The sequence below is a fragment of the Frankia sp. AvcI1 genome (assembly GCF_001420875.1).
Taxonomy (GTDB): domain Bacteria; phylum Actinomycetota; class Actinomycetes; order Frankiales; family Frankiaceae; genus Frankia; species Frankia alni.
In genome coordinates, this window is record NZ_LJFZ01000001.1 from 436,544 (window position 1) to 524,549 (window position 88,006).

The 88,006-nt window shown below is 72.6% G+C and carries 50 protein-coding genes and 77 pseudogenes; 74 read left to right on the forward strand and 53 right to left on the reverse strand.

All coding sequences use genetic code 11. The annotated features are described in order from the left end of the window. Positions 1-336: 336 nt before the first annotated feature. The 3 genes from UK94_RS33455 to UK94_RS01900 form a co-directional block, all read right to left on the reverse strand. Positions 337-858 carry a hypothetical protein gene (locus UK94_RS33455; RefSeq protein ID WP_157734069.1) on the reverse strand — a complete coding sequence of 174 codons (522 nt, stop codon included), beginning with the start codon at positions 856-858 and terminating at the stop codon, positions 337-339. 1,210 nt (positions 859-2,068) lie between these two features. Beyond that, on the reverse strand, positions 2,069-2,434 hold the full coding sequence (locus tag UK94_RS33460) for a hypothetical protein (RefSeq protein ID WP_157734070.1): 366 nt from the start codon (positions 2,432-2,434) through the stop codon (positions 2,069-2,071). 156 nt (positions 2,435-2,590) lie between these two features. After that, entirely contained in the window at positions 2,591-2,833 is a 243-nt protein-coding gene (locus UK94_RS01900) for a hypothetical protein (protein ID WP_055748441.1), read from the reverse strand. A gap of 7,591 nt (positions 2,834-10,424) precedes the next feature. Between UK94_RS01900 and UK94_RS36730 the strand changes: the two genes are divergently transcribed. The 9 genes and pseudogenes from UK94_RS36730 to UK94_RS36770 all read left to right on the forward strand — a co-directional run. After that, positions 10,425-10,892, forward strand: a 468-nt coding sequence (locus UK94_RS36730) for a MaoC family dehydratase N-terminal domain-containing protein (protein ID WP_268761185.1), incomplete at its 3' end; no start/stop codon positions are given. Positions 10,893-12,012: 1,120 nt separating this feature from the next. Beyond that, a pseudogene (locus tag UK94_RS36735) lies at positions 12,013-12,494 on the forward strand (ABC transporter); the annotation flags it as partial. Position 12,495: 1 nt separating this feature from the next. After that, a pseudogene (locus UK94_RS36740) lies at positions 12,496-12,702 on the forward strand (hypothetical protein); the annotation flags it as partial. A 1-nt stretch (position 12,703) separates the two neighbouring features. Continuing rightward, a pseudogene (locus tag UK94_RS36745) lies at positions 12,704-13,832 on the forward strand (branched-chain amino acid ABC transporter permease); the annotation flags it as partial. A gap of 1 nt (position 13,833) precedes the next feature. Next, positions 13,834-15,147: pseudogene (locus UK94_RS36750) on the forward strand (ABC transporter ATP-binding protein); the annotation flags it as partial. Next, on the forward strand, positions 15,144-15,293 hold a 150-nt coding region (locus UK94_RS36755), incomplete at its 3' end, for an ATP-binding cassette domain-containing protein (RefSeq protein WP_235486206.1). The pseudogene UK94_RS36750 and the gene UK94_RS36755, both read left to right, overlap by 4 nt. 1 nt (position 15,294) lies before the next feature. Continuing rightward, positions 15,295-15,872: pseudogene (locus UK94_RS01955) on the forward strand (ATP-binding cassette domain-containing protein); the annotation flags it as partial. 633 nt (positions 15,873-16,505) lie between these two features. Then, positions 16,506-17,214, forward strand: a 709-nt coding sequence (locus tag UK94_RS36760) for an ABC transporter substrate-binding protein (RefSeq protein ID WP_235486208.1), incomplete at its 3' end; no start/stop codon positions are given. A 20-nt stretch (positions 17,215-17,234) separates the two neighbouring features. Then, positions 17,235-17,594: pseudogene (locus UK94_RS36770) on the forward strand (ABC transporter substrate-binding protein); the annotation flags it as partial. A 302-nt stretch (positions 17,595-17,896) separates the two neighbouring features. Here the strand turns inward: UK94_RS36770 and UK94_RS36775 are convergent. Then, the coding region (locus UK94_RS36775) for a LuxR C-terminal-related transcriptional regulator (protein ID WP_235486210.1) at positions 17,897-18,000 on the reverse strand (104 nt) is incomplete at its 5' end. 1 nt (position 18,001) lies between these two features. Continuing rightward, positions 18,002-18,075 (reverse strand): annotated as a pseudogene (locus UK94_RS36780) (DNA-binding response regulator); the annotation flags it as partial. Between the two features lie 713 nt (positions 18,076-18,788). On the opposite strand from UK94_RS36780, the pseudogene UK94_RS36785 reads away from it, so the two are divergent. The 13 genes and pseudogenes from UK94_RS36785 to UK94_RS01990 form a co-directional block, all read left to right on the forward strand. Beyond that, positions 18,789-19,202 (forward strand): annotated as a pseudogene (locus tag UK94_RS36785) (hypothetical protein); the annotation flags it as partial. A gap of 2,111 nt (positions 19,203-21,313) precedes the next feature. Next, the coding region (locus UK94_RS36790) for a glycosyltransferase (RefSeq protein WP_235486212.1) at positions 21,314-21,588 on the forward strand (275 nt) is incomplete at its 3' end. A gap of 1 nt (position 21,589) precedes the next feature. Continuing rightward, positions 21,590-21,787 (forward strand): annotated as a pseudogene (locus UK94_RS36795) (glycosyltransferase family 2 protein); the annotation flags it as partial. A gap of 270 nt (positions 21,788-22,057) precedes the next feature. Then, positions 22,058-22,350: GtrA family protein (locus UK94_RS36800; RefSeq protein ID WP_235486215.1), on the forward strand; the 293-nt coding region annotated here is incomplete at its 3' end. 1 nt (position 22,351) lies between these two features. Beyond that, positions 22,352-22,450 (forward strand): annotated as a pseudogene (locus UK94_RS36805) (hypothetical protein); the annotation flags it as partial. A 534-nt stretch (positions 22,451-22,984) separates the two neighbouring features. Next, a pseudogene (locus UK94_RS36810) lies at positions 22,985-23,130 on the forward strand (enoyl-CoA hydratase/isomerase family protein); the annotation flags it as partial. A gap of 50 nt (positions 23,131-23,180) precedes the next feature. Beyond that, positions 23,181-23,254 (forward strand): annotated as a pseudogene (locus tag UK94_RS36825) (hypothetical protein); the annotation flags it as partial. A gap of 1 nt (position 23,255) precedes the next feature. Then, positions 23,256-23,533 (forward strand): annotated as a pseudogene (locus UK94_RS36830) (enoyl-CoA hydratase/isomerase family protein); the annotation flags it as partial. 1 nt (position 23,534) lies between these two features. Continuing rightward, positions 23,535-23,770, forward strand: a pseudogene (locus tag UK94_RS36835) (enoyl-CoA hydratase/isomerase family protein); the annotation flags it as partial. Positions 23,771-23,991: 221 nt separating this feature from the next. After that, positions 23,992-24,147: pseudogene (locus UK94_RS72585) on the forward strand (GntR family transcriptional regulator); the annotation flags it as partial. 1 nt (position 24,148) lies between these two features. Beyond that, positions 24,149-24,789: pseudogene (locus UK94_RS01985) on the forward strand (FCD domain-containing protein); the annotation flags it as partial. A gap of 383 nt (positions 24,790-25,172) precedes the next feature. Beyond that, positions 25,173-25,501, forward strand: a 329-nt coding sequence (locus tag UK94_RS36845; protein WP_235486218.1) for a PAS domain-containing protein, incomplete at its 3' end; no start/stop codon positions are given. Between the two features lie 73 nt (positions 25,502-25,574). Next, the gene (locus tag UK94_RS01990) at positions 25,575-26,768 is read left to right on the forward strand and encodes a SpoIIE family protein phosphatase (protein WP_268761187.1); all 1,194 of its coding nucleotides are present in this window, start codon (positions 25,575-25,577) and stop codon (positions 26,766-26,768) included. Positions 26,769-26,857: 89 nt separating this feature from the next. Here the strand turns inward: UK94_RS01990 and UK94_RS36850 are convergent. The 7 genes and pseudogenes from UK94_RS36850 to UK94_RS02015 all read right to left on the reverse strand — a co-directional run. Beyond that, positions 26,858-27,069 (reverse strand): pyridoxamine 5'-phosphate oxidase family protein (locus UK94_RS36850; protein ID WP_235486099.1); only part of this gene is annotated, 212 nt, incomplete at its 5' end. 1 nt (position 27,070) lies between these two features. Beyond that, positions 27,071-27,223: pseudogene (locus UK94_RS36855) on the reverse strand (pyridoxamine 5'-phosphate oxidase family protein); the annotation flags it as partial. A 284-nt stretch (positions 27,224-27,507) separates the two neighbouring features. Next, the coding region (locus UK94_RS02000; RefSeq protein WP_235486101.1) for a M20/M25/M40 family metallo-hydrolase at positions 27,508-28,553 on the reverse strand (1,046 nt) is incomplete at its 5' end. Position 28,554: 1 nt separating this feature from the next. Then, positions 28,555-28,854, reverse strand: a pseudogene (locus UK94_RS36860) (hypothetical protein); the annotation flags it as partial. After that, positions 28,851-29,621, reverse strand: a complete 771-nt coding sequence (locus UK94_RS02005; RefSeq protein WP_011605962.1) for a GNAT family N-acetyltransferase — start codon at positions 29,619-29,621, stop codon at positions 28,851-28,853. The pseudogene UK94_RS36860 and the gene UK94_RS02005, both read right to left, overlap by 4 nt. After that, positions 29,618-30,565: an NADP-dependent oxidoreductase gene (locus UK94_RS02010; protein WP_041939578.1), complete on the reverse strand. Its 948-nt coding sequence runs from the start codon at positions 30,563-30,565 to the stop codon at positions 29,618-29,620. Before UK94_RS02010 ends, UK94_RS02005 begins: the two co-directional genes overlap by 4 nt. A gap of 182 nt (positions 30,566-30,747) precedes the next feature. Beyond that, a complete protein-coding gene (locus UK94_RS02015; RefSeq protein ID WP_011605960.1) occupies positions 30,748-32,052 on the reverse strand; it encodes an LLM class flavin-dependent oxidoreductase in 1,305 nt (434 codons plus the stop codon). Positions 32,053-33,209: 1,157 nt separating this feature from the next. Between UK94_RS02015 and UK94_RS36865 the strand changes: the two genes are divergently transcribed. Together UK94_RS36865 and UK94_RS36870 are read left to right on the forward strand one after the other, a co-directional pair. After that, positions 33,210-33,610, forward strand: a 401-nt coding sequence (locus UK94_RS36865) for an SAM-dependent methyltransferase (RefSeq protein ID WP_268761164.1), incomplete at its 3' end; no start/stop codon positions are given. A gap of 1 nt (position 33,611) precedes the next feature. After that, positions 33,612-34,046: pseudogene (locus tag UK94_RS36870) on the forward strand (SAM-dependent methyltransferase); the annotation flags it as partial. Between the two features lie 22 nt (positions 34,047-34,068). On the opposite strand, the pseudogene UK94_RS36875 reads toward UK94_RS36870, so the two are convergent. From UK94_RS36875 to UK94_RS02035, 5 genes and pseudogenes are all read right to left on the reverse strand, one after another. Further along, positions 34,069-34,176 (reverse strand): annotated as a pseudogene (locus UK94_RS36875) (large conductance mechanosensitive channel protein MscL); the annotation flags it as partial. Positions 34,177-34,202: 26 nt separating this feature from the next. Then, positions 34,203-34,602 (reverse strand): annotated as a pseudogene (gene mscL, locus UK94_RS02025) (large conductance mechanosensitive channel protein MscL); the annotation flags it as partial. Between the two features lie 221 nt (positions 34,603-34,823). Continuing rightward, positions 34,824-35,771, reverse strand: a 948-nt coding sequence (locus UK94_RS02030; RefSeq protein ID WP_235486103.1) for a PLP-dependent transferase, incomplete at its 5' end; no start/stop codon positions are given. Position 35,772: 1 nt separating this feature from the next. Then, positions 35,773-36,146, reverse strand: a pseudogene (locus UK94_RS36880) (PLP-dependent transferase); the annotation flags it as partial. A gap of 48 nt (positions 36,147-36,194) precedes the next feature. Further along, positions 36,195-37,255 (reverse strand): annotated as a pseudogene (locus tag UK94_RS02035) (2-oxoglutarate and iron-dependent oxygenase domain-containing protein); the annotation flags it as partial. 716 nt (positions 37,256-37,971) lie between these two features. Between UK94_RS02035 and UK94_RS36885 the strand changes: the two are divergent. The 14 genes and pseudogenes from UK94_RS36885 to UK94_RS36925 all read left to right on the forward strand — a co-directional run. Further along, positions 37,972-38,262 (forward strand): annotated as a pseudogene (locus UK94_RS36885) (ABC transporter substrate-binding protein); the annotation flags it as partial. Between the two features lies 1 nt (position 38,263). Then, a pseudogene (locus tag UK94_RS36890) lies at positions 38,264-38,570 on the forward strand (ABC transporter substrate-binding protein); the annotation flags it as partial. 1 nt (position 38,571) lies between these two features. Continuing rightward, positions 38,572-39,492, forward strand: a pseudogene (locus UK94_RS36895) (ABC transporter substrate-binding protein); the annotation flags it as partial. A gap of 46 nt (positions 39,493-39,538) precedes the next feature. Next, positions 39,539-40,489 carry an ABC transporter permease gene (locus UK94_RS02045; RefSeq protein ID WP_011605953.1) on the forward strand — a complete coding sequence of 317 codons (951 nt, stop codon included), beginning with the start codon at positions 39,539-39,541 and terminating at the stop codon, positions 40,487-40,489. 284 nt (positions 40,490-40,773) lie between these two features. Next, positions 40,774-40,900 (forward strand): annotated as a pseudogene (locus tag UK94_RS36900) (ABC transporter permease); the annotation flags it as partial. Between the two features lies 1 nt (position 40,901). Then, positions 40,902-41,496, forward strand: a pseudogene (locus UK94_RS36905) (ABC transporter permease); the annotation flags it as partial. Next, positions 41,493-42,377 (forward strand): ABC transporter ATP-binding protein, encoded by an 885-nt coding sequence (locus UK94_RS02055; protein WP_055748464.1) that lies wholly within the window; start codon positions 41,493-41,495, stop codon positions 42,375-42,377. The pseudogene UK94_RS36905 and the gene UK94_RS02055, both read left to right, overlap by 4 nt. Further along, positions 42,374-43,273 carry an ATP-binding cassette domain-containing protein gene (locus tag UK94_RS02060; RefSeq protein WP_200912723.1) on the forward strand — a complete coding sequence of 300 codons (900 nt, stop codon included), beginning with the start codon at positions 42,374-42,376 and terminating at the stop codon, positions 43,271-43,273. The genes UK94_RS02055 and UK94_RS02060 overlap by 4 nt, the downstream gene beginning before the upstream one ends. A 60-nt stretch (positions 43,274-43,333) precedes the next feature. Then, on the forward strand, positions 43,334-44,157 hold an 824-nt coding region (locus tag UK94_RS02065), incomplete at its 3' end, for an LLM class flavin-dependent oxidoreductase (RefSeq protein WP_235486224.1). 318 nt (positions 44,158-44,475) lie between these two features. Beyond that, positions 44,476-45,978, forward strand: a complete 1,503-nt coding sequence (locus UK94_RS02070) for an LLM class flavin-dependent oxidoreductase (RefSeq protein WP_055748466.1) — start codon at positions 44,476-44,478, stop codon at positions 45,976-45,978. After that, a pseudogene (locus tag UK94_RS36910) lies at positions 45,975-46,234 on the forward strand (nitrilotriacetate monooxygenase); the annotation flags it as partial. The gene UK94_RS02070 and the pseudogene UK94_RS36910, both read left to right, overlap by 4 nt. 1 nt (position 46,235) lies before the next feature. Next, a pseudogene (locus tag UK94_RS36915) lies at positions 46,236-46,439 on the forward strand (LLM class flavin-dependent oxidoreductase); the annotation flags it as partial. Between the two features lies 1 nt (position 46,440). Continuing rightward, positions 46,441-47,144: pseudogene (locus UK94_RS36920) on the forward strand (NtaA/DmoA family FMN-dependent monooxygenase); the annotation flags it as partial. Position 47,145: 1 nt separating this feature from the next. Further along, a pseudogene (locus UK94_RS36925) lies at positions 47,146-47,336 on the forward strand (nitrilotriacetate monooxygenase); the annotation flags it as partial. Between the two features lie 60 nt (positions 47,337-47,396). On the opposite strand, the gene UK94_RS36930 reads toward UK94_RS36925, so the two are convergent. From UK94_RS36930 to UK94_RS36965, 8 genes and pseudogenes are all read right to left on the reverse strand, one after another. After that, positions 47,397-47,732, reverse strand: a 336-nt coding sequence (locus UK94_RS36930; RefSeq protein ID WP_235486105.1) for an SAM-dependent methyltransferase, incomplete at its 5' end; no start/stop codon positions are given. A 1-nt stretch (position 47,733) separates the two neighbouring features. Beyond that, positions 47,734-47,817, reverse strand: a pseudogene (locus tag UK94_RS36935) (hypothetical protein); the annotation flags it as partial. Between the two features lies 1 nt (position 47,818). Beyond that, positions 47,819-48,207, reverse strand: a pseudogene (locus UK94_RS36940) (SAM-dependent methyltransferase); the annotation flags it as partial. A gap of 1 nt (position 48,208) precedes the next feature. Beyond that, positions 48,209-48,305 (reverse strand): annotated as a pseudogene (locus tag UK94_RS36945) (SAM-dependent methyltransferase); the annotation flags it as partial. A 240-nt stretch (positions 48,306-48,545) separates the two neighbouring features. Beyond that, positions 48,546-49,036 (reverse strand): annotated as a pseudogene (locus tag UK94_RS36950) (LLM class flavin-dependent oxidoreductase); the annotation flags it as partial. A gap of 1 nt (position 49,037) precedes the next feature. Beyond that, a pseudogene (locus UK94_RS36955) lies at positions 49,038-49,664 on the reverse strand (LLM class flavin-dependent oxidoreductase); the annotation flags it as partial. Positions 49,665-50,042: 378 nt separating this feature from the next. Further along, on the reverse strand, positions 50,043-50,766 hold a 724-nt coding region (locus UK94_RS72590; RefSeq protein ID WP_268761165.1), incomplete at its 5' end, for a zinc-binding dehydrogenase. A gap of 1 nt (position 50,767) precedes the next feature. Further along, a pseudogene (locus UK94_RS36965) lies at positions 50,768-51,176 on the reverse strand (alcohol dehydrogenase catalytic domain-containing protein); the annotation flags it as partial. A 144-nt stretch (positions 51,177-51,320) separates the two neighbouring features. Between UK94_RS36965 and UK94_RS02095 the strand changes: the two are divergent. Then, the gene (locus UK94_RS02095; protein ID WP_268761188.1) at positions 51,321-51,785 is read left to right on the forward strand and encodes a pyridoxamine 5'-phosphate oxidase family protein; all 465 of its coding nucleotides are present in this window, start codon (positions 51,321-51,323) and stop codon (positions 51,783-51,785) included. A gap of 28 nt (positions 51,786-51,813) precedes the next feature. Here UK94_RS02095 and UK94_RS02100 read toward each other — a convergent pair whose 3' ends face one another. Beyond that, positions 51,814-52,083, reverse strand: a complete 270-nt coding sequence (locus tag UK94_RS02100) for a cupin domain-containing protein (RefSeq protein WP_235486107.1) — start codon at positions 52,081-52,083, stop codon at positions 51,814-51,816. Positions 52,084-52,859: 776 nt separating this feature from the next. Here UK94_RS02100 and UK94_RS02110 point away from each other — a divergent pair. The 3 genes and pseudogenes from UK94_RS02110 to UK94_RS02115 form a co-directional block, all read left to right on the forward strand. Beyond that, on the forward strand, positions 52,860-53,441 hold a 582-nt coding region (locus UK94_RS02110), incomplete at its 3' end, for an NAD(P)H-binding protein (RefSeq protein ID WP_235486109.1). A gap of 324 nt (positions 53,442-53,765) precedes the next feature. Next, a pseudogene (locus UK94_RS36970) lies at positions 53,766-54,008 on the forward strand (DedA family protein); the annotation flags it as partial. 1 nt (position 54,009) lies between these two features. Further along, positions 54,010-54,617 (forward strand): annotated as a pseudogene (locus UK94_RS02115) (VTT domain-containing protein); the annotation flags it as partial. Here UK94_RS02115 and UK94_RS36975 read toward each other — a convergent pair. From UK94_RS36975 to UK94_RS02130, 7 genes and pseudogenes are all read right to left on the reverse strand, one after another. After that, a complete protein-coding gene (locus tag UK94_RS36975) occupies positions 54,545-54,775 on the reverse strand; it encodes a hypothetical protein (protein WP_235486110.1) in 231 nt (76 codons plus the stop codon). The pseudogene UK94_RS02115 and the gene UK94_RS36975 sit on opposite strands and share 73 nt — an antisense overlap. Before the next feature lie 3 nt (positions 54,776-54,778). Continuing rightward, positions 54,779-54,897, reverse strand: a pseudogene (locus UK94_RS36980) (NUDIX domain-containing protein); the annotation flags it as partial. 473 nt (positions 54,898-55,370) lie between these two features. Next, a pseudogene (locus UK94_RS36985) lies at positions 55,371-55,445 on the reverse strand (XRE family transcriptional regulator); the annotation flags it as partial. Between the two features lies 1 nt (position 55,446). Next, positions 55,447-55,667, reverse strand: a pseudogene (locus UK94_RS36990) (cupin domain-containing protein); the annotation flags it as partial. 1 nt (position 55,668) lies between these two features. Beyond that, positions 55,669-55,988: pseudogene (locus UK94_RS36995) on the reverse strand (helix-turn-helix transcriptional regulator); the annotation flags it as partial. 73 nt (positions 55,989-56,061) lie between these two features. After that, positions 56,062-56,446, reverse strand: a 385-nt coding sequence (locus tag UK94_RS37000; RefSeq protein ID WP_235486112.1) for a M20/M25/M40 family metallo-hydrolase, incomplete at its 5' end; no start/stop codon positions are given. A gap of 1 nt (position 56,447) precedes the next feature. Then, a pseudogene (locus UK94_RS02130) lies at positions 56,448-57,420 on the reverse strand (M20 family metallopeptidase); the annotation flags it as partial. Positions 57,421-57,485: 65 nt separating this feature from the next. Here UK94_RS02130 and UK94_RS02135 point away from each other — a divergent pair. Both UK94_RS02135 and UK94_RS02145 read left to right on the forward strand, forming a co-directional pair. Beyond that, complete coding sequence (locus tag UK94_RS02135; protein WP_011605933.1) at positions 57,486-57,728, forward strand: hypothetical protein; 243 nt, start codon at positions 57,486-57,488, stop codon at positions 57,726-57,728. Between the two features lie 223 nt (positions 57,729-57,951). Further along, on the forward strand, positions 57,952-58,362 hold the full coding sequence (locus tag UK94_RS02145) for a type II toxin-antitoxin system VapC family toxin (protein ID WP_041939574.1): 411 nt from the start codon (positions 57,952-57,954) through the stop codon (positions 58,360-58,362). Between the two features lie 102 nt (positions 58,363-58,464). Here UK94_RS02145 and UK94_RS37005 read toward each other — a convergent pair. The 13 genes and pseudogenes from UK94_RS37005 to UK94_RS02185 all read right to left on the reverse strand — a co-directional run. Beyond that, positions 58,465-59,464 (reverse strand): annotated as a pseudogene (locus tag UK94_RS37005) (sodium:solute symporter); the annotation flags it as partial. A 1-nt stretch (position 59,465) separates the two neighbouring features. Beyond that, a pseudogene (locus tag UK94_RS37010) lies at positions 59,466-60,333 on the reverse strand (hypothetical protein); the annotation flags it as partial. Further along, the gene (locus UK94_RS31970) at positions 60,237-60,557 is read right to left on the reverse strand and encodes a DUF3311 domain-containing protein (RefSeq protein WP_011605929.1); all 321 of its coding nucleotides are present in this window, start codon (positions 60,555-60,557) and stop codon (positions 60,237-60,239) included. The gene UK94_RS31970 and the pseudogene UK94_RS37010, both read right to left, overlap by 97 nt. 118 nt (positions 60,558-60,675) lie before the next feature. Then, positions 60,676-61,224, reverse strand: a 549-nt coding sequence (locus tag UK94_RS02160; protein ID WP_235486114.1) for a GPP34 family phosphoprotein, incomplete at its 5' end; no start/stop codon positions are given. A 1-nt stretch (position 61,225) separates the two neighbouring features. Beyond that, a pseudogene (locus tag UK94_RS37015) lies at positions 61,226-61,482 on the reverse strand (hypothetical protein); the annotation flags it as partial. 171 nt (positions 61,483-61,653) lie between these two features. Then, positions 61,654-62,246 (reverse strand): annotated as a pseudogene (locus UK94_RS02165) (response regulator transcription factor); the annotation flags it as partial. Continuing rightward, positions 62,243-63,316 (reverse strand): histidine kinase, encoded by a 1,074-nt coding sequence (locus UK94_RS37020; protein ID WP_313949439.1) that lies wholly within the window; start codon positions 63,314-63,316, stop codon positions 62,243-62,245. The pseudogene UK94_RS02165 and the gene UK94_RS37020, both read right to left, overlap by 4 nt. A 335-nt stretch (positions 63,317-63,651) precedes the next feature. After that, positions 63,652-64,264: pseudogene (locus tag UK94_RS72595) on the reverse strand (hypothetical protein); the annotation flags it as partial. A 1-nt stretch (position 64,265) separates the two neighbouring features. Next, positions 64,266-64,715 (reverse strand): annotated as a pseudogene (locus UK94_RS72600) (AAA family ATPase); the annotation flags it as partial. A 1-nt stretch (position 64,716) separates the two neighbouring features. Further along, positions 64,717-65,402 (reverse strand): annotated as a pseudogene (locus UK94_RS72605) (AAA family ATPase); the annotation flags it as partial. A gap of 1 nt (position 65,403) precedes the next feature. Then, a pseudogene (locus UK94_RS72610) lies at positions 65,404-65,925 on the reverse strand (AAA family ATPase); the annotation flags it as partial. A gap of 205 nt (positions 65,926-66,130) precedes the next feature. Continuing rightward, a complete protein-coding gene (locus UK94_RS02180) occupies positions 66,131-67,084 on the reverse strand; it encodes an ABC transporter permease (protein WP_055748479.1) in 954 nt (317 codons plus the stop codon). Then, positions 67,081-68,040: an ABC transporter ATP-binding protein gene (locus UK94_RS02185; RefSeq protein ID WP_011605922.1), complete on the reverse strand. Its 960-nt coding sequence runs from the start codon at positions 68,038-68,040 to the stop codon at positions 67,081-67,083. Before UK94_RS02185 ends, UK94_RS02180 begins: the two co-directional genes overlap by 4 nt. A 186-nt stretch (positions 68,041-68,226) precedes the next feature. Between UK94_RS02185 and UK94_RS37025 the strand changes: the two genes are divergently transcribed. From UK94_RS37025 to UK94_RS37050, 5 genes and pseudogenes are all read left to right on the forward strand, one after another. Then, on the forward strand, positions 68,227-69,115 hold an 889-nt coding region (locus tag UK94_RS37025; RefSeq protein WP_268761166.1), incomplete at its 3' end, for a CoA transferase. Between the two features lies 1 nt (position 69,116). After that, positions 69,117-69,199, forward strand: a pseudogene (locus UK94_RS37030) (hypothetical protein); the annotation flags it as partial. A gap of 1 nt (position 69,200) precedes the next feature. Further along, a pseudogene (locus UK94_RS37035) lies at positions 69,201-69,745 on the forward strand (CoA transferase); the annotation flags it as partial. Between the two features lie 18 nt (positions 69,746-69,763). Further along, positions 69,764-69,923, forward strand: a pseudogene (locus UK94_RS37045) (CoA transferase); the annotation flags it as partial. Between the two features lies 1 nt (position 69,924). Next, positions 69,925-70,774, forward strand: a pseudogene (locus UK94_RS37050) (CoA transferase); the annotation flags it as partial. A gap of 218 nt (positions 70,775-70,992) precedes the next feature. On the opposite strand, the gene UK94_RS02195 reads toward UK94_RS37050, so the two are convergent. The 4 genes and pseudogenes from UK94_RS02195 to UK94_RS02205 form a co-directional block, all read right to left on the reverse strand. Next, the gene (locus UK94_RS02195) at positions 70,993-71,199 is read right to left on the reverse strand and encodes a hypothetical protein (protein ID WP_011605920.1); all 207 of its coding nucleotides are present in this window, start codon (positions 71,197-71,199) and stop codon (positions 70,993-70,995) included. 35 nt (positions 71,200-71,234) lie between these two features. Beyond that, positions 71,235-71,580: DUF2889 domain-containing protein (locus tag UK94_RS37055; RefSeq protein WP_235486115.1), on the reverse strand; the 346-nt coding region annotated here is incomplete at its 5' end. 1 nt (position 71,581) lies between these two features. Continuing rightward, positions 71,582-72,470 (reverse strand): annotated as a pseudogene (locus UK94_RS75680) (hypothetical protein); the annotation flags it as partial. A 123-nt stretch (positions 72,471-72,593) separates the two neighbouring features. Then, positions 72,594-73,217 (reverse strand): TetR/AcrR family transcriptional regulator, encoded by a 624-nt coding sequence (locus UK94_RS02205; protein ID WP_011605918.1) that lies wholly within the window; start codon positions 73,215-73,217, stop codon positions 72,594-72,596. 198 nt (positions 73,218-73,415) lie between these two features. Here UK94_RS02205 and UK94_RS02210 point away from each other — a divergent pair, with 198 nt between their 5' ends. Then, complete coding sequence (locus tag UK94_RS02210) at positions 73,416-74,351, forward strand: LLM class F420-dependent oxidoreductase (RefSeq protein WP_011605917.1); 936 nt, start codon at positions 73,416-73,418, stop codon at positions 74,349-74,351. A gap of 89 nt (positions 74,352-74,440) precedes the next feature. Here UK94_RS02210 and UK94_RS37060 read toward each other — a convergent pair. The 3 pseudogenes from UK94_RS37060 to UK94_RS37070 all read right to left on the reverse strand — a co-directional run. Continuing rightward, positions 74,441-74,744, reverse strand: a pseudogene (locus UK94_RS37060) (LysR family transcriptional regulator); the annotation flags it as partial. A gap of 1 nt (position 74,745) precedes the next feature. After that, positions 74,746-75,079 (reverse strand): annotated as a pseudogene (locus UK94_RS37065) (LysR family transcriptional regulator substrate-binding protein); the annotation flags it as partial. An 82-nt stretch (positions 75,080-75,161) separates the two neighbouring features. Then, a pseudogene (locus UK94_RS37070) lies at positions 75,162-75,361 on the reverse strand (LysR family transcriptional regulator); the annotation flags it as partial. A 472-nt stretch (positions 75,362-75,833) separates the two neighbouring features. Between UK94_RS37070 and UK94_RS37075 the strand changes: the two are divergent. The 24 genes and pseudogenes from UK94_RS37075 to UK94_RS37185 all read left to right on the forward strand — a co-directional run. Further along, positions 75,834-76,186, forward strand: a pseudogene (locus UK94_RS37075) (LLM class flavin-dependent oxidoreductase); the annotation flags it as partial. A gap of 1 nt (position 76,187) precedes the next feature. Beyond that, positions 76,188-76,687: pseudogene (locus UK94_RS37080) on the forward strand (LLM class flavin-dependent oxidoreductase); the annotation flags it as partial. Position 76,688: 1 nt separating this feature from the next. Continuing rightward, positions 76,689-77,301: pseudogene (locus UK94_RS37085) on the forward strand (LLM class flavin-dependent oxidoreductase); the annotation flags it as partial. Between the two features lie 63 nt (positions 77,302-77,364). Beyond that, the coding region (locus UK94_RS37090; protein ID WP_235486117.1) for an ABC transporter substrate-binding protein at positions 77,365-77,932 on the forward strand (568 nt) is incomplete at its 3' end. Position 77,933: 1 nt separating this feature from the next. Then, positions 77,934-78,034 (forward strand): annotated as a pseudogene (locus UK94_RS37095) (hypothetical protein); the annotation flags it as partial. A 1-nt stretch (position 78,035) separates the two neighbouring features. Then, positions 78,036-78,190, forward strand: a pseudogene (locus tag UK94_RS37100) (transcription antiterminator BlgG); the annotation flags it as partial. 1 nt (position 78,191) lies between these two features. Continuing rightward, positions 78,192-78,683: pseudogene (locus UK94_RS37105) on the forward strand (ABC transporter substrate-binding protein); the annotation flags it as partial. A 392-nt stretch (positions 78,684-79,075) separates the two neighbouring features. Further along, positions 79,076-79,657, forward strand: a 582-nt coding sequence (locus tag UK94_RS37110) for an ABC transporter permease (protein ID WP_235486119.1), incomplete at its 3' end; no start/stop codon positions are given. A 1-nt stretch (position 79,658) separates the two neighbouring features. Beyond that, a pseudogene (locus tag UK94_RS37115) lies at positions 79,659-79,711 on the forward strand (hypothetical protein); the annotation flags it as partial. A gap of 1 nt (position 79,712) precedes the next feature. Continuing rightward, a pseudogene (locus UK94_RS37120) lies at positions 79,713-79,813 on the forward strand (hypothetical protein); the annotation flags it as partial. Position 79,814: 1 nt separating this feature from the next. Next, positions 79,815-80,110, forward strand: a pseudogene (locus tag UK94_RS37125) (ABC transporter permease subunit); the annotation flags it as partial. Positions 80,111-80,411: 301 nt separating this feature from the next. Continuing rightward, a partial coding sequence (locus UK94_RS37130) for an ABC transporter permease subunit (RefSeq protein WP_235486232.1) occupies positions 80,412-80,863 on the forward strand: 452 nt, incomplete at its 3' end. 138 nt (positions 80,864-81,001) lie between these two features. Then, positions 81,002-81,488 (forward strand): ATP-binding cassette domain-containing protein (locus tag UK94_RS37135; protein ID WP_235486122.1); only part of this gene is annotated, 487 nt, incomplete at its 3' end. A 567-nt stretch (positions 81,489-82,055) separates the two neighbouring features. Continuing rightward, positions 82,056-82,763, forward strand: a complete 708-nt coding sequence (locus UK94_RS02245; protein WP_235486234.1) for an ABC transporter ATP-binding protein — start codon at positions 82,056-82,058, stop codon at positions 82,761-82,763. A gap of 67 nt (positions 82,764-82,830) precedes the next feature. Next, the coding region (locus tag UK94_RS37140) for an LLM class flavin-dependent oxidoreductase (protein WP_235486124.1) at positions 82,831-83,224 on the forward strand (394 nt) is incomplete at its 3' end. A gap of 1 nt (position 83,225) precedes the next feature. Continuing rightward, positions 83,226-83,302, forward strand: a pseudogene (locus tag UK94_RS37145) (hypothetical protein); the annotation flags it as partial. A gap of 1 nt (position 83,303) precedes the next feature. After that, a pseudogene (locus tag UK94_RS37150) lies at positions 83,304-84,177 on the forward strand (LLM class flavin-dependent oxidoreductase); the annotation flags it as partial. Between the two features lie 11 nt (positions 84,178-84,188). Next, a partial coding sequence (locus tag UK94_RS37155) for an FAD-dependent oxidoreductase (RefSeq protein WP_235486126.1) occupies positions 84,189-84,639 on the forward strand: 451 nt, incomplete at its 3' end. A 1-nt stretch (position 84,640) separates the two neighbouring features. Beyond that, positions 84,641-85,235 (forward strand): annotated as a pseudogene (locus tag UK94_RS37160) (FAD-dependent monooxygenase); the annotation flags it as partial. 1 nt (position 85,236) lies between these two features. Further along, positions 85,237-85,294 (forward strand): annotated as a pseudogene (locus tag UK94_RS37165) (hypothetical protein); the annotation flags it as partial. A 1-nt stretch (position 85,295) separates the two neighbouring features. Beyond that, positions 85,296-86,100: pseudogene (locus UK94_RS37170) on the forward strand (FAD-dependent monooxygenase); the annotation flags it as partial. A gap of 60 nt (positions 86,101-86,160) precedes the next feature. Beyond that, positions 86,161-86,396: pseudogene (locus UK94_RS37175) on the forward strand (LLM class flavin-dependent oxidoreductase); the annotation flags it as partial. Position 86,397: 1 nt separating this feature from the next. Next, the coding region (locus UK94_RS37180; RefSeq protein WP_235486236.1) for an LLM class flavin-dependent oxidoreductase at positions 86,398-86,559 on the forward strand (162 nt) is incomplete at its 3' end. 1 nt (position 86,560) lies between these two features. Next, positions 86,561-87,258 (forward strand): annotated as a pseudogene (locus UK94_RS37185) (LLM class flavin-dependent oxidoreductase); the annotation flags it as partial. Positions 87,259-88,006 lie beyond the last annotated feature (748 nt).

The following is an 88,006-nucleotide window of genomic DNA, read 5'->3' on the forward strand; positions in this document are numbered from 1 at the left end:
GGCAGGGAGATCCAGCACCAGGTGCCCGNCCCGCTCGACGCGAGGACGCCCCTCGTCGGACAGCAGCGCGCGGACGGGCACGTCGTAGAAGCCGGCCAGTTCGGCCAGCACCGCCATGCTGATGTTCCGGTCGCCGCGTTCGTAGCTGCCGACCGCGGCGGTGCGCCACCGCCCGTTCGAGNGCACCTCGACTGCCTGCAAGGATTGGCCTGCCTGCTGCCGTACTCGACGCAGGCGCTGCCCGACCTGAACCGCGTAGGTTGCGGTGTTCTCCACCAGACCTCCCACCGTGTAGCTACCCCATTACCTGCCTTACCTACCCTAGGGGGTAATGAATCAGGCGTAAAGGGGTAGATGTGGTTGATTGCAGGCGGGGGGTAGCTGCTCGGCGTAGGCGCGAATGCGGCCCAGGTCGTAGCCGAATTCCTCGTACACCGGCGCTACCAGCAGCTGCATGAGGTACCTCGGAGTACGGCCTGTCCACCGCCGCCCTGTGGTGGCTAGCTGGGCACGCTGCCGGCCGGCCAAGAGCCGCCCGTACAGATCCGGCCCCAATGCCGCCGTGATCTGCTCCACGCGTCTCGCGGATCCGGACGGTACTGGGGGGCAGTGCGGTGGAGGGGTGGGACGGGGACGCGGCCGGCGGGCACGGGGCGGGGGCAGGTCGGCCAGGATCGCCCGCAGCAGCCCGACCGGGCTGGTTACCGGGGCCCCCTGCGCTACCCGTGTCGTGCGATCGGCCACCAGGCGAGCGAGCTCGCCGGGGGTGTAGCCGTCGCCGAGCAGCCCGACGACCAGGGGCCGGGCGGCCAGTGCCGTGCGCGCGCCGCCGCGCACCAGGCCCGCGAGCTGATCCACCAGACCCGCGACGTCTGTCGAAGGCGGGGTGGCCCCTCCACCTCCGACTACCCCTACCGGTAGACCAGGAAGCTGCGGCTGTTCGCCGGGGAAGGGGTGAGGGTTTCTGGGGGGCATAGAAAGGTGCACCGGCAGATCACCCGACGCCGGTGTCGGGTGATCAGCCGTTTTACCGGACATCGGTGCCGTCTGGTCGGGCGCGGGCCGGTCGATCGGCGGTGCCGGCCGATCGGCCGGGCAGACCGCGCGAGGCCGGCGCGGGGGGNTCGCCGGCGACGGGGCCGCGTCCGGCTCTGGGGGCATGGTCGCTTCCCACTCGGCATACGGCGAAGGGCGCCGGCGAGGGGCGTGGGGGCGGGTGCAGCGGATCAGGCCCGCGCTCTCGGCCTCCCGCAGATAGCGGCCCACCTGCCGTGCCTCCAGATGACAGTCGCGGGCCAGCTGGTCGTTTCCCGGGTCCGCGCCGTGGCCGGCCGTGAAGGAGCGCCACCGCATGTACCAGGCCAGACGCAGTACGACCGCGATACCAGTGGCCGTGGACATACTGGCGCACACGGCGGATTCCCAGCGTGGTCGGCTATGCCACGGCCCGCGAGCGGAGTTCAACCCTGGATCGTGATTGCCGTCTCGCCCCACGATGGCCGTGGGGCAGCTTTGTATGCTAATGTTGACCTGCCTTCTTTCTCGGCCTAGGCCGAGTCGCTTCCCGGTGTATGAAGGCATCGCGCGTCCAGCTCCACACTGGTGCGTGCCGCGTTACCCGGGCCCGGTTGCCTCAAGGTGTTCCACCACCTCGACGCAACCGGGCCCTAATCGTCTTTCGACATTCACACGTCCTTCGCGTTGTCCCAGGAATGAGCCAGCAGACTCAACCTTTCGGCGTCGATGGGATGGGCTCCCACCCAGTCGTGGTGGGCTCGACACAGCAGCNCGATGTTGCGTTCGTCGGTGATTGATCCGCCACGTGCGCGGGTTAGCCTCTNGTGGCCGTCCACGGCCCGTCCCCCGCACATGACGTGAGGGACCAGGTGCATGGCCTGGCACCACGGCATCTCACCGGCCATCTCGGCCAGCACCTGGCGCCGCTGTCGGTTCTGCGCCGAGCGCCGCGCCGAGACCGGCCGCAGCGGGGCGCGGCGCGCGGCGCCGGCCCGGCCCGATGGTTGGCCGGCACGCAGCGGGGCGCGCCGTCGAGGCGGCGTGCCCCGCTTCACCGCCCGCTCCCACGGGGCAGGTCGAACGGGGGATCGGACCACTCATAGTCCGGCGGGCGCTCCAACCCCAGCGGTAGGCGAGCCGGCAGCGCCGCCCGGATCACCACCGCCCACTCATGCGCAGCGGACGCCCGCTGCGCATCCACTGCCTCCCAGCGCGCGTTGTGGGCGGCAACCCGAGCGGCCACGCGACGTGCCCGAGCGCGGGACGGCGGCACCTCAATGATCTCCCCGGTGGCAAGGTTCACCTGGGTGGAGGCGCCGTCCGGGACCGTCGCAGGGTTGAACACCCGCCGGCCCGGAAGCCGACGCCTGCGCGCGTACGGGCCGGGCGGTTCCAGCTCCGCCGGAAGTTCTCGCATCTACCCCTCCCCATGGTCTCGCGTGATGTCAGGTGCCCCGAGGCGGGCCGCGGGGGGCCGGACCCGTCCGCCGTAGCCCCCGCCCCTGGGGGTGGCGGTGCCCGCCTCGGGGCGTCCGGGCAGCCGGCCCTCTTCCGGCCGCCCGGAGCCCAGCGGCTACCCCGTCGGGGTGGCTGTCACCGTGTCCTCGTGTACGGCTCCCGCGGCTCGCGCGCCGCTGCCGGGCCAGAGCCAGCCGCCGGTCGGAAGCGGTGCCCCCTGGCGGCCCAAGGCCCGATGCCGCTGGTGGGCGATCAGTATCTGGGTCCACAACTGGCGTCGGCCGCCCCACCAGCCCAGCGCGAACACCGCGACCGCCGCCGGAATCCCGACCGTGAGCGCAGCAGCCAGCTCAGACATCAGCTATCGCTCTCTCCNCCAGCAGCAGGGTGATCTCCTCGTCGGACAGGCCGATCGCCTGCAGCCCGGGGATCACCTTGTCGTCCGAAACGGGGAGGGCCAGCAGCTCCACGACGATCCGCGGCCGGTCGACCCGCATCGCGGTCAGCGACGTGGCCACCTGGATCGGTGCACATCGCTGGGCCGGGGTCAGCCCACCGGCCACTCCGAACCGGCTGTAGTAAGACCTCCCACGCTCAAAGACCAGAGTGGACAGCAGACAATCTCGCGTGACGGGGCAGTCAGCGCAGATCGNCTGCGCGACTTTCATCTGCCGGGCGCTGTCGCCGTAGAACTGATCCGCCGCCTTCTTCGCGCACGCGGCCTGCATCCGCCAACCGGCGCGCTCCGCCACGACCGGAGGTATCCGGTGGACGGCGGTACCGGCCCCACCCGCGCTCACGTGNCACCCTCCTCGAACAAGGTGTCGCTGTTCANGGGCTTCGCCGCCCGCTGCGCTGACCCACCGGGGGATTCGGCTTCACGGCAGTCGGCCCCGTGGCGCGTGTAGCGAGGGCCGGACACGTCTGGGCCGGGGTTGACTATGGCGACGATCCGCTGGTCAGTGGTTCGGACCAGCGCCACGTTCCCGGCCTGGCTCGGCTTCCAGTTCAGCGGCATTCGTTTACCCGCGGCGGTGGTCACCCACCGTAGACGAGCCTGACAGCGTCGGNACCGGCGCTGACTCCGCTGNGATCTCTCGCCCTGGCCGCTCATGATCTACCGCCTGGGCGCGGTGATCCGTGTGCGGTCGGNATGGCCATCCGCCCTACCGCGGTGGCCAGCAGGTCGACGAGCGGTGGACGTTCTCCGCAGCGGACCGCGGAGTCCGCGCGGACGGGCACGGTCGCCGACCCCTGCTGTGGGGAGGGTGGTGCCGTCTGCTGCTGGCTTTCGACTCCCGCCGCGAAGCTGAGGGCTATCAGCCCGGTCACCCCGATCAGGATCAGCAGGGTCGGGCGGCGACGCTGGCCTTGGGCGGGCCGCTGGCGATGGCGGTGCCGGGGGCGGCTCACCAGGCCACCGTCCANCCGGGCGGCAGGTCGACGGGCGGCGCGGGTTTCTGCCCGCCTCGGACGATGTCATCGGGCCCGGTGACGGCGATCGGCCAGGTCCGCGCGGCCGTCGCGAGCACGACCACCGGGGTGCCGTCCTCGAAGACGGCGATACGACACGCCCCGATCAGCCTCGTGGTTGAACGCGACACGGGGGTCCGCGGCGTGATGCGTCTGATCGTCCGCCAGGTGCGGGTCGTGGGATCCCACAGACGGTCGTCGGGCTCCAGGGCGGCGCCCGCGACGAAGGTGATGCTGCCGGCCGTGCCGGTCATCGTCCTGCCGGATTTCTTGCTACGGTCATGACATCTCCCGAGGGTGCGTTGCCGCGCACCCGGTTGAGCTGGTCTGCTGGTTCTGGCCGGCCGGTGTTTACCGGCCGGCCAGTTTTGCTCTGCCGAAACCTACCCCTTTAGCTACCCCTACCGGTACCCCTTGCCCCTCTACGGTCGAACTACCGCAGGGGTAGAGGTCTAGGGTCGTCGGTGCGCTACCGGCGAGCAGGGGCGAACGTGCGTAGCCGGTCGGCTGCCAGTTCCTGGAGGGGAACGGGTGGCCCACCCCCGGCGGGAGTGACCAGGCTGTTCATCCACCCGGCACGCCGGGCATGGTCCACCGCGAGCCGGGCCTGCCCCCACCCTCGGGCGGCACAGATCGCCTCGGCGCACTCCTGCGCCGAGGCCCACCGCCGGCCGGTCGCCCCGGCCGGGCCAGCCACCACCGCCCGCCGCTGCCGTGCCGCCGCCTCGACTCCAGGGGGCAAAGGCCGGTCCTCGGCCAGTTCCAAGCGGGGGACCGCGATAACCGCAGCCTCTTCCTGGCCCAGCTCCACCGTCGTCAGCTCCACGGCCAGCACGGCCGGGGTGTGCCCTCCTTGCACGGCCGTGTGGCGGATGCGCCACNCCACCGTGGCCAGATGCCGGGCCCCGTACCGGCCGGTGCAGGTCAGCATCCATGAGCCAGGTAGACCCTCCACCAGCACCGTCACCCGGCTGTAGAGGGCACAGGCCGTTGGGCGGGGCTGGTGGGCGCCAACCTGGCGGACCGCCTCGTCGTCCGGGCAGGCACAGGTCGACCCCGAGCTCTGGGTCACCCCATCGCAGGACCGCACGGGATGCCCGCGTCGCCACAGCTGCCAGATCTGGGTGATGGCTTCCCCCGGGGGTAGCACGACCGGGACCCAGCGCGCCGCGGTGTCCACCCGCCACCGGGGGCGGCGCGCACCGAGCGGGNTCCATCGCTCGAGCGACGCCCCGGGCCGCAGTCCCAACGTGGCGGCCACCGTCTGCGCGATCTGGCGTGACTGCGTCGAGAACCGCAGCGTCTCCAGCGGGACCGCCCGCGCATGCCCGTCCTCGGGGATCATCGCTTCCCCGACGTGGATGGCGCCGGCCCGGCGGTATGCCTGTTGCAGACGGAAGGTCTCAGTGATGTCCCTGGTCACGCTGCGGCCTCCGCGGCCGGGGCGTTCCACCGTTCCCGCNCGGCCACGCTCATGTGCTGCTCCAACTTCTCCAAGGTGACCTTCCCGATCCCGGTGATGTCGGAGGCCTCCAGCCAGTGCCGCCCCTTCATCGCGAGCTCCGTCACCGTCGCCACCCCTTCGGTGAGCAGGGCGGCGACCACCGCCTTCCGAATACGGGGGATCTCCGTCAGGTAGATGTGTCCCTCGGGGTGGAGCCGCCCTCCGATGGCCTTCGCGGTGTGCTGGCGGTCCCACCGGTACGACTGCATCCGGCGGGCGAACTCCGTCAGGTGCGCGGGGTCGCGNGGGACCAGCCGCATGTCGTAGCTGCGGTCTCCCCGCAGGTGGAGCAGCGCCAGCGTGTCGACCTGNGGCATGGGGATCTTGCTGCCAAGGTGGTCCAGCCAGATTTCCCGCGCCGACTCGTAGACCGTCAGCTGCACGGCGTGATCGGGCCACAGACTGTTTCCGGTCTTGATGTCGACCAGGATCAGCCCGTAGACCGGATGCCAGATCATCAGGTCCGCGGTCCCGGCCCACCCGGCCTCCGGGTCCGCAACCACCGCTTCGGCGAAGACGGNCACCGGTGCCCACTCGGCCCAGAAGGCGTTGAAGGCATCCACGTAGCCGGCGGCGTTCTCCTCGACGTCTACGCGGCCCCGCTCCAGGACNATGGCCTGGGCGGCACGGTGCACGGCCTTTCCCCGCTCGGCCGCTGCGTCGCGCTGCCGATCGGGCTCGGCAGCCAACATGGCCACCACACGGTCACGGGCCTGCTCGTCGACCGTGGCACGCTGNCGTTCCCCGGCGGCGATCACTGCGGCAAGCACTGTCACCGCGCGGTCGATCGCCTGCACTCGCCGGCGAGCCGGCAACTGCTGGATCAGCACATAGTCGGCCAGGAACTGCATGTAGGCGGCGGGCACGGCCCGGCCAGCGGGGTGGAGCATGTCCTCGATCTGCTCGGCGTGGTCGGTCGCNCAGCGGGCCACGGTGGAGGCGATCCACCGCTTCACCGCGAAGCCGGCTCCGATCACCCCCAGTACCTCGGTGACGGCCAGATAGGTCCGGCCGGTGGCCGGGTCGGTGTAGGTGCNGTTCACCCTCTCCACGGGGTGGCCGAAGACCAAGGGTGGCGGCGGTTCGGCTGTCACCGTTCGCGTACCGGAGTTGTCCGTGTTACTGTCCATCTATCACCCCTTGTTGTTCTGTGGGGTTGGTGCCATGCCGGGCACCAACCCCACCCCTAAAGACCGGTAGACCTCTGCCGATCAAGCAGCCCGTGACTGATCAAGGCTGTCCGGTGCTCCTCGGTCAGCCGCCGGGTGCCGGCCTCCAGATGGCCGTAGTGCTGCTGGGTCACCCCCAGCAGTTCGGCCACCCCCGCCTGGGAGTAGCCCAGCGCCGCACGCCTGGTGCTCAGCGTTTCGCTGTTGTTTGCCTCTGCGTACGGACCCGGCTGCGTGGACATGCGCGGCCGGCCGGGCCGGCCCNCTGATCGCTGCCCCTCCACAGTGCGCTGCATCTACCTTCACCCCTACCCCTTTCGACTAGGGGTAGGTTACACCGTTTATTGGGGTAGGGGGTAGTTGGGTAACTAGCCGCCTGGTGACCCGCCAGGCAACCCCCGCGCATGTAGCCAGGCAGATCCACAACCCTCGGCCACCTGGCGGAGTTACACGGTTTATTCCGGTAGCCTGCCGCTATGAAGGACGAGGTCACCGGTGGTAAGGACGGTCAGGGGCAGNCGCTGTGCGAGTGGTCCCGCTATATGCAGAAGGTCCGAGATGAGCGGTACGACGGCAACGCCTCGGCGATGTCGCGCGCGCTGAAGGAGCGTCTTCCCGGCCATCCAGTCGGTCAGCAGCGGATTTCCGCATGGATCAAGGGCGNGCAGATGCCGGGCCTCGGGCGGCGGCAGGAGATCGTTGCCGCACTGGGTGACCGCTGGGACGATCGCCTGGCCGACGGAATCGGTCCGAGTCGCCCTCGGGGTAGGCAGNCAGTGGCGGCGCCACCCCCTGTCACGTCTCCTACCGTTCCCGACGAGGTACCCGCAGTTAACTTGGACGTTGGGGGAGAGTTGCCGATGGTAACGAGACGGCCAGGGTTTTCCCCTACGGATTCGCGCCCCCGACACTCCGGTCCCACGAGATTCGTGCAGATCGACGGGCCGGACGGAATCAAGGTCCTGGTGCCGGATGGCCTGGTCAGCGCGGACCCGGAGCGTCTCGGCGAGCTCATCCAGGCGGCTGTGACAGCCGTCCTAGCGACAGTCACCGTCAAGTAACAACGTGTAACAACATCCGGGCACTGAACAACCATCCGCATTACAGGATCAATGCTTGGCAGCTAGAAACGTGGTCATCCACAACGTTGGGGGGACCACATGGTCTACGTAACGTCGTCTCCGAAGCTGCCGGCACCCGGAGTCGCCGCGGTCAGCCCGGCCGNCCAGCGCGTGGTGATCCTCCGCGAGGGGGAAGTCGTCACACCAGCGTTCGCCGCGTACCTGGAGGATCTGCTGCGCTCCACCTGCACAGCCGGCCTGCCCAGCCAACCTGGGCGCCCACCAGCCCACCGACTACGCCTGCCCATGAGATGCCTGGGCAGGCCCTTGGTGGTGATACTGCTCGCCGTCATCACCGCGGCCCACCTGGCACTGACGGCCACAAACCCGGCACGGCTGCTCCCGGACGCCGCGGACGGCCTCTACCGCTCCGGTGCGCGCGCCGCGGTCACCCTCACTGCGCCGCCCACGACGTAAGCGAGAGGCGGCAGTCTCGCTCACCCCCTCCCGCGGGAGCGGAGGTGAGCGGACCGCCACCCCATGGCCGGCGTCAGGCGGCCTCAGCCGCCTTCCGCCGGATCCACGCCGCGAACGACTCCGGGGTGCACGCGAGGCGCCTGCCATCGATCTTGACCATCGGCGGCGGCTCCGCGCTGGTCAGCCCCTGCCTCCACCGGTGAAGCCACTGATGCATCGCGTCGGGACTCTTCCCCAATTGCGCCCCAACGTCCTCGATGTACAGCACCGCCCGAGGCGGTACCGTTTGAGGGGTAGAGACCCCTACCTCACCTTGCATGCCCTCGACCTGCCCATCTACCTACCCCATGGCATCCCACGGGGGTAGATACTCCCAGGGGAGGGCGGTAATGGGGTAGGGGGTCGGAATCCAGGACCCCAAGGACAGACCATGCCTCCGAACCTCAGACCCCTCCCACGGCTCGCGCACGCCGCCGACACCGTCTNCCGGCGGCACCGCCGCCGCTTCGCGCGACGGCGGGCCCTCTTCCCGAGCTGGCCTCAAGGGCAGACTCCACAGCCCGACGCGCAGGGCCCTGCCGCGGTCACTGCATCCCTGCCCCGAGGCGATCGATGAGCATCGAAGACCGCTGGTTCAACAAAGTTGTGGATCCGATGACAGGAAAGATCACACGAGAGAAGGCGGCACGGCACAATGTGGGACGACGTTGGCGTGTCCACTACACCGACCCCGAGGGAAAAGGTCGAAGCAAAAGCTTCCACAAGCGAGGACCAGCCGAGGATTTCGACCGGAAAGTAAATATCGACGTCACTGAAGGGCGATGGATAGACCCTGTCGGCCCGAAAACCCCTTTCGAGGTTGCGGCGGACGAGTGGATACGCAATCGATCGGATCTATCGCATAACGCTTTCATCACCTATGAAACCCGACTGAAAATGTCGATCCTCCCCCGTTGGGGGAAAGTGTCNATCGGTACGATCTCGCCAATAGCGATCAGAGAGTGGCTGACAGAGCTCGGGAATGAATACAGCCCCAAAACCATATCCCTCACGTTCATGATATTCCAGTCGGTAATGATCCAGGCCGTGCTCGACAAGAGGATTCCGGCATCCCCGTGCACTGCGATCAAGAGCCCGGNGATCCGACTTGTACCGGTCATGCCGCTCCCATTGATCGCTGCACATGCGCTGATTGNCGCTGCTCCGGATCACCTGCGGCTTGTCCCTGCACTCGCGGCCTTCGCCGGAGTACGGCAAGGCGAGGCGCTCGGGCTCACAGAGGACCGCGTCAACGTACTCCATCAGGTCTTCACTATCGACCGTCAAAGAGCGGGCCGACCCGGGCTTGGGCAATGTCTTGCCCCCACAAAAAATCCCTCGTCCGACCGGGTGCAGCCAATACCGGATCGACTGGCGAGCGCGTTCACCTTCCACCTGGAGCGGCTCCCCCCAAGGCCGATCCGTGTGACGGTGTTTCGGGAGCGTGGGCGCAGCGCGAAGGGTGAAACCCACACCGTCCGGCCAATTTTCCGGACGTCGAACGATACCCTGCTGAGCGGAGCCAACTTCGGCCAGCAGTGGACAGGAGTCTGGCAGCAGGNTGTCGCTGATCTACGCGCTCTGGGTACAGATGCGGGCGCAATCGCCGCCGACGCCCTGGAGGTCGATCATAGTCTCCATGATCTCCGNCATCTGTACGCTTCGACGCTTATCGCCGGCGGAGCTGATGTGAAAGACACGCAAAGAGCTATGGGGCATGCATCGGCGTCCACCACCCTGGATGTCTATGGCCACCTGTGGCCAGGGTCGGAGGATCGGATCAGAGGGGTCGTTGACGCTATGTGGTCACGGGAGGTCGACGCCGGGGACCTCATCAATTTGGCCGATCGACGCAGCTACTCGGCTGCGACGTGATCTCGCCCGGCGAGCGCCCCGCGGGTACGAAGGTGGCCTCGCACCTCGTGTGCAGGGACCGTGGATCGCGGCCCGCAGTCCACGGCAACACGCGGGCCTGCGGCTCCCGCAGACCCAGGTAGCTTCCTCTACCAGGGCGTTTGCGGGATGCATCCGTCCGATCNCGCACCTCCTACCCTGTCGTTCCACCCCTCGGGGGTAGGTGATCTTTTGTGTGGCCCCGCTCCTCTGTTCGCCGTCAACATAGTTATCTGTTATAACTAGGTGGTGGATGAGAGTGCTGAGCGCTTCGGTGTCCTGACGGACGCGGCCTTCGAGCGGTCGCGCAGGCGGATCGGGGTTCNGCAGCCCCTGCCGAACCCGCCGCACAACTACGAGGTGACCTGGGACGCCTCCCGGCACTTCGCCTACGGCTACGGCGACGACAACCCGTTGTACTGCGATCCGGACTACGGCAAGGGCACCCGCTGGGGGACGCTCATCGCGCCGCCGACCTTCCTGTACACGATGGGTGAGGACGCGGCGCCCAGGCCGGATCCGGAGACGAAGGCGCTGCTCAGGGGCGACCCGTTCGCGGGGCTGGGGTCCTACCAGGCGGTGATGGAGTTCGAGTGGTGGCGGCCGTTCGCCCTCGGTGACCGGGCGCGCTGCCTGCGTACCCAGGTCGGGGTGGCGGCCAAGCCCAGCTCCTTCGGGGGGCGCACCGCGCACGTCACCCACGACTTCATCTTCGCCAACCAGCACGGGGAGCCCACCTGCCTGCAGCGCGGCACCTGGATCAACGCCGAGCGGCACACGTCGCGGGAGCGGAAGAAGGAGNACGATCTGCCGGAGCCGTACTCGGCGGAGCAGTTGGCGCAGATCGACGCCCTGTACGCGGCGGAGTCGCGGCGGGGTGGGCAGCCGCGGTACTTCGAGGACGTGGTGGTCGGCGAGGAGTTGCCGACGAAGGTCAAGGGNCCGTTGACGACGACGGACGTGGTGGTGTGGCACCTGGGCTGGGGGATGCAGCTCACTCCGCCGGGTGCGTTCCGGCTGGCGTACCGGGTGCGGGCGAAGGCGCCGGGGCTGTATCCGGCGAACGCCCTGAACGTTCCCGACACGGTGCAGCGGTTGCACTGGGAGCCGGCGCGGGCGCAGGAGTTGGGGTTGCCGACGTCCTACGACTACGGCGGCATGCGGGAGACGTGGCTGTGCCATCTGCTGACCGACTGGATCGGCGACGAGGGCTGGCTGTGGAAGCTGTCGGTGCAGCACCGCCGGTTCAACTTCGTGGGGGACACGACGTGGTTGAAGGGGCGGGTGACGGACAAGCGGCAGGTGCCCGGGCGTGACGGGGCCGAGGTCCGCAACGAGGTCGACGTCGAGGTGTGGGCGGAGAACCAGCGGGGGGTGACGACGTCGCCGGCGAAGGCGGTGGTGCTGTTGCCGAGCCGGACGGGTGGCCAGGTCATCCTGCCCGCCCCGCCGGCCGACTCCGCCGAGGGCATCGTCCGCTACGAGATGGACCGCATCGCGGCGGAGGCGGACGCCGGCTCCTGACGCTCCCGGGCACGTGAGACGTCCCCACCGGACGAAGGCAGGTCCTTCACCCGGTGGGGACGTTTGCCGTTTTGGGGTCGAACGCCCTGGTAGGCGGCCCGGCCAGCCCCTCAGGCCCGGCACGACGGATCGCCGCTCGCTTGACCAGATCGGCTACCTAGTTTACAAAGATAGAGGTGTGCCGCACGTCTCACCGATCGTCGACCGGACGCGTCGATCCCCGAGGGGCCGCCCCGTCCCGATCGGATCGCCGCGCGCCCGGCCCGAACCGGACTTCCATCCACCCGGCCCCGGCGTCCCTGCGGCGTGCGGGCCGGCGCGTCAGGCCGCCCGGACCCACTGCACTCGATCACTTCGCGGCCGTGCCGACGGAGGGTGAGGGGAGACATCGCCTGCGATGACCCAACACATAGTCTTCCTGCTACTGGGGCTGGGGAGCGGAGCCGTCTTCGGGGCGCTCGCGCTCGGCCTGGTGGTCACCTATCGCAGTTCGGGCGTGGTCAACTTCGCCACCGGCGCGATCGCCCTCTACACCGCCTACACGTATGCGTTCCTGCGCCGGGGCGAGTTGCTGCTGCCGATCCCCGGCTTACCGAAGACCGTCTCCGTCGGCTCCGACTGGGGGTTGTGGCCCGCCCTGGGCGTCTCGCTGGTCATCGCCGCGTTGCTCGGAGTCCTGCTCTACGTGCTGGTGTTCCGGTGGCTGCGCGCCGCGCCGCCGGTCGCCAAGGCCGTCGCCTCGATCGGGCTGCTCATCGTGTTCCAGGCGCTGCTCGCCCAGCGGGTCGGCACGACGCCCGTGTCGGTGAAGCGGATCCTGCCCAGCGACAACTACACGATCGGCGACCTGCGCATCCAGGGTGACAAGCTGTGGTTCGCNCTGACGATCGTCGTCCTCGCGATCGCCCTCGCCGGCGTGTTCCGCTTCACCCGCTTCGGCCTGGCCACCCGGGCCGCCGCCGAGACGGAGAAGGGCGCGCTGGTCACCGGCCTGTCGCCGGACCGCATCGCGCTGGCCAACTGGGCGATCGGCGCCGTGGTCGCCGGCCTGTCCGGCATCCTGATCTCGCCGATCGTGCCGCTCATCNCGGTCTCCTACACCCTGTTCATCGTGCCGGCGCTCGCCGCCGCGCTGGTGGCCGGCTTCAACTCCCTGGGCCTCGCCGTCGGCGCCGGTCTGCTCATCGGGATGGTGCAGTCCGAGCTGCAGTACCTGCAGTCCCAGCACTCCTGGCTGCCGCAGCAGGGCCTGGGCCAGCTCGTTCCGCTCGTCGTCATCCTGGGGTACCTGGTCCTGCGCGGCCGACCGCTGCCGACGCGTGGCATGCTCATCCGCGCCAACCTCGGCCAGGCCCCCCGGCCGCGGCACCGGCTGCTCAACGTCGTCATCCCGGCCGCGGTCGCGGTCGTGCTGCTGGTCGTCACCTCGGGCTCGATGCGGGCCGCGGTCGTCACCTCGATGCTGCTCGGCATCGTCACGCTGTCCCTGGTGGTCGTCACCGGCTACGCCGGCCAGGTCTCGCTCGCGCAGCTCACCCTCGCCGGGGTCGGCGGCTTCCTCGTCAGCCGGATGTCGACGGACTGGAACATCCCGTTCCCTCTCGCCCCGCTGCTCGCCGCGCTCGGCGCGATGATCATCGGGGTTGTCGTCGGCCTGCCCGCGCTGCGCATCCGCGGCCTTCCGGTCGCCGTGGTGACGCTCGCCCTGGGTATGGCGGTCGAGTCGATCTGGTTCCGCAACCCGGACGTCAACGGCGGGACCGGCGGAGCGAAGGTCGCCGACCCGAAGCTGTGGGGGCTCAACCTGCGCATAGGCGCGGGCGAGAACTACCCTCGCATCCAGTTCGGCCTGCTCTGCCTGGTGGTCCTCATCCTCGTCGGGCTGGCTGTCGCGGAGCTTCGGCGCAGCCGGCTCGGCGCGGCCATGCTCGCCGTGCGTGCCAACGAACGCTCGGCGGCGGCCGCCGGCATCGACGTCGCCCGAGTCAAGATCGCGGCCTTCGCGATCGGGTCGTTCATCGCCGGCCTCGGCGGCGCGCTGATGGCCTACCAGCAGACCCTCGTGGACGCGGAGTCCTTCTCCGTCGTCGGCGGCCTGGCCCTGTTCGCCACCGCCTACCTGGCCGGCATCACCTCGGTCTCCGGCGGTCTGCTCGCCGGCGTGCTCGGTGCGGGCGGTCTGCTGTTCGTCGCGCTGGACAAGGCGGTCGACCTCGGNAGCTGGTACCAGGTCATCACGGGTGTCGCCCTGGTCCTGTCGGTGCTGCTCAACCCGGAGGGCGCCGTCGGCCCGGTGCACGCCTGGTGGTCGGCGCAGCGGGCGAAGCGGCTGCGCGCCGAGCCGCCGGTCCTGCCCACCGCCGACGCCATCCCGGCGATCATCCCGGCGGGCGAACCGGCCGACGCCGCCGCCCCGGCGACCGCATCGACCCCCGCCACCGAACCCGCCCCCGCCCCCGCCCCCGCCGCCGCCGAACCCGCCACCGAGCCCGCTCTGGCGTCCGAGCCCGCTCTGGCGTCCGAGCCCGCCTCGGCCGCCGAGCCGGGTGCGGCCCCCGCGGTGGTGCCGGTCGCCGCCGCCTCCGTCGCGGCGGCGGCGAGCGCCGACGCCGAGCGGATCCTGCTCACCCTGCGCTCGGTCGGGGTGCAGTACGGCGGCGTGCGGGCCGTGCAGGACGTCAGCCTCGACTTCGGCCATGGCCAGGTCATCGGCCTGATCGGTCCGAACGGCGCGGGCAAGACCACTCTGATCGACGCGATCAGCGGGTTCACCGCCGCCAGCGGCGAGGTCGAGTTCGAGGGCGTCCGGCTCGACGGGCTCAAGCCGCACCACCGGATCCGCAAGGGTCTGGGCCGTACCTTCCAGGGCATCGAGCTGTACGAGGACCTCTCGGTCGCCGAAAACGTCTCCGTCGGGGAGACCGCGGCCCGCGGCGGCGGCGGGCGGCTGCCCGCCGACCACGCCGACTACCTCGACCGGCTCTACCGCGCGCTGCAGCTGCACGAGGTCCGCGAGCGCCCCGTCCGCGAGCTGTCGCAGGGCCACCGCCAGCTCGTCTCGATCGCCCGAGCGCTCGCCGGCCGGCCGCGGGTGCTCCTGCTCGACGAGCCGGCCGGCGGTCTGGACAGCACCGAGAGCCTCTGGCTCGGTGAACGGCTGCGGGAGGTGGCCCGCACCGGGGTGACGATCGTGCTCGTCGACCACGACATGAACCTCGTGCTCGGCGTCTGCGACCGGATCGTCGTGTTGGCCCTCGGCGCGGTGATCGCCAGCGGCACGCCCGAGGAGATCAAGAACCATCCGGCGGTCGCCGAGGCGTACCTCGGCAGCGCGCCCGTCGCGTCGCAGTCCGCGACGGCGGCAGACGCGCCCGCCGCCGCGCCCGCCGATGCGGCCGCGTCGGCCGGTGAGGTGTCCGCGCCGGCCGGCGCGGCCGCCGACCCGGCGGACGCCGGCGCCGGTACGACCACGTCCACCGCGGCGACCCCGCCCGGACCGTCGGCACCGCTGGAGAAGGAGAGCGTCGGTTGAGCGTCCTGCTGCAGACCCGCGGACTGAACGCGGGCTACGACCGGGTGCCGGTGGTGCGCGGCTTCGAGCTGACGCTGCGGGAGGGCGAGGTCGTCGCCCTGCTCGGGCCGAACGGCGCGGGCAAGACCACGGTCCTGCTGACGCTCNCCGGGCTGCTGCCCGCGCTCGGCGGCGAGGTCGCCGTGCACGGGCAGGACGTGCACCGGGCCAGCCCGCGCGCGCTGTCCAGGCTCGGCGTGGTGCTCGTGCCCGACGACCGGTCCCTGTTCACCACGTTGACCTCCCGGGAGAACCTCCAGCTCGGGCGGGTCAAGGGTGGGCTGAGCGTCGACGAGGTGCTGGACTACTTTCCGGCGCTGCGCAAGCGGCTCGACGTTCGGGCGGGGATGCTCTCCGGCGGTGAGCAGCAGATGCTCGCGATCGGACGGGCGCTCGTGCAGCGCCCGCGCATCCTGCTGATCGACGAGCTCAGCATGGGTCTCGCCCCGGTGATCGTGCAGGAGCTCCTGCCGGTCGTGCGAGCGGTGGCCACGGACACGTCGGCGGCGGTGGTGCTCGTCGAGCAGCACGTGCACCTCGTCATGGGCATCGCCGACCACGCGATCGTGCTCGCGCACGGCGAGGAGGTGCTGTCCGGACCGGCGGCCGAGCTGCGGGCAAATCCCGAGCTGCTGGAACGGGCCTATCTCAGCGAGCGGCATGCTCCGCGGGAGGTAGCCGCCTGAGCGTTGGCGTATTGCCTTCGGTGGGTCGCCAATACTGTTTTTGGGTCGGGGTCATTCTTCGGTAGTGCTTCAGTAGTGCCTGCCGGAGTGCGGGCCGGAGGCGTGCCGGCCGACGGGTCGTTTTGGCTCGGCAGTGCCGGCGTGGCGGGGGACTTTTGTGTCGGGCGACCGCCGATGTCCCAACCGGGATGAGCGCGTCCCGGTTGGCACGGATAGTCCTGCGCGAAAAGGCGGTCATCGCCTCCGTTCCCTTGACGAATTCGGTGACCCCAATAACATAGCTCACCAAGTAAGCTATGTTGCGCTTTCGGGTGGCTGCGGCCCCCGCTGCCGGCGAGGACGGGCCGGACCAGGACTGACCAGGGCTGACCGGGCCGCTCGGTGGGCGGGGCCACCCGCCTGCTGTCGGGTGGCCCGACGTGAGATGGAGGAGCAGTGGGCGCGAGGATCAGGCATAGACATGACGGACGCCGCGGCGTGCGGGTGGGAGCGGCGTTCTTAGTCCTCGGCCTGGCAGTGCTACCGGCGGCCTGCGGCAGCAGCGGCAGCGACGGTGGCGACTCGGGGGGTTCGGCCGGGGCCACCGCGGCCGCCGTGACGCTGCCGCCGGGCACGAAGGCGGCCGGTGCGGCGGTGAAGATCGGCTTCATCACCGCGGAGGGTGGCAGCGCGGTTTCCCTGCCCGAGGTCCGCGAGGGCGCCCAGGCCGCCGCCGCCTACGCCAACGACTATCTCGGCGGCATCGGCGGTCGGCCCATCCAGCTCGTCGTCTGCAAGTCGCAGGAGGACGCGGCCTCCGCCCGCACCTGCGCCAACGACATGGTCGAACAGAAGGTCACCGCGGTCGGCACCGGAACCACCGGCTTCGGGGACACCCTCGTGCCGATCATCGCCGGCGCGAAGATCCCGTACGTGACGGGCACCGCGACCGCCGGCTCCGAGTTCGCCACCGACGGCGTGTTCTCCTGGACCGGGGCCTTCCCCGCCACGCTGGGCACGATGGCGAGCTACGCGAAGGCGAAGGGCTACAAGCGGGTGGCGCTGTTCGTCACGGACGTGCCTGCCGCCATCACCGGGGCGAACGCGCTCGGCAAGCCGGTGTTCCAGAAGTCCGGCGTGGACCTGGACGTGATCTCCATCCCCCGGGGCGCGGCCGACGCCACCTCCCAGGTGACCTCGGCGATCGCCAAGAAGCCGGACGCCCTCGCGCTCGTCGGCGACGCCACCCACTGCACCTCGGTGTTCAAGGCATTCCAGGCCGTGGGGGCGACCCAGCCGAAGTTCGTGATCCAGCCGTGTGTGTCGAAGGCCGTCGACGACGCGGCGCCGGGCGCGCTCGACGNCTCCGTCCTGTTCACGCCNTCGGACACCGACTCCGACGACACGGAGGCGAAGCTGTACCGCACGGTGATGGCCAAGTACACGCCGAAGACGCAGACCGACGGCTACGCGGTCACCGGCTACCAGACGGTGCTCGGCCTCGCGCGGGCGCTCAAGGGCATCAGCGGCGACGTCACCCCGGCCTCGGTGACCTCGACTCTGAAGGCGGCGAAGAACATCGCGATGCCCGCCGGTCACGGGCTGACGTTCTCCTGCGACGGCAGCGCCATCCCCAGCCTGAAGGCGCTGTGCTCGGCCAGCTCCGTCGAGGCGACCCTCAAGGGCACCAAGGCGACCGACGTCAAGACGGTCGACGCGGCCAGCCTGTTCGCCGCCGGCTAGCCAGGGCCGTCGCGCCCGTCGGTGCCCTCGGGCGCCGACGACCGGGGCTCGGATCGGACGACGTCGTCCGATCCGAGCCCTGTGTCATGTTCCGGAGTGGTCGCGATCCGGCATGGAGGGGGTGCCGGAGCGGACCGACGGATCGCGGCGTGGCCCGCGGGGGGCGGTGCCTGCGGTGGCCCGTCGGTGGTGGCGCCTGCCAGTGCCGGTGGTGCCGGTGGCACTGAGATGCCGGTGTTGCTGAGATGGGGCGGCGCCGGCGGTGGGAGTTGTACCGCCTCGCCGACCCGATCGGAGACTGCTCAGTCCAGCAGACCGATCTGCCGGGCGGTGTGCACCGCCGCGGTCCGGTTCCGGACGCCCATCTTGCGCATGATGCTGCGCATGTAGGTCTTGACCGTCTCGGNCCGGATGGTGAGCTGCTCCGCCGCCTCGACGTTGGAGCAGCCTGTGGCCACCAGAGTGAGCACCTCCATCTCACNCAGAGTGAGACGGAAGGGCGGTGGCTTCGCCGGACTCTGCGTCACCGGCTCACTGCGTAGCAGCGAGTAGATGCGCAGGATCTGGCGTCGCAGGTGGGGCGTTGTGAGCTGCGCGCTGAGCTCCAACAGCTCGATCTGGGCCAGGCGAACCCGTTCCCGCTGGGTCCGCGCGTCGGTCGGTTGGTTCTCGGTGGTGAAAGGACCCGACGCTCGGTCGAAGCCGGCGGCGGTCATCGTCCGGTGCAGGCGCACCTGCACGGCGGACGAGTCCGAAACCACTGGGCCCATCGTGCTCCTCTCCCTGTCCACTCCGGTTTACCCGACCGCTCCGGAGGAGCATCACCGGCCCATCGCCGACAGTCCGGAAATTCATCCGAGGGTCGGGCAGGGGATCAGCCGTACACCACCTTTGTGGGAGGCCGTGCATGATCCGGCCCCGGGTGGAGTGAGTGCGCCGCCACACCCACTCCACCCGGGCTCGGCATGCCTTCACCGGACCCCACTGTCGGCTACATCGAAAAGGTTATCCCNCAGCCTGGCCATGCCGTCAATGCCGCCCGCTCCGATGTGCGAGAACAGACTCCCGCGGAGGGGCGGGGAAGACCCGGATGAGGATCCTGATTCCTACCCCGAACGGGGTTCCTTCGGATGCGGCGGGTCACACCGTCGCTCTACCGTCTCAGCGGTATGCGAGGGGTACGGAAGGAGTTTCATGAAGGCCACCCGGGACACGCAGATCACCGACGCGAGGGCCGGCGGTGAAAACAGCTCTACCAGGCTATCCGATGAGCGCCCGTCCTTATTTTCCGAGCCGGCGGGCGACGAAGCGAGCGGATGCACGGGAATCCGCCTGAGTCGCCCGGTGGAATGGGCGGCACTGGCCGCAGTCCTGATCTTCGGAGCGGTGCTCAATCTGTGGCGGCTGGACCGCAACGGTTACGGCAACGTCTACTACGCCGCCGCGGCCCGTTCGATGAGTGGTTCGTGGCACAACTATGTGTTCGGCGCTCTCGACCCGGCCGGCTTCATCACCGTCGACAAGCCGCCGCTCGCGTTGTGGGTGCAGGCGGCGAGCGTGTGGATGTTCGGCCTGTCGAGCTGGAGCCTGCTGGTGCCGGCCGCCGCCNCCGGGACTGTGACGGTGTTCGCCCTGTACCACGCGGTGCGCGCGCAGGTCGGCGCCCTGGGCGGGCTCGTCGCCGCCCTCGCCCTGACCGTCACCCCGGTGTTCGTCAGCACGGCGCGATTCAACAACCCCGACCCGTTCATGGTGATGCTGCTGGTGCTGGCGGCCTGGGCGCTGGTCGCCTCCGTGCGCCANGACAGCGGCCGGCTGCTCGCCCTGGCCGCCGTCTGCGTGGGCCTCGCGTTCGACGCGAAGATGTTGCAGGCCTACCTCGTTGTGCCCGCCCTCGGCCTGGTCTACCTGGTTGCGGCCCCGGGCGGGCTGCGCCGCCGGCTGGCCCTGCTCGGCGCCGCCACGCTCGCGCTGGTGGTGGCGAGCGGGGCCTGGATGGCCCTGGTCGACCTGACTCCGAAGGCACACCGCCCGTTCGTGGGCGGTTCGACCGACAACACCGTCCGGGATCTGGTCTTCGGTTACAACGGGCTGGGGCGGGTCGACGGCAGCGGCGGCCAGGGCGCCTTCGGTGCGGTGCTCGGCTCCCGGCGGGGGCCGGGCCGGTTCTTCGACGCCACCACCGGCGGCCTGATCGCCTGGCTCATCCCGGTGGCGGTGGCAGCGGCGCTGCTCGGCCTGTGGCAGCGCCGGCGGGCCCCGCGGACCGACCCGGCCCGCGCGGCGGTGCTGCTCTGGGGAACCTGGGCGCTGCTGTGCTGGCTGGTCCTCAGCTTCGCCCGGGGCGCGTTCCACCCGTACTACGTCGGGGAGGCGGCCCCGGCGTTCGCCGCTCTGGTCGGCGTGGGCTTCGCCCTGGCCGCGGCGGCCTGGTCGGCCGGGGGCGTGGGTGCCGGCGGGCGGGTGCCCACCACCCTGGNCGCCGTCGCCGGCCTGGTCTCGACCGTGGCCGTCGCCGTGCTGGTCCTGCGGCGCACCCCGACGTGGAACGCCTGGTTGCGGCCCACTCTGATCGTCGCCGCGGTGATCAGCGCCGGGATGCTGGCGCTCGCCGCCCGGGCCGCCCGGCGCGCGGGGGGCCCGGGCGAACCGGCGCGCGGGCGCGCGGCACCGGCCACCGCGGCCCTCGCCGGCGTGCTCGCCCTGGCCGTCGTGCTGGCCGCGCCCACGGCGTTCGCACTCACCCCGCTGCGCCATCCGAGCCAGGGCAGCGACCCCGTCGTCGGCCCGCCGAGGACCACGTCCAGCCCACTCGACCTCGCGCTTCCGGCGCAGCTGGCGGACAACCCGGCCCTCCGTGCGCTGCGTCAGCTCACCGAGGCGTTCCCCCAGCTCACCCGGTCGGCGCAGCCGGTGACGAGGGGATTGTCCGTCGACCTGGTCACCCCCTCGTTGCTCGCCTACCTGCGGGCCCACCGAGAGGGCGCGAAGTTCCTGGTCGCGGTCGACACCGATCCGCTGGCCGCGCCGACCATCGCCCACACCGGCGAGGCGGTGATGCCGATGGGCGGCTTCCTCGGCAGCGACCCGGCGCCGACCGTCTCTGGTCTCGCCGCCCTCGTCCGTTCCCATGCCCTGCGCCACGTGCTGCTGCTCGGCGGGGGTGCCTCCGGCGGGAGCCTGATAAGCGCGTTGGCCGCGCCGATCGCCGGGGAGCGGGACGCCTGGGTGCGGCACTCCTGCACCCTCGTGCCCGCGGCGAAGTACGGCGGGGGCAGTGGCCTGGTGTCGCTGCTCGGCCAGGCGGCACCGGGTGGTGCGCCGGGTGTCCCTGGCGTCGGGGGTGCCGCAACGGGTGGTGCGCCGGCCTCGCCGTTCGGTGCCGGCGGGATCCCGAAGCCCGCCATCGACATTTCGCCGGTGGAACTCCTGCAGGACTTCCGCATTCTCGCGGACGCCTTCTCGCTGAACCTCTACGACTGCCAGGCGCCGACGGCCTAGGCCGACCCGGATCGACCGGCCTCGCCCGCGTTCGTTCGGCTGGTGATCCCAGCCGTCCCCATCGGCCGTCCCGGGCCGCCCGCCTTCGCCGCCCGCCTTCGCCGGCCGTAAATGCCGGCCCCGGCCATCTGGCCGCCCAAGGAGGAACCATGCAGTCGCTGACTGGCGCGGTTGCGCCGCGCACGTCGAAACCCCCCGCCCTGAACCTCGTCGAGGTGATGATTCCGGTCTACAACGAGGAGGCGGTGCTGGAAAAAAGTGTGCGTCGCCTGCACACCTATCTGACCGAACGGTATCCCTATGAGTGGCGCATCACGATCGTCGACAACGCCAGTACGGATCGAACACTGATCGTCGCCGACCGGTTGGCAGAGGAACTGCCTCGAGTCCAGGTTCGTCATCTCGATGTCAAAGGTCGGGGTCTGGCGCTGCGCGAGGCGTGGTCGGCATCGGACGCCGATATTGTCTGTTACATGGACGTTGACCTTTCCACNGATCTCGATGCGTTCCTCCCGCTGACGGCACCGTTGTTGTCCGGGCATTCCGAGATTGCCATAGGATCCCGACTTCGGCGCGGCGCCCGAGTCGTCCGCGGCCCGAAGCGGGAAATCATCTCCCGCTGCTACAACAGTCTGCTTCGGGTATTCTTCCGGAGCTCGTTCCGGGATGCCCAGTGTGGTTTCAAGGCAATGNGGTCAGACGTGGCCCGGATACTGCTGCCCGCGGTCCGCAACGATAACTGGTTCTTCGACACCGAGCTGCTGTTGCTGGCCGACCGTAATCGGTTGCGGATTCACGAGGTGCCCGTCGACTGGGTGGACGACCCGGACTCNCGGGTCGACGTCGTCGCCACCGCACTGGAGGACCTGCGTGGGATGTGGGGGGTGGGGCTGCGCATCCTCGCTGGTCGGGGGCGCGTCGAGCTGCCGGCCGAGCTGGCCTCGGCGCGGCTGCCGGCCCGGATGAGGGCCCAGCTCGGCCCGTTCGCGATCATCGGAACCATCTCGACCCTGTCGTACGTCGTCCTCTACGCCCTACTCAGGGCAGTCCTGTCGGCATTCGACGCCAACCTCCTCGCCCTGTGCGTCACGGTGGTGGGAAACACCTGGGCGAATCGCCGCTTCACGTTCCGTCGCACCGGCCGTCAGCGGTGGGCACGCCAGTTCGTGGAGTCCGCGATGGTCTTCGGGGTGGGCCTGATCATCTCCAGTGCGGCGCTGGCCATTCTGCATCTGCTGTGGCAGACCTCGGGGGTNCTCTCGGAGATAGTCACCGTGCTGGCCAGCGGCGTTCTGGCCACTATCGTCCGGTTTATGCTCCTGCGGGCGTGGGTGTTCCATCCGGATCGTGGCTGACCGTCCGTCGAGGTTTGGGTGGGCTGCTGTCGAGAATGTGGTGCCGGCGAGGCGGTTCCGAGCCCGTCGGTGGTGCGCGACGCCGACTGCGGTGGCAAATCGGGACCTCTCGCCGGTGTGGCGGTGGCACAGAGTGTGGCGAGTTGTCCGGCCTGTGTGATTCATCCCGACGGGCCCGGTCGGTTTCGCTGATCACGGAGGTACGTACTGATCCGGCGAGTTGCGTCGCGCGGTGGGCCCGCCGAGAACTTCGCATATCAGAGCCGCCTGGCCGGCCGGGCCGCCCGCCCGTCCGTCCGTCCGTCCGGCAGGACATTCGGCGGGCTGGNGGGAAAGGTTACCTGGAAGCCCGTAGGGAGGACGATTGCGGCGGCGGGCGCAGGTCGCCGTGAGGGCACCGACCCGGAAGGGTTGAACCGTCTTCGCCTACTGAGTTATATATGTTCCTCGAGTGCGTCGCCGTAGNGGCCGCGCCCTGTGCGCCGTCTGGCCCGCCGAGGCGCCGGCGGATCGCCGATACGAGGAGGCAACGCCATGCCGGCCGAGGTACCCGTGTTGAAGAGCGTCCTCGTCACGCTCGGTGATGATCATGTCCTCACCCTGACCCTCAACCGGCCTGACCGGCTCAACGCGTTCAACCAGGAGGTGCTGGACGACTTCCGGGCGATCTGGGACTTCGCNGCCGTCACCGACGACGTNCACGTCGTCGTCCTGCGGGCGCAGGGGGNGNGCGCCTTCAGCACCGGCGTCGACGTGGTCGAGGGCTACGACCTCGCGAAGGAGCCCCTCAAGCAGGTCGACCCGNCCGCCTACCTCTCCCCGAAGTTCAACCAGTGCTGGAAGCCGCTCGTGTGCGCGGTGCAGGGCATGGCCGCGGGCGGGGCGCTGTACTGGCTGAACGAGGCCGACATCATCATCGCCGGCGAGGGTGCGACCTTCTTCGACCCGCACGTCACCTTCGGCATGACCGCGGCGCTGGAGCCGATCGGGCTGGCGCGGCGCATCCCGATCGGCGAGGTGCTGCGCATGGCGCTGCTCGGTAACGACGAGCGGATGTCGGCCAGGCGGGCCCACGAGATCGGTNTCGTCAGTGAGGTCGTCCCCCGTGACCAGCTGTGGTCGCGGGCGCAGGACATCGCGGAGCGCATCGCCCGCCATCCGACCGTGGCGGTCCAGCAGACCGTGCGGGCGATCTGGGAGTCCCTGGACTCCACACGGACGCAGGCCCTGCGCACCGGCCTGCTCTACGTGCAGGTCGCGACCCCGCCGGGCACGTCACGCACCCAGCCGACGACCCGCGGCGGGTACGAGGTGCGGTGATGGTCACGTCGTCGGGCGCGCCCGCCGCCCGGTCCGATCCGGCAGGTATCGTTTTGCGACCGGGCACGCATCACGGGTCACCGGGGTCGCAATCGCCTCAAAGCTAACTAGGTTTACTCTGTAGTAGCATGGCTGTGTTGCCGCGATCCCGCGGCCCTGACCGGAAGTGCGGCGGTCATCCGCGGCGTCCGACGTTCTGTGCAATGCGAGGAGTCGATCCCATGGCCGCGCCGGTCTTCTCTCTGCCGGAGGGCCGGTCCGGGGCGGACGTGCGGTCCCCGAAGACGGCCGAACTGCTCACCCGCAGACTGCGCCGCATGATCGTCACGGGCGAGCTGCGCGACGGCGACTACCTGCCCCGCGAGGCGGAGCTCATGNCTCACTTCGGCGTCTCCCGCCCGACGTTGCGCGAGGCCGTGCGGGTGCTGGAGGCCGAGTCCCTCGTCGAGGTCCGTCGTGGCTCCCGCACCGGCGCCCGCATCCGGGTACCGGGCCCCGAGATGGTCGCCCGCCCGGCCGGGCTGCTGCTCGCCGTCGCGGGCACCACCCTCGGTGAGGTGCTCGTCGCGCGCCTCGGGATCGAACCGCTGGCCGCATGGCTGGTCGCCGACCGGGGTTCCGACGACGCGATCGCGGCGCTCGTCGCGGCGCTCGACGACCTGACCGCCAACCTGGCCCAGGACGACAGCGGTGGCGCCGTCGGAGCCGGCTTCGCCCGGTTCCACGAGGTCGTCGTCGAGCAGTCCGGCAACCGGGCGCTCGTGGTCACGGCCGGCATGATCCAGGAGATCCTCGCCCGGCACATGGCGACCGCGACGAGGTCGCACTTCGAGTCCGAGCCGGACGAGGTGCAGTTGCAGTACCGCCGGGCGGTCCGGGCCTACGAGAAGCTGATCAGCCTGGTCCGCGCCGGCGAGGCGGACGAGGCCGAGCGGTTCTGGCGTCGCCACCTGATCTCCGCCAACGAGTCGCTGCTGCGGGGCTTCGACGCGGCCGGTGTCATCGACATTCTCGAATAGTCCCGCGCGCAGCGGGCCCACGCTCGGTTCCGCCGACGCGAGCGTCGCTGCCGGGTCGGTCGGCTACGGGCCCCATAGTGTGCCCAGGGGTGCGCCGGGGGAGGATTACCGGGCAGGCCGGAGCATCGGTTCCGGCCCGCCCAGGTCGCGGCCACGGGCCGGGCGTCGATGCGAGGGGAGAGGGCGGCGCGGAGGTGGGACTGCGGGCAGGTCGCGCGGTCCGTGCACTGCGGGGCCGCTGGCCGGGACGAAGCCGCCCGGGCGACCCGCGGTATCTGGCCGACGCCGTCGCCGGACACACCGCCCCGGCGGGCCCGGCGGTGGTGCGTCCCACCGCCGAGGTCGCCGATCTGTCGCTGACCCTGGCCGGCGCCGGGATCGGCGTGTGGAGCTGGGAGCCGGCCAGCGGTCGGCTCGTCTGCGACGAACAGGCGGCCGCGCTGTGCGGTTTCGCCCCGGGCGAGTTCGACGGGACCATCGACGCCGCCCTCGCCACGGTCCACCCGGAGGACGTGGCGGACGTGCGCACGACCCTGTCCGACGCCGCCCGCACCGCCGGCGCCGTCCTGGAGGAGTACCGGATCCTGCGCCCGGACGGCTCGATCCGCTGGATCCAGGCCCGCGGGGCCGTGGTACGGGACGGCACGGACGGCGCGGCGCGGATGGTCGGGCTGGTCGGCGACGTCAGCTCGGTGCAGACGGACCGCGACGGNGGGGGCCCCGGCTCCACCGCGCTGTGGCGTGCCGCCCGCCTGCTCGACCTCACCCACGCGATCGGGCAGGCCCTGACCGTCGACGAACTCGGCGACGTGGTCGTGCACACCGCCGCCGCCGACCTCGGGATCGTCTTCGCCGCGGTCATGCTCCACGGTGAGGACGGCGAGCTCTACCGCAGCATCGTGCACCCGGAGACCTCGCCGGTCCTCGCGATGTGGCAGGCCCTGCCGATCCGCGGGCCGGCCGCCGCCGCCGACGTCGTGCGCGACCGGCGGCCCCGCTATCACCGCAGCCGGGCCGAGTACCTCGCCGACTACCCGGACCGGGTCCAGACGGTGCGGGTCCTCGGGCTGAACGCCAGCGCCCACCTGCCGCTGGTCGTCTCCGGCCGGCTCATCGGCGTCCTCGTGCTCGTCTGGAACCTGCCCCGCGACTTCGACCCGGGTGATCAGGCTTTCCTGCAGACCCTCGCCGGGATCTGCGCCCACGCCCTCGAACGGGCCCGGCTGTACGAGCGCCAGACGACACTGGTCGCCGTCCTGCAACGGGCGATCCTGCCGCAGCGGCTGCCCGATCCGGTCGGAGTGCGACTCAGCGCCCGGTACCTGCCGGCGAGTCGGGACGTCGGCATCGGCGGCGACTGGTACGACGCCATCGTGCTGCCGGACGGCGCGCTCATGGTCGTCGTCGGCGACGTCGGGGGCCACGGCCTCGGCGCGATCGCGATCATGGCGGAGCTCCACCAGGCCACCCGGGCATACGCGCTGCAGGGCCGGAGCCCGGCCGAGATCACCACCCAGCTCGCCGCGAACCTCGCCGGTCAGGGCGACGAGACGCTGGCCACCGCCGTCGTCGCCCACCTCACGCCGGGCGAGCGGTGGTTGACCTGGTCCTGCGCGGGCCACCCGCCGCCGCTGCTGATCGCCGGATCGTCCACGCGCTACCTCGAACAGGTGCACGGTCCGATTCTCGGCGCAGTGCCGGGTCACCAGTACGGACAGAGCGAGTTGTCGCTGCCGCCCGGCTGCCGGCTGCTGCTCTACAGCGACGGGCTGGTGGAGCGGCGGGGGGCGTCGCTGTCGCTGGGCCTCGACGCGTTCGCCGCCGCTGCCAGCGCCGGGGCCGCATCCGGCCCCGGCGCGGACGGCCAGCCCGGGCGCGGCGGTGGCCTGGAGGACCTGTGCGACGGGATCCTCACCGAGATCACCACCCCCGCCGGGCGCGACGACGACGTCTGCCTGCTCGCCGTCGGCCTGGACTGACACCCGCTCGGCTGCCGTCCGCCCGGCCGCTCGTCCGCCCGTCCGGCCGGCCGCCCGGCGCGGGCGCGTGGGGGTCAGGTGTGGGCGGGTCAGGAGTGGGCGACGACCCGGCCGGTCATCGACTCGGGCAGGATGCGCACCCAGTGCGGGTGCTCGATGCGGTCCGCCCACGGGGCGAGCCCGGTCTTCTCCAGCCGGGCCAGGGTCTGCCGGTCGGTGACCGCCACCGCCCTGCCGTTGATCAGGACGCTCCAGCCCGCCCGGGCCACCGGGTCGTGGCCGTCGACCTCGAATCCGACGGNGTCCTCCTCGAGCGCCGCGGCCAGCTTGGAGCCGGTGGCCGTGCGGAACGCGATCGCGTCCCCGTCCAGCACGTAGTTCACCGGCAGGACGAGGATCTCCCCGTCCGCGCGGAACGCGACCCGGCCCACCTGCTCGCCGGCGAGCAGCCACAGNCAGGTGGCCGCGGGCAGGACACCACCTCCGGCATGGTCGAGGGTGACGGTGGTCTTGTCGCTGGCGCTGGCGGTGAAACCTGGCGCGCCCACACTCGTCGATGTCATGTGTCTTCCCCTCGTCCGCTGGTGGGCGTCCGGACCGACGGGGCGCCCGGACCNCTTCGGCGATGCCCGGTTCGACGGTAGGTCGGTGCGCATCGGGAGTTCAGGGCCGATCGTCGTCCGCCTGCCGGGCCCTCCGGCACGGGTGTGCCCGTCCGGTCGGTGCCGCACGCGGTGCGTCAGCAGGTTCGCAGCAGCCGATCCAGCACGCGGGTGCCGAACTCCAGGGCCGCGACGGGAACCCGTTCGTCGACCCCGTGGAACAGCGCGCTGAAATCCAGCTCCGGCGGCAGGCGCAGCGGCGTGAACCCGAGGTGGCGGATCCCCAGCCGCTGGAACGACTTCGCGTCCGTCCCCGCGGCCAGCAGGTACGGCAGGACCCGCGCGCCCGGGTCCTCCGCCTCGATCGCCGCGGCGATCGCCGCCATCAGGGCGCCGTCGACGTCCGTCCGGACGGGCGGCAGGGTGTCCCACGCGGCCCGCACCCCCGGGCCGAGCACCTCGACCAGTTCGCGGCCGAACGCCTCCTCCCGCCCGGGCAGGAACCGGCCGTCCACGGTGGCGTGGGCCGTGACGGGAACGACGTTGGAGCGGTAGCCGGCGTCGAACAGGGTCACGTTCGCGGTGTCCCGCAGCGCCGCCCCGATCAGGCGCGCCAGCGGGCCGAGGCGGTCGACGGCCGACTGCGGATCGGCCTCGTCGAACGGGATTCCGGTGATGTCCGCGATCCCGGTGAGCAGCGCCCGGATCGGCTCGGTGAGCACCAGCGGGAAGCGGTGGACGTCGAGGCGGGCGACGGCCGCCGCCAGGGTCGCGATCGCGTTGCCGTCGTGCAGCATCGAACCGTGCCCGCCGCGGCCGCGAGCCGCCAGCCGCAGCCACATGCTGCCCTTCTCCGCCGTCTGGACCAGGTAGGCGCGCACGTCCTCGCCGCCGGTGGCGGAGCCCAGGGTGACGGAGAAGCCGCCGACCTCGCCGATCGCCTCGGTGGCGCCCTCGAACAGGTCGGGGCGGTTGTCCACCAGCCAGCGGGCGCCGTGCCAGCCGCCGGCCTCCTCGTCGGCGACGAACGCGAAGATCAGGTCCCGCGGCGGGATGGCTCCCTCGCGGCGCAGCCGGCGAGCCACCGCCAGCATGATCGCCACCGCGCCCTTCATGTCGACGGCGCCGCGTCCCCACACGTAGCCGTCGCGCACCTCGCCGGAGAACGGGTGCACCGACCAGTNGGCCGCGTCCGCCGGGACGACGTCGAGGTGACCGTGCAGAAGCAGGGCGCCCCGCGACGGGTCGGCGCCGGGCAGCCGGGCGACGACGTTGCCGCGCCCGGGTGCGCCGGACTCCAGGTAGGTGACGTCGTAGCCGACGTCGGCGAGCCGGCCGGCCACGTACTCGGCCGCGGGCCGCTCCGTGCCCCGGACGTGCGGGTCGCCGTGGTTGCTGGTGTCGAACGCGATGAGGTCGCTGGCCATCGCCACCGCCTCGCGGGCGGCGACCCGCCGCCCCGCCGACAGGTCGGCAGCGCTCACACCGCCGGCTCCCCGGCGCCCGGGCGCGCGGCGAACGGCTCGTCGGCGTTGGCGTCGGCCTGGGCGGGCACGGGCACGCCCGCGGCGCCAGGGACCCGGGCGGCGCGGAAGGTCACCGTGCGCCGCAGCCGGAAACCGAGGGCCTCGTAGAGGCGGATCGCGTTCGTGTTCGTCGCGGCGGCGTGCAGGAAGGGGATCTCGCCGCGGGCGCGGATCCCGGCGGCGACCGCCCGCACGAGCCGGGACGCCAGCCCCGTCCCCTGCTGATCCGGATCGGTGCAGACGGCGCTGATCTCGGTCCAGCCCGGTGGGTGCAGCCGTTCCCCGGCCATGGCGACCAGCGCCCCGCCGCGGCGGATGCCGAGGTAGGTGCCCAGCGCGATGGTGCGGGGCAGGAACGGGCCGGGGCGCGTGCGGGCCACCAGGTCGAGCATTTCCGGGACGTCCGCCGGGCCGAGGCGCACCGCGTCGTCGTCGCCGACCGCGTCGACGCCGGCGTCGATCATCTGGACCCCCGGACCGAAGCCGACCTCCTCCCAGCCGGGCGGAAGGTCCGCGTCGACGCCGGTGAACGGCACCAGGGCGCCCGGACCGAGCAGCGTCGCCAGGTCCCGCCAGGTGTTCTCGTCCGGCTCGTCGGGCAGGGCGATGAACGGGCACACATCCGCCGGGTAGCGCAGCACCTCCCCGCGCCGCTCGGCGAGGTGCGCCTGCGGGCCGAGCAGGGCCGAGCGGGCAGGATTGTCCAGGACGTGCCGGTTCGTCACCCGGCGACCTCGATCACGATCTTGCCGCGGGCGTGACCGGTCTCCACCGCCCGCAGGGCCGCGTCCGCCCGGTCCAGCGGGTAGACGTCGCTGACGTGGGGGTCCAGCACGCCGGCCGCGACGAGGCCGGCGACGGCGTCGAGCACGTCCGCGTTGCGGGCCCGTTGCACGGCCACCCCGCCGAGGCGGGTGACCGTCGCCGTGTCCGCGGCCGTGACCAGCCGCGGCGGGGCGTCGGCGGCGGCGTCCCCGGCCGCCGGGGGGAGCACCCCGGCGATCTCCTCGAGCGCCGCACCGCCGACGAGATCGTAGATCGCGTCGACGCCCTGCGGCGCGACCGCGCGGACCCGGTCGACGACGCCGGGTCCCGGCTCGACCCAGGCGACCCCGAGGGACTCGACGAGGTCCTTCTTCCCGGCACTGGCCGTGCCGACGACGGTGAGCCCGGCGTGCCGGGCGATCTGCGCGGCGGCCACGCCCACCCCGCCGCCGACGCCGGTGATCAGCAGGGTCGCGCCGGGCGGCAGCGCGAACTGGTGCACGCCGTCGTACGCGGTTGCCGCCGCGACCGGCAGGGCGGCCGCGTCGCGGAAGCTCACCGCGGCCGGCTTGTGCGTGGCCAGCGCCGCCGCGAGCAGGGCGTGCTCGGCGTAGGCGCCGCCGACGGTGATCCCGAGGACCTCGTCGCCCACCGCGAACCCGGTTACCTGGGGGCCCAGGCCGGTGACCACGCCGGCCGCCTCCAGCCCCAGCACGACGGGGAACACCGGGTCGGGCAGTCCGGGGATCGACAGCCCGTCGCGCAGCTTCCAGTCTGCGGGGTTGACGCCCACCGCGCGCACCGCGATCGCCAGCTGACCGGGGCCGGGCTCGGGCGCCGGCAGATCGGTGAACGTCTCCACCTCGGGGCCGCCGTTCGCGGTATAGACGTATGCCTTCGGCACCGTAGTCCTTCCCTTCGTCACTGGTCCACGTCAACGGACCGCTGCCCGCGGTCCGGTCCAACGGTCCGCGTCGACGGTCCGCTTCAACAACGGTCGTCGCCGTCACCTTCCGCATCGTCGGCCGGGGCGCCGGACCCGTCACCGCGTCACCCGGTTCGGTCCCGTTCGCCCCGGGGGAGGCCTCAGCCGTGCCGGCGGGTCCACTCCGCGGCCAGCAGCTCGTAGGAGCGCACCCGGTCGGCGTGCTGGTGGGTGATCGTGGTGACGGCCAGCTCGTCCGCGCCGGTCGCCGCCGCGAGCTGTTCGAGCCGGTCGGCGACGGTCGACGGGGAGCCGACCAGCTGGGTGGCGACCCGGTCGGCGACCAGGTCCCGATCGGCGTCGCTCCAGGTGTGCGCGGCGGCCTGCTCGGGAGTCGGGAACGGGATCGCCCCCGCACCGCTGCGGATGCTGCGGACCCACAGCCCGTAGCCGGCGGCCAGTCGGGCCGCGCTGGCGTCGTCCTCACCGACGACGACGTCGGCGGAGACCGAGACGTAGGGCGCGGCGAGATCCGCCGACGGCTCGAACGCCGCCCGGTACGCCTCGACCGCGTCGAGCACCGTGCTGGGGCTGTGATGGTAGGAGGCGGCGAAGCGCAGCCCCCGCGAACCCGCCACGGAGGCGCTCGACCCGCCGGACGCCCCGAGGATCCACACCTCCAGCGCCGCGCCGGTCCCCGGCCAGGCGCGGGCCGTCTGGCCGTCGGCGGTGTGGTAGGTGTCGCGCAGCAGGGCGAGGATGTCGTCGACCTGGTCGGCGTACTCGGGGGTGTAGGCGCCCGGCTGCTGCAGCAGCGACAGGGTCACCCCCAGCCGGGGCGAGCCGAGCAGCCTGCTGAAGTCGAACCGGCGGGGGATCAGCAGGCCGTTGGCGGCCCGCTGGTCGGTGCTGTGGTCGACCCCGCCGAGGCTGGCCTGATAGGCGGCCGCCGCGGCCGAGACGAGGGCCGGCGCCGGGGTGGGAGTCGCCGCGCCGTCCCCGGGTCCGCCGCCATCAGGTCCGCCGTCGCCGGGTCCGCCGTCGCCGGGTCCGCCGTCCGCGCCGGCCGGGGCCGCGCCGTTGGGGGTCGCGCCGTTGGGCGTCGCGCCGTTCTTCGGGGCCGGCCGGCCCGGTGAGCGGCCGATGCCGAGGTCCAGGCGGCCGGGGTGCAGCGCGTCGATCAGCCCGAACTCCTCGACGACGGCCAGCGGCGTGCGGTGCCCGCTCTGCACGCCCGCCGAGCCGAGCCGGATCGTCGACGTCGCCCCGGCCACCAGCGCGATCGCCACCGCGGGGGACACGCCGAGCAGGCCGGGGTTGAGGTGATGCTCGGCGAACCAGTACCGCCGGTACCCGAACGCCTCGGCCTGCCGGGCCAGGTCGACGGTGTTGCGCAGCGCGTCGTTCGGGCTGTCACCGGCGCTGACCGGAACGAGATCGAGGACGGCCAACGGGATGTCTGCCATGTCTGGCCTTTCGGTCGAGGCGGGTGGGGCTGGTGCCGGTGCCGGGCCGCCGCCGCGGTGCGACCGAGGGCGTGGGCGTCGCTCCGACGGTCGTCCGGGCACGGGGTGCCGATCGCGGCGGCATGGACTGCGGGCGGGAGATCGGCGCGGCCCCGGCCAGCCCTGCGGTCCAGCCGCTGGCCGCCGCGACGCGCCGGGCCCCGCGCGGCCGTGCGGCCGGTCTTGTCGCGGAGGCTTCCACCGGTGGGCGGCCCGGCTCTGGGGACGGTCGGGTGATGCGGCGCGGCGGTCCGGACCGTCGCCGGGCCGGTCAGGGACCGGGACAGCGGCTGCTGGACGAACGCCGCAGATCGATCACGAGCCGCCGGGTGAGCCGCCACCGGGTGGACCGGCTGCGCGGCAGGCCCCACCGTGCGTCCGCGGGACGCCGATCGGATGCCGCCGGCATCTCACCACTCCCTCGACTCGGGCCCGCGCTCGACCCGGGCCACGGATCCGGCTCGTGCGTGGGGCGCTGGGGAACGCGGCCAAGCCGCCGCAGGACCGCCGGCGATCGACCGGCCGCGACCGGGAANCGAGCGGTCCGCCCGAGGCACCCCCCTGGGGCCCGGCGCAGAGGCCTGACCAGGGTGAACCTAATCGCGAAAGTCGACTATGTCCATAGGCCTACTGGGGTCCCGCGGCCCTTCCGGCTCCAGCGGCCCTTCCGGGTACGACGGCCGCCTACCGGGGTTCGGCGGGGTGGGCTACACCAGCACTGACACTCATTGTTGCGAATGATGTCCCTGGGCGGATGGGGCCTCCCTGGCGAGGGGGACGCCCGACTCGGACCTGACGCCCGACTCGGACGCGGCGGCCGGTCTGGACGTGGCGGCCGGTCTGGACGTGGCGCCCCATTCGCAGGTGGCGGAGCGCCGGCAGGCCGAGGCGTCTACCGCCGGCCGGCCGGCGGGCCGCGGAGGCCCTGGAAGGGATCACCCTCCCCTCCAGGGCGCGCCCGGATGAGGGACATCGCTCCCACGGACGTCGCGTCTGCGCCGGTCCTGCCCGGTGGACCGCGCCGCCCGCAGGGATGGAAAGATCCGGTCTGGGCGGACGACGCGCCGGGGCGTGGCCGCCACGGCCACGTGCCGGGGAGCAGAGGGGCGGGGCGGGACGTGCAGGCAGACGCGGGGACGAGCGGACGTGCGCGATCGGTCGACCTGCGGGAGGACATCCCTCACTCGGCCCGCATGTACGACTACTACCTCGGCGGCAAGGACAACTACGCGGCGGACCGGGAGGCGGCCGAGCAGGCGCTGGCGGTCTTTCCCCACCTGCGCACCTACGCCCGGCAGAACCGGGCCTTCCTGCACCGGGCCGTGCGGTACCTGGCGGCCGAGGCCGGGGTGCGGCAGTTCGTCGACGTGGGCACGGGCATCCCGACCTCGCCGAACCTGCACGAGATCGCGCAGCGGGTCGCCCCGGACGCACGCATCGTCTATGTCGACAACGACCCGATCGTGCTCGTCCATGCGCGGGCGTTGCTGACCGGAACGCCACAGGGCCGGACCGTCTANGTCGACGCGGACCTGCGCCGCCCCGACGAGATGATCGCCGTGCCGGAGTTCGCCGCCACCCTCGACCCGGCGCATCCGATCGCGCTGTCGCTGATCGCGATCCTGCACTTCTTCCCCGACGCCGACCGGCCCGCGGACATCGTCGCCCGGCTGTGCGAGCGGCTGCCCGCCGGCAGCTTCCTCGTCGTCAGCCATGGCACGGCCGAGCTCGCGCCGCAGGCCGCGGCGCGGGTCGCCGAGGTCTACAACGGCCGCGGCATCCCGTTCCAGACCCGCGACCGCGCCGAGCTCACCGCCCTGCTGCCCGCCGGGTGGGAGCTGGTCGAGCCCGGCGTCGAGGTCCTGCACCGCTGGCGCCCCGAGCCCGGCAGCGACCCGGACCTCATCGCCGACGCCGACATCAGCGCCTACGCCCTGATCGCCCGCAAGTCGTAGGCGCCGCCCGCTGGGGTGGGGGTCAGTGCTGGGTCTCCTCGGCGGCGATCACCGCGCCCGCCTGCGTCGCCTCGCTCGGCTGCTCGGGCAGACGCCGGCCGTCGCCGGCGAGCAGGTCGCGGATCTCGGTNAGCAGGCGCGTCTCGTCGCTGATCNCCGGCTCGGAGTCGGGTACGGGATGGCCGCGCCTGCGCAGTTCGTTGGCCTTCGCCAGCGGCAGGACGACCACGAAGTAGACGACCGAGGCGACGAGCAGGAAGGTCACCACGGTGTTGAGGAACAGTCCGTAGCGGAACACGCTGTGGTTGATGCTGAAGGACAACCCGGCGAAGTCCGGCTTTCCGCCGACCGCGGCGATCAGCGGCGTGAGCAGGTCGTCCACCATCGCCTTGACGACGGCGGTGAACGCGGTACCGATGATCACCGCGACGGCCAGGTCGACGATGTTCCCGCGCATGAGGAACTGCTTGAAGCCCCCGAGGCCCGGCTTGATCAGCCGCACGGACGGCTCGACCACCTCCCGACCCCGCCCGATCACCTTCCTGATGCCGAACACGCCATCTCCTCGCCAGCTCTGTACGGACCCGTCGGGCACACCCCCCGGGGCGGGCGGGCGGCGCCCAGGAGAGCGTTCGGCCCGCCCGACGCGAGTCCGTTATCGCCCGGCGAAAGCGGATTCAATCCCGCCGGTCGGGCGGCAGCGCCTCTGTCGGGCAACCCCGAGGAACCGGCGGGTCGTCGCCAGCACGGAAGGGGAACCCTGCGGGCCCGCCGGGCTCAGCGTTGCTTGGCGGCGCGGAAGCCCCGGTCCAGGTCGGCGAGGATGTCCTCGATGCCCTCGATGCCCACCGACAGCCGGACGAGTTCCTCGCTCACCCCGCTGTCGACCTGCTCGTCGGGGGTGAGCTGGGCGTGGGTCGTGGACGCCGGGTGGATCGCCAGCGAGCGGACGTCGCCGACGTTGGCGAGGTGGCTGTGCAGCTCCAGGCCCTCGATGAAGGCCCGGCCGGCCGCCGCGCCGCCGCGGATCCCGAACGCCAGTACCGCCCCGGCCCCGCGGGGCAGGTAGCGCTGGGCCGCCGGGTACCAGCGGCTGTCCGCCAGGCCCGGGTAGGCCACCCAGCTGACCTCGGGACGCTCGGCGAGCCAGGCGGCCACCCGGGCCGCGTTGGCGCTGTGGCGCTCCATCCGCAGCGACAGCGTCTCCAGCCCCTGCAGCAGCAGGAACGCGTTCACCGGGGACAGCGCCGGGCCCAGGTCGCGCAGCAGCCGGGCGCGGGCCCGCACGATGAAGGCGGTCTCGGCGAACGCCTCGTGGAAGACCAGGCCGTGGTAGGCGGGGTCGGGGGTGGTGAAACGGGGATGGCGCCCGGCCGTCCAGTCGAACCGCCCGCCGTCGACGATGACGCCGCCGATCGACGTCCCGTGCCCGCCGATGAACTTGGTCGCCGAGTGCAGCACGATGTCGGCGCCGTGCTCCAGGGGACGGTTCAGGTACGGCGAGGCGAGCGTGTTGTCGACGATCAGCGGCAGCCCGGCGGCGTGCCCGACCTCGGCGACGCCGGCGATGTCCAGGACGTTGCCCCGCGGGTTGCCGATCGTCTCGCCGTACAGCGCGACGGTGTTCGGGCGGATCGCGGCTTGCCAGGCGTCCAGGTCGTCCGGGTCGTCGACGAACGTCGTCGTGATGCCGAGCTCGGCCAGCGTGTGCTTGAACAGCGCGTANGTCCCCCCGTACAGCGATGTCGACGACACCAGGTGGCTGCCGGCGCCGGCCAGGTTGAGCACCGCCAGGGTCTGCGCGGCCTGGCCGCTCGCGGTCGCCAGCGCCGCGACCCCGCCCTCCAGGTCCGCGACGCGCTGCTCCAGGGCGTCGGAGGTGGGATTGACGACCCGGGTGTAGGTGAAGCCGACCTCGGCGAGGGAGAACAGGTCGGCCGCGTGGCGGGTGTCGTCGAACACGAACGACGTGGTCTGGTAGATCGGCACCGCGCGGGCGCCGGTCGCCGCGTCGGGCGCCGCTCCGGCGTGGATCTGCCGGGTCTCGAAGCTCCAGCCGGTCGGGGAGGTCGTCACGACGGGATCCCTCTCTTGTGACATCAGTAGGCGCCGTGACCGGTGGGCTGGTCGGCGGGGGTCTGGGCGGCNGTGGGCTGGGCGACGTCCGCATAGTGGCGGCGGGCCACCTCGGGATGGCTGCGCAGCCAGCTCTTCAGCGTGTTCACGCCGTGCTGCGCGAAGATCGGGTTGTGCGGGTCGGGCGGGGGAGCGTCGCCGATCTCGCGCAGGAGCTCCGCGGGCAGGGGGACGGGTTCGAGGGTCGCCGACAGCCGCGGGCCGAAGAAGAACGCCACGGACAGCCGTTCGTGGCCCGGCGGTGGACTGACGACCCGGTGCACCGTGGCACGGTAGTAGCCGCGGGTGGCCAGTTCGAACATCTCCCCGATGTTGACGACGAAGGTCCCGGGCCGCGGCGCCGCGTCGATCCAGCCGCCGCTGTCGTCGGCGACCTGCAGCCCCGCGGCCGGCTCGACCGCCTCCCCTCCGCGCAGCGCCCGGACGTCGTCCTGGAGGACGAAGGTGAGGAAGCCACCGTCCTTGTGGGAGCCGACGCCCTGGTCGTAGCCGGCGGGGTGGGCCGGGGGTGCGGCCAGGTAGCGGATCAGCTTCAGGTGCGAGCGGGGTTCGTCGGCGAAGGTCCGGTCGAGGTGGTCGGCCGGCAGCCCCAGCGACTCGGCGAAGGCCCGGACCAGCAGCCGGGACAGCCCGCCGAGCTCGTCCATGTAGGCCAGCACGCTCGCGCGCAGCTCGGGAACCTGGGCCGGCCACTGGTTGGGACCGTCGAGGCGCAGGTACGCCGGGTCGTCGGGGCCGAGTGCCCGGGCCGGGCGTTCGTCGGAGATGTCTATCTGCTCGCGGATGTCGGGATTCCCGCGGGTGATCTCGTGGCCCAGCCGGGTGTAGCCGCGGAAATGCGGCGAATGCACGTTTTCGATCGCCAGCTTCGCCGCCTCGGCGAGATGGAAGAAGCGGCGGCTGACGTCGAGCACGGCCGCGGTCCGCGCGGCGGGGATCCCGTGCCCGGTCAGGTAGAAGAAGCCCGGCCCGTGGCAGGCCGCGCGCAGGTCGGCGAGAAACCGCGCGCGGTCGGCGGTGCCGGCCAGAAACGGGCCGATGTCGAGCGTGGGCAGTGTGCGGGCGCTGGTCACAGCGGTGAGCCTTCCGGCGCGTCGGTGTCACGGGTGGGGGAGCGGCGCCGTCGGGGACGGCGCCGTCGGGACGGCACGGTCATGAACGGCGCGGTCATGAACGGCGCGGTCGGGGACGGCGCGGTCAGGGACAGAGCCGGCTGGCCACCAGCATGTGATCGACCGGGCGACGCCGGGTGAGTCGATTGCGCGAAGCCACCAAAGCCACCCCGCCACTGTGCCAGGCGGCGGAGCGGTCCGTGCGGCGTCCGCCCACCACCGCCCGGGGCGTTGCGGGGTGTTCTGCGCGCCTCTGGACCGATCGGCGCGCACCTGGTTACAGTCAGGCCGTGGGAACTGGACGGCCGCCACGGTTCGTGATTCTGGACGCGTTCTGGAATTCCCGTCGCGCGCACCACTTCGACCAGGTCTGTTGTTGATCGTCGTCTGACGACGCCAGGCCGGCCGGCCGGCGGCCGTGCGTTCGGCTGGGCGTGTCGACGCCGCCGCGCGCGGCCGACACGCAAGGCTGATCTCGTCACCCCGCTCCTCGTTACGTGCCCCGTTCTCGTGGCGTGCTCCGTCGGCGGATCGTCGCCGATGCGGAGCGCCGCCGCGGGCGAGGGCGCATTCTCGGCGCGGCCGTTGCGCGGCCCGCCGCCGTCATCCTTCCGGCCGCCGGGCGCGGGATTTCCGTGCGCCCGACGGCGTCATTGTTGCCTCGAAAGGGGCGCGTGATGAGAATCAGAACCTTTGCCGCCGCTGTCGCCGTCGCCGGCCTGGCGCTGGCGGCCTGCGGGTCGGACGGCGAGGACGGCCCGACCGGCGGCCCGGCGTCGACCGGCGGTCGCGCCCATCCCGACGCCACCGTGACCATCGGCGCCGTCCTCGAACCGACGAGCCTCGACATCACCCGCACCAGCGGGGTCGCGGTCGGCCAGATCCTGCTCGGCAACGTGTACGAGGGGCTGGTGAAACGGGACCAGAAGGGGGTGGTGAGCCCGGCGCTCGCGACGTCCTACACGATCNCCCCGGACGGCCTCACGTACACGTTCACCCTCGCGGGCAACGCCGCCTTCCAGGACGGCGCCCCGGTGCGCGCCGCGGACGTGGTGTCGTCGCTGACCAAGGTGATCGGGCCGAACTCGACGAACCCGCACGCCAGCGACCTGGCCTCCCTCTCCGCGGTCACCAGCCCCGACCCGCGCACGGTGGTCCTGACGCTGAAAGAACGTGACAGCGGGCTGCTGTTCAACCTGACCGGCCCGGCCGGCGTCGTCGTGCGCGAGGGCGCCACCGGCCTCGACGGTCATCCCGACGGCACCGGGCCGTTCCGNTTCGACTCCTGGCGGCGCGGCGACAGCATCACCCTCGTGCGCAACGACGCCTACCGGGGGCCGAAGGCCAAGGTCGCCCGGGTGGTCTTCCGCTACCTCACCGACGCGAACGCGCAGAACAACGCGGTGCGCACCGGTCAGGTCGACGTCGGGGTGATCTCCGACAACGACCTGATCGAGGCCTACCGGGGCAACCCGAAGTTCACCATCGCGGAGGGCACGACCACCGACAAGTTCACCCTGGCGTTCAACCAGGACCGTGGGCCGCTGGCCGACGCCCGGGTCCGGCACGCGATCCGCCAGGGCATCGACAAGGACGGGCTGATCAAGGTGCTCGGCGCCGGGACCCGGATCGGCTCGCCCGTGCCGCCGTTGGACCCGTGGTACTCCGACCTCACGAGCATCGACCGCTACGACCCGGCGAGCGCGCGCCGGCTGCTCGCGCAGGCGGGGCACGGCGGCGGGCTGCGCCTCGGCCTCACCGTCCCGAACATCTACCCGCCGAGCATCGGCGACTACGTCACCTCCCAGCTACGCGAGATCGGCGTCACCGTCGACCTGCACCGCGTCGAGTTCCCCGCCTGGCTCACCGGCGTCTACACCAAGCACGACTACGACCTGAGCATCGTCGACCACGCCGAGGCGCGTGACCTCGCCTTCTACGTCAAGCCCGGCTACTACTTCGGCGACCGCTCCCCGCAGGCCCGCGACCTCGCGAAGGCCGGTGCCACCGCCGCCTCCGACGCCGAGCGCGACACGGCCCTGCGTGGCCTCGCCCGCCGCTACTCCGAGGACGCCATCGCCGACTGGCTCCTGCTCGCCAAGGCGCGGCAGGTCGCCCGGGTCGGCGTCACCGGTTACCCGACCGACAACGTCTCCGCGACCTACGACCTGTCGAAGATCGAGGTTGTGAAATCGTGACCTGCCCGGGTGGTGGTCGCGGCCGTGGGGGTGGGGCGGCGCGCCGATGGCGATGATCCTCCTGCGGCGGCTGGGCCTGCTGGCGGTCTCCCTGGTCGTCGCCAGCCTGCTCGTGTTCGCGCTGCTGCGGCTGCTGCCCGGTGACGCCGCCGACGTGTTGGCCGGGACGTCCGCCTCGCCCGACCAGGTGCTGCGGATCCGCCACGAGATCGGCGCCGACCGGTCCCTGCCCGCGCAGTACCTGGACTGGATCGGCGGCGTGCTGACCGGGGACTTCGGGGTCTCGGCGCTCAACGGGGCCACGGTGTCGGGGGAGCTCGCCGAGAAGCTGACCGTGACCGCCCCGCTCGTCGGCGCCGCCACCGTGCTGGCGCTCGCGGTCGCCGCGCCGCTCGGTGTCCTGGCGGCCGCCCGCCACCGGCGGACCTCCGGGGTCGCCCTGTCGGCGCTGAGCCAGCTCGGCCTCGCGGTCCCGACGTTCTGGGTGGGGCTGATGCTGGTCACGGTGTTCGCGGTCGACTGGCGGCTGCTGCCCGCCGGCGGGTTCCCCGCGGACGGCTGGGCCGATCCGGTCGCGGCCGTACGCGCCCTCGTGCTGCCGGTGGTCACCCTGGCGGTGGTGGAGGCCGCGGTGCTGCTGCGTTTCGTCCGCTCGGCGACCCTGGAGGTGCTGCACGCCGACTTCATCCGGACCGCCCGGGCGAAGGGCCTGACCCGCGGGCAGGCGCTGCGCCGGCACGGGATCCGCAACGCGGCCCTGCCGGTGGTGTCGATTCTCGGCCTGGAGTTCGCGACGTTGCTGCTCGGTGCCGTGGTGGTCGAGAACGTGTTCGCGCTGCCCGGGCTGGGCGGGATGCTCGTCGCCGACATCGGCAACCGAGACCTGGTCAAGGTGCAGGGCACGGTGCTGCTGGTCACCACGGCCGTGCTCGTCGTCGGTTTCGGCGTCGACCTGGCGCACCGGCTGCTCGATCCGCGGCTGCGCGGCGCCCGGTGACCGGCTCGGTGCGGGCGCTGGCCCGCGGCGTGTGGGGCAGCCGGTCCGGGCGCCTCGGCGCGGTCCTGTCCGGGCTCGTCGTCGTCGCGGCCGTCGTGTCGCTGGTCTGGACGCCGTACGACCCGTCCCGGGTGGATCCGGCGGCGTCCTGGGCACCGGTCGGGACCGCGCACTGGTTCGGCGCGGACCGGCTCGGCCGGGACCTGTTCAGCCAGGTTCTCGTCGGCGCGCGCACCACCCTGGTCGTCGCCGTGGCGGCCACGGCGATCGCCGCGGTCGTCGGGGTGGGGCTCGCGCTGCTGGCGACCCTGCCGCCGCGCCCGGTCTCCGAGGGGGTCGCGCACCTCGTCGACGTGCTGCTGGCGTTCCCGGTGCTGCTGCTCGCCATGGTGCTCGCGGCCGTGTACGGCGNCTCGCGCTGGACCGCGATCGTCGCCATCGGCGTCGGGGCGGGCATCGGGCTGGGCCGGGTCACCCGCGGCGAGGTCCGCCGGGTGCTCGGCGCCGACTACGTGCTCGCCGCGCGGGCCGCCGGCGCCGGTCGGATCGTGCGCCGGCACGTGCTGGCGAACATCGCGCCGACGGTGTGGGTCCAGCTCTCGCTCATCCTCGGTCTGTCCGTGCTGACCGAGGCGGCGCTGTCCTACCTGGGGTTCGGCACCCCGCCGCCCACCCCGTCCTGGGGACGGATGCTCGCCGAACTCCAGCCGTACCTCACCCTGCGACCGCTGACGCTGCTGTGGCCCGGCCTCGCGGTCGTGCTGACGGTCCTCGGCTTCAACCTGCTCGGGGACGGCCTGCGCGAGGCCGGCGACCCGCGGCTGCGCGAGCGCCCGGCCGCGGACTCCGACGGCGCCCCGCACGCGGCCCCCGCGGCGCCCGCTCCCCCTGCGGCGCACGTGCCCCCGGCGCCGGCAGCGCCCGCGGCCTCGGCCTCGGCGGGGCTCATGGCCGGGGCCGTTCCGCGAGCGCGCTGGCACCGGGTCCGCGGGGAGGGCCGGACATGACGACCGGCGCGGCGGTGCTGGAGGTCACCGATCTGCGGGTGCGGCTCGGTGGCGTCGACGTGGTGGACGGCGTCAGCTTCGCCCTGGCCGCGGGTGAGCGGGTGGGGCTCATCGGCGAGTCCGGGTCGGGCAAGTCGCTGACCGCGCTCGCCGTGCTCGGCCTGCTGCCACCGGGCGCGAGCGTCACCGGCAGCGTTCGCCTGCACGGCCGCGAACTGCTCGGCGGCTCGGACCGGGAGCTGTCCCGGCTGCGTGGACGCGACCTGGCGATGATTTTCCAGGAGCCGTCGACCGCGTTGAACCCGCTGATGCGGGTCGGCCGCCAGATCTCCGAACCACTGCGGCTGCACCGCGGGTACTCCCGCCAGGCGGCGGCGCGGGCCGCGGTCGAACTCGCCGCGGCGGTCGGGCTGCCGGACCCGCAGCGGCTCGTCCGCTCCTATCCGCACGAGCTCTCCGGCGGCCAGCGCCAGCGGGTCTGCATCGCCGCGGCGCTGGCGTGCCGACCGGCGGTGCTGCTCGCGGACGAGCCGACGACGGCACTCGACGTCACCGTCCAGGCCGAGATCCTCGCCCTGCTCGGCCGGCTCGTCGACGACACCGGCACCGCCCTGCTGTTCATCACGCACGACCTCGCGGTGGTCGCGGCCGGCACCGACCGGCTCGCCGTGCTGCGCCGTGGGCGGGTGGTGGAGACCGGTGCGACCGACGACGTGCTGCGGGCCCCCGCGGATCCGTACACCCGCGCGCTGCTGGCGGCGGCGCGGCTGACCCAGGGGGATCTCCCCGCCGCCGGCGGCGGCGCGGTGGCGCCGACCGCGCGCGGGTCGGACGTCTCCACCCCGGCGTCCGAGGCGACGACAACGGGGACGATCGCGTGACCGCCGATCCGCTGTTCGACGCCGCCGAACCGTCGTTGGACGCCGCCGATCCGTCGTTGGACGCCACCGGGCCGTCGTTGGACGCCACCGGGCCGTCGTTGGACGCCGCCGGGCCGTTGTTCGAGGCCACCGGGCTCCGGCGGAGCTACCGCCTGCCACGCACGTCGCCGTTCGGCCCACCCGGCGTCCGCCACGCCGTGCGCGACGTGACCCTGCGTCTCGCCGACGGGGCGGCGCTCGGCATCGTCGGCGAGTCCGGGTCGGGCAAGTCGACCCTCGTCCGCCTGCTTCTCGGGCTGGACCGGCCCGACGCCGGCACCGTCCGCTACCGGGGCCGGCCGGTCGTCCCCGGGCGTCCCCGGGCGCTGCGCTGGTTTCGCCGCGAGGTCCAGGTCGTGTTCCAGGATCCGGCCGGTTCGCTCGACCCGCGCATGACCGTCGGCGCGGCCGTCGCGGAACCGCTGGTCTGCCTCGGCGTTCCCGGCGACCATGACGAGCGGGTCGACGAGGTGCTGCGGGCCGTCGACCTCGACCCCGGCGTCCGCGGGCGTTACCCGCACGAGTTCTCCGGCGGCCAGCGCCAACGCATCGCCATCGCCCGGGCGCTGGCGCCCCGGCCGCGGGTCCTCGTCGGCGACGAACCGGTCAGCGCCCTGGACGTCGCCGTCCGCGCCCAGATCCTCGACCTGCTCGGCCAGCTCGCCGCGCGGCACCGCCTCGGCCTCGTGCTGGTCTCCCACGATCTCGGCGTGGTAGCCCGGCTCTGCGACCAGATCGCCGTCATGCGCGGCGGCACGCTGGTCGAGCAGGGTGCGACCGGCGACGTGCTGTCCCGGCCGGCCCACCCGTACACGAGGGCGTTGCTCGCCGCCGTGCCACGGCTGCCGCCGCCCTGACCGGCGCATGCAGGGGATGAGGTTCGCCGCAGTCCGATGAGGTTCGACCAGGAGGATGCGATGCCCGCACCCGGCGGCCCCGGCCCGTTCAGGCTGGGCTTCCTCACCCATGTGCACGGCCGTGGCCGCCCGGCCGGCGCCGTCTACCGCGAGGTGGTGGAGCTGTTCGTCGCCGGGGAGGAACTCGGGTTCGACGGCGGCTGGCTCGCCCAGCACCACTTCTCTCCCGACTACGGCCGGCTGCCGTCGCCGCTGCTGCTGCTCGCCGCGGCCGCCCAGGCGACCCGGCGCATCGAGCTGGGCACCGCCGTCGTGGTCCTGCCGCTGGAGGATCCGGTCCGGCTCGCCGAGGACGCCGCCGTCCTCGACGCGCTCAGCGGCGGACGCCTGCAGCTCGGGCTCGGCACCGGCGGCCCGAGCGCGCCCGCCTTCGGCGCCTTCGACCGTGACGTCGCCCGCCGCCGGGAGCTGTTCGACGCCGCGCGCGGCCGGCTGCGGGAGCTGCTGGCCGGGCAGCCGATCGCCGGGACCGACGGGCTGCGGCTGCACCCGCCCGCGCCGACCCTCGCCAGCCGGTTCTGGGACTCGACGACGAGCGCCGACGGGGCGCGGGCGGCGGCGCGGGCCGGCGACGGGTTGCTGCTGGGCATCGGCCCGGCGGGGTCCGCGCAGCGTCCCCTTGCCGACGTCTACCTCGCGGCCCACCAGGCCGCCCACCACGCCGTGGGCGGGGAGCCCGCGGGCGCGCGCCTCGCCGTCTCGCACGGGGTGTTCCCGGGGCCGGACCGCCTGGCCGCCCGGGTGGACCTGGCTCCCGACATCGCCCGGTTTCGCCCCTGGCTGGAGAACTTCGGGTTCCCCGCCGACCTCGACGACGGCGCCGCNCTCGACGCGATGAACGTCCACCACGGCCCNGTCGGCGTGGTGATCCACAGCCTCGCGACGAACCCGGTCGGCCCCACCGCGGTGTCCTACTTCATCGCCGCGGTGCAGGGCGAGGCCGGCGCGGCGGCCGACCTCGACGCGACCCTGCGCCGCATGGAGCTCATCGCCACCGAGATCGCCCCGGCGCTGGGCTGGCGACCCGCGGCCGGACCCATGCCCGCCGCGCCGCGCGTGCCCGACCCGCCACCGTCCCCGCCCCCGCCCGGCCCGCCGGCACCGGCCGGCCTGGGGACCTCCGCCGGACCTGGGAGGAAACGATGACCACCACCTCCGACGGGCGTTCGCGGCGGATGCTGACGCTCGGCGCCGTGCTGCAGGGCGCCGGCGGTCACATCGCCGGCTGGCGCCACCCGCTGTCCCCGCCCGACGGCGAACTCGACCTCGCCCATCACCTCCGGGTCGCCCAGACGCTGGAACGCGGCACCTTCGACGCCCTGTTCATCGCCGACGTCGTCGCGATCTCGGGGACGGACCTGGACGCGCTGCACCGCACCGCCCGGTCGGTCCGGTTCGAGCCCCTGACCCTGCTGGCCGCGCTGTCGACGGTGACCGAGCGGATCGGCCTGGTCGGCACCGCCAGCACGACCTACGGCGAGCCGTTCCACGTCGCCCGCAAGTTCGCCTCGCTCGACCATCTGTCCGCCGGGCGCGCCGGCTGGAACGCGGTGACCTCGGTGCTGCCGCAGGAGGCCGCGAACTTCGGCCGCGACGCCCACCTCGAACACGGGCTGCGTTACCGCCGCGCCGAGGAGTTCGTCGAGGTCGTCCGCGCGCTGTGGGACAGCTTCGACGACGGCGCCGTGCGGCGCGACACCGCCGCGGGTCGCTACTACGACCCCGCCGGCCTGCGCACCCCGCACCACCGCGGCGAGCACTTCGCCGTGCGCGGTCCGCTGAGCATCTCCCGACCCCCACAGGGCCACCCGGTCATCTTCCAGGCCGGTTCGTCGGAGGCGGGCAAGGACTTCGCCGCCCGTCACGGCGAGGTGGTGTTCACCGGGCAGGGCACCCTCGCCGGTGCCCAGCGGTTCTACGCCGACGTCAAGGCGCGGGCCGCGGCGCACGGGCGCAACCCGGACCACCTGCTGGTCTGGCCGGTCCTCGCGCCGATCGTCGGGGACACCGAGGCCGCCGCCCGCGCGCGGCGCGACGAGCTGCTGGAGCTCATCCACGACGACGTCGCCCGTCGCCTCGTCCAGGACACCGTCGGCGACGTGGATCTCTCCGGGTATCCGCTGGACGGGCCGCTGCCCGAGGTCGGCGAGACGAACCGCAGCCGTAGCCGCTCCGAGCAGATGCTCGACCTCGCCCGCCGCGAGAACCTGACGATCCGCGGGCTCGCCCGGCGGTCCTCCGGCGGCGGCATGATCACCGGCACGCCGGAGACGATCGCCGACCACGTCGAGGAATGGTTCACCGGGCGCGGCGCGGACGGCTTCAACGTCGGCTTCCCCTACCTGCCCGGCGCCGCCGAGGACTTCGTCGACCAGGTCGTGCCGGAGCTGCGCCGCCGCGGCCTGTTCCGCGAGTCCTACACCGAGACCACGTTGCGCGGGCATCTCGGCCTGCCGCGCCCGGTCGCCGCCCCGCGGCGGGACGACCCCGCCCACCGCGACGGCTCCCTCCCGGCCGCGCCGAGCACTCCACCAGGCACGGCACCCGGCACCCCGCCAGGCAGCACCCCGCCAGGCAGCACCCCGCCGGGCACCCCATCGGGCGCCGCGTCCGGCGTCGAGACGAGCGGGGCGGGAATCCGATGACGTCGACGCAGCCTCGCCGCAGCGGTCAGGTCCATCTCAACGCCTTCCTCAAGCCGCCGGGGGAGTTCCTCGCCGCCTGGCGGCACCCCCACGCCGTCGCCGACGCCGGGGTGAACATCCGGCACGTGATCGAGCTGGCCCGCACCGCCGAGCGGGGGACCTTCGACGCGATCTTCCTGGCCGACCTGGTCGGCGTCCCCCTGACCAGCCAGGAGGTGCTCTCCCGCGTCTCCGTCGTCAACGACTCCTTCGAACCNACGACCCTGCTCGCCGCGCTCGCCACCGCCACCACCCGCATCGGTCTCGTCGCGACGGCGTCGACGACCTACAACGAGCCCTACCACCTGGCCCGGACGTTCGCCTCGCTGGACCACCTGTCCGGTGGACGGGCCGGCTGGAACCTCGTCACCTCCCTCAACGACGCGGAGGCGCAGAACTTCGGGCTGGACAGCCACGTCGAGNACGAGCTGCGCTACGCCCGGGCCGCCGAGTTCCACGACGTGGTGACCGGGCTGTGGGACAGCTTCGACGACGACGCCTTCCGGCACGACCAGACCGCCGGGGTCTACTTCGACCCCGAGAAGATCCACTGGCTGAACCACGCCGGGACGCACTTCCGGGTCAGCGGGCCGCTGAACATCGCCCGGCCGCCGCAGGGCCGCCCGGTCGTCGTCCAGGCCGGCGCGTCCGAGACGGGCCGGGACCTCGCGGCCCGGGTCGGCGAGGTGATCTTCACCGCGCATCCGACCCTGCCGGGGGCGCAGGCGTACTACGCCGACATCAAGACACGGGCCGCGGCCGCGGGACGCGACCCCGACCACGTGATCGTGCTGCCCGCGCTGTCCACGATCGTGGGGCGGACCCAGGCCGAGGCCGAGGACAAGATCGCCGCGCTGCGCTCGCTGCTCGACCCGCGGGTCGCGCTCGCCGACCTGAGCTACCGGCTCGGCGGGTTCGATCTCACCGCGTTCCCGCTCGACGGCCCGCTGCCCGAGCTGCCGCCGTCCAACCAGAGCCTCAGCGGCCAGCGGCAGATCGTGGACCAGGCGCGGGCGAACAACCTGACCATCCGCCAGCTCGCCGACCAGATCGCCCGGGACGACCGGACGCTGGTCGGCACGCCGACGACCGTGGCCGACCACATCGAGGAGTGGTTCGACCAGCGCNCCGCCGACGGCTTCAACGTGATCTTCCCGTATCTGCCGGACGCGTTGAACGACTTCGTGGATCTGGTCATCCCCGAGCTGCGCCACCGCGGCCTGTTCCGCACCGCCTACACCGGCCGCACCCTGCGCGAGCACCTAGGCCTCCCGCGCCCACCGAGCCGTTACGCCTCCCGCTCCGTAGCGTCGACCTGACCTCGTCCCCGTCGACCCGGTCCCCGTCGATCCCGCCGGCGCCCGGCGCTGGGCCCGCCCTCAGGGCTTGTAGGCGACTGCGCCGTAGATGCTCACCTGGGCGTCGGTCAGCTCCGACAGCGGGATGGCCTTCACCCGGGCGGCCGGGTCTGTCGCGGTCGCGCCGTCGCCGGCCGGGTCGGTCTCGGCCGGGTCGGCGAGCTCGGGCCGCCAGCGGTGCACGACCTGCAGTCCGGGCTCGACGAGCTCCAGGCCGTCGAAGAAGCGCTCGACCTGGGCGCGGGTGCGCAGGTGCATGGGGACTCCGCTGGCCAGGTAGGCCCGCTCGACCTCGCGCATCGCCGGGTCGTGGTCGGCGGTCAGGTGGGTCAGCGAGACGTAGCTGCCCGACGGGAGNAGGTCGACGAGGTGGCGCATGATCCCGTACGGGTCGTCGCCGTCCGGGATGAAATGGAAGATCGCGATGAGGGACAGCGCGACCNGGCTGGTCAGGTCGAGGGTCTGGTGCAGCTCGGGGGCGGTGAGGATGCGGCGGGTGTCGCGCAGGTCCGCGTCGATGTAGGCGGTGCGTCCCTGTGGGGTGCTGGCCAGCAGGGCGCGGGCGTGGGCGAGCACGATCGGATCGTTGTCGGTGTAGACGATCCGCGCGTCGGGGGCCACAGCCTGGGCGACCTCGTGCAGGTTCGGCGAGGTCGGGATGCCCGTGCCGATGTCGAGGAACTGCCGCACGCCGAGTTCGGCGGCCAGGTAGCGGGTCGTCCGGGTCATGAACAGGCGGTTCTGCCGGACCACGATCCGGGAGTTCGGAAACACGCCGAGGACCTGTTCCGCGGTCTTCCGGTCGGCGGGGAAGTTGTCCTTGCCGCCGAGGNAGTAGTCGTACATCCGGGCCGGATGCGGCACGTCGACCTTCAGGTCGAAGCCGGTGCCCTCAGTCGCGTCATGCCCGTCTTCTTGGCGGATTGTCACGGAATCACCTTAGTGGGTGACCGCGCGCCTGCGGTGGGGGAGCGGGTGCATCCGGTACGTATCCCGTCCCCGCGGCCGAACCCGGGCCAGGGCCGGATGCGGTGCGTTGTGCACGGTCAGGGCCTGCGCAGCGGGCCCGACGCACCGCAGTGCCTGTCGCNTGCGCCGCACCGGCCGCCACCGGTGAAGGTTCGTGGTCGGGAGGGGCGCGCGCGGCCCTGGTCGTCAGGACGAGAGTGNGGCGGCCGGCCCCGGGACGGGCGCGAGCAGTCCCCGGTGTCGCAGCAGGGGCAGGACGCCCTCGGCGAACCAGTAGGCCTCCTCGAGATGGGGATGGCCGGAGAGGATGACGTGCTCGATGCCCAGATCGTGGTACTCGGCGATGCGGTCCGCGACCTCGGCGTGGCTGCCGACGAGCGCGGTGCCGGCGCCGCCGCGGACGAGGCCGAATCCCGCCCAGAGGTTCGGGGAGATCTCCAGCGCGTCGAGGCTGCCGCGGTGCAGGGCCGCCATCCGCTGCTGCCCGACGGACTCGGTCCCGGCGAAGCGCCGCTGCGCCGCCGCGATCGCCGCCGGGTCGAGCTGGGCGAGCAACTCGTCGGCGACCGCCCAGGCGGCGTCGGCGGTGTCCCGGGTGATGACGTGCAGCCGGATGCCGAACTGCAGCTCCCGGTCCTGGTCCTTGGCCAGGGCCCGCATCCGGTCGAGCCGTTCGGCGACGGCGGCCGGCGNCTCACCCCAGAGCAGGTAGGTGTCGGCCTGCCGGGCGGCGACGAGTTCGGCCGCGGGGGAGGCGCCGCCAAAGAAGATCGGTGGCGTCGGCTCGGGACGCTCGCGGACGGTGGCGCCCCGCACCGCGTAGTGCTCGCCGTCGTAGGTGAACGGCCGGCCCGTCCACGCCCCCCGGACGACCTGCAGGAACTCCTCGGTACGCCGGTAGCGGGCGTCGTGGTTCAGCCAGTCGCCGAAGCGCTGCTGCTCGTCGGCGTCGCCGCCGGTGACCACGTTGAGCAGCAGCCGGCCGCCGGAGATGCGCTGGTAGGTCGCCGCCATCTGCGCGGCGAGGGTGGGGCTGAGGAAACCGGGCCGCAGCGCCACGAGGAAACGCAGCCGGGTGGTCTCGCGCAGCAGGGCCGCGGTGGTGAGCCAGGCGTCCTCACACCAGGTCCCGGTCGGGGTGAGCACGGCCTCGTACCCGAGATACTCCGCCGCGGCGGCGATCTGGGCGAGGTAGCCGATGCTGGGCGGCCGCTGGGCGGCCGGTTGCAGGTGGGGGGTTTCCTTGGCGCTCACCGCGGCGGCGTCGAGGTTGCGGCTGTCCCCCGAGGTGGGCAGGAACCAGTGGGCGTGCACGCTCACGCGAGTCTCCCGGGTGGCCGGAGGCGAGGGGCGGGCGAGGGGCGGATCGGCGGGCCTGAGCCAGGAATCGGCGGCCTGAGGTGCGCATCGGCGGTGCGTCCGGACCGGTGGACGTGTGTCCCGCGATCCTGTCGGTGAATCAGCCGCTCGACGGGCCGGCCGCGGCACCGGTCAGGGGGACACCGAGCGGCGCGGGGCGCGACACAGCGCGCTGGCCACCCGGGCGAAATCGACGTGCAGGCGGCAGACCAGAGTGGGATCCCCGCGCATGAACCAACGGTATGCCCCTGCCGGGGTCCAGTCCATCGCCACGCCCGGTGAAACGCCGCACGGACGGTGCGGCCTGAGGCACGCTGAGAAGTGAGAACGCCGCAGCCCTCAGGGACGCAGCAGCACCTTGATCGCCCGGCGCTCGTCCATCGCCCGATAGCCCTCGGCGACCTCGTCCAACGGCAGTTCCAGATCGAAGATGCGCCCGGGTCGCACCCGGCCGGCAAGCACGTCGTCGAGCAGCTCGGGCAGGTAGGCGCGCGCCGGCGCCACCCCGCCCGCCAGCCGCACGTTCTTCATGAACAACGGGCCCAGGGGCAGGTTGCCCAGGGGGGCGCCGACGCAACCCAGCCGTCCACCGGGGTGGGCGACCGCGGCGGCCTGCTCCAGGGACTCCTGCGAGCCGACGCACTCCAGGACGGCGTCGGCCCCGTCGCCGAGCAGCTCGCCCACCTGCGCGATGCCCTCGGCGCCCCGACCGGCGACGATGTCGGTGGCGCCGAACTCGGCCGCCAGCTTCTGCCGGCTCGGCGTCCGCGACATCGCCACGACGCGTTCCGCCCCGAGGCGGCGGGCCGCGAGCACCGCGCACAGGCCCACCGCGCCGTCGCCGACGACCACGACGGTGGAACCCGGACCCACCCCCGCGCAGACCGCGGCGTGATGACCGGTGCCCATGACGTCGGACAGCGCCAGGACGTCGGGCAGCAACGCCTCGGGCAGCTCGGTGCCGACCCGGACCAGGGTCCCGTCGGCCAACGGCGCGCGGATTCGGTCGCCCTGGCAGGCGTCGGAGCGGGCGCCGGACCCGTCGTCGGTTCCCCAGACCGAGNCGTTCTCGCAGGAGGTGGGCAGGCCGGCGCGGCAGTACCGGCAGGTGCCGTCGCTGATCAGGAAGGGGGCGACGACCACGTCGCCCGGCCGCACGGTCGTGACCTCGTCGCCGATGTCCTCGACGACGCCGACGAACTCGTGCCCGATGCGCTTCGGGAACACGCTGGGCGTCTTACCGCGGTAGGGGTGCAGGTCGGAGCCGCAGATGCAGCTCGCGGTCACGCGCACCACCGCGTCGGTGGGGCGCTGGACGACCGGGTCGGGGAACTCCCGCAGCGCGATCTTCCCGACGTCCTCCAGCAGGGTCGCTCGCACAGCCCCATGCCTCCCTGACGCATCGTCGCGGCGATGACCCACCGCGGTCGCGGTGCGCTCCGACCGTGGCCCGGACGGAACCGTACCTGCCATCAGGACGCTATCCGATCCGGGACGATCGGGGCGCCGCGGCGGTTGCCCCGGCCGGTCGCTATCGTCCGTTCCATGGCCGATGTCGTTGCCGACCCCGCGCCGGGGGCGGGGNCCGTCGAGGAGGCCCTGGCGGCGGCGCGGGCCCTGCTGCGCAGCAATGCCTACGGCTTCCTCGCCACCCTGGGCTCCCACGGGGTTGCCCCCCACGTCCGGCTCGTCCAACACCTCGCCGTGACCGACGACCTCGTCGTGTGGATCGGCACCAGCCCGCGCTCCCGCAAGGTTGCCGACATCGCCGCGAACCCCGACATCCAGGTGATCTACGCGGTCGAGGACCGGGCGGCCTTCGCCTACCTGAGTGTCGCGGCGACCGTCAGCGTGGTCGACGACGAGCGCGAGCGCGCCGCGAAATGGGAGGACGGTCTGGCCGCCTTCTTCCCCGCCGGTCCGCTCGGGGACGACTTCGTGCTGCTGCGGCTCGACCCCCTGCGGCTGGAGCTGATGGACTTCACCCGCCGCCTGCACCCGGATCCGTTTGGCCTCCTTCCCGTCGTCGTCGAGCGCCACGCCGGAGTCTGGACGCCGACGCCGCCCGACCGCGCTCCCTGACGCCGACCGGGCGCTCTCGACGGCGCGGCTATTCGGGTCGGTACGCTTCGACGCAGGTCACGCCGGCCGGCCCGGCCGACGCCTCGTGGCGCGTCCCGGCGGGCAGGTCGAGCCGGTCGCCCGGGGCCATCGGCCACCGCTCGTCGCCCACGAAGAACGTGATCTCCCCGGCTGTGCAGACGAGCACCTTGTGCTCCGGGTGTGCATGGGCGGCGAACCAGGTGCCGGGGCCGGCCGACCAGCGCTGCGGGTCGAGGCCCTGCCCGCGCAGCGCCGCCTCCGCCTCCGCGGGCGCCACCGCACCGTTCGCCACGATTACGGAAGCCGGCCGCACCATGCCTGAACGGTAGTACCGCAGGGGGCGTCGTGCCACGCGGCGATCTCGTCGACCCTGACGGACGGGAGGTCCGTCACCGGGTCGAACCGGGCCCGTCGCCGGTCCGCTCGAGGGCGGCCAGGTAGTCCGAGGCGGCGAATCGGAACGGCCCGAGAGCATGGAGGTCCCAGGATCGATGGCCGTTTCGGAAATGCTGCCAACCGACCGTCTCGGGGGTCACCACAATGTCGGCGGTCAGCGGCCAGCAACCTGGTTCTCCGCAGCGACAGCCGAGCAGGACGGTATCGCCGTCGCCGAACCACGAGATCCGCGGTTCGCCGAGGAAGTGCCGGCTTGGCCAACGCACGTCGCGGTCGGTGCCCAGCCCCGCGTAGGCGCCCGCCCGATTCGGTGCCCCTTCGCTTCGGCAAACGGACGCTCGATTGTGCGGGCGAGATCCCGCACGCGGACTCCGTTCACCCACGGTTCGACGGCAGTGTCCGGCCCGGTCGGGAACGCCGCGGATTCGATGCGGAACTCGACTGTGTCCACCGGACAAACTTATCCGGCGCGTCGGGTGGACATGAACAGGACTTCATCGTGAAGGCTGGAGACGACGGGGACTGGCCGGGCTGGTGGTCATGGCGGATCCGGCGGCGCGTCAGGTGGCGATGGCCGCCGAGCGTGCTGCCGGATGCGGGAGCGGTCGGGACCGACGGGCTGGATCAGTCTGGGTATCGCGAGGAGGACGGATTCGCATGACGATTCTGGTGACGGGTGGGCGCGGTTCGGTGGCCCGCGCGCTGATCGACGAACTGCTGGCCGTGGACGCGCCGGTGCGCGTGGTGAGCCGGGATCCGGCCCAGGCGGACGTGCCGGCGGGCGTGCAGGTCGCGGCGGCAGACCTGGCTCGGCCGGAGTCGATCCCGGCGGTGCTCGACGGCGTCCGCGCAGTGTTCCTCTACGCGGAGCCGGCGGGCATCGACGGTTTTCTCGACGCCGCCGCGGCCGCGAAGGTCGAACGGATCGTGCTGCTGTCCTCGCAGTCGGCGCAGGAGCCCGATCGCTCGAACCCGATCGCCCAACGCCACGTGGTGGTGGAGGAGGCGATCGCGGCGTCCGGGCTGGCGTGGACCTTCGTCCGGCCCGGGGCGTTCGCCACGAACGCGCTGGCCTGGGCGCCGTCGATCCGGGCCCAGGGCGTGGTGCGCGGTGCGTATCCCGAGTCCCACTCCGCGCCGATCCACGAGCGGGACATGGCCGAGGTGGCCGCCCGCGCGCTGCTCGAACCCGGCCACGAGGGACAGCGCTACGCCCTCACCGGCCCGGAGTCGTTGCCGNCACGAGGGCAGGTCGAGGTGATCGGCGAGGTGATCGGCCGTCCCCTGCGCTTCGAGGCCGTCCCGCTCGACGAGNCCCGGGAGCAGCTGCTGGCGCAGATGGGCCCGTCGGCCTGGCCCGGGATTGCCGACACGCTGCTGCGGTACCAGGCGGACAGCGACGGCAGGCCGGTAGCGGTCTCGGACACCGTCGCCGCCGTCACGGGTCGGCCGGCGCGCACCTTTGCCACCTGGGTCGCGGATCACGCGTCGGCCTTCCGTCCCGAGCGGTAGCCGTGCCGCGCAACCGGATTGCGCGGGCTCCGGTGGGAAACGACCTGGGGTGTGTTCGACCAACTTGTGGACGCGATGTCCGGTGCCTGGTGGACCTACCTGCTGGTCTGGGGAATCTGCCTGCTTGACGCGGTCCTGCCGGTCGTCCCCAGCGAGACGATGGTCATCACCGGCGGGGTGCTCGCGAGCTCCGGCGACCTCAACCTCATCCTGATCATGGTTGTGGGGGCCGTCGGGGCGTTCGCGGGCGACAACCTCGCCTATGGCCTGGGGCGCCTGTTCGGTGAGCGCGTCNCCCGCCTGGTCGTCCGGGGACCGCGCGGGGAGCGAACGCTCGACTGGGCCCGGCGCACCCTCGACCGCCGCGGCGTCACCCTGATCATCGCCGCCAGGTTCGTGCCGGGCGGCCGGACCGCCACCACCTTGGTGGCGGGTACCACCCACTTCGACTACCGGCGGTTTGTGCCGGCGGCCGCGGTCGGCGCCATCGGCTGGAGCGGCTACAACGCGTTGCTCGGCTTTGTGGGCGGTTCCACCTTCACCGACGCGCCGTGGAAGGGCTTCATCCTCGCGTTCGGGCTCGCGGGGACGGTCACCGTGGCGATCGAGGGCGGCCGGTGGCTGTGGTCGCGACGGCATCCCCACGATGACCGAGCAGCGGGCGACGGCGGGGCCGACGAGCGTGAGACCGACGAGCGTGAGACCGACGAGCACGGGGGAAACGAGCACGGGGGAAACGAGCACGGGGCCGACGACCCGCGGGCCGGGCGCGCGCGGGGAAAACGGGCGCGGGGCGGGCGTGCGTGGGCGGGCGACCGTGACGCGGTAGGTCAGCCCGCAAGCACGGCGGAGATTCTCGCCCCGGTGAGCCCGCCCAGATCCGACACCGGGATCCACCGGTGATCGGTGACCTCGTCGAGGCGCAGGTCCACCGTGCCCGGACCGGTGGACCGCAGGATCTGGAAAATGAACCGGAAATCGTAGTGGGTGTGTTCCGGCTCGCCCTTCTCCGGATTCTCGGGAATCGCGTGGACGTCAATGTCGACCGGAAGACCGCGCAGGGNCCGGACCGCCGAGGGAAGAACGCCGGTCTCCTCGGCGAGTTCCCGCAGGGCGGCGGCCACGAGGGTGGCGTCGGTGTCGTCGACGTGACCGCCCGGGAAAAGCCAGCGGTCGAGGGTGCNGTGGCGGACCTGAAGGACGCGAAAGGTCGTGTCCACGGCGATCGCTCCGCAGGTCACGTGGCCTGGCAGGGTGGTGCGGGCGGTGACCGGCGCCGCGGTGGCCGCCAGGTCGAGCAGCGGGATCAGCCCCTCGGCCTCCGTCGGGTACGCGACCAGATAGTCCCGAAGCACGGAGATCACCCGATCGTTCAATCTGTAATCCTCATTCATCGTCGGTACTCATTATCGGTACTCATTGTCCGTACTCATCGTGGGTGCTCGTCGTCGGTGCGTGGCCGGGGTGGTCGGACGTTCGGCCGGTCCCCGAACCCCACGGCCTCATGATGGCACGGGNGCTGCCTTTCTCTGGTGCGACCGCCGGTCATGCCGCGTTGACGGCCGGGTGTTGACGGCCGGGTAACGGGTCGGCGGTCGGTCCCGGACACTGTGCCGGGCGGCGGCGTGGTCACCACGCCGCCGCGGACCGTGGCCCTCAGCGGCCACCCGCGGCGCCGGTCGCCGTGGGCCGGGCTCGGACGTGCATCCGCTCGCCCTGGGGACCGAACAGNCTGAGCAGCTCGAGCGGGGCGGGGTCCGGATTGCCGAACCAGTGCGGTGTGCGGGTGTCGAACTCCGCCGCCTCGCCCGGCCCGAGGAGCAGGTCGTGCTCGCCGAGCACCAGCCGCAGCCGCCCGGACAGCACGTACAGCCATTCGTAACCCTCGTGCACCCGCTGGTCGGGCGGGCCCGCCGGGGAATGCGCCGGGTAGACCATCTTGTAGGCGCGCGGNCCGCCCGGGCGTCGCGTCATCGGCAGGAAGACGACTCCGTCGCGGACGGTCGGCCGCGGGTGGATCCGGGGATCTCCGGTCGCCGGCGCGTCGACCAGTTCGTCGAGGGTCACCTGGTGTGCCCGGGCGAGTGGGAGCAGCAGCTCCAGGGTCGCTCGCCGCCCGCCGGACTCCAGCCGCGACAGCGTGCTCACCGAGATCCCGGTCGCGGCGGACAACTCGGCGAGGGTCGTCCGGCGGGCGCGGCGCAGGGCCCGCAGCCGCGGGCCCACCCGGTCGAGAACCTCGCGTCCCGGTGGTTGCGGGTCGGTGTCGGCCATGGGGCCCATTTGCCGTGCCGGCAACTCCCGTTGTCAAGTCCGGGTCGTCGCCGTCAAGTCCGGGTCGTCGCCGTCAGGTCCGGGTCGTCGTCGCCGTCAGGTCCGGGTCGCCGGCGGCGGCGAGGGCGCGGGTGGCGAGCTCGGCGTAGAGCGCGGCGCCGTCGGGCAGGACGGTCTCGTCGAAGCGGGCGCGGGGGCTGTGGTTGAACGGCGCGGTGTTCGGGTCGGCGCCCGCGGCGGTCGCGCCGAGGGCGACGAAGCTGCCGGGCACCTGCGCCAGCACCCGGGAGAAGTCCTCCGAGCAGGCCAGCGGGTGCGCGAGGGCGGTGTAGCGGCGTTCGCCGAACGTCTCGGCGACGGCGCGGGCGGCGAGCGCCGTCTCGGCCGGATGGTTCACGGTCGCCGGGCGTTCGGGCACGTACTCGACGTCCGCGGTGACACCGTGTGCGTCGGCGATGNCCCGCAGCAGCCGGCGGGCGGCCTGCTCGACCAGCTCGCCGGTGGCCGGGGAGAAGGTGCGCACGGTCGCCTCGAAGTACGCCTCGTCGGGGATCACGGTGCGTCGGGTACCGGCCCGCAGGACGCCGACGGTCAGCACCACCGGGTCGAACACGTCGAACCGGCGCGTCACCATCGTCTGCAGGGCGAGGACCATCTCGGCGGTGGCGACGACCGGGTCGTGCGCGCGGTGCGGCATGGAGCCGTGGCCGCCCTCGCCGCGCACGGTGACGCGCAGCATCGCCGAGGCCGAGGTGATCGCGCCCGTCCGGCCGCCGAACTGCCCGCGGGGGAGTGCCGCGGAGAACACGTGCAGCCCGTAGGCCGCCGACACCCGCCGTCCGGAGGCGTCGAGCACCCCCTCGTCGATCATCTGCTGGGCACCCTCCCAGCCCTCCTCGCCGGGCTGGAACATGAACACGACGTCGCCGGGCAGCCGGTCGCGGCGCGCGCTGAGCAGGTGCGCCGCGCCGACCAGCATGGCGGTGTGCAGGTCGTGGCCGCAGGCGTGCATCACGCCCTCGACGGTCGAGGCGTGGTCGAACCCGGTGCTCTCCTGCACCGGCAGCGCGTCCATGTCCCCGCGCAGCAGCACCGCCGGCGCCGGCCCCGGACCCGCGCCCTCGCCGGTGCCGCGCAGGACCGCGGTCACCGAGCTCGCGCCGCGGCCGGTGGTGACCTCCAGCGGGAGCCCGTCGAGGGCGGCGAGGACCTTGTCCTGCGTCCGCGGCAGATCCAGGCCGATCTCCGGCTCGCGGTGCAGGCGACGCCGCAGGTGCACGAGGTCGTCCGACAGGGATCGCGCGTCGTCGAGCACGGACATGGCTGGTCCTCTCGGTGGGCGGGGAGGGGAAGGGCTCGACCACCGGTGAGGTGCGACGGTGCCCGGACTGAGCCTGCACGAGAGTGTGGCGAACCCGCGTCGGATGATCATCCCGCCGTGGTCGGTGGCGGACCTACGGTAGCCGTGGGATCAGCCGACTGCGGCGGCAGACCACTATGCACGTCGACCGCATCGACCACCTCGTGCTGACCGTGGCCGACGTCGAACGCACCGTTGACCGGTACGCGCGGGTCCTGAGGATGACGCCGGTGACATTCAGCGGCGGCCGGCGGTCGGCGGCCGGCGGCCGTTGGCCGTTGGCTTTCGGCCGGCTGAAGCTCGACCTGCACGAGGCCGGCAGTCGGAACAGGTCGCCACGCCTGCATAATGCAGGTCCGGCAGCTAGAATGCAGTCATGACCGCGATCACCATTCGTGACGTGTCAGATTCGACTCTCGCGGCGTTGAAGGTCAAGGCCGCCCAGAGCGGGCGGAGCCTGCAGGCCTACCTGCTCGACCTGGTCACCCGTGAGGCACGNACGCCGAGCCTGGCGGACATGATGGCCCGCCTTGACCGCGAGACGCAGTCCGACGTCGATACCTCGGACATCCTCGCCGCGATCGACGAGGGCAGGGAGCGCCGTTGAGGGGCGGCGAGACGGCGGTCATCGACTGTTCGGCGTTGGTGCGAACGCTGACAGATCACGGCACGGGCGGCGTTGCCGTGCGCCGTCGGCTCACCGGTGTCGAGTCGCTTCTGGCACCCGGCCTGCTCGACTACGAGATGATTTCAGCACTGTTCGGGATGCGCCGGGGAGGCAAGCTGACCGAGCGGGAGATGGGGAAGGCGGTCGCCGACTATCAGCTTCTGCCGCTGGTGCGACACGAAACCCTGGTTCTGTGGCGGCGCGTCCGCGAGCTGCATCACACCCTCAGCGCCTACGACGCGCAGTACGTCGCGCTCGCCGAGACGCTGGGGCTTCCTCTGATCACCAGCGACGCCCGGATCGCGCGTGGCGGTGTCGCCACCTGCACGATCGAGGTGTACGCCTGACGTCGTCAGCGGGGCGCAGCCAGATCACCGGATCGCGGCGGAAGGACGAGCCGGTGGCCGGGACGCTGGCATGATGCGGCCTCGTTCGGTCCGGTCATCGAGTCATCGCTGTGACGGCGCCGAGCCGTCAGGCTCCACCGCCTGACGGGCCTGCCCGGGCACGGTCTCGTCAGATGTGTGCGCATCAGGTTCGTTCGCGTCGCGTTCACTGGTATCGGGTTCGTCGGAGCAGGAGTCGGAGTCGAGGGCGGTCTCGTCGGGTCCGTTCGGGATGCCGGCGGCGCGCAGCACCAGGGTGCCGAGCAGGGCGACGGCCAGGTTGAGCGCGAACGCCGTCACGGCGATGTAGCCGGCATGGCCGAGCCCCGGCACGGTCGCCAGCGACCCGCCGAAATGGCGGGCGGCCGCGCTGTGCTGCCCGTACGCCTGCGCGGTGCCGTAGCACATGCCCACCAGCCAGCCGGCGAGCAGCGCCCGCCGGTGCAGCCGGGGCCGCCACAGGGCGAGGACGACCGCCGGGAACGTCTGCAGGATCCACACCCCGCCGAGCAGCTGCAGATTGATCGAGTTCTGGGTGTCCAGGCCGAGGACGAACAGCAGCGCCCCGGCCTTCACCAGCAGCGACGCGACCTTGGACACGGCGGTCTGCTCGGCCGCCGTCGCGCCCGGCCGCAGGTGCCCGACGTAGATCGTGCGGGTGAACAGGTTCGCCGCCGCGATCGACATGATCGCGGCGGGAACCAGCGCGCCGATCGCGACCGCGGCGAACGCGACGCCGGTGAACCACGCCGGGAACTCCCGCTCGAACAGCAGCGGCACCGCCAGGCGCGGGTTCGTGGTGTGCACCCCGGCGGCGATCGCCACGTAGCCGAGCAGCGCGAGGAAGGCCAGCAGCAGGGAGTACAGCGGCAGGACGGCGGTGTTGCGGCGGATGACCTCCCGGCTGCGGGTCGCCAGCACGCCGGTGATCGCGTGCGGATACAGGAACAGCGCCATCGCCGAGCCGAGGGCGAGGGTGCCGTAGGCGAGGAACTCCTTCGGCCCGGGGATGAACACGGCCGTCGCCGGGTGGCCCGCCCCCGCCCCGGCCGCGGCGGCGTTCNCCGCGTCGAACTTGTGCTCGGCCGCGTCGAAGATCGCGCCGAAGCCGCCGAGCCGGTGCGGGAGGACGGCGACGGCGACCAGCACGACGGCGTAGATGAGCAGGTCCTTGGCGAACGCGATGAGCGCCGGCGCCCGCAGACCGGCGGTGTAGGTGCAGGCGGCGAGGACAGCGAACGCCACGATGATCGGCAGGTCGCGGACGACCGGGTTGGCGCTGTTCGTCCCGACGCCCATCACCTCCAGCACCGCCTGCATGCCGACGAGCTGCAGGGCGATGTAGGGCATGGTCGCGACGATGCCCGTGACGGCGACCGCGAGGGCCAGGGCACGCGAACCGTACCGGCCGCGGACGAGATCGGCCGGGGTGACGTAGCCGTGCCGGTGCGCCACGGTCCACAGCCGGGGCATCAGGACGAAGACGATCGGCCAGACGATGGTGGTGTAGGCGACGGCGAACCAGCCGGACACGGCCCCCGCCGCGTACATCGCGCCGGGCACGGCGACGAACGTGTACGCGGTGAAGATGTCGCCGCCGATGAGGAACCAGGCGACGAACGAGCCGAATCCGCGCCCGCCGAGCCCCCACTCGTCGAGGCTCGCCAACGGTCCCGGCCCGGTGCGCCGCCAGCGGACAGCGCCGAATCCGAGGATCGCCACCGCGGCGAACAGGGTGGTGAACACCGCGAACTCCACCCCGTGGAAGGGGGTGTGCGGCGACTCGGCGGCGAGCGGAGCACCGGCGGTCGGCGCCAGGCCGGCGCCGACCGCCGTCACCGGTCCCCCCGGCCGCCGGCGGTCTCCCGCCCGCTGGTGCGGCCCAGCAGCCAGGTGCAGCCGGCCATCCCGGCTGCACCGAGCAGGAGCCACAGCAGCGTGTACCAGTAGAAGAACGGAAATCCCCACAGCCGCGGCCCGTGCCGCGCGTAGGTGCCGACCAACAGCAGGGCGACGACCTGCACCGCGAGCACGACCGCGGCGACGGTCCGCCCGACGACCCCGCCCGTCCACGCGGGCGGCCGCCCCGACCGGCGGGGGGTGTGGGATCGGCGGGGGCGACCGCCGGGATCGGCGGTGCCACGGGCATGCGTCATCCGGCGTCACTCCTGAGGAGAGATTGCACAGGGGAGTCGGATGATGACTATAGGTTGCGATCTTTGTGGGTTGTGGTGCAGCGGGCCCGTGGCGTGTGGCCTTCGCGGGGTACCGTGATCAGCTCGATGCCGTGCTGGCGACGACCGCGGTGGTCGCGGCGGCGGCGGCCGCCTGCTGCGCCTCCTGGATGACCTTCCGGACGATCGGCGCGATCGGTGTCTGCTCCGTTGCGGCCGCGATGCGAGCCTTGGCGTGGCGACGGTCGGCGCGCTGCGGAGCGACCACCTCCAGCAGACGAGACGGCCCGGACAGGGCGAGCACGGTGCCCGTGCGCGGGTCCAGCGGACCGTCGCCGGCCGCGGCTGCCCGCAGCCGCTTCACGACCTCGTCACGCGCCTCGGCGCGCAGGACGGGATGATGCGTGATCCGCACGACCAGGACCCGGTCGCGCCGGCGCCCGAGCACCCCGGCGTCGACGAGCCCGTCGACGGTGCGGGACCAGACCCCGCCGATCGCCCCGTCCAGGCGGCGGAGCTGGTCGGCCGCCCGCCGCCCGCGGACCGTGCCGAGCGTCGCGTGGACGTCGGCGAGCAACGGGTGCGCGGGTCGGGCACCGATCGGCGCGAGCCGCCGGCCGTCCTCCTCGACCAGCCCCGCGAGCCCCAGNTCGGCGACGAGCGCGCCGCACAGCGCCACGCCCAGCGGCTGGCGGGAGGAGTTCACCGGAGTCCCGCGGTCCGGGTCGAGCGCGAGCAGCAGCAGGTCCTCGGCGAGCAGCACGGCCGTCGTCCTCCTCCGGGATCGTCCTCGTTCGGGATCGTCCCCCTCCCGAACCCGAACCGATCCGGAACCGAACCGTTCCGGAATCGAACTCCTCCAGATCGGACGGAGCGGGACCGGCCCCATTCTGCAGACGAGGATCATGCCCTCGCCGCCGCGAGCGCAATCCTCCGTCGCCCGGCCGACAGTCGAACCACCCCGCAACCCCCCAAGCCGCACAGCCAGGATGCAGGGGAGAGCGCCTTCATGGTGCTTCCACCCTCGCCTCCTCGCGGGGGCGGGGCCGCCGCTGCTGCGGGCACTCAGAGCCAGCCNGACTCCTCGGCGGTGCGCAGGGCCTCCATCCGATTGCGGGTGCCGGTCTTCGCGATCACGGACGACAGGTAGTTGCGCACGGTGCCCTCGGAGAGGAACAGCCGCCCGGCGATGTCGGCGACGGTCGCGCCGTCGCGGGCCGCGACGAGGACGTCCCGTTCCCGCCCGGTGAGCGGGCTCGCCCCGCCGGCGAGGGTGGCGGCGGCGAGGGTCGGGTCGACGACCCGCTCCCCGCGGGCGACCCGCCGGATCGCGGCGGCGAGGGCCTCGGCGGGCGCGTCCTTGACGACGAAGCCGAGCGCGCCGGCCTCCATCGCCCGGCGCAGGTAGCCGGTGCGGCCGAAGGTGGTCACGATCAGGACCTGGGTCGTCGGCGTGGTGGCACGCACCGCCGCCGCGGCGGCCAGCCCGTCGATGCCGGGCATCTCGACGTCCATCAGCACGACGTCCGGGCGCAGCGCGCCGACCGCGGCGACCACCTCGTCGCCGCGCCCGACCTGGCCGACGACCTCGATGTCGTCCTCCAGGGAGAGCAGCGCGGCGAGCGCGCCGCGGACGAGATGCTGGTCGTCGGCCAGCAGAACCCTGATCACGAGCGTGCCGCCGCCGGCTCCGCGGGGCCGCCGGTCCCCTGCGCGAGCGGAGGGTCCGCAGGAGCCGCGGGGGCCGGTGGCGCGACGACGACCCGCAGCCGGAAGCCGGGCGAGGGGTCGCTCGCGGCCGCGGGCCCGGTTTCGATCCGGCCCCTCGCCGCCGCGACCCGCTCGGAGAGCCCCGCCAGGCCCGTGCCCCCGCGAGGGCCCGTGGTACCGCCAGGGCCCGCGGCCCCGCCAGAGCCACCGCCACCGCCTGTGCCACCGCCGGAGCCCGGGGCGCCGCCGGAGCCCGGGGCGTCGCCGGAGCCCGGGGCGTCGAGGCCCGCGGCGTCGGCGGGGCCGGCGCCGTCGTCGACCACCTCGATGCTGCGGTCGTCGACGGTGACGCGCAGGTGCTGCGCGCCGCTGTGGCGCACCGCGTTGGTCACGCCCTCGCGGACCACCCAGCCGAACAGCTCCCGCAGGCCCCCGGGCACCTCGTCGACGGATGCGGGCAGCTCGGCCCGGATGCCCGCCGCGGCGAGCACCTCACGGGCCGCGGCGAGCTCGGTGACCAGGCTGACCTCCCGGTAGCCGGCGACGGTGGCCCGCACGTCGGCCAGGCCCTGCCGGCCGAGTGCGGCGACCTCGGCCATCTCGCGGGCGGCGCGCGCCGGGTCCCGCTCGGCCAGCTTCGAGGCGAGCTCCGCCTTCACCGTGATCGTGGTGAGCGCGTGGCCGAGCAGGTCGTGCAGGTCGCGGGCGATCCGCAGCCGCTCCTGCTCCTTGGCCAGCCGTTCGATCTCCCGATGGGCGCGGGACAGCTCGACCTGGTTACGCGCGCCCGCCCGCACGAGCATGGTCACCGCGGCCAACAGCACGGGCCCGGACAGCGACCACTGCTCACCGTGGGAGTGCCACCACGTGACGTGCTCGGGCAGCCAGGTGTCGACGGCGGCGATCAGGAGGATCAGCGGGACGGCGACGACCGGACGCAACAGCAGGACGAGGGCGACGGCCAGGTAGATCGTCATCACCAGGCCGCCGCCGCCGGCGACCGGCAGGTAGGCGGCGATGCAGGCGGTCATGCCGAGCAGCAGCGGATTCCGCAGCTCCCGGNGGCCACGGAAGGCGACCAGCGGAACCGCCCACAGGTAGAGCAGGCTGAACCCGACGAGCACGGCGCAGCCGAACACGACGACGACGGCGCCGTCGTGCAGGGCGAGCATGTCCGAGACGGCGTAGCCGAGATAGATCAAGAAGATGCCGGCGACCCGGCGCCACCGCCAGGGGTCCAGGTGGAGGCCGCCCCGCTGATCCATCCGCACCGGCTGCGGCAGNGCCGGCTGCAACAGCCAGCGGCGCAGTGCCCCCAGCGGGGATGTCCCGACCGCGCCCGAGCCGGCCGACCCGGACATCGTCCTCACCCGCCCACTCGCTCAGCCTGCTCAGTCGGCCCTGGCTGCTCGGTCGGCCCTGGCTGTTCGGTCGGCCCTGGCTGTTCGGTCGGCCCTGGCTGTTCAGCCTGTTCGGTCCGCCGGAGGATGACGAGTTGCTGGGTCGCCCGGGTCATCGCGACATAGCGGTCGACCGCTCCTTCGATGCCGTCGCCGAACGCCTCGGGGTCGACGAGGACGACCAGGTCGAACTCGAGCCCCTTGGACAGCTCCGGGGTCAGTGACCGGACGCGGGGCGTCGTCGGCAGCGCCGCGTCCCTGCCGTCGCCGGTACCGATGACGCAGGCGATCCCGTCGGGCTGCGCGGCGAGCCAGGTGTCCAGGATCGAAGCCAGCTCGGCGGTGGACCCGTGCACGACGGGCACGCCGCTGCTGCGGATGGAGGTCGGCACGTTGGCGTCGGGGAGCACGGCCCGGATGACCGGCTCGGCCTGCGCCATGACCTCCGCCGGCGTCCGGTAGTTGATGCTCAGGGGGGCCAGCGTGATCCGGTCGAGCCCGATCCGCCCGAGCCGCTCCTGCCACGACTCGGTGAACCCGTGCCTGGCCTGGGCCCGGTCGCCGACGATGGTGAAGCTTNGCGACGGGCAGCGCAGCAGCAGCATCTGCCACTCGGCGTCGGTCAGTTCCTGCGCCTCGTCGACGACGACGTGTGCGAAGGGGCCGGCGAGCAGGTCCGGGTCGGTGCTGGGCAGGGCGTTCTCGTCGACCAGGATGTCGTGGAAGTCCTCGCCGCGCAGCATCGTCACCAGGCCCGCACCGTATTCGTCGTCGGCGGCCGCGCTGAAGGAGTCCACGACCCTGGCCATGTGCTCGCGGTCGGCGGCGACCCGGGCGGCATGCCGACGCTGACGGCGGGCCGCCTCCGGGTCACCGAGCCGTTGGCGGGCCGCGTCGAGCAGCGGCAGGTCGGACACCGTCCAGGCCCGCGCGTCCGGGCGCTGGAGCCGCGCGACCTCGTCGGCGCTGAGCCAGGGAGCGCACGTGCGCAGGTAGGCGGGCACCGACCACAGGTCCGCGACGAGGTCGGNCGCCTCGAGCAGCGGCCACGCCCGGTTGAACGCCGCACGCAGCTCCCGGTTGCGCAGCAGCGACCTGCGCAGCAGCTCCGCCGGGGCGTCACCGTCGTGGGAGTCGATCAGGATCGTGAGCAGTTCCGCCCAGACCTCCCCGCGCGCCTCGTTGTGGGCGGTGCCGGGCGCCGGTGCGTCGAACGCCTCGGCCCAGTCGCCCGCGCTCAGCCAGATGTCGTTCCAGTGGGTCGTGACCGTCATCCCCTTGGTGGGCGGCTCCTCGTAGAACCGGACGGCCGTCTCGATCGCCTTGACCAGGTTCGCGGACGACTTCAGCAGCGCCACGTCCGGATCGGCCTCGATCGTCGCCGAGGCTCCCTCGGCGACGAGGTCCCGCAGCGTGCAGGTCTGCACGCCCTCCTCGCCGAGGCTGGGGATGACGTCGGCGACGTAGGTCAGGTAGGGCTGGTGCGGCCCGACGAACAGCACACCGCCGCGGCGGTGACCGAGGCGAGGGTCGGAATAGAGCAGGTAGGCGGAGCGGTGCAGCGCGACGACGGTCTTGCCCGTACCCGGACCGCCGTCGACGACGAGGGCGCCGGCCGATCCGGCGCGGATGATGGCGTCCTGGTCGGCCTGGATGGTGCCGAGCACGTCGCGCATCCGGGCCGACCTGGCGCCGCCCAGGCTGGCGATGAAGGCGGNCTGGTCGTCGAGCGCGGCGTGCCCGTCGAACCCGTCCGGGGTGAACACCTCGTCCCAGTAGTCGCTGATCCGGCCGCGGGTCCAGCGATACCGGCGGCGGCTTGTCAGGCCCATCGGATTGGCGTGGGTCGCACCGAAGAACGGCTCGGCCGCGGGGGAGCGCCAGTCGAGCAGCAGCCGGCGGCCCGCGCTGTCCGCGAGGCCGAGGCGTCCGACGTACACGGGCTCGGGATGGTCGGCGTGGACGATGTGCCCGAGGCACAGGTCCAGACCGAAGCGACGCAGGGCGCGCAGGCGAGCGGTCAGCCGGTGAATCTCCAGGTCTCGGTCCAACGCCTGCTGGCCCGTGCCGCCGGGTGCCCTGCGTTCGGCGTCGAGGCGGCCGGCCAGGTCGGCGATCGACTGCTCGAGGCTCGCCGCGATGGCCGTGAAGTGCCGTTCGTCGTCGGCGATCAGCTTTGGGTCGGCCTTGGGAGCGAGGCGGTCGGGCAGATCGAACGCGCTGGTGGTCTGGGGGTTCACGGCATCAGGTCCGATCTGGGGCTCGTGACCCCGCGCGACCTCGTCGTCGACGACAACACCCGCATTCCGTGACTCTCCTCTTCCNCAGCTTCTGGCCTCGGCCAGCGATTCTGCGGCACGCCCCGGGTCTTGCCGCAAGCCCCCCAGTGTGCTATAGCTTGAAAGTGGAAGAGAGTGAGTGCTACCTCTCCCGCGTGCGCGCCGGTCAGGTGCGGAGCTGGTCCCGCAGATAGGCCCGGCCGGCGGCGGCGCCGAGCACGACGGTCCACACCGCCAGGGTCGCCAGGCCGCGCCCGCCGATCCAGCCGCCGGCGAGCACCGCCCGCCCGGCCTGCGCCGACCAGTACATGGGCAGCAGCTTCACGACGTCGGCGAGCCAGCCCGGGAAGTTCTCCACCGGCACCCAGATCCCGCCGGCCAGCGCCAGCAGGCTGAACACCCCACCGGTGATCGCCTGCATGTTCTCGGGACGCACGAGGTAGCCGAGCCAGATCGCGAAGGCCGCGAGCGGCACCAGTCCGAGCAGGATCGACGCGCCCGCGCCGAGGTACGTCCCGGCCGACAGCCGGATCCCCCGCATCGCGTCGCCGGCCCCGAACACCGCGACGATCGGCAGCACCGCCAGGGTGAAGCCGGTGGTCGCCTTGGCCAGCACGTACTGCGGCCCGGTCAGGGCGGTCAGCCGTAGCTGCCGGTTCCAGCCGATCGACCGCTCGGTCGCGATCCGCCCGGCGCTGCCGAGGACGGCGTTCATCGCCCCGAACGACGCCATGCTGATCATGATGTAGGGGGCGACGGCGAGGTCGCCGAGGCGGTCGCCCGCGCTCCCGGCGGTGAACGCGCCGAACAGGATGATCGGCAGGAGCAGGGTGAAGATCAGCAGTCGGGTGTTGCGCCAGACCCGGGTGATCTCGGACCGGACGTAGCGGACGTAGGTCAGCACCGCGTCCGCGGTGCCGCTGCCGGCCTGGGTGCCGCCGGCCCGGATGCCGGCGGACCTGACGGCCGTGGCGGAGGTGGCCGTGGCGGAGGTGGCCGTGGCGGAGGTGGCCGTGGCGGAGGTGGCCGTGGCGGAGGTGGCCGTGGCGGAGGTGGTCGTGGGGTCTGCCGCCCTGGGGCTGGCCGCCGGGGTGGAGGCGGTTGCGGGGTTGCCGGTCACCGGGTGATCTCCTGTCGGGCGCTGGGGTCGGTGGCGTCGTCGGTGGTCAGCGCGACGAAGGCGTCTTCCAGGCCGGCGCCGACGACCTCGATGTCCTCGGCGGCCGGGTGGGCGGCGAGCAGCGCACGCAGGGCCGCGTCGCTGTCGGGGCAGGTGAGCGTGACCGCGTCACCGCGGCCCTCGACCCGGGCCACCCCCGGCAGCCGGCCGAGCCCGGCGAGCCCGGCCGCGTCCAGCCCGCGCAGCGTGGCCCGGATCGTCCGGCCGCCGACGAGCGCCTTGACCTCCGTGGCCGGGCCGTCGGCGATGACCCGGCCGCGGCGCAGCAGGACGATCCGGTCGGCGAAGGCGTCGGCCTCCTCCAGGTAGTGGGTGGCGAACAGCACGGTCCGCCCGCCGGCCGCCCAGGCCCGCATCGACGCCCAGAACGCCCGGCGGCTCGTCACGTCCATCGCGGCCGTCGGCTCGTCGAGGACGATCAGGTCGGGGTCGGGGAGCAGGGCCAGGGCGAAGCGGACCCGCTGGCGCTGGCCGCCGGAGAGCCGATCGGTGCGGGTGTCGGCGAGATCGGCGACCCCGGCGCGGGCCAGCACCTCCCGGGTCGGCAGCGCGCGGGGGTACAGGGCGCGCACGGCCGCCAGCATCTTTCCCACGGTGATCTCGGGCAGCAGCCCACCGTTCTGCAGCATCGCGCCGACCAGCCCGGCGGTGCACGCCTGGCGGGGGGAGCGGCCGAACAGCTGGACCTCGCCGGAGTCGGGGCGGGTCAGGCCCAGCAGCATGTCGATCGTCGTCGACTTGCCGGCGCCGTTCGGGCCCAGCAGGGCGACCACCTCGCCCGGGGCCACGACCAGATCGACGCCGTCGACGGCCTGCACGCCGCCGTACCGCTTGCGCAGGCCGGCGAGCTGCACGCTGGGCGGCGATGCGCCCGGCGGCGGGGGGTTCCTCGTCATGGATCAACAATCCCGGCCGCGCGCCGACGGTCCCAGTCATGGGCGTCACCGGTCCCGCATGACAACAGTCATGGTGCCGACCGCGCGCCGATCTCGGTCCTTGACAGCTACTGTGATCTACCTAACATATAGCACTACGTGTTCTAGGTAATCCTCCACGGATCCGCGGTTGCGTCTGGAGTCGACATGAGCACTGCCTCCCTTTTCGGGCCGGGACCAGACGGCCCGGTGCCCGTGTCGAGTCCGGTGCCCGTGTCGAGTCCGCCGCTCGCCGGACTGCGGGTGATCGACCTGTCGACGACGATGCCGGGAGCGCTGGCGACCCAGTTCCTGGCCGACGCCGGCGCCGATGTCGTCGGGGTCGAGCCGCCGGGGGGCAGCCCGCTGCGCCGCTCGCCGGCCTGGCCGGCTGTCGGCGGCGGCCGGCGCAGCATCGTCGTGGACCTGCGCCACCCGGCCGACCGGGACGTGCTCGACGGGCTGCTCGCCGGGGCCGACGTCGTGGTGACCACGCTGCGCCCGAGGACCGCCCGCCGCCTCGGCCTCGGCCCCGACGACCTCGCCCGGCACCGTCCGCGCCTGGTCAGCGCGGCGATCACGGGCTGGGGTTCGGCCGGGCCCTGGGCGGACCTGAAGGGCTACGAGGCCCTGGTCATGGCCAAGCTCGGCATGTTCCACGCCAAGCGGCGGCTGGTTCCCCGGCCCGGCCCGGCGTACTGCTCGGTCGCCTACGCCACCTGGGGCGCCGCCCACACCGCCGTGCAGGGGATCGTGGCCGCGCTGGTCGAGCGGGAGTCGAGCGGGCGCGGCCAGCACGTGGAGGCCGACCTGGTCCGTGGCGTCAGCATGATGGACACCTGGGGCTGGTTCGAGCATCTCGTCGCGGTGCGCTTCCCCGACGCCTACCGGACCGTCGATGCCACCACCCCGACGGGCGATCCGGTCAGCGCGCTGGTCTACCCCCTGCTCGTGGCGCCGACCAGGGACGGCCACTGGTTGCAGTTCGCCCAGGTCGAGCCCCGCCTGTTCGCGGCGATGCTGGCGGAGTTCGGCCTCACACCGCTGCTCGCCGACCNGAAGTGGGCGGGACTACCCGTCCTGGAGACCCAGGAGTTACGCACCGAGCTCTGGGAAATCATGATCCGCAAGGTGGGGGAGCNCACCCTCGCGGACTGGCAGCAGGTCTTCGCGACCAACCCGGACATCAACGCCGAGGTGTTCACCGTCGGCTCGGGCGTGCTGGACCATCCGCAGATCCGTCATGACGGCCGTGTCGTCGTCCTCGACACCGCCGAGCACGGCCCGGTCCGCCGCCCCACCACCCTCGTGCACGTCGACGGCGCCCCGCTGACGCCGCCGCGCCCCGCCCCCCGGCCGGACGAGCACGGTGCCGACCTGCGCGCCGAGGCCGCCGCCGCCCGCTCCGCCGCCCCACACTCCGCCACCACCTGCCCTGCCACCACCCGCTCCGCCACCACCCGCTCCGCCACCACCCGCTCCGCCACCACCTGCTCTGCCACCACCCGCTCCGCCGCCGGCCGCTCCGCCGACCCGCCTGCCGAATCCGCCGTGTCGGCGCCGGTTGGTCCGCCGCTGGCCGGTGTCACCATCCTGGAGTTCGGGTTGATGTTCGCGGCCCCGTTCGGCACGACCATGCTGGCCGACCTCGGCGCCCGCGTGATCAAGGTCGAGACGCTGGAGGGCGNCACCATCCGCCGGATCNTGCCCTTCCCGGAGCTCGGCGCGGTGCGGGTCATGCAGGGCAAGGAGAGCATCGCCCTCGATCTCGGCACCGACGAGGGCCGGCGCATCGTGCACGAGCTGGCGCGGCGCAGCGACGTGGTGCTGCAGGCGTTCCGCGCCGGCGCCGCCGAGCGGGCCGGNGTCGACGCGGCCACGCTGCGGGCGGTCAACCCGGACCTGATCTACGTCAACGCGCCCGGCTACGGCACCGACGGCCCCTGTGGGGACAGGCCCGCCTATGCGCCGTCGATCGGCGCGGCCACCGGAATCGCGCTGACCGAGGCGCCGAACGCGGCGAAGGCCACCTCACTCGCGGAGATCAAGTCCGCCTCCGTGCGGATCAGGTCGGCCTCGGCGGTGACAAGTCTGCAGGCCGACGGGCTCGCCGCGCTCGGCGTGGCCTCGGCGATCTCGCTCGGCCTGCTGGCCCGCACCCGCGGCCGTCCCCTCGGCCCAATGACCGTCACGATGATCGCGACGGGCATGCACGCGCTGCTGGAGCACGTCGTCGAGTACGCGGGCCGACCGGCGCGGCCCGCCGTCGACGAGGGTGGGCACGGCCTGACCGCGCTCTACCGGATGTACCCGGCCGCGCGGGGCTGGGTGTTCCTCGCCGCGCCCACGCCGCGGGAGTGGGCGACGCTCGTCGCCACCCTCGCGGCGGATCCGGCCGTCGAGCTGGCCGCCGCCCCCCTTGCCGACGCCCTGGCCGTCGACCCCCGGTTCGCCACGGCCGCCGCCCGTGCCGAGCACGATGACGAGCTGGCCGTCGCGCTTGGCCGGATCTTCGCCACCCGCCCCGCCGCCGAGTGGGAACAGCGGCTGACCGCCGCCGACGTGGGCTGCGTCCAGGTCACCGAGATGGACGCGGAGCTGCAGCTCCAGACCGACCCGGTGCTCGCCGCCGAATACGCCTCGCCGGCCGTGAGCCCCATCTTCGACGAACACCTGCGCATGGGCCCACCGGTGCGCTTCTCCCGGTCGGCCACCCNCAGCCCGGGCGGCTGCCTGGCCGGCGAGCACACCGAGGCCATCCTGCACGAGCTCGGCTACGGCGACGAGAAGATCAAGGACCTGCGCGCCCGAGCCGTCATCGGCTGAGCCCTGTGGTCGACCCGCAGTGCCCCCTGATCGTCTGTCACGATGGCGCTGACCGCGGCGACGATGCTGTTCGCGTCGGGGCGGTGCGGATTTTCCGCGAGTCGAGGGTCAGCGCTGCGAGCCGGTGTGTACCCGGGCCAGCCGCAGACCTTCCTCCATCGTGGGCGCGCTGGCCGTCCACCGCCCGCACGAGCAGGACACGGCGTAGGTCCCGTCGTCGTTCGGCCGCACCGACTGGGCCACGCACAGGTCGCCGGAGTTGGCGGCCTCGTGCAGGAACTCGGTGGGCGAGTCGTACATCACGTTGTCGCTCATCAATCCTTCTCCGTCTCTCGTCGAAGCCAACGCGTTCAGCCGGTCCGCAGCGCGCCGAGCAGCGCCTGGACGTCCTCCAGCACGCGCAGCGTGTCGTTGAGGTGGGTGCAGGTCGACGTCCCGAGGAAGGTCCGGCGCACGAACGGGCGCAGCCCGGCCAGCGGCATTCCGGCGAGCCGGGTGGCGCTGGCGGCCGCGGCCGGGCACTCGACGAACGGCAGCGCGCGGGGCGTGGCCTCGCAGCGCAGGAACGTCGACGTGGCGGTGTCGACCTCGGCGGTCACGGTGTACTCGTGGATGACGGTCGCCACGCCCTCGGGCAGGACGTAGGAGTCCCGGAACAGGGCGTCGACGTGGGCCCGGGCGGCGGAGCCGTCGAGGNGGACGTCGACCCGGCGCGCCCGGCGCATGCCGCGCGCAGGCAGCGGCGGGGTGTCGTGCCAGGCCAGCGGGTCGCCGGGGCGATCGAGCGACGGGGCGATCGGACCGGTCACCACGGGGGAGTGGCCGAACGCCTCGACCTCGTTCATGATCGTCCCACCCGTGGCGAAGCCCGCGCACAGGTCCGCGACGTGGCGGTAGTCGCCCTGGCGCAGGGGCGGGATCGCCGGACTGCCGGTCTCCCGCGCCTCCTGCGCGGCGGCGCCGTAGGCGTGGCCGGAGACGAGCGCCGCGCCGGGCAGGTCGTCGAGCAGCAGGTAGAGCAGGTTCTCCTCGGTGGCCAGCGCCGGGTCGACCTCGTCGAGGCGCGATCGGAAGCCCGCGGCGACCGAGCGTCCGACCAGCCCGGTCAGCGCCGGCCGCGCCGGGTCGCTGGTGATCTGGCGCAGCTCCCGCCCGGCGGTGAAGTCCACCACGGCGTGCACCGCCGCCTCGCCCAGCACCTCGGCGCCCGCTGCAGCGCCGTCCACCCTGTCGCCGTCCACCCTGTCGCCGTCCGGCCGTTCGCCCGGCCACTCGCCGGTCCTCCCGGCGCCGCCCGGCCGGTCGTCGGCGGTACGCAGGTCGCGGCCCCGGCCGACGAGGTGCAGCGGGCCGCCGAACCCCTCGGGGCGCAGCATGTCGATCGTGGTGGTGCGGCGGACCGAGCCGGCCGCGCGGGCGAGCGTGCCGCTGGTCGGTTCGTGGATGCCGTGCCGCGGATGCAGGGTCCGCAGGGGAACCGTCGTCATCGGCGCATGCACCTCCCTTTCGGTGTGCGTTCCCGAACCTCGACGAGACCCACCCGTCGGATGATCCGGTGGGCCCGCCGCGTCTCGGCTGGTGGCCATGCTCGGGGCTACCTAAATGAAAACGTCTTTTTCAGAGAATTGTTCCCGTGGGCCCGGCTGTCAACGCCGGCGCCGCGCCCGGGACGGCGGTCGTCGCACGGGAGCCGCGCAGTGCTGGCGGGTTCAGCCCACGCCGGGGGCGGGCCGGCCGGGGGACGCGCCGAGGGCGCGGAAGACGAAGTCGGCGATCCGGTCCGCCGTCTCGGCGGGGCGCTCGGCCGGCGGGCACAGGAGCTGGCGATCCAGGGCCCGGCCGAGCACCGCCTGGATCTGCTCGGCGTCGGCCCGCGCATCCGCCCGGGGAAAGGAGCCATCGTCGACACCCCGGCGCAGGATCGCCGCGAGAGCCGCCTCCTGGTCGGTCTGGAACCGTTCCCGTTCGGCGGCGAAACCGCGGGCCCGGCGGGTCTCCTCGGAGCTCAGGATCAGCGCGCGGCGCCGGCGGGGCTCGGCCGACATCAGGTGCAGCACGCCGTCGATCCAGCGGCGCAGTGCCTCGCGGGCGGTCGGGGCCGCGGCGATCGAGGCGGTCAGCTCGGCGGTGACGCGCTCGCAGTCGCGGCGGAACAGTGCCAGCAGCAGGCTGTCCTTGGACGCGAAGTGGCGATAGAAGGCGCGCGTCGACAGGCCTGCGGCGTGCAGGATGTCGGTGATCGACACGGAGACGCCCGCGCTCGCGAGCAGGCACCGGTACGCGGCGTCCATGATCAGTTCCCGCTCGTCGTCCTGGTCGTCCGGGACCGTCACCGCGCCACCTCCACCCCGCCCTCGCGCCGCCCTCGCCCTGGTCACCCAGCCGTGGGCCAGGCCCAGCCCGGCCCCCTCGCCTCCCGGCAGACCTGGACGATCACCCTACCGACCTGCGGGCCGCCCGCCCGGGTCCGACCCCACCTCCCGGCCGGGGGCCGCCGCGCGGATCCGGCGGCCGTTTGCCAGGGTGGACGGATGGATCTGCGCATCTTCATCGAGCCTCAGCAGGGCGCCTCCTACGAGCGACAGCTCGCCGTGGCGAGGGCGGCCGAGGACGCCGGCTTCGACGGATTCTTCCGTTCCGACCACTACCTGCGGATGGGGCCGGGTGATCCGTCGCCGGGGCCCTCGGACTCCTGGGTGACGCTGGCGGCCCTGGCCCGCGAGACCTCGCGGATCCGGCTGGGCACCCTCGTCACCTCCGCGACCTTCCGGCTGCCCGGGCCGCTGGCCATCGCCGTCGCGCAGGTGGACGCGATGAGCGGCGGCCGCGTGGAGCTCGGCCTCGGCGCCGGCTGGTTCGAGGCGGAACACACCGCCTACGGCATCCCGTTCCCGTCGGTCGAGGAGCGGTTCGACCGGCTGACGGAGCAGCTTGCGATCATCACCGGGCTGTGGGGAACCCCGCCCGGCGAGTCGTTCTCCCACGACGGCCGGTACTACCAGCTCGCCGACAGCCCGGCGCTGCCGAAGCCGGTGCAGCGGCCCCGACCGCCGATCATCATCGGCGGGGCCGGGCCGCGGCGCACCCCGCAGCTCGCCGCCGCCTACGCGGCCGAGTTCAACGCCGCCTTCGCCCCCGCCGAGGTGGTCGGGCAGCGGTTCGCCCGGGTCCGGGAGGTGGCCGCGGCGGCCGGACGCGATCCGGCGGACCTCGTCTACTCCACCTCCAACGTCGTCGTCTGCGCGAAGTCGGACGCGGAGCTCGCCCGGCGGGCCGAGCGCATCGGCCGAGAGGTCGACGAGCTGCGCACCAACGGTTTCGTCGGCACCCCCGAGGAGATCCTGGCCAAGCTCGCGACCTTCGGTCCTGACGGTGCCGGGGCGAGCCGCATCTACCTGCAGGTGCTCGATCTGGCGGACCTCGACCACCTCGACCTGATCGCCGCCGAGGTGCTCCCGCACGTCTGAGTAGGCGGGCGGGCCGCGGCGGCCGGATCCCGGCCTGGAACAGCGAGCCTCAGCCTCTCCTGGCGAGCCTCAGCCTCTCCTGGCGAGCCTCAGCCTCTCCTGGCGAGCTGGCGGCTCTCGATGGCCGCCTCGGCCGTCGCCGGCTCGGCGAGCAGCCCCCCCAACGCCGCCGCGACCCGCTCCGAGATGATCGCGGCCAGGCCGTGCCGGGACCAGACGGCGAGCGGCAGGGGCGCGGGCTTCGGCAGGTCGTCGCGGGCGACGAGCCCCTCGGGCGTCTGCCCCAGGGTGGCCATCAGGGCGACGCCCAGGCCGGCCCCCACGGCCGCCTGGACGCCGGCGAGCTGGATCGCCTCGGCGCCGATCACCGCGGGGATCGCCTGCGACGACAGGNCCTCCAACGCGCAGGTGCGCAGCGCGCAGGGATGGTCGAAGGCGACGACGGGCATCGGCTGCGTCGCCGCGGGCCGCCGCCACAGGGGAGAGGAGTACCAGGTCAGCTCCAGGTCGCCGACCGACGTCGCGCGCGGGTCCGTGGCCGGGCCGAGCAGCAACGCCAGGTCGATCCGCCCCGCCTCGAGCCCCTCGCGCAGGTTGGTGCCGCGGTCGATGCGGAAGCGGATGCGGTAGCGGGGCAGCGACTGCTCCAGCGCCGCGGCGAGGAAGGGCAGCAGCTGGGCCGCGGCATGCTCCGTCGAGCCGATCACGACGGTCTCCTCGGTCTCCATGCCGAAGCCGTGCAGCGTCTCGTCGTGGATGGCGAGGATCCGGCGGGCCTGGCGGAGCAGGTGCTCGCCGTCGGGAGTCAGNCGGGAGCCGCGTCCCTGGCGTTCGACGAGCACGCGCCCGGTGGCGGACTCGAGCCGGCGCACGTGCTGGCTCACCGCCGCCTGGCTCAGATGCAGCGACGTCGCGGCCCGCTGGAAACCGCCACACTCCGCGACAGCGACGTAGCTGCGCAGCGGGGCGATGTCCAGTATCCGTCGCATGTCGGTCAGGGTACTGGACATTCATAACCGAACGCGATTGATCGCCATAACGAAGCGTCGTTGGACATCCGGGCCCCGGACCAGCATNCTCATCCCCATGACCCAGTCGACCGCCGTGATGCTCACGTGTTGTCGTTGGCTGGATCTCGCCCGTGGCCAGGCAGCGCTCTGTCGCTGACCTGATCGGTCGCTGCGCCGCCGCAGCCAAAGCCGTCGCCCNCTCCGGCGACGCGATGTAGCTGTCTCCGCTCCCGTAGCTGTCGCCGTCCTTTTCCGCGTACGTGGGCGCGCGCTGTAGTTCACCGCGCCCCCGTAGTTCACCGCGCCCCCGTAGTTCACCGCGCCCCCGTAGTTCACCGCGCTCCGTAACCCGGGGCGCTCTGTAGCCCAGCGCGTCATTGTGCCGTGTCCGCAACCGGATTCGGCCGACGGACGACGTCGTCGTCGTGCGCGTTTCGCCCCCAGACCGGGAAGGTTCCACCATGCCTGTTCNCACGCTCAAACTGGGCGCCGTCCTCATCGGCGTCGGCGGTCCGGGGCAGCACAACACGTGGCTGGACCCCGAGATCCCGGGCGACGCCAGCGTGGACGTCCACTGGTACATCGCCCGTGCCCAGGAGGCGGAGGCCGCGCGGTTCGATCACGTCTTCATCGTCGACAGCCAGTTCATCACCGCGGACTCCCCGAACCACTACCTCAGCCGGCTCGAACCATTGACGCTGCTGTCCGCGATCGCCGTCCACACCCGCCACATCGGTCTGGTGGGAACGATCACGACGTCCTACAACGAGCCCTTCAACGTCGCCCGCCGGCTCGCCTCGCTCGACCACATCAGCGGCGGCCGGGNCGGCTGGAACGTCGTCACCAGCGGCGACTCCGGAACGGCGGGCAACTACAGCCGCGACGAGCACTTCGACTATCCGACCCGGTACGGACGGGCGATCGAACACGTGCGAGTCGCGCAGGGTCTGTGGGATTCCTACGAGGCGGACGCCTTCCCTCGCGACAAAGAGCGTGGCGTGTTCTTCGATCGCAGCCGTCAGCATGCACTCAATCACGTCGGCAAATACTTCTCCGTGGTCGGACCGTTGAATCTGGAGCGCACTCCCCAGGGTCAGCCGGTCATCTTCCAGGCGGGCGACTCGGAGGAGGGTCGCGATCTCGGCGCGAGCATCGCCGACGCCATCTTCACGCACTCGCAGACGCTCGAGCAGGCGCAGGCGTTCCGCACCGAGCTGCGGTCGCGGGCGGCCGCCAAGGGCCGCGACCCGGAGAACCTGCTCATCGTTCCGGGGATCTCCCCGATCATCGCCGACACCGACGAGCAGGCCCGCGCCAAGGAGGACGNGATCCTCGGCGAGGGAAGCTTCGAGCGGGCCCTCGCCGAGCTCGGCCGGCCCTTCGGCTGGCACGACTTCTCGCAGTACGACCTGGATGCGCCGTTCCCCGAGGTCGGAGAGGTCGCCGAGCGCAGCTTCCGCACCCATGCGGAGGGGATCACGAAGCTGGCGCGGGACAACAACCTGACGCTGCGCCAGGTGGTCGAGCACCAGCTGCGGGCCCGCCGCTCCCCGTTCGTGGGCTCGCCCCTGACCGTCGCGAACGAAATTCAGCGTTGGTTCGAGGCCGGCGGCTTCGACGGTGTGAACATCACCGTGAACGCGCCGAGCGAGTTCGCGCGCTTCACCGATCAGGTGCTGCCGATCCTGCGCGAGCGGGGCGTCGTGCGCAGCGAATACGAGTCGACCACCCTGCGCGGCAACCTCGGCCTGCCGATCCCGGAGAACAGGTACACGGCGGCCCGCCGCCAGGAGCGTTCCGCCGACGAGACAGTCGCCGCCGACGAGACAGCCGCCGCCGACGAGACAGCCGCCGCCGGTGAGGCGGTGTCCGCCGGTGAACTGGTGTCCGCCGAGGAGGCGGTGTCCGCCGACAGCGCGGCCTCGGCGCTCGTCTCCTGAACCATCGCACGTCATTCCTGAACCGCCGCACATTCATCGACGTCCGAACAGGGAAAGAAGAAGATGACCTCCGAGCGACACCTGCCATCCGCCCGCCGCACGAGACGCGGCGCCGTCCTCGGGGCCCTGCTGGCCCTCGCGGCCCTCGTTCTCAGTGCCTGCGGTTCCGGTTCCGGCGCCGGTGCCGCCGCCGGCGGCGGGGGCGGAAGCGGCAGGACCGCCACCCTGAAGTGGGCGTCGTCCTTCTTCCCGACGCACTGGGACCCGGTGGTCGGGGGCAGCGGGGCCCAGTTCCGCATCCTCGCCCTGCCGTATGCCGCGCTGACGAAGACGGACGCGAAGGGCAACGCGGTCCCGGATCTGGCCGAGAGCTGGGCCTACAACGGCGCCGGCGACGAGATCACGTTCCACCTGCGCCCGAAGCTGACGTTCAGCGACGGCACCCCGGTCGACGCCGCGGCGGTCAAGAACGCCATCGACCGGGCCAAGTCGCAGAAGAACTCGGCGCTGTTCGGCGATCTCACCTCGATCAAGTCGGTCACCACCAGCGGCGACCTCGACGTGGTCGTCCACCTCACCCAGGTCGACCACCAGATCCCCCTGCTGCTCGGTGAGCGCGTGCTGCAGATCGNCAGTCCCAAGGCCGCGGCGGACCCGGCGAAGCTCGACCAGAACCCGGTCGGCGCCGGACCGTTCGTCGTCACGCAGTTGATTCCGGGCACGAAGGTCCTGCNGAAGAAGAACCCGAACTACTGGGACGCCAAGAACATTCACATCGACAACGTGGAGCTGGTCTCGGCGCCCGACGCGTCGACGGTCGTCTCCGGTCTGCAGACGGGCGTCTACAACTTCGCCGACCTCGCGCCGAGCCAGGCGAAGGCCGCCAAGGNGGCCGGCCTCGACGTCTTCGTGCAGCCGGGCTTCAACGCCTCGAACATCAGCCTGAACATCAACAAGGCGCCGTTCGACAACCCCAAGGTCGTCGACGCGGTCCGCTATGCCACCAACCGGCAGGAGTTCGTCGACAAGCTCACCTTCGGGTACGGCAAGCCGACCAACCAGCCCTTCCCGCCCGGGTACATCGCCTACGACGAGAAGTCGGCGAACCTGTACCCGTACGACCCGGCGAAGGCGAAGCAGCTGCTCGAGCAGGCCGGCTTCAAGCCGGGCCAGATCAAGCTGGACCTGGTCATCCCGAAGGAGGACCCGGCGGCGGAGATCGTGCAGTCGCAGCTCGCGGCAATCGGGATCACCGTCACCATCAAGATCAACAAGAACTGGGCGACGCCCTTCTTCGCCAAGGACCTGACGCTCTCGCTGTACGGCACGACCGGTCGTGACTCGGCCGTCCAGACGCTCACGGCGCACTTCGGCCCGAACGGNCCGCTGAACCTCAGCTCGCCGTACGAGCCGGACGGCTTCGAGGCCGCGATCGCCAAGGTCCGCCAGACGCCGCTGGACGCGCCGGCCTACCCGCAGGTCCTGCAGGCGGCCACCCGCGTGGGCCTGCAGAGCAAGGCGCTCGTCTTCACCTACTCCAGCCCGAACGTGTTCGCCAAGAACAAGGCGATCTCCGCGCTGCCCGCCAACCCGGCCCACGTCGACTGGACCGGCGTGACCATCGGCGACTAATCCGGCTCACCCCGGCCACGTCTGCGCCGACCCGCGGCGCCCACCGACGTCCACCGCATGGCCATCCACGCCCACCCATGGCCATCAGCGCCCACCCGACGTCCATCCACGCCCCTTCCGGCCTGAAGAGAGGAGGCAACCCATGGCGGTGAGCACGGCTGACCACGCGGTCGTTGCCGACCCGGGCGCAGTGCTCGCCGCCGCCAGGGCGCGGCGGGCCGCCGGCCGCGTCCTGGTCACCCTGGCCCGCTCGGTCGCGATCTTCGTCCCGGTCTTCCTGGTGGCGACCTTCCTGACCTTCGCCCTTCGGGCGATCAGCGGCCTGAGCCCCGCCCACATCCAGCTCGGGGAGAGCGCCACCCCGGACGCGGTCGCCCGCATCGAGCAGCAGTGGGGCCTGGACCGCCCGTTCCTCGCGCAGTACTGGACCTGGTTCACCAACATCCTGCACGGCCAGCTCGGCGCGAGCTGGTCCAACGGCGCGAACATCGCCGAGCTGATCAGCAACGGCCTGGCCATCAGCCTGTCGGTGGTGACGCTGGCGCTGATCATCGGCGTGATCTTCGGCTTCGGGCTCGGCACCCTGGCGGCGGTGCGCCGCACCACCTGGATCGACCGGGCGATCACGGGCTTCCTGACGGTCTTCTCGGTGATGCCGCCCTTCGTGGTCGGCATCGTCCTGGTGACCGTCTTCGCCGTCGGGCTCGGCTGGCTGCCGGCCGCGNGCTACGTGCCGGCGAGCGTGGGGACGTGGCCGTGGTTCACCCACATCCTGCTGNCCGCGCTGGCACTCAGCCTCGATCCGATGGCCGACGTCGCCCGCCAGCTTCGCTCCGGCCTCATCGCCTCCTACCAGGAGAACTACGTGACCGGCGCGATCNTGCGCGGGCTCAGCCCGCGGCGGATCTTCTTCCGGCACGTGCTGCGCAACGGCGTGGGACCCGCCCTGAGCGTGCTGGGCTGGCGGTTCCCCACGCTCATCGGCGGCTCCGTGGTCACCGAGTGGATCTTCGGGTTGCAGGGTTTCGGCCGGTTCGCCAACGACTCCGCGCAGGCCGGCGACGTGCCGGCGGTCCAGGGCGTGCTCGTCGTCTCGATCGTGCTGGTCGTCACCTTCAACCTGATCGTCAACGTCGTCCTGGGCCGGGTCACCCCGGCCTCGCAGCGGGGGGTGTGACATGGTCCGTCGCGTCCTGGCGCTGCCGACCGGCCGGCTCGCCGTCGGCANCCTGTCCCTGATCGCCCTGCTGGCGATCCTCGGCCCGACCCTGGCCCCGCACAACCCGCTGGGGACGAGTGCGCTGACCCTGGCCGGCCCCTCCTGGGAGCACTGGCTCGGGACGGACTACCTCGGCCGGGACGTGTTCAGCCGGCTGCTCGCCGGCTCGCGGACCAGCGTGCTCGGCTCGGTCGAGGTGGCACTGATCGCGCTGGCCGTCGGCGTCGTCCCGGGCATCCTGTCGGTGTACTTCGGCCGCGTGTTCGAGTGGTTCACGCTGCGGATCGCCGACACGCTCATCGCCCTGCCGTTCCTCATCTACGCCGTGGCCGTCACCGCGCTGCTCGGCAACGGGATCCCGCAGGCGATGTTCACCGTCGGCGTGCTCGTCTCGCCGCTGTTCTACCGGGTCGCGCGGGCGGCGACGCTGGCGGTCGCCCGCTCGCAGTACGTGGAGGCGGCGCTGATCTCCGGCGCGTCGATCGGCTGGATCGCGCGCCGGCACGTGTGGGGGAAGGTGCTGCCGCCCGTCGCGGTGGCGCTGGCCCAGACCATCGGCGTCGGCTTCGTCGTCGTCTCCAGCCTGAGCTTCCTCGGCATCGGGGTGCAGCCGCCGGCACCGACCTGGGGCGGCCTGCTCGCCTCCGACCTCGGCTACCTGTCCTACCAGCCGTGGGCCCCGGCCGTCCCCGCCCTGCTGATCATGGCGACNGTGTGGGGCAGCAACCTGCTGGCCGACGCCATCCGTGACGTGTCCGGGGAGGCGGGGCGCGCGCTGCTGAACAGCCGCCGGGCCCGCGCCCGCCGCCTCGACCCAGCCGAACCGATCCCCGCCGGAGGCGCCGCCCGATGACGACAACCAGTCCCACGCTGGCGGTCCGCGACGTGCGGATCCGCGACGACGTCAACGACCGCGAGATCGTGCACGGCGTCTCGTTCGAGCTCAGACCCGGCCGGGCCGTCGGCATCGTGGGGGAGTCGGGCAGCGGCAAGACGCTGACCTGCCGCGCGATCCTCGGCATCCTGCCGGCGCACTTCGCCGTGTCCGCCGGCTCGATCGAGATCGCCGGCCGGGACATCGCCGGGCTGACGACCCCGCAGTGGACCGACCTGCGCGGGTCGACGATCAGCGCGGTGTTCCAGGACCCCGCCTCCTACCTCAACCCGTCCATCAAGGTGGGGTCGCAGATCGCCGAGGTCATCCAGGTCAAGTCCGGGCTGCGGCGGCGGGCCGCGCGCCGGCGCGCGCTCGAACTGCTGACCGCCGTGCACCTGCGCGACCCGGAGCTCGTCTACGACCAGTACACCTTCGAGCTGTCCGGCGGGATGCTCCAGCNCGTCCTCATCGCCACCGCGATCGCCGCCGACCCGCAGGTGCTCATCGCCGACGAGGCGACCACCGCCCTGGACGTGACCGTGCAGGCCGAGATCCTCGACCTGCTCGCCGACCTGCGGGAGCGCCGCGGCCTCGCGCTCGTCGTCGTGTCCCACGACCTCGCCGTCGTCGCGCAGGTCTGCGACGAGGTGCTGGTCATGCGCGAGGGCGAGGTCGTCGAGCACGGGCCGACCGCGGACGTGCTCTACCACCCGCGCCACGAGTACACCCGCCTGCTGATCGCCGAACACGAGCAGTACGGCCTGGACCGCTACCTGGCCGACACCGACGCCGACTCGTACACCGACTCGGACGCCGACACCGACTCGGACGCGGACTCGACCACCGACCCCGAGTCCAGCGTCAAGGTCGGCGCCGGCGCGCAGCGGAAGGAGCTGGACGGTGTCCACTGACGGCCGGCCGGTCCTGGAGGTCGCCGATCTCGAGGTTCACTACGGGCCGCGGCGGCGTCGGCGCCGGGTGCTGCACGGCGTCTCGNTGTCGGTGACCCGCGGCGAGACCGTGGGCGTGATCGGCGAGACCGGCTCGGGCAAGTCGACCTTCGCCCGGGCGGTGCTCGGCCTGGTGCGCGCCTCCGGTGGGCGGATCCTCATCGACGGCGAGGACGTGTCCCGGTACTCCCCCCGACAGTGGCGCGCGCTGCGTCGCCGCGGCGTCGTCCAGTACGTCTTCCAGGACCCGCTGCGCAGCCTCGACCCCGACCTGCCCATCGAGGAGTCCCTCATCGAGCCGCTGCTCGTCCAGGGCGTGGGCCGCAAGGAGGCGATCGAGCGCGGACGCGCCTACCTCGCCCGCGTCCGCCTGGACAGCGAGCTGTTCGGCCGCCTGCCCGGCGAGCTCTCCGGCGGCCAGCGCCAGCGCGTCGCGGTGGCGCGCGCCCTGGTCACCGAGCCCGCGCTGATCATCCTGGACGAGCCGGTGAGCGCCCTGGACTCCGCCAACCGGGTCGGAATCCTGGAGATCCTCAAGGAGCTGCGCGACGCCGGCGTCGCACTGATCTTCATCTCGCACGACCTCGGCTCCGTCGCCGGCGTCGCCGACCGCGTCGCCGTGCTCTACCAGGGCGAGTTCGTCGAGGTGGGGGACGCCCGCGCGGTCATCAGCGCCCCCCGCCATCCCTACGCCCGGCTGCTCGTCGGTTCGGCGCCGACGCTGCGCTCGGTCGCCGCCAGCCGGGCCGAACGCGACGCGCTGCGCGCCCTGCTGAACGCCTGAACGCCTGAACCCGGTCCGGCCCGACCCCTGACCAGGCCGGACGTCATCCGTTGGAAGGGAACCCGACATGTCCCGCACGCTCCACCTCGCCCTGAGCGCCTACGGCGTCGGCGGTCCCGGCCAGCACGGCCTGTGGAAGGATCCGCGCGTCCCGAGCAACGCCAGCGTCGACATCAACTACTACATCCGCCAGGCGCAGACCGCCGAGCAGGCACTGTTCGACGCGTACTTCATCGTCGACAGCCAGTTCATCAACGCCGGCTACCCGGCGCACTACCTCAGCCGGCTCGAACCGCTGACGCTGCTGTCGGCGGTCGCGACCCACACCCGCCACATCGGCCTGATCGGCACGGCGAGCTCGACGTACAACTCGCCGTTCAACCTCGCCCGCCGGTTCGCCTCGCTGGATCACATCAGCGGCGGGCGCGCCGGCTGGAACGTCGTCACCAGCTTCGACACCGNCACCTCACGCAACTACGGGCTCGACGAGCACCTCGACTACGCCACCCGCTACGGCCGGGCGCTCGAGGCGGTCGAGGNCGTGCGCGGGCTGTGGGACTCCTACGAGGAAGGCGCCTTCCCCGCCGACGTCGAACGCAACCTCTTCCTCGACCCGACCAAGCTGCACGCCCTCGACCACGTCGGCGAGCACTTCAGGGTCGCCGGGCCGCTCAACCTCGACCGGTCGCCGCAGGGCCAGCCGGTGATCTTCCAGGCCGGCGTGTCCGAGGAGGGGCGCACACTGGCCGCCCACGTCGCGGAGGGCATCTACGCCCCCGGCGGGTCGTTGGCGCAGTCGCAGGACTACTACGCCGACATCAAGCGGCGGGCCGCGGCGCTCGGGCGCGATCCCGACCACGTCGTCATCCTCGTCGGCGCCAGCCCCGTCCTCGCCGCCACCGACGCCGACGCGCACCGGCTCTCGCGCGACATCTTCGAGGCCGACAACGACTTCGACCGCAAGCTCGGCTTCCTCGGCCGCAGCTTCGGCGCCTACGACTTCAGCGGGCACGACCTCGACGCGCCGTTCCCCGATCTCGCGCACCTGGCCGAGAAGGGCGGGCGCACCCGCGGCCTGGAGATCGTCCGCCATGCCCGCGAGGAGGGACTCACCCTGCGGCAGGTCGTCGAGACGGTGACCGAGTACGAGCCGTCGCCGTTCACCGGCGCGCCGGACACCGTCGTCGACGCGATCGAGCAGTGGTTCACCACCGGCGCGGCCGACGGGCTGAACCTCCGCTTCCGCACCCACGACGACCTCGAGCGCTTCGTCGCCGACGTCGTCCCGTCCCTGCAGCAGCGTGGCCTGTTCCGCACCGAGTACACCGGCGACACGCTGCGGGCCAACCTCGGCCTGCCGATCCCGGTCAACCGCTACACGCGCGAGCGCGAGCCCGCGGCCGCCCAGGCCTGAGGAGGACCACCATGACGGACCATTCGGCGAACCAGGCCGCGGTGAGCCTGGAGGACGCGGGCCAGGCCTATTCGCCCACGGGCGGGCGCGACGTCCACACCGTGCGCTTCCCCACCGCCACGCCGCCGACCGAGGTCGACGTGCTGATCGTCGGCGCCGGCCCGGTGGGCCTGTCGGCGGCCGTGGAGCTCACCGCCCGGGGGGTGCGGGTCGCCGTCGTCGACCGCGCCCGCGCTGCGACGCTGGTCCGGGCCGGCGCGATGGGCCACAGCCCGCGCACGGTGGAACACTTCCGCCGCTGGGGGCTGCTGCAGCACATCCGCGACGAGTGGACGTTCCCGCCGGAGTGGAACCAGGGCATCCGGCTGGTCACCTCGCTGGTCGGTCACGAGCTGCTGGCACCCCGCCGCCCGTCCTTCGCAGGCTCGTCCGGCGGTGGCCCCTCCGCCGAGGAGGCGCTGCNCCGTCCGCAGAGCGCACTGCAGCGGGTCTTCCTCGACCATCTCGACCGGCGAGGCGTCGGGGTGGCCGGTGGCTGGCGGCTGGTGGCGCTGCGGGAGAGCGTCGACTGGATCGAGGCCGACGTGCTCCACGAGCCCGACGCCTCCGACGTCTCCGCCGTCTCTGTTGCCTCCGCCGTCTCCGATGCCTCTGGCGCGCCTCGCACCATCCGGGCCCGCTACCTGCTCGGCGCGGACGGCGGCAGCAGCACCGTCCGCCGGCTCGCCGGCATCGAACGCGACGGCGCCCACGCCACCGAGAAGCGGCTGCGGCTCATCGTGCGCACCCAGGACATCTCCGACCGGGTCGGCCCCGCGCCCAGCGGCACCAACATCGTGTTCAACCAGCGGGCCGCCGGCTTCCTCGCCGCGGTGAGCACCCGCGAGTGGCGCGTGTACGCCGGGCCGTACCCGCTGGACCACACCCCCACCGAGGCGGAGCTGCTCGCCACCGCCCAGGCGGCCTTCGGGTTCGAGCTGGACCTGGAACTGGTCTCGTCGACGACCTTCTACGACGCCACCCGGATCGCGCGGACGTTCCGGCGCGGACGTGTGCTGNTGGCCGGCGACGCCGCGCATGTGCGCACCCCCGGCGGCAACCTCGGGGAGGGCTTCGGNGACGTGGCGAACCTCGGCTGGAAGCTCGCCGCCGTGCTCGCCGGCCAGGCCCCCGAGGAGCTGCTGGACTCCTACGACCAGGAGCGCCGCCGGCACAACTGGCGGATCGCCGACCACGCGCTGGAGCGTTCGCGGCGCTCGCACGCGCTGCTGGCGGAACTGCGCCGGCTCGGCATCCCCGACGACGCCGACGACAGCCCGCAGGCCGAGGCGCGCCGCGCCGAGATCCGTGCCCGGATCAGCCAGGGCGCTCTCGGCGCGCCCGGCGTGACCTTCGACGAGCGCTACGACGCGTCGTCGGCGATCTGGTACGAGGACGGACAGCTCGACACGGAACCCCCGTGGCGCGCCGACGTCTACCAGGACGACCCGCGGCCGGGACACCGGGCACCGAACGGCCTGGTCGACCCCTACGGCGACACCCTCTACGACCGCATCGGCCTCGGCTTCGCGCTGCTCGTGCTGTCCGCGGACCGGGAGGTGGAGCGGGCCCTCGTCGCCGAGGCGCTCGCCCGATCGCTGCCGTTCACGGTCGTCCACCTGGCCGAGCCGGCGGTGCGTGCGCTGTACGGCGCCGACAACGTGCTCGTCCGCCCCGACCAGCACGTGGCCTGGCGCGGCGCCGAGCTTCCCGCCGCCGGCGCCGGTGCCGTCCTCGACCTCGTCCTCGGTGCCGGCCAGGTTCTCGGCACCATCCCGGATCAGGTCCCCCCGGCGGACGGGAACCTCGCGGTGGACCAGAGTCGCGCCGTGGACCAGGGTCGCGCGGTGAATCAGGGTCGCGCGGCACCGGAGGTCGCCGTGGNGACCGGCGTCGACCTGGCCGGCACGAGCGCGTCCGTCCGTTCCTGAGAGGCGTTTGACCATGACCGACGTCCCAGCCCTCGGCGGCCCCGCCACCGACGGTTCCGCCACCGACGGTTCCGCCACCGACGGTTCCGCTTCGCCGCGCTTCCGGCTCGGCTTCCTCACCCACGTCCAGGGCCCGGGCGAGCTGGCATCCACCTACGACCACGCGCAGGAGCTGTTCGTCGTCGCCGACGAGCTCGGCTTCGACGTCGGCTGGGTGGCCCAGCACCACGTGTCCCTCGGCGGCGGTGGNCTGCCCTCACCCTGGACGTTCCTGGCCTACGCCGCCGCGCGCACCCGGCGCATCCGGCTCGCCACGGCGATCACGATCCTGCCGCTGGAGGATCCGGTCCGGTTGGCCGAGGACGTGTCGGTCGTCGACACGCTCAGCGGCGGCCGGGTCGAGATCGGCGTCNGCAGCGGTGGCAGCGAGCTGGAGTACGCCGCCTTCGGCCGGGACGTGGGCCGCCGTCGTGAGCTGACCAGCGAGGGGCTGGCGGTGCTGCGCAAGGCGCTCGCGAACGAGGAGGTCGGCGCGCCGGGCTTCACCATCCAGCCACCGGCCCGCGACTTCACCGACCGGATCTGGCAGGGCGTCTTCAGCGCGCCGGGGGCCGAGTACGCCGCCGCCTCGGGTTCGAACCTGCTGCTCAACCGTGCCGCCTACGGCTACGACGAGCCCACCGACGCCGTGCAGCGGCCCTGGGCCGATGCGTACCTCGCCGCGTGGAACCTGCCGCGCCCGCCGCGCATCGGACTGTCGCGGTTCGTCTTTCCCTCGGCCGACCGGCGGACCGCGCTGGCCCAGATCGGACCGCACGTGCTCGCGGCCGCGCAACGGTTCTCCGGGCACGGTGCCTTCCCGAAGGGGATCGACACCGATGAGGCGCTCCGCCGGTTCCACTCCTTCTACGGTCACCCGGAGGAGATCGTCGCGCAGCTGCGCCAGGAGCAGGTGCTGCCGGTCGCCACGGATCTGATCGCCCAGTTCAACCCGGCGGTCGTCGATCACGACGTGGCGATCCGGGCGCTCGAGCTCATCGCCACCGAGGTCGCGCCCGCCCTGGGCTGGAAACCCGCATACCCCGCCCAGCCCGCACTGGCCGGACTATGAACCAAGGCCGTTGATCCACGGTCCGGCCGACCAGTGCCTCCAGCGCTTGCCGAGCTGNGCCGCACATGAGGTGTCGTTCGTGACCGGATCGGGGTGAAGACCCGGGGATCNGATTTCTGGTAGATCGGCTTGCCTTGNCATCGCATGGGTGCCTGTACGACAGCAGGGCCTCCTGCCGCTCGTCCATAGTTGACCTGACGAGCTGGGCGGGAGGCCCTGCCTTGTATCGACCACCGAAGGACCGTCTGGTCGGGGTTGCGCTGGATCCCAGTCGAACCGTCAGGGAACCTCTTCGGTACAACAGACTCTCAGGAAGATCTTCTAAGCGTCGATCACAAACACGATCGCCTGAGCTGTGCCGCCTCCGGAGCTCGCCAGAATGCGGTCCGACCAGTTTCCCGCNCCATCGGGGCCGAAGCTGTTGATGAGCNCCGAATCGTTGCCCGCGGTGATTTCTGCACCGCCGACCGGAACCTTACCCGCTGGGATCGCGACCGAGACGATGTTGGTTCCGGCAACAATGGGCGTTACCGGCCCGTTCACCTGCTCATACCCAGTGACGCCACTCGGTCCTACCGGTCCTGCCGGGCCTTGCGGTCCTGCGGGTCCTGCCGGTCCTGCGATGCCGTCAGTGCCGGCTGGTCCTGCCGGTCCTGCGATGCCGTCAGCGCCTGCCGGGCCTACCGGTCCTGCTGGTCCTGCCGGGCCTTCGGGGCCTGCGGGGCCGGTGGCGCCGTCAGTGCCGGCT

Coding starts and splice junctions, on each gene's coding strand:
- UK94_RS31970 (WP_011605929.1), bottom strand. CDS start 60,557: ATGACGCATGCCCGTGGCACCGCCGATCCCGGCGGTCGCCCCCGCCGA.
- UK94_RS02195 (WP_011605920.1), bottom strand. CDS start 71,199: ATGAGCGACAACGTGATGTACGACTCGCCCACCGAGTTCCTGCACGAG.
- UK94_RS37020 (WP_313949439.1), bottom strand. CDS start 63,316: ATGACCGCCTGCATCGCCGCCTACCTGCCGGTCGCCGGCGGCGGCGGC.
- UK94_RS02135 (WP_011605933.1), top strand. CDS start 57,486: ATGCACGTCGACCGCATCGACCACCTCGTGCTGACCGTGGCCGACGTC.
- UK94_RS02015 (WP_011605960.1), bottom strand. CDS start 32,052: ATGGCAGACATCCCGTTGGCCGTCCTCGATCTCGTTCCGGTCAGCGCC.
- UK94_RS02055 (WP_055748464.1), top strand. CDS start 41,493: ATGACGACCGGCGCGGCGGTGCTGGAGGTCACCGATCTGCGGGTGCGG.
- UK94_RS01900 (WP_055748441.1), bottom strand. CDS start 2,833: ATGTCTGAGCTGGCTGCTGCGCTCACGGTCGGGATTCCGGCGGCGGTC.
- UK94_RS02185 (WP_011605922.1), bottom strand. CDS start 68,040: ATGACGAGGAACCCCCCGCCGCCGGGCGCATCGCCGCCCAGCGTGCAG.
- UK94_RS33460 (WP_157734070.1), bottom strand. CDS start 2,434: ATGCGAGAACTTCCGGCGGAGCTGGAACCGCCCGGCCCGTACGCGCGC.
- UK94_RS02070 (WP_055748466.1), top strand. CDS start 44,476: ATGACCACCACCTCCGACGGGCGTTCGCGGCGGATGCTGACGCTCGGC.
- UK94_RS02210 (WP_011605917.1), top strand. CDS start 73,416: ATGGATCTGCGCATCTTCATCGAGCCTCAGCAGGGCGCCTCCTACGAG.
- UK94_RS02045 (WP_011605953.1), top strand. CDS start 39,539: ATGGCGATGATCCTCCTGCGGCGGCTGGGCCTGCTGGCGGTCTCCCTG.